We start from the raw sequence: 115343 nt of genomic DNA on the forward strand, positions 1-115343 counted from the left end.
TCAGCTAAATCTGCGTAATCGCCAACACCCCAAGACTTAGAAGAACGAATGGAATAAAGCTGAGCCATCCATCCCCAAATCTGCTTTCCATCTTTTTCAAGCTTTTCTAGAGTATCAATGCTTTCTGGAGCACTAATAAGTGACGCCTCTTCTACTCGATCCGCAACGCTTATTCGTAGAGTGTGATACCCCATAGGCACGTCTGCTGGAATTGTCAACAAAGAGCTTGCCACAAAAGTGCCATTAACAGGGAACGCAACATCATCTTTACATGGAGAAATCTGCAAGTCACCTTGGTACTGTTCTCCATCTTCCAATATCAAAGTTGCTGTAGGATACTCCAAAATACCTGTGTTGATTATAACAGTGTCTTCTTTACCAACTGTATGCAACACCGTTGGAGCAACTAAACGTGTATGACGTTCCAAAAGAATCTTCTGCATTGATTCTTCAATCGCTTTATCAGTACTTGCATCTACGCACAGAGAGCGCAATACTTTTACAAGCACGTTATCAGCAATCTGATGTTCTATTCCATCCGATCCAACGAATTTGGAGCGTACTCCCATTAACTCAGCCAAACGCCTTAATGGGCTTGTCTGCTGAGTACTTTCTTCATTTTTATTGTTCATAGTTTCCATCGTAGTATATATGTGAGTTTTTTATGCAAACGTATGCAATTATTGTTTAATTTAATTTTACACTCAAGACTTATCTAAATTTTTTTATTTATTTAAAACTTTATTTATTTAAAACTTCTAATGCGGCAGAGGAAACATCTGGGTCTTTGTCTTTTGACAAAGCTATCAATGTTGACTGCGACACACCAGGATTAAGCGCCACTGCTCTTCTTACCATTGCGGAAAGTACTGGCGAATCCTTACTTTCTTCACCTACACCAAGTGAGGCTAAGTAATCTAATGTTTGTGCCCCAACGCCTTCGGTTTGAGCACCCTCGAGACGCATTTTCCATGATGTCTGCGGATTGCACAATGCAGCATCTCTAACTTCTCCGCAAGAATCTTTAGTAAGTCTTCCTACTAGCCAATTTTTAGCATTACGATTTTTAGCAACAGCTAAACGAACGTTATCAGATTTATCCTGTGAAAGTTTAACCAAAATATTAGGGAATGGCATCACTGTTGCTAGATGAATACGATCTTCTTCTGGAGTATTTATGTTGCCTGCTACAGCTTCTAGTAATGCCGTAGCCCTAGAAAATTCTGCTTGATCTGCTCTATCTGGGAGTTCTTTTACAGCAAATTCGTGAAGCTCTTTAGAATTACTGGAGTGGCGTAAACGCTCATAAATAGATGTCAAAGGCTCATAAATTTCATGAGAATCGTCATGAGAATTACTACGCGAATCATCATTGTGTTCAAGATTATTTTGATCTTGCATATCACTCATAATCTACTCACCAACCTTTTAGCTACCAATATCCAATATAATGTATCAGTTTTACGCCACAAATTCTAAAACAGACCAGGTGAGAAAACTTTATCAGGAAATCCTACTGTAAACACCACATGATTTAGGAATTATTATAGCTGAAAATGTATTTTTCACTGATTCTAAAAATCTATCTGATTCTTCAAAAGGAACACAAACCTTTAAATCTACAGAAATTCCGTATTCTTCATCCATAATTTCTGCGTTATGTTTTAGCAATAAGCGTTTAAACATTCTTAGCTGAGTATATTCGACTTTGCAAGAAAAACAATTACATTCTATGATATCTGCCATTTTGCTCGACTGTATAGCGCCAGCTGCTGCATGTGAATAAGCGCGCATCAATCCACCAGAGCCAAGCAAAATCCCACCAAAATAACGCGTAACTGTTACAACTGTATCTGTAAGATTAGAAGCCCTTACAACATCTAGAATAGGTTTCCCAGCAGTACCTGAAGGCTCTCCGTCGTCACTCATGCGCTCACACAGTCTGCCATTATTGTCTCCGCACACAGCAGCATAAGCCACGTGCCGCGCCTTAGGATGTTTTAGCCTAATAGACTCTACAAAATCTATTGCTTCTTCAAGAGTTGTTATATGGCAAGCATCTGAAATAAATTCAGACTTCTTTTCCACGAAGGCAAAGTGCGCAGGATTTTCGCATAAATCAGTTACGGTTCGCATATTATTCATACTTAATATTCAAATCGTTTTCAATTCAAACAGTTTAAACGCTATCGATAAATCATACGAAACCGTTAGAATCACAAATCACGATTTATCGTATCTCATTAAATGATCTACAACATCAACAAGTTCAGCAACTTTCTTGTCGGTAACTTTTTGATCTGAAGCATTTTGCGCCGCCTCTAAAGCTTTTGAGATTTCCTGATGAGCAACTATAAGAGCAACAGCTCTAAGAGCTGCAGTAGAAGCAGAAAGCTGCATAAGAATATTTGTATAATCTTCTCCCTTTTCGATCATATTCTCAACAGCATGAACCTGTCCACATACCCTATGTAGACGAACCAACATTTTTTCTTTATCTATGTTGTAGTCGCTCATATAAAACCTCGTAGTATAAACAGTACTTCTTACATATTGTCTATATCAAAATTGTGCGTTGTATAGTATGCATGCATAAACTACGCCACATCAATAAACTATATCTATAGAAAACGATATCTATAGAATAAATTATGCATATTATACAACGCAACAATTTTATTTGTATTTAATATTTTGTTAATATACAACGCGATATATATTTTTTCCCAAAACTATAGCACCAGCAATAAGTAATACTGCCATAGAAAGCATCAAGACACTCTCAATTTTTATACCAGCATTAAATAAAGATGTGGCACTTACAACACCTGCACGAGCATGCCTGCGCTTATTCCTTTTTGTATTTGTATATTCTGATTGGCTTTCTGCAAGAGACTCAGATCCTAAATCAGATGCTTCTTTTTTAGATTTATTATCATTCTGTTCATCAGTATTTAGGCTGGAAACCGCTGCAGAAGCTGTTCTCTTTGTTGTGCGACCATCTTTTTTATCACTATTCGTATTGCCTTTATGCACAGTTACGCTACTACCAGAATCTTTCTTAGATGACTTATCTGCTTTATCACTGTGAACATTTTTGCTACTCAAATTCTCATTATCGGCATTTTCCGTATTCTCTGCATTCACAGATTTATCTGATTTACCAGCACTACCAGCGTTTCTTGCATTATCTGATTTACCAGCATTATCTGTGTTACCAGCATTCCCAGCATTATCTGATTTACCTGATTTACCTGCGTTTGTTTTATCTACTACGCCAGCATTATTTTCTTTATCACTTTTATCGACTTTGTTACTTTCATTATTCTTTTGCGAAGAACCGTTTACATTTGTATTATCACTATTAACAGCAGAATGAGAATCAGAACCACTCTGAGAACTATCTGCATTAATATTGCTATTTTGTTTACCTTCAACATCACCAGTTTGCTTATGTTGTTTTTGCGAACCAGCATTTTGACCACCTTGATTCTGCGCAGTTTGGGTACTATTGCCTTGACTTTGTGTATTTTGATTAGTATTTGGCTGCGTATTTGACTGAGTATCTTGTTTATTATTTTGTTGCGCACCTTGATCATGAGAGTTTTGCTTGTTGACGATATTGTCTACAACAGCGCCTCCAGCAGACGTTTTTGGATCTATCTCATTCTTAGTGACTTCACCAGATTCTTCTACTTTATTATCATTGTTGTTTACTTTATTATCATTGTTATTCGTAGATACGTTATCACTTTTATTACCACCATTCGGCTTCGCATCACCACTTGGCTTTACATCACCACTCGGCTTATCACCACCATTCGGCTTAACGTCACCGTTCGGCTTCTCATCACCATTTGGCTTATTACCATTTGGTTTCACGTCATCATTTGGTTTTACATCTCCGACACTCGGCTTAGACCCACCATTCGGCTTATCACTATTCGGCTTTGCGCCACCACTCGGCTTTACATCACCAGCATTACCTGCAGAATTATTATTTACTGTTTTATGCTCTTCTTTTTCTTGAGTAAATATGCTTCTACTGTCTTCATCGTTAAACGCTGTTTTAAACGCTTCTGCTCTAGAAGAACCAGGGAAATCATATACAAACACATACATTCCACTTTCGCCCGAATTGCCAGACTTCAAATTAACAATATCGGCAACTTTCTTTCCAAGCTCTGACTCTTCTTTTTCATTACCCTTTTCACTATTGCCAACAGCACCACTATTACCAGCGCCATCCGCAGAATCTTCCTTTAGCATCACTTTTCCGTTAGCAATCGTATAAACGCCATTTCTAAGCGGAACTGACCATTCGCCAATTTTCTTGTGATTATCGTCTTCCTCAGGCTCTTTATCTGATTTTGGATTTAACTTACTCATAGACTCTTTATCAACAGTGCCATTTTCATACCCAATCCACCACAAGCGAACTTTCATATTTTCATCGCCATCAAATCCATACTCTTTATTGCCTTTAAACATTCCGTAATCTTTTGGCGCGCCACTAACAACAATCGTATCTGATACTTCATTTGAATCTTTATTTTTAGCATTTTTAACATGTTTTATGTTTACTTTTGTCATATGAGTTAAAGTAGATTGTGCTTTACCAAAACCTTCAATAAAATCACTAGAAACAAAATCTTTAACGTCATTATCTTGCTCATTTTTAGCAATAGTCCAAACCCATGTACCAAATAGTCCAGCATCTTGTTCACCAACTTTATATTCTGTTGCTTTTTCAAGATTTTCTGGTTTCATATCTCCATTTGTTACATGAACAACTGTTTTAGCTTCTTCACCTGATTTAGTAAAGTAAACGTCACTTGCACCTACTTGTCTAATGCTAGAATCAGCGCGCAACTCTTTTATGTAGTCATCTACGCTACTACCCACTGCACGTTCTTTTAGAATATTTTCATACGATCCTACAAAGTAGTATCCGCGCGCACGAATCTTCTTATTTTCAATCCAAGGCTTATTCTCTTCGTTATTAACGCTACTTTTTACATTACCTTCTACAGAATCGCCTAGTTTTAACTTTTTAACTTCAGATTTTGATGTAACAGCTGGGTAAAAATCTCTATGCGCATCAATAGAAATTGAACTATCAATATTATATTTCACAGGAGATTGCGACAACCTAAGCAAGTAGCAACCGCTTTTTGTATCTCTTCTCTCCAAGTTTGGAAGATAATATTCGCCATTAATATCAACTTTGCCTTCTCCAGACGCAACCCAAACAAATTCATCTGAATAATCTTTGTCTGTACGTATAAAACCTTTGCGTTCTGCTTTTAATTCATTATTGTTGTAATAATAGTTATCTTTGAACATAATATTTCTATTCGATGCAGTTATTTTAAAATCAACACCGTCATCACCGTTATATGCTGTTCTTAGAACTCCTTCTGCTTTTACTTTTATTTCACCAGAATTGCCTGAAGTCCCATACAAATTTTCAAATGAAACTTTTGTAGGAATTTTGCTAGCAGCTTCATTCCAAAGTTCATCAGCTTTAGCAGCTATTTCACTAAAATCTTTAGTACTGGTGAACGAATGCTGTTTCGCATTATTCCATTTGTCTTTATCTTCAAAATGTTCATGAATAGCATAAGCAATTGCGACTCTGTCTCTATAGTCACCGCGCCAATACTTTCCATTAGCGCTCAGTTTTATCATCATTGCAGCAATCGCAACATCACGATTATTTACTACAGGACCCCAAGAAGTATCTGCAAACGCGTTTCCAGACTCATAAAGATCAACGCAATATGTAATGTCGTCATTAACTGAATACAATCTATGGTCACCTTCAGCTCCGCAACCATAGTAATTGCTTATATACGTAGGAATATCGTCAAACGCATATGCTCCGCTAATTACACCATTTCCAACAACAATTGCAATAGTCGCCAGCAACGCTGTCAGTAAAGAGAACATTCGCGTGCGCTTATTGCGTAAAAAGATTGGAATCTTTTTACATACATGTTTTCCCATATCAACTCCTTAAACGTTGTTTTCTCTTACGTGACAAACGTTTTGCTAGCCACGATGAACGAAAAATCGCTCATGCTCTAACTATGATTTAGGGATTTAATTATGTAAATAAAAATTTATCAATGTGGTTAAAGCCTATTTTAAAGGCGACTTATCCACAGAGTTATCCACAATTCTTGCGGTTGCTGGCGACTATCCAATGAGGAACAGGGGTTATAGCCCAAAATATCCCAAGGAAAAAAATTGTAATTACGGGAATCTACCCAAAACGCAAAAAGCTCTAAATCACTGAAAAATCAACGATTTAGAGCTAAAACCGCGGAGTCAGAGAGATTCGAACTCTCGAGCCGCTTACACGACTAACACCTTAGCAGGGTGCCCCTATCGGCCACTCAGGCATGACTCCACTTTGTAGCTATTCAAGATAGCAACAGATTCAGACTATATCACCTCTTGAGGACGTGCACAATGCTTCAGCGACACACCAAACACACAAAAGTGGATTGAATAGCCAAACAGCAAAATTTATGCAGGATTATGGTCTCCCGAAAATGTAATCGCAACAGCCAACATAACTAGAGCCATTCCACAAACATCAATCCAAGTTGGCACTTCTCCAAATCCCATTCCAACAACTGCAGCAATAGCAGGATATAAAGCCTGCATAACAGAATATCTTGCCGAAGACACGCGCTTTAAAAGAACTTGATCCAACAGCGTAGGAATAAAAGATGCGCATATCGCAATAACAACCATCAAAGCTAAAAGCTTTATAGAACCGCCAGACTGTGCAGCCCAAGTAGCTCCTGGCTTAGGGTATATAACATGAGAAATCGCAGGAACTGCAAGTACGCTAGACTGCAACAACCATCCAATTAAAATAGCTACACTAACTCTGTCTATAGCATTAGAACCTCTAGCCAACATTCGCCCAGAGACAATATACATTCCCCACATGGATCCGCCAATAAGAATTGCAACTAATCCAACAAGAAAATGCGGACTTTCATTAGAACCCATAGAAGCGCTTGCAAGAAGCACGATTCCACACGCGGCAATAACTATACCAATGCGCTCACGCCACGTTTTACCTGTTATAACAGCAACCATAAGCGGTCCTACAAACTCGATAGTAACTGCGACCCCCACAGCCATACAGCTAATAGCTAAATAGAACATGGTGTTCATAAGAACAACGGAAATTCCTACTGCAACAACAATTAACCATTCTTTTAACGTTTTAGGCAAAGAATTGTGCGCGCGTTTTTTGTGCGAAAAAGGTCTTCTCCAAGCAAGTAAAAACAAAGTCATAAATCCAACGCGATACCACACAGAATACAACGGATCGAGCTGACTAAACGCGACTTTCGCTATTGATGTTGCTAAATAAACCATCGCCGCTTCTACAACAACAATCAGCAAAACAGGCATGCGATTTAGCGCGTTCACTATGATTTGTTTCATACAGCATACCCTACACGGCAGTAGTTATATTTGCATATTTTGACTATATTTTTCGTAAAATTTATTGCGACACACTATAGATAAAATCGAACGTTTGTTCTACCATAAATCCATGAGCACAGCACCTCGAGTTACAGCAGCTAAACGCGACTGGGGGCATGACACGTCTGGTTGCACAATACTTCATATCGATATGGATGCGTTTTACGCATCACTCGAGGTGGCGCGTAATCCTAGGTTACTTGGTAAACCTGTGATTATTGGTACAGGCTCGCGCTCCGTAGTTTCGGCAGCCAGCTACGAGGCACGTAAGTATGGCGTGAATTCAGCTATGCCTACAGCGCGAGCACGAAGCTTGTGCCCTAATGGCATTTTCTTGCCGGTAGATATGCCATACTACGTTTCCATTTCATCTAGGATTTTTAAGGAGGTTTTTTCAAAAATCACAGATAGGGTTGAACGAGTCTCTGTAGACGAATGTTATATGGATGTTAACTCCGCACTTTTACGCTGGCATTCGCCTATTGTTATAGGCGAATGGATACGAAGCGAAGTCGCGCGTAAGTTTCATATCACCTGCTCAGTGGGAATAGCATCCAATAAATTAATAGCAAAAATGGCATCAACAAATGCAAAGCCAAATGGAATGCTGGTTGTCCCCCAGAACCGCAACGCTGACTTTGTGTCAATAATGCCATTACGAGCAATACCAGGAATTGGACCAGCTCTGGCAAAAAAGCTAGCAGCATGGGGAATAAATAGTATAGAAACACTAAGAAATATAGATGAAAAGACTCTGGAACGAATTGCTGGCTCTAAGATTGTTGCACAAATGCTTTATAACACTTCGCGCGGAATCGATAATCGGCAGGTCATGACCCATGTTCCAGAAAAATCCATTGGTACAGAACAAACTCTCAATTCTGACACCACAGATATTGCAGCAGTGAAAAACCTGATCAGGCACTGCTGCAATGACGTGGCGCAAGAACTACGCAAACGCAATATGGCAACCAAAACTGTCACGTTAAAGCTACGATTCAGCGATTTGCACTATGTTACTAGATCTAAAACGTTAAGAAACGCAACGGATTCTTCCCATGAATTATATAAGCACGTTGACTCATTGTTAATGGATGCAGACCCTATAGTACACAATCATAAATTAGGCGGAAATAATATTTGCTTATTAAGCCCAGTTAGGCTGGCAGGAGTAAGCGCTAGTAATCTTGTGAAATGCAGCAAAACTTTCATTCAGCCAACTATTAATGACATTCTTGAAGAAAGCAAAAGAGAAACCGTAATAAACAACGATACATACAAAAATTCAACATCAATTAGAGAAAACGCAGTAAAAAATACTTATGCACGAATAAGTCACGCAGAACATGTTTTAGATGCTGTAAGAGAAAAATATGGAAACAATGCGGCGCAACTAGGTATTTAAGCATCTCTTTTAGGAAGAGCAGCTACACGATCTTCATCCCAGCCAGATGGACCAGCTTCTTGCGCTCCACCTAAATCACCAAGTTTGTTAAAGTACTCTATTGCAGCGTCTTTATACCATTCCCACTCTTCTGGAACATCGTCCTCGTAGAAAATGGCTTCTACAGGACAAGCTGGTTCACAAGCACCACAATCAACACATTCATTAGGGTTTATATAAAGCGTACGATCGCCTTCATAAATGCAATCAACAGGGCACTCGTCAACACAAGCTTTATCCTTAACGTCAACACAAGGTTCTGCAATAACATAAGGCATAACAAACGCCCCCCTTCTGCATTCTTTTGCTCTAATGAAACAATTTAACTTTTCTATTATAGTGCAAACACGGCGCGCAAAACTAATTGAGTCGACACGCGTAAAACCGCATGCCGACTCAACGTGATTAGAATCAATAAATCTAAAAATAAGATAATATCTTAATTCAAGATTTTATAATCAATTATTACCTGTCTCTTGAGCAGCTTCTGCACGAGCCTGGTCTTCAGATTCTCCCTGAGCCATCTTTTCAGCTGCAACAGCATCTTGAGCAAACAATGACTCTACAGGAACACCAAGCTTCTTAGCCTTGCGTAACTGCCTTCCAAGCAAAGAATTGCGGTAGGAATAGCCGAAGTATACTGCAAAGCCAATCGCAAGCCAAATCGCAAAACGAATCCATGTAAGCACGGAAAGGTTTAGCATAAGCCAGAACGTAGAAAGCGCAGCAAAAATAGGCAAAACTGGATTCCATGGAACCATAAAGGATCGGTGCAAATCTGGTCTACGCATACGCATAATCGGAACACCAGCAGAAACGAGCAAGAATGCAGAAAGCGTACCGATATTCACCATATCAGAAAGAATTCCAATATCTAATGTAGAAGCGATTATAGCAACTACAATGCCAGAAACAATCTGAATACGTGCAGGAATGCCGCGTTTGCTAACCTTAGAGAAGCTACGAGGAAGAAGACCATCGCGGCTCACAGCAAACACGATACGCGTAAGACCAAGAAGAAGAACCATAACAACAGTTGTTAAGCCGATTACAATGCCAAGAGAAATAATCTTTGCTGCCCAAGTTGCGCCTACAAGCTCAAAGCTTGTAGAAAGAGAAGGAGCCTCTTGCTTAGCCAAATCCTTGTACGAAACCATGCCAGTTGTAACAACAGCAACAAGAATGTAAAGAACAGTCACAATCAAAAGACCAAGACCAATGCCCTTAGGAATGTTCTTGTGTGGGTCCTTAGTTTCTTCTGCCGTAGTTGCAACAACGTCGAATCCAATAAATGCAAAGAACACAAGTGCTGCGCCAGAAAGAATACCAGTAACACCGTAAACAGCTGGCTGCATGCCAGTAAGCCATTGCCAAAGCGGCTGGCTCATTGTGCCAGAAACGTGGATTCCCTTAACGCTAGCAACATCTGTTGCAGGTGGAACGAATGGAGTGAAGTTAGAAGCCTTAATGTAGAAGAATCCAACAACAACAACGAACAGAACAATACCAATCTTCAAGATTGTTAAAGCGCCATCAAAACGAGCAGAAAGCTTTGTTCCAACAACAAGCATAATCGTAAAGAATGCAACGATAACTACTGGAGCAAGATCGAAAGTAAAATTACCCAGCTTTACAGAAGTAGATACATTAAGACCAAACAAGTGCATTAAATCGTTAAGATAAACGCCCCAATATTTGGCTATAACGGATCCTGCCATAAGCATTTCCAGAATCATATCCCAACCAATAATCCAAGCAATAAGCTCGCCTACTGTAGTATACGTAAAGGTGTATGCAGAACCAGCAACAGGAATCATCGAAGCAAACTCCGCGTAGCACATTGCAGCCGTTCCGCAAACAATACCAGCGATGATAAAGCTAATAATAACTGCAGGACCTGCGTGGAACGCTGCAGCCTGAGCACCAACGGAGAAGATGCCAGCACCAACAGCCACAGCTACTCCCATAACGGCAAGATCCCATGCATTTAACGTACGCTTAAGATGGCGATCACCATCCATTGTTTCTGCAATAGTCTGTTCAACAGACTTTTTTCTCCATATTTGCATAATCCAACCTTCTCTAAAACTACGTCTAAAACATTCCATATAAGGGTATATATGTTATTAATCGCAAAAAATACAGTTCAACACACATTAAGTGCCATCAAACAATAATTTTTACGATATTAAAAGAGCATAGTACTGTGTTCAGCGGAAAATCACAACATAAATCGCGATTTATTATGTTAAATTATGCTAAATTTGTGTTAACAACTTACATTAACAATCTAAGTTAATGCCGATTAGAACAGGCTCTGGAACAAGTTTTACGCCAAAAGAATCATAAACACCATCTATGATTTTGCGCGCTAAATCAACAATATCTTTGCATTTTGCGTTATTGCGATTGGTCAATGCCAAAGTATGCAAAGAAGACAACCCAGCCTCACTTTTTATACCATTGTTTTGCGTAAGCCTAAATCCTTTATGGAATCCTGCATGATCTATCAGCCATGCTGCAGAGGTCTTGACACCCTTAGATCCATCTGGCAAAGTGGCGTCAAATCGCGGAGCATCTTCTGGAAGCAAATCTGCCTGAGATTCTGTCAAAATCGGATTCATAAAGAAACTTCCACAACTATGACGATCGGCATACTTAGAATCGCCGTCTAACAAATCTCCACAAACATAGTCTTCATTTTGAAGACTAATCGCAGACTCAACACCGCTCTCGCTTTTTGCGTAGCACATCCACTTATTTGCGTAACGCATAGCATCTTCAAGCATGCCCTTAGACGCTCTAACGCGCAAAACTTCGCGACGAATCTTAGATGTTTCCATCCTATCGCCAACTTGCACGCCAAGCGCGTGAGCAAGCTGAGAATGAGCCACAATACCCGTTTTTGAATGCTTTAAGCAAAAAGTAACAGATAAAACAACGTATCTAGGCGTTGGGAAGAAGCAATCGGCAGCAACACCAGGCGTCTTATACATGCTTTTTTTAAGAACAGACGTGCGGTATCCAAACTTAAGATCCGCAAGATTCATATAAAAAGTTGTTTTATCTTTACGATCCCAAACTTCTACACATTCAACGCTTTGCGCCACTTCCGCACCATATGCGCCAATGTTTTGCACAACAGATGCCCCAACAGTTCCAGGAATACCAGATAGCGCTTCTACGCCTTCTAAGCCAAGCTGAATCGTATGCGATACAAAATCATCCCAATTGCATCCTGCTTCTGCACTAACGTGAACTAAACAATCTCCACTATACTTATCAACGCCATCTTCGCTAGGAGCCGCCTCATCTAAAACACAAATTTCACGCCGAGCATCGCGCACAACAACTCCGTTAAACAACTTGTCGCTAACGAGCATGTTAGATCCACCACCAATAACACACAATGGCAATCCCGCACAATCGGCATCTTCTACAGCTTCAATAACAGCCACCCTGCTATTAGGCTCTACAAAACGAGCAATACTACCCCCAACCCCAATTGTTGTAAGGTCTGCGAAAGTTGGATTATCAGATTTCGATAAGGATGATTGCATACTCATATGCCTAATCCTAACAGCACTAAATAACAAAAAACCCCGCAAAACGCGGGGTAAATAAAGCTACAAAACTTCGCCGAAGCTCACTCGCTTAGCGAGTCTCGCGATGGAGAGTATGCTTGCCGCAACGTGGGCAGAACTTGCTCAACTCGAGACGATCAGGCGTATTACGACGATTCTTCGTCGTGATGTAATTACGCTCCTTGCACTCCGTGCATGCAAGCGTAATGCCTGGACGGATGTCTGCGCTCTTACTTGCCATTTCGTTCACCTCTAGAATGTTGTGTGTTGACCAACTCCTGCTGGCCATTGTAGCGAGGAAGAGACTCGAACTCTTGACCTTACGATTATGAGTCGTACGCTCTAGCCAGCTGAGCTACCCCGCCAGAGAGCCTCGAGTGAGAATCGGACTCACGACCTCTTCCTTACCAAGGAAGTGCTCTACCACTGAGCTATCGAGGCGTGGCGGGTAGTGGATTTGAACCACTGAAGCACGAAGCAACTGATTTACAGTCAGTCCCATTTGGCCGCTCTGGTAACCCGCCAATGTTTCCGAACGGAGAAGAATATCTCCAAACGGCAACTTTGTTATTTTGCCACGAACGCGAGACTAATGCAAGATTAAGACACGCCGAAAGGCAAAAACCGCATCTAAATGCAGTCAAAAATATGATTATTTAAGCGAAAAACCATCTTTCTTTAAAGACTCGCATATTTTAAGAACACGGTCATTTGCTTCGGTTTCCGCAATTGTTATGCGAATACCTTCTCCAGCAAAAGCTCGCACAGAAAGACCTGCATCGACAAAACGCTGATTAGCTCGCTCTGTGTCTTCACCAAACGGCATCCAGAAGAAGTTTGCATACGGCTCGGCAATATTCCACCCTTGTTCACGCAAACCGCTTACAACGCGATTACGCTCCTTAACAAGCGCATCTACGCGATTGCGCATCTCTACAAGCGCTTGAGGTTCCAAAGAGGCAATGGCAGCCACTTGCGCAATTTGGCTTACTCCAAACGGAACAGCCACTTTTCTCATGCCGTCTACAACATCTGCAGCGCCAATAGCGTATCCAATGCGTAAGCCAGCTAAACCGTATGCCTTAGAGAATGTTTGAGCAACAACAACGTTTGGATATTCGCGGTAAAGTTGCATGCCATCTGCCGTGCCTTTTGCGTTGTTAAATTGCACATACGCTTCGTCAATAAGCACCAAAACGTCGCTTGGTACAGCATCCAAAACCTTTCTAGCATCCTCATCAGAAAGTTGCGCGGATGTAGGATTGTTTGGATTGTTCAAAATAACAAGACGCGTGCGCTCATTAATTGCATCAATCATTGCGTCCACATCGTGCGACCCATCTGCGCGATTAGGAATTTTAACGCTTGTAGCACCAGCACCCGTAACAATAATTGGATATGCCTCAAAGCTTCTCCAAGGGTATATAACTTCGTCTCCAGGACCAGCGACTAAGTCTACGAGCTGCGTAATAACCTCTGTGGAGCCGCAGCCAAGCACAACTTCATTGGGAGTAACGCTAAACTTTTTAGCTAACTCTTCTACAACTTCTGTTCCACGCATATTTGGGTAACGATTAATAACACCAAGCGCGCGGTTAGAAATAGCGTCTTTTACGCTTTCTAACGGCTCAAATGGGTTTTCGTTGCTCGAAATCTTATATGCGCGAATGCCGTCTAATGCGGGCGCTGGTTTGCCTTGCTTGTAATTTGGCAAACTATCTAGAATACTGCGGTGTTTGTAATCCATGATTTTATAATAGTCGCGTCTTAAACAAATTAAGCAAAAACGCTGAAAACAGCGGCGAACCGTTATTTTCAGCGTTAAATAGATTCAAATATTATTTGATTAATTACAAGCGATTAGCAAAGCAATCAACCAAACAATTAATCAAAAATCAGCCAAGGATTGCAAGAACGTCACGAGACGAAACAATTAAATAATCTTCGCCTTCGTAATGAACTTCTGTGCCGCCATACTTGGAGTAAAGAACCTTGTCTCCAACTTTAACGTCCATAGGAATGCGCTCACCCTTGTCGTCGCGACGACCTGGTCCAACAGCCAATACTTCGCCCTGTTGTGGCTTTTCCTTAGCGTTATCTGGAATATACAAGCCAGAAGCAGTTTGAGTTTCTGCCTGAGCTTGCTTAACAATAATCTTATCTTCCAACGGTGTGAGCTTAATCGACACTGTCGCCACCTCTTTCTTAAGAGAAATGTAACTATTCGCACAAATAATATTGACGAGGCTGACGATCACGTCAAAACTATCGCGCACTGTGATTTATAATAGCGCGTTTTTAGCACTCTACCAACTAGAGTGCTAAAATTTTGGAAAATTTTTTAAAAATATGTGTATTTTAATCTACTTTTAAACTTATTTTCATGCAGTGCGACGAGCTAAAACATCTCGCAAATCAGCTTTTCCTAATGAATCTTCAGTAATAACTGGTGGTTCCACATTATTATCGGAAGCTTCTTTAGTAGAAAGCGGTTTTTTAGCTGAAATTGCCTTAGCAACCTGCTTAGTGGACTTTATTTCCAAGCTTAACGGACCATTATTCTTGTCATTTGAAGAAGATTCTGTAGAATCAGACCCAAACGAGAAAGATATTAAATCTTGATGAGATTCAGACGAATCAGACGCGCCAGAAGAATCAGATACATCAGGCAAAGACGATGACTGATTACCAGCAGATACATAACCATTAGCATTCTGCGAATTGACGCGTTCTAAAGCCATACTAATTTCACGCTGCTGCATAACAGAAGTTTCTGTATTGTCTTGAGTATTCGACGAATATTGTGTAACAGAACCTGATGAATAATTTTGATACTCTTCTTCATGAGCTACAACAGAATTGACAATTGCGTCAAAAACTGGTTCCACAATAGATTCACTAGATTCGCCATAACCTTTTTTACCATAGTTTTGCGGCACTCCAGCAGATTTGTTATAAGCAGCAACGCGCGCTTCCCAATCTCGCGCATGCTTTGCCGCAATATAGCCAAAGTAAAGAACTGTTGACACCATAGCGAATGGTATAAGAGCGAACCAAGCAGAATATAATCCAGACAAACCAGCTACAAGAACCACAAGTGTCAAGAAAACAAGCGAAAAAACCAAAATACGGCGACGACGAACCGCAGCGCGACGAAGAGCACGAATACGAGCCACATGTTGCGGAGTAAAATTATCTCTTAACACCTTTGACTTATTGCTCTTATTTTTAGTGTTCTTATTTTTATTCGATCGCTTCTCTGACGGTTGCATTCCAACCCCTTTCGCCATCGCACCACTACACTCATGGAACAGCGAGGCACTACGCTCATCCACAATATGCAGCGAAGGTGAATACCTATCTTCGCTGTGCTCCAACATTGACTTCATGCTGTTAACAGTGCGCTTAGGCAACCAACCAAACATTAAGGCTATGATGATAATTAATACAATTAACGCACTCACCGATTCATAACCCATACGTATAAATATAAAGTGCGTTACGGATGTGAAGAGCCAAAATCAATTCGGCGTGTCGCAATTATAGGAATTATTACATTAAATTTTTACAAATTACTGCATCTTTTTGCATATATTTTAAGTCATCTTTCATGCGGTGCGGGAATGAGCTAGGATATGTGATGGAAATAAAGATCGGAGGAACCGTTGCCTACTTATCATTACCGTTGCAAGCAATGTGGATATGATTTTTCGGAATATCAATCGTTTGAAGATGACCCAATTACAGTGTGTCCAAAATGCGGAAAACCAGAACTTCGTAAGGTGTTTTCTGCGCCACCAATCAATTTTAAAGGTAGCGGATTTTATCGCACTGATAAATAATTTTTCAAGCAGGTACAAACAATTTGTGGAAATGTGCATAAACAATTTCGCTTATTAGCAAATTTGTGGAAAAGTGCATAAAAATCGTCTGATTTACAATAGAAAATAACCTTTAACCACATTGACAAAAATATCTTGTAGAAGCATCACCTTTTATTAGATGATGCTTCTATGAGCATGATATCAATATTAAAAAACACATCTAGCACGCATGATACGCACGAGAATCAAGTGCCAGCCATGCTTTTAAAACGCAGGCAGAAAGCACTTTTGTTAAATGCACTTACCATATTTTTTATTAGCGTTGCAACACTTATTGCAATAAATATGATTACGAGCTGTCAAGAAACGCAAATCATACCTGTAGCAATTAGAGATATATCTAAAGGCACTCTTATTAAACAAGATGATTTGTCTTATGTTAACGTGCCCAAAAACAGTGTTTTTAATCATGTTATTAACAAAGATTTGATCAAAAATGCTATTATCGCAACCTGCAATATCAAATATGGTATGCCTATCTTTACTAGTCAGATTACGCAACAAGCAAAAATTCCACCAGGATTCACAACGATTTCAATAAAACTGGCAAGCAACAACCAAGATTTAAACATTGGAGAAAATATTTCGATAGCATTTAGCAAAGTTTCAAGAGGAGATCACAACGAGAATGACATTGTTCAAGAAAATAAAAACATTTCTTTTATCCACGATGTAATAGTAGTCAAAACAGGCAATTCATCTCAAAACGCGTTACTAGCCATGCCTGCAGAGTCTGCGTTACAGATAATAAATACACAATCTATTATTCCAAACCTTGCGGTTATTGCAATACGAGGATAAAACAGTTTTACCTACCACGTTCACTAAAAACTGCCCAATGAGGCGGAAGCTCTCCAAGAATACGATTATCGTCATCTTTAGAGCGCTGGTCTAAAGTCTGAAAATCCGAAGGCTCCAGCTTAACGCCATCAGCATCAAAAAGCTCAGAGCCTTTACGAACTACTCGATTATGCGTTCTAGAACATCTGCGATTGGGATTATAGTCACTCACCTATAGTCACTCACCTATCACGGCTCACTGATCTTCACCATAAAGCTCGCCTATTCTAGAAACAACCCGCTCAACCTCTTTTTCAGGATTTACGAATGCTCCAACGCTCCAAACATTCATAACAGACCAGCCAAGATACTCCAAATCTTGCGCAAACATGCGATGACGTTCACGCGTTGATTCTATATTCATGAATCTCATATCATCCGTTAAAACAGCAAGAGCAAAAGGCTTATCTGGCAAACCAACAACAAGAGGAATACTGTGTTCCTTATCAAATCCGTAATTCACCGCTACGCACAATCCGCGAGCGCGAATACGATCCGCCAAATCAGTAAACAAAACATTATTAAAACTGTCTACTGAAGAATCAAAAGCCTCCGCACGCGCATCTGCAGCTTCTGCCTTATTTTCTGCCTTATCTTGATCATATTCAGGTTTTGCTTCATCAAAATCAGTTGGATTTACTGGACTATCATCCAACTGCTCAGCCCAAATAAGCAATTCTTTAAGCAGCTTAGGACCATCCTGATGCAAACGTTCATCTTCCATATCACTAGATTTAAACGCGCAAACAATATCTAAATTTCTACGAGCTAATGCTAACGAATCAAGAAGTATGCCCTTACCGCCTTCTTCTTCCAAAACACCAAATTGTTGCAAAAGCCTACCGTGAGAAGTTTTTGCATAGCATAAGGAAAGAATAACATCCGTAGCGGCAGCACCAACAGACTCACTAGCATCTACAAGACGAACATGGCGAAGGAATCTATTCATATTTTCATCTTTAATAGCAAGAGCCTTAAGCTCCGCTCCTAAACGATTCCTAAACACACTCGTAAGAGTTACAACTGCAAGAACATAGCTGGAAGGAACTACCGTGAAAGTCGTAGCACGCTGTTTTATCAAGGAAACAACTTCGTCAATTTCCCTCTGACTACTCTCAATCAAACCAGTAGACATAACAGGAACACCAGAAGCCTCAACTTGGTGAAGCTTAACTTTACCTTGCATTTTATCTACAGGAACATCGTGACGAAGCGAACCATACCCATGATTTTCAAGGAAATTGGCAAGACGAAGAGAACGCCTAGTAGCACGAGATTTAACATGTACAGAAGGCAAAACACTAATCAAATCGTTAACACTCTGCGAACTTACCGTATTCTTATGAGCAATGACCACAACTTGGCGAGCACGAGCGAGAATGCTAAGAAGCTCAATATTGCTCAAATGCTCAACAGAATCAAGGATCACAATGTCTACAATCGGCTTAAATTCAGTCATCATAGTCAAAGTAGAAGGCATAGCAACCATAATTGGCTTAGCAGCAAGAAGAAGATCTGCATGAGAATTCATCAATTTGGTAAAAGTCACGCCAGAACTATTACTTGCCAGAGTTGTGTGAAGCTGATTAGCTTCCTGAGACCTAGAGAAAAGAAGTTCACACAAACGTTTTAAAGTCTCTTGTTGAACCATAGGCCCCACAGAGCGCACATGCTCAGTATCTACCTGAACAAAACGGTCAGAAGCATCTTGCATAGCCGAACCATCTTGGTTAGAAATAATCGCGGAAGAATTAACGATATCTTCAAAAACCGTAGTCCACCAAGCCAAGTGAAGCTCACCATCTAACGCAGAACCAGTAACATTACGCCTACGCAAATCGCAAACAAGGTCTTCTAAACCAACACCGCGTAAATCGCGCTCAATCACACACCTACCAGGTAAAGTATCTAAGGAAGCACGATCGTCATGTAAAGCCTGCAAACGCTCATCAAGTTTAGTAAACTCAACATTTTCAAGATCAGCACCCAAACGCGTGGTGGAAAGAACAGCATCAAGAGCTACAAGATTACGATCCAAAAGCTCCTGAGTACTAACAATCTCATCTAACTTAGGCGGTAACACAGGCCACCCTCCATGAGGAACAAAAGTACGCCACTGAGCAGCTTGCTGAGCAACAATCTTCAAAGCCTCATGAAGATCATCTACTTTAGCTCCTACACGCAAAAGACTACGAGCTTCTTTAATATGACGTCTACGCTCCCAGAAGCCCATTACTGTACCTTCACGCTTGCGAACAGCTTTAGGCTTACTTGCTTCAATCATCGCGCTAAGATCACGTTCAAAAATATCTGCTTGGAAAACATCTAAAACTCGGCGAAGATTCTTTAACACCGTAACCTGTCTACCCCATTCGCGTGCGGTAGCAGGAACAGGAAAACCGCAGTTTTGAACAGTTGATTTAACATGTTCGCGTGCTGCAGGAAGAAGCTTTAGTAGAACATCTACAACGCGCTGATATACAGCAACAGCCTCATTCTCATTGAACAAAGACGCGCCAAACCACGGGGTATCTTCAGGCTTTATCGTAAATTCTCCAAGCTCATCTGCTTGATGTAATTTTTGCGCCCATTCATCTAAATGACCAGAAAGCGATCTTGCAGCAGCAACATCTAGTCTTACATGAGTACAAGGATGAGTAGGCAACATTGCAATAGCAGCAAGATTTTGCATTGTCTGATACGCTGACACACCCCAACGCTCATCTACTCCGTGCAAGTCTCCCAAATAACGATTTAAGCGAGTTTTAACACCAACTAACTCGTCACAAACCTGCTCAAAACGGCTAGAAGCAACGCTTTGACGCGCCCCAACTGCAGCTATGAGCTGAGAATCCACATGTTTCGCAAGGTGAGAATCCGAAACGTCTAGCGCAAGCGAAGAAATCTCATTCGCACTAAGAGCATGACGGAATCGACGCTGTTGTTCCATAACATTTGGAACATATAAAATGGACTTTCCAGCAAGAACACAGCGTGAAGAAATCGCAGCCGCGATAGAAGCAGAATCAGATCCAGCATCCACGTCTAAAGCCAGAGAAACGCCATTAGCAGCTAAACCAGATGCATAACGTACAACATTATCTACATCACCGACTTCATATTCACAATGAGGGTCTACATCTAGAGGAGAATACTCTTGCCTATCATTTGCCGCCAACTCTTTAAGCGCACGCTCATCGCCAGCAACCGCATCAATCATAGTGTTTCCAACATTCCCAACTTTAAGCGCCTGCAAAATCTGAGCGCTTTCAGCCAAAAATCTGGATCCCGAATCAGTAAAACATCCAAGAACAATATCTCGTTCAATATCAAAATCTGGGAACACGCTGCGAGCAGATGCACAAATTGCATCAAAAACAGCTGACGTTTCTGGTGTTCCGCTTTCATAGTTTGCGCCGTCAAAAAGCGCATCTTCACTAAGATTCACGCCTCTCTCTTGCAATCTAAGAACAAGAGCATGGTTTAAGCGCACATTGCCAGAAAAGTAGATTGTTGCGTATGTTTCATCCTTGCCAGAGTCTCGAATAACTCGCACTGGGTATGTTAAAACTGGCACATGATTACCGCTCCACGATGCCACTCCAACAACAAGCGAAAGCTCCGAAACACCATTTTCGTGCGCCTTATTATCTCTATCTTCAAAAACCCTGTCTAGTCTGCGCCCTGCCGCGCGCAACATTCCAGAATCGCGGAATAACGCCTGAAGAGTTACTTTTCCACTCGCAAAAAGTTGCGCTATCCCAGATGGGTGAGCATGCGTTAATTCTAATTGTGCGGAAAGTTTTGTTATGTCTTCAAGCGGCGAAGGCGCAAGCTGTGACTTGTATTGTTCGCGCCAAGAGTTTATTCGCCTTAACTTTTCATCTCGCGAAGCTGTAGCCTGCGCACTTTCATGCTTTATTTGCGCATTCTGCTCGTAAGCTTCTTGATAATTTTGTTCACTCGCATTATGCGCTTGATTTACTTGGCTTATAAAATCATTCTGTTCGCCGCTCATACTACTAAACTCCCCTGTTTATAAACCTACTGCGTTGCGGTAAGCGTTATACCCGCTATTTTGCGCTAAAGCTTCATCTACGTCTGCATTGCCTTGAGCTGAAAGCCAAGCGTATAAATCGTCATAAAGACCTGTATTCATGGCTAAAAATGGAAGTAATTCTTGATATTTTGCTATCTCAAACTGTTTAGAGAAATCAGTGGTTTTCTGAGCTTCTTCCGAAGTGAATCCACCTGCTTGTACAATTTCTTTATGCGCGTTGAATTCTCCATTTGACACTTTTTCGAACACAGACCCTGGTTCAAAAGCTGGAGTGTATTGCGAATCTTCTTGAATATTGACTGAATTGGATCGAATGAATTGTTCATGATTTAGTTGAATTTGAGGTTCATCTTGCAATGAATCGTCGGTTGCTGGCGACTCATCTTCTGTTCCATCTTGTAATTCATTCTCATCTTGATAATTGATTTGAATTTCTGCTATCTCCTCTTGTTCAGTATTCTGATCTTGCGTTGTGTGATCCTCGTTTTCAACATCTACATTTTGTGAGTACTGAATTTTAGAATCGTCTTGAACATCGTGAGAATCAAAAGAATCATTTGCAACAACACTGTTATCCACAATATTATCTGGATTTACAGTTTCATCACTATTAGTTTTGTCACTACTAGCTTGTGCTGCATTAGCTTGTGCTGCATTAACTTGTGATGCATTAGCTTGTGCTGCATCATCAAAAAGATTACGAGGTTCTGCAGCAGACTCAAAATCTTCACGCACAACAGGAAGAACAACCTGATTAGCAATCACGGGATCGCTTTGTTTTACAGGATTTACTGAAATATCAGCCTTGCTTGCACTATAAACATCATCAGCTTTACCGGCAGCATTTAATTTGGACTGATTATCCCACACTAAATTAGGGTGTGAAACAGATTGTGCACGGAAAACGCCTGTTGGCTCTCCAGCACGAATATCAAGAATATCATCGACCGACAAATCCGAAGCATCTGGCTCTTTAATGGAACCGTCAGCAGCATAAGAGAACAAGTCGCGTACAGGCTCCGCACTATTTTCAGCCAAAGGAACTGGCTCTTCTATACGCACAAAGTCAATTGGCACATCTCCAAATTGCATGCGAACAATGCTATCTGGCATATGAAAATCAACATCTGGATCTAGTCGCAGCAAATCTCCGCTTTCGTTTACAAGATAAGTTCCGTTTGTAGAATGCAAATCTCGAATAGTCGCCACGCCACTTGTGTCTACTATAAGAAGCGCATGCCTTTTAGACATTGAGCGCTTATTGTCTACAATGTCTACACGCATAAAACCGTCTTCGCGCAAAGGTCGTATAGGCTTTCTGCCGATCTCCACAGACTGACCCGCTCCAACGCGCGCCTGCTCGACACCACCTACTGTAATCATCCAACGCTGCAAGGTTTGTCGACTTCCCACGGAACCTGCTCCCTTCAAAAAACACACTACATACTATTGTGTCATGCTTTGTGTATATTGCGCGAATCGACAACTCCGAGCTGCATAATGCGCGAGATCACCTCGATTCGCTGAGTCTATTAGAGCAGAAGCAATAGCTTGCGTTATATTTGTAGCTCACATGATGCGTTTGTAACGTTTTTACCGCAAAAAACGTTACAAACATCTCATCAATGATACAAATGTAACGAAAATCAGCCAAAAAACGTTACAAATGCCTCACACGCGATACAAATATAAGAAACAAGAAAAGTACGAGCAATGTAAGCTATATCTTTTATCTTTGAAATACAAAAAAGCCCTCGTAAAATACGAGGGTTATTCGCTGGGGTACCTGGACTCGAACCAAGAATGGATGAACCAGAATCACCTGTGTTGCCAATTACACCATACCCCAATTGGCAGGCTTCGCGGCTCTTGGAACCGTTCCGTCTTTGTACCCCCGACCGGATTTGAACCGGTGTTGGCGCCGTGAGAGGGCGTAGTCCTAGGCCGCTAGACGACGGGGGCTTCATTTATCTGCTACGCCTCTAGACGCAACAAATGTCGACTTTACAACATAACAGCTCAATACGCAACCGCGGCGTGTCGAAAATACGCTAAAACTCCTAAAAACACAAAAAGCGGAAATGCAGAATTACACTACATTCCCGCTTTATACAAAATCTACTTAAGATTTAAAAGCTATTTGCGATTTACAAATGCTCACGCAATCCAGCCAAACGCGCCAAAGTCACGTCTTTACCAACAATTTCCATGGACTCAAACAATGGCGGAGAAACGCGACGACCAGAAAGAGCCACTCGCACAGGGCCAAATGCCAATCGCGGCTTGTATCCAGCTTCTTCAACAAGCTTCTTGTTCAAAAGCTCGTGCAAAGAATCCGTATGCCAATCAGAAGCATCAACACTTTGCAAAGCAGCGAGCGCAGCATCTAGCACATCACCAGCAGATTCCTTAAGCTGCTTACGCGCATCGTCATCTGGCTCAATATAGCCATCTTCGCTCAACAAACTGCCAACCATTCCAGCAACTTCACCAAGCAAACGCACTCGAGGCTGAACAAGAGGAGCAGCAGCGGTGAGCACTTCACGCTCACGGTCAGTTAAGGCATCCCAATTGTCCGCGCTAACTACGCCATACTTATGCAAATAAGGCACAGAGCGATTTAAGAAGTCTTGCGAATCAAGCATGCGAATATGCTCAGCGTTAATGGAAATTGCTTTATCCAAGTCAAAGTGTGCAGGGTTTGCCTTAACGTCTCGCACATCAAACTTTTCAATCATCTCGTCCATAGTGAACACGTCGCGATCAGGCGCAATAGACCATCCAAGCAAAGCCAAGTAGTTCAGCAAGCCTTCTGGAATAAAGCCGTTATCTCTATGCAAGAACAAGTTGGACTCAGGGTCTCTCTTAGAAAGCTTCTTCTTGCCTTCGCCCATAACGTAAGGCATGTGGCCGTAAAGCGGAGTTTCCTTCGCAATACCCATTTCCATAAGATAACGGTAAAGCACAATCTGACGAGGTGTGGAGCTAAGAATATCCTCACCGCGCAAAACAACGTTCACATCCATTAACGCGTCATCAACAGGGTTCGTAAGCGTGTAAAGCGGATCACCATTCGGGCGCACAATCACATAATCTGGAACAGACCCAGCTTTAAAGGTGATTTCGCCACGAATTAAATCGTTAAAAGTAATGTCTTCATTTGGCATCTTCAAGCGAAGTGCAGGCTTGCGACCTTCATCGCGGAAAGCTTGCTTCTGCTCCTCAGTAAGGTTGCGATCATAACCATCGTAACCAAACTCAGCTGGGCGCCCTGCAGCAATATTGCGCTCTTTAATCTCTTCTGGAGTAGAGAAGGACTCGTAAGCGTATCCTGCATCAAAAAGCTTTTTCGCTACATCCTTATAAATTTCCATACGCTGAGACTGGCGGTAAGGGCCATTTTCTCCGCCAACATCAATGCCTTCGTCCCAATCAATATTGAGCCAACGAAGAGCCTCAATAATCTGCTGGTAGCTTTCCTCGCTATCTCGCTCATTATCTGTATCTTCAATGCGGAAAAGCAATTTACCATGCGTGTGGCGAGCTTCCGCCCAGTTAAACAGCGCTGTACGAACCATGCCAACGTGAGGCGTGCCGGTTGGCGAAGGGCAAAAACGCACACGAACATTCTTTGGAAGTTCAGGCTTTGTGGATTTTGTTGCATTATTAGCAACTTCTTGAGTTTCCTCTGTATCAGTCATAGGTTCCATTGTGCCGCGCGTTACGGACGTGCCTATCTAGTCAAGCGCTTGCGTTGATTCCTTATTACCTTCCACATGCGCAAACTTTGCAGCAAGAGCCTCGCGAGACTTTCTATCGTCTTCTTCTTTTGCAAGCTTCTTAGCCTCTTCTGGATCCCAAAGTACGTCTTCCTTATGCTTTAACCATTCGCGCTCAAGCAATGGGGCTGCAATTTCAAGTAGCGTGCTCATACTATTTTCGCCAGTTTCGCCATCATCGCCACTTTTTACGCAATCAACAATCGCACGCCACTGATTATCCTTAAACATCATTCGCGGAACTCCCGCGCACTCACACACTTCGTTAATATATAGGAATATAGGCAAAGTTTCGTAAATGTTGCTTGTTTTTTCAATAAGACTTTTAAGAATAGACAGTATTGCTGTAATTTTTTGCGATTCTACAGAATTAAGTCCGCAAAAATCACACTCTTGTTTTGCGCATCTAAACGCATCTTGCAAGCTATCAACACTCCAATTACCTGCAACGCTTAAAGAATCCGCAGCACCGTTGATTGCGTTAACATCATTAGAAAGATTTGATTCAAGCTTGTTAAAAATAGCGCTAACATCATTCGTGTTATTTTCTAGCTCTTCTTGCGCTTCGCTGTAGTCTGGTTCGTAGCATAAATCCATATCATCGTAAGCGTTTGCAGCAGCCAAAAGAGCGTCAACTATCTCTTGAGGGCGTCCTGGAATTTCGTCTGCACCTTCATACACAAACTCTGCATCTGGAACAGTAACGTCTAAATCTGTAATAATTCGAGCAATAGTGCGAATTGCCCTAACCTCAAGATTTTCAGCATATTTTGCGTCATTATCTAAATGGCGAGCTTCGCTTAAAGGCCACAATTTAGTTAAATCCGCGGCCGACTTTGCAGCAGACTCAAGCAGACTCAAAGCCTGTGAATCCAGCTTTTCTACAGAATCACCCATAATAACGCTCCTTCGCATTAGCTGTAAAAAACAGTTTCTACGCATCTTTTATGCATATTTTAAAGTCTATTGCTTATTATTCCACACGTTCTATTGCACACGCGCCGCAGGATCCACATATGTGATGGAAAGCACATTCATATTTGCGCAATCGTACGTAATCGAAGTAATCGATGCTAAGGCCGTTTTACGCAAAAGCATATTGTGCTCAGCGTGACCTGTTTCTAGCAAATGACGGTAAGACCATATTGGCGATTCGTGCGTTACAGCTACGATTTGCTCTCCTGGGTGATTTTTCACTTGTTCGCACGCAAAATCGCCAACGCGCGCAGCAATACTCTTGTAGGATTCTCCCCAACTTGGCTTCCACAAGTTAGATACAAGTTTCCAATTGTTGTTTTTCCACAAAGCGCCTTCGCCGTAGCCGATTCTTTTCCCTCGAAAATTGTTTTCTGCTTCGATTAGACGATTGTCTAAAATAATCGGGCCAATTTGCAAAGCGCTTGCGATTTGTTGCGCTGTTTCTTGCGTGCGCTCCAAAGGAGACGAGTAAATCGCACTAATTCCGCGCATTTGTGGAACAGTCGCAATGTATTTTGCTGTAGCGCAAGCCATTTTTAAGCCGCGATTAGATAAGTGAAATCCTGGGAGCCTCTCGTAAAGCACGTGATTTGGATTTTCCACTTCCCCGTGGCGCACAAAATGAATAGTCGTAGCTGGCATATTTTCTAAACCTACTTCCAAACCTACTTCCACCCTTTTGGAGTGTGACTTAACGACCATTCACCTAACTTGTGAGCAAAAGTATTGTCTTTAGCGGCATCATAATCAGGTTTTTGCGACTTTGTGTCGTCTAAAAGCCATTTTCTAATAACAAAATTCCACACAGCTACAACAACTGTTGCAATAAGCTTGCCAATGTTTGTGCGAAGCATGTAAATCGCAGTACCACGCAAAGTTTGTGCCATTCCAAGCGTGCTAAGCCAAATAATCGCATCGTTAATAAGCAAACCAATAACTGCAGAAATAATAAAAATCAGCAATTCCATCCAACGAGCCATGTCTTCGCGGTGCTTAAACACGTACTTCATGCTGGCAATATAGTTAAAAATAAGTGAGATTATAAAAGATATTGTTCCAGCAACAACGTTATTAAGATGCACAAGAAGAAGCAGGTTTAGCAATACTACGTCAATAATCAGCGCAATAATGCCTACGATTCCAAACTTAACAACCTGTTCAATAAGTTTTTTCATACATTCAATTAAACACGCGGAGGCTAACAATTCACTATAATTATTGCGTAACGCAGGTTTATTATTGCGTAACATAAGTTGCGCAGCACAAGTTTATAAACTTAAAAAATTCATAAAACTTAGCAAAGGAGCGATTATGCCAGTTATTCACACTCATGTTTCTGTAAGCACTACACCTGCTCAGCGCGATGCCTTAAAAGCAGCATACGGCAAAGCGATTAGCGCAGTTCCAGGCAAAAGTGAGCATTGGCTTATGTGCCCGTTTGAAGACAATATGCCAATTTATTTTGCAGGAGACAATTCTAAGCCTGCAGCTTACGTTGAAGTGAACGTTTTTGGCTCTAGCGTGCCAGGATCTGCTTGGGAAAAGTTGACAGAGCAGATTATGGCAGCTTTGAATCGCGAGCTTGGCGTACCACAAGATCGCACTTACATTCGTTACACTGCAACAACTGACTGGGGCTGGAACGGCGGCAACTTCTAGTTTAAATCGCAAATAATCGCGTCAAAAACCTAACCAAAAAGCCTACCTGTTTATTTCGGTAGGCTTTTGCTTTACAAACAAATATTACTTTGCAAAATCTGTGCTTGTGTTAATTAAAATTTTTGCGATAGCGGCACCCAGTTCTCATCAAAATTTGCGAGGCATTGGACTGCAAACTGGAAGATATCATGGAAAACGTAGAAGAATAAGGAGATTTTAAATGATTATTAGAACATATGGTTGGATTATTGAAAATCTGTATCGCTTTAAACTGCAATATTAGTGACATTATGGAAATACAAAAAGAAATGAGGTAAAAAAAATTATGGCAAAAACATTTGGTTCCGAAGAACATAAAATATTATCACTGTTTAGCGCTGACTCAACATTTTGTTATGAAGGAGAATTCTTTAAAGTAAATAATTCTGGAAAGCCAACCTGCAAAAAAGGTGAACCTAAAACTGATATATATGTAGAAGCTGTTAATAGTAACAACTGTGTTAAAGAGTTTAAAATCTCTTTTAAGCAAGAAAATGCTGAATTTCTTGAAAATAAAACCAATGCTGAGCGAGCAGAACAGTTATTCGGATCTAACTGGCAAGAGATTATTATCAGCGCTGTGACTAAATTACAGAATGATTTTCAAAAAAGACCACTAATATACAAGAGTAAATTAGGTCGCACAGATAAAGGTGCTATCACACTTGGTTGGAAATTTGAATTATTAAATGTTAAAAGCGGTCAGTTAAGTGAAAAAATAGATCTTACTAGGCAGCAAGTCATTGATGTCTATGCGGGTACAAACCTATCTGAGGATAAACGAAATGCGTATGTTAAGGACGTTATTATAAAAGACAGTGGAGTTGCAAACTTTATACTAGTTGAAAAAGATAATATAGACACAACTCAAGACGCTGTTAATTCGTTAATTGCCATTGATGATTACGTTGATCAGAATCCAAATGTGTATTTTGCTTGTAAAGCGTTAAATTATCGTTCACTTAAAAATAAATATGATGGTGACAGACCTTTGGCTGTTTATGTAAATTGGTTCGTAACTAATGGAAAATTGGATTATGAATTAGTATTTGATAAACCCCTTTTGGAAGGGGGAGATGCTGTATATGAACGATTAAAATCAGCTTTAGATTTATTAGGCATTTCCAATACTAATGATTTAAGTCTTGAATTAATAATGCATACTGAATCTGTGAACATATAGGCATAGATGAGTGGTGGAAGCTTTAAACTCAGCTCCCACCACTTATCTGAATTATGATAGAACTTTTTTAATTGCAGTAGCTATTTCAAATGCTAGATTTACTGGTACTGCATTCCCAATCATTTTATAACCCGTATCTAAGCTATCGTATATGAACTTAAAATTATCTGGAAATCCTTGTATTCTGGCTATTTCTCTTATAGTCATTCGACGATATAGAGATTCTTTCCCTTTTACAAATCTGCAGTCATTCATCCCAAATTTAATCATCTTGGGAGCCTGAGGATGAAGCTGGCATTGTCTTCCAGAAGCTTGCACTGTAAATCCTTGTTCATTCCAAGAACGAACTCTATTCCTACTCATAAATATAGAGGAAAACGCTCCGATAAAATACTCATTGTTATTTATAGCAACTGGATTATGATGATTTCGCTCTCTCGCAGGAATGGCCGTATCTTGCAAATCCCAAATGACATCTTTTAAGGTAAGTTTCTTCTCATCGTCCTCTGTAGATCCTTTTGGAAAAGAAAATTTTATATTTAAATCTTTTCTAAAGCCTATATAGAACACACGTTTTCTATCTTGTGCAACTCCATAGTCTTTAGCATTTACGAGTGTAAGATTCACATCATAGCCAGCGTCATTAAAAAGATGCAGAATATTTTGAACCGCGCTGGAATGCCTATTGGCTAACATGCCGCTCACATTTTCTGCCAAAAAGAATTTAGGTTTAAAATCTTTTAATATACGAATATAGTCAAAGAAAAGTTTCCCTCTGTCATCATCTATGCCTCTCAAAGAACCGGCTTCTGACCAAGATTGACATGGCGGTCCACCAATAATTCCATCCAAGTTTCCAGACAGATATTCAGAGATATCATTTTTTGATACTTTTCTAACATCACCCTCGATTAAATGTGTTTTCGGATGATTAATCTTGAAAGTATCCCATATAGTCTTGTCAAACTCATTAGCCACTGGTATTTCAAAACCAGCTTTTTCAAACCCTAAATCTAATCCACCACACCCACTAAATAAGCTTAATACCTTCATTTACTTTCCTCCACATGAATGATATCTACATCGAAAGCAATTCCCCTTTTCTTGCAAAAATCTTTTATGTTAGATAGTGCTTTATAGTTTGGTATAGCTTTGCCATTTTCCCATCTATTAACTGTACAAAAGGAAACATTTATCTGCTTAGCAAAGTCTTGTTGACTTAGAAGACTTTGCAATCTAATTTGTTTTATTTTATTTCTCACATCCATAAAAACCTCCTTAATTTATATACTTATTATAGCGTTAATATAGCTTTTAATCAAGTTTGCATTAATCAAATCCAAGGTTTTAACTAAGAGTTTTCCAGGTACCTGCAATATGCCCCTTAAACTTACTCCCATAAATTACTTCATCAATTCTCTCTTTACCAACTGTCGATAACCACATTTTGAATGGTTCAGATTTAGGAGATGGTATTGATTGAACAATGAGCAAAATCCCTTGCATATCAGCGGAGTCTGTCTCATATTTTTTCCCGTCAGACGATGCAAGTTTCAGTTGTCGACAAAATGTCGACAACTCACTTTTTTCTTCCTAACTCATGCGCTTTTTTAGACGATACCAATAGTCTCTAGGATTCTTACTATCTGTCAAAACTGCAACCACATCCACTACCGAAAAAATACCATTCTTCTTTTTCGTTATTCCAAGCGGAACGTACTTGCTTACCCTCAAATAATTTAATTTCATTATTCACGTTATTTTCTCCATCTTCTACCATAATTAATCAGCCTCCTTTAGCTCATACCCAGCAATAATTACGTACAACAAAATTTTTGTATTACAAATATTGATTCTTGTTTTTTACAAAATAAAACATTACGTAAAACGTAAATCGCCCTAACATCTTCACTACACTGTGGTTCAATAATATCGTTTTATTGCTAAAAATAACATGATTTTCTTAAAAGAAAGACAAAAAGAAAATCGCCATATCGCAGCTCATATGAGCATTAATATGGCGATTATTTATTATTACAACTATCTATACAAATAGTTGTGAATTAGTCACTAAGATTGATTGCCAAAATTAGGCTCGTCAACAGTAGACTTAGCAGATACAGCGAACGCATCCGACTCGTCAAAATCAGCATCGCTTGAAGAATAATCATCGCTATTAGCAACGCTGCCTTCAAGATCTGGGCCAGCAGCTACGCGAGCCACTTCTTCCATACCTTTGTTGTCACATAAAACCATACGAACATAGCCAACAACAAATCCAACAGCAGCAGGGCAAACCCAAGCCATTCCAAATTCCGAGAACGGCAACCAGTTTTGAGCAACCAACAACATATCGTTCATATGCAATGCGTTGCGCAAAGCGGATGGCAAACTATTTAAAAAGTCAAATACAGCTGCAACACCAGTAAAACCAAGTGTCCAAGCGTACACAACTTTGGAATTTCCAAAAAGTCGACCACACAAAGCCAAAAGAATCAGCACGATTGACAGCGGATACAAGAACATTAATACTGGAACCGCATATTCGATGATTGCGCTCAAACCAAAGTTTGCAAGGCCAAACGAAACAAGCGTAATCAATACAGACCAAACACGATAGCTAGGACCTTTAGGGAATAGCTTAGAGAAAGTTTCCGAACAGCTTACGATTAAGCCAACTGCCGTCTTTAAGCATGCAAGAGTTACAGTTGCAGCAAGCACGAATAAGCCAACGTTTCCAAGATGATAGCGTGCAACTTGCGCCAAAGTCACGCCACCATTTTCCGCAGGTGGGAACAGCGCGCGGCTACGCACACCAACAACAACAATCGCAACGTAAATCAACGCCATAAGCAAGCAGCTAAAGAATCCAGAGCGGGCAGTATTAACTGCCACATCTTTAGGATCTTTTACACCAAACTGACGAATGGTGCTAACAACAACAATTCCAAATGCCAAGCTAGCTAAAGCATCCATTGTGTTGTAGCCATCTAAGAATCCTGTAAAGAATGACTTATTAACATAATTTCCTATAGGAGCAGCATCCGAAGAAGCACCGCTTATAGGAGAAAATAGTGCAGTAAATACCAAAACAGCTAGGAACACAAGGAAGATTGGCGTAAGAACTTTACCAACCCACGTAAGTATGCCGCTTGGTTTCATAGCAAAGAAGAATGCGAGCGCAAAGAACACTACAGAGAACAAGAACAAGTATAGTTGTCCGTTTCCGTCTTGCGGAATAATTCGCTCCAATCCAACAGTGTATGAAGTTGTTGCACAGCGCGGAATTGCGAAGAACGGGCCGATTGTTAAATAAAGAACGCATGTAAAGAACATGCCGTATTTTTTGCTAGCTTTGCTAGAAAGCTCAAAAAGACCGTTTGCGCGACTCATTGCAAGAGCCGTAACGCCCAACAATGGCAAACCAACGCCAGTAACAATAAAACCGATTGCTGCAGGCGCAGAATTGTTTCCTGCGTTAGCACCAAGGAATACTGGGAAAATAAGGTTTCCAGCGCCAAAGAACATGCCGAACAACATGACCGCCACGTATGCGGATTCAATAATTGTCAAGTTCCTTTTTTTCGGGGCACTGTCTGTGCTGACACTTTGTGTTGTGACGCTCATGCTACACCTCCTATATGGTGAAAAATTGTTTAAGCATATTATTTAACGCATTGAATAACAAAACTGAAACCGAAAAATAATATTAGGGGGTATACTAATCAATCGCATGTACTTAATCGACAAAAATTTGCAATTTCGCGCGTGTCTACTAGTCAAAAATAAAAGGACGCTAGCGTAAAAACTAACGTCCTAAATAAAAAAGCAAATGCACTAAATCACATCTTGTCTGGAGCAGAAACTCCAAGCAAATCAAGTCCAGATGCAATAACTGTGCGAACAGCCTCGTTAAGCTTTAAGCGAGCTGCAGCGCGTGCTGGCTCTGGGCACTTTGCAATGCGCTGAGCTTCGCGCTCTGCTTCTGGCAAACGATTTTCTGGGTCGCTCAACTCCATTGGCACTACGCGCTCAAGGTTGTACCACTTGTGGTAGCTTGCTGCCAAATCTTCAAGATAATGCGCAACTCTGTGTGGAGCACGCAAATCGCCAGCTTGTGCAAGAGCTGCAGGCCATTGTGCCAAAGCAGCCAGCACTTCGCCGTCAGCCTCGGTATTAAGCAAGCTTAAATCGGCTCCATCTGCACTGATTCCAGCATCCGCAGCGTTACGAGCCACATTGCAGCTGCGTGCGTGAGCGTATTGCACGTAATACACAGGATTATCGTTGCTGTGGGAAGCAAGCAAATCCAAATCAATATCAACGCTTGTATTGTAATCTGTGCGAGCAAGCGAGTAGCGAGAAGCATCAACACCAATTGCATCAACTAAATCGTCAATCGTAATAACGTTTCCAGCACGCTTACTCATGCGCACAGGCTTACCATCTTTCATAACGTTTACCATCTGACCAATAAGAATCTGCATGTTTTCGCCTGGCTCATCCCCAAAAGCCGCGCACATTGCCATCATTCTGCCAATATAGCCGTGATGATCCGCGCCAAGCATGTAGATTGCTACGTCCGCAGGATTCTGTTCGCGATGACGCTTGTTGCGATAGTACGCAATATCTGCAGCAAAATAGGCGTAATTGCCGTCAGACTTAATAATTACGCGATCCTTGTCGTCGCCATGCTTAGTAGATTCAAACCAAGTTGCGCCATCTTTTTCAAAAATGTCTCCACGCTCACGCAAATCTGCAATAGCGCGCTCAACTTCGCCATCCTCGTACAAGCTGTTTTCGTGTAACCACACGTCGAAGCCAACGCGAAAATCGCGCATTGACTTACGAATTTCAGCAAACATCATTGGCACTGCGCGCTTGCGGAACTCTTCACGCTGCTCAGAGTCGCCCTCGCCAAGCGGCAAACCTTCCTCGTCTTTACCAAGATCAATTCGAGGTAAGGAAAGAACATCAACGCCGTCTGCTTGCGCTTCTTTTATAACAGCATCCGCGATTTCGTTAATATACGCGCCTTTGTATCCGTCTGCAGGCGTTTCTTCGCCGTGAGCTGCAGCAACTAAAGACTTAGCAAAACGGTTAATTTGCTCGCCGTGATCGTTGAAATAGTATTCGCGCACAACTTTTGCGCCGTTCGCTTCCAAAACTCGAGCCATAGAATCACCAACTGCCGCCCAGCGAGTGCCACCAATATGAATTGGGCCAGTTGGGTTTGCGGAAACAAACTCAAGGTTTAGGGTTTTTCCGCCCAAGTGCTCATTCTTACCAAAATCCGCGCCCTGCTTTAATACTTCGTCAACAACAGCCGCTGCAGACGCAGAATCAAGCGTTATATTAATAAAGCCAGGGCCTGCCACTTCTACGCGCGCAATACCTTGCGCTTCTTGCAAACGCTCGGCAAAAAGTTCGGCTAAATCATGAGGCTTCATACCAGCTTTTTTAGCGAGTTGCATAGCAACATTCGTGGCCCAATCGCCGTGTGCGCGATCTTTTGGCCTCATAACTGCGAGTTTTTCGGCAGCTGGAATCAAATCTTCTGTTAGATTGCCAGCTTTACCACTTGCTACTAAATCTTTCGCGATTTTTTCAATTAATTCACTTAAGCTTTCTGGATTCATGGTTTACAGTCTAGCGTTACCGCGCGATGCTTAGTATTTACAATACACAAAAAGCGCTGGAGTCAAAGATTAACTTACAGCGCTTTTGTTTTGCAATTAATCGCGAAGCAGCTTACGATTAGTTACTTCGCGATTAATCATTTTCGCTTACTTGCGATTACTGGCGATTACTTCTTTTTTGCAGGAGCTTCACCGAGTTCGCTTTGAGCAACAGAAACGTTTACATTAGTTGCATCAGAATCTGCATCTGCAGACGAAGAATCCGCCGCCGAATCGCCAGCATCCGCAGCCTTAACAGCGTTAAGCTTTACTTCTCCAGTAACGCGTCCCGCTTCCGCAACGTCTCCCAAAGTCTCCTCAACAGCCTTATAAGCATTTTCTGCTACGTTCAAAGTCACTTGCAAAATAGGAGTCTTCATAGAAACCTTTGCTTCAGACTTAATCTTTCGCAAAGTAGCCAAAGCCTCGCCCGCGTAAGCTAAAGTGTCTGCAGAAACACCGTTTGCAGCAGCCTCATATGCCTTAGCACATGGCCAGCTAGCGCGATGCACAGAGCCTTCGCCGTCATGCATCCAACTCCACACTTCTTCCGTAGCATAAGGCAAGTAAGGAGCAAGCAGGCGAGCCAAAGCGTCGAGCGCAAGACCAAGAGTTGTGCGAGCAGACTTTACAGCAGCTTCACTTGGAGTGCGTCCAGTGGACTCTGCAGTACCATAAGCACGATTCTTTGCAAGCTCAATGTAATCGTCACAGAACTCCCAGAAGAATGTTTCGATTGCTTCCAAAGCCTTGGAATGCTCGTAAGATTCAAGCGCATCAGTTGCGGTACGAATAACGGATGCAAGCTTTGCCATAACAGAGCGATCCAAAACTTCCGTAACGTTCGCAAAATCCCAATCCGCACTAGCAGACTCAAGAACTTGATGTTCATCGTTTTCTCGGCCAATCGCGAGCGCAAACTTAGTAGCGTTTAAAAGTTTAATCGCAAGGCGGCGGCCAATCTTCATCTGGCCTTCGTCGTAAGTTGCATCCAAGCCGAGTTTTGCTGAAGTTGCCCAGTAGCGCACAGCATCCGCACCAAACTCTTCGATCGGCTTATTTGGTACAACCACGTTTCCCTTAGATTTAGACATCTTCTTGTGGTCTGGGTCCAAGATCCAGCCAGAAAGCGCAGCATGCTTCCAAGGCAAGCAGCCGTTTTCGAGATGCGCGCGATCAACCGTGCTAAACAACCATGTACGAATAATATCCTGGCCTTGTGGACGCAAATCCATTGGGAAAGTAGCCTTAAACAAAGCCTGATTTTCCTCGCCTGGCTCTTCCCAACGAGTCACAATTTGTGGAGTTAAGGAAGATGTAGCCCAAGTGTCCATAATGTCTTGCTCAGCAGTAAAGCCGTTTGGCTGATCTCGCTGAGATTCATCGAAGCCTTCTGGAACGTCAATAGTTGGGTCGATTGGCAAACGATCTTCGCTAGGCGTCAAAGGATGCTCGTAATCCACTTCACCATTTTCATTTACTGGGTACCAAAGTGGGAATGGCACGCCGAAGAAGCGCTGGCGAGAAATAAGCCAGTCACCATTCAAGCCGTGAACCCAATTCTCGTAGCGCACGCGCATAAAGTCTGGGTGGAAGTTAAGTTCCTTACCGCGCTCAATAAGCTCAGCATTCAGCTTCTCATCTGTGCCGCCGTTCTTTAAGTACCATTGGCGAGAAGTGACGATTTCCAAAGGCTTATCGCCCTTTTCGTAGAAGTTCGTCATACGCTTTGTTGGCTTTGGTTCGCCTTCCATGTCTCCAGCTGCTTGCAAAGCTTCAACAACTTCCTTGCGAGCGGAGAACGTGGTTTTGCCGGCAATTTTCTCGAACATTTCGCGGCCAGACTCGTCCGTAATCCAATCAGGAGTCGTCATTACAATGCGGCCGTTACGCTGAATAATTGGTCGAGTTGGCAAACTCAAGTCGCGCCACCACTCAACGTCAGTTACGTCACCGAAAGTGCAGCACATTGCAATGCCAGCGCCCTTGTCCATTTGAGCTGCAGGATGCGCCAAAATCGGGACCTTCACCTTAAACAGCGGTGAGTAAACTTCCTGACCAAAGTACTTCTTGTAACGCTCGTCGTCTGGATGCGCGATCAAAGAAGTGCATGCAGCAAGCAATTCTGGGCGCGTAGTTTCAATATAAATTGGCGTACCATCTTCAAAGCGGAACGCAATCTTATGGTAGAAGCCAGGATATTCGCGCGCTTCAAGCTCAGCCTGCGCAACTGCAGTCTGGAATGTAACATCCCACAAGCCTGGAGCGTCTTTCTGATAAGCCTCTCCACGAGCAAGATTGCGCAAGAATGCTTTTTGTGCAACTCGGCGAGGCTGCTCGCCAATAGTGTGATAAGTTTGCGACCAATCAACAGAAAGACCAAGCCTACGCCACAAAGCTTCAAAAAGCTTCTCATCTTGAGAAGTCAAGCGCTCACAAAGCTCAATAAAGTTCTGTCTGCTTACAGGAACCTGATCCTTAGCTTCAATCTTCTTGCCTTCAGTGCCTTCAAAAGGCGGCTTAAAATCAGGGTCATACTTCAACGAAGTATCCACTCGCACACCGTAATAATTCTGCACGCGGCGTTCTGTTGGCAAGCCGTTATCATCCCAACCCATTGGGTAGAACACGTCAAAACCTTGCATACGCTTATATCGCGCAATCACATCAGTATGCGTGTAAGAGAATACGTGACCAACGTGCAAGTGACCACTAACTGTTGGAGGTGGAGTATCGATAGAATATACTGCCTTACGGTCGCGAGAATTATGGAATGCGTAAGTCTTAGCTTCGTCCCAATTACTACGCCACTTGTCTTCAAGACCATCAACGCCAACTTTGTTAAGAAGAGGCGTTAAATGTGCGTGTTTTACTGTGTTATTATCCTGTTCGCTCATGAACTGAATATTAGAAACTCAGCGCGACAACGTCAATATTTTTACAAATATTTGCAAAAATTATTCAAATCAACGGTTGCTTGCGACTAATCCCAAACCACACGCACTTATATTCCTTAAATAATCCTGGATTTATTTTACGTTTACATCGTGCAATGGTAAAAGTTGATCAGTCATGTTTGTAGGATATCCGCTAACATTAGATTTAGCTACCACAATGCTCTTTCGCGCATACATCCAGTCAGAAACAGCGTAATTATTCAACTCTCTAGCATACTGTTTGATATTTGACTCATATCCTTCTGCATTTGTTGATTTCATTGCCTGTGCAAAATATTTCTGAGACTCATGATCTTGGAACAAATAAGTAGACTTTGTATCTGCATACGCTCCAGAATCCAAAGTGTGATTCATCCATGTGAGTGCTAAGTCATATTTACCATCATGAATTCGCTGTTTCATAGTGTTCTCATCTACTTCTTCGACATTCACACGGAAACCGCCAGTAGCGTTTAACTGGGAAGCAAGCGCATTACCAATATTGCTCATTCCAAGAGGTACGAGGAATGTAATTTTACCAAGGTAGGCAGCAGAGAAATATGAGAATAGAGATCGAGCTTTTTGAGGATCATGTGGATAAGTGCCACTTAAATCCTCGTATCCTGGCGACAATGGGGAAATTGGTCCGCGCACAATTTGACCACCAAATGGATCAGCCGATAAAACAGTGTTTATATCCATTGCGTAACTGCTTGCTCTACGAACGTGCTGATCGCAGAAAATAGACGATATTCCAGTGTTATAAGCAATCATTCGTATTCTAGTGCTCTGACCTTCAACAAGTTGAGTATTTGGCATTGACGCCATACGTTTGTTTTCATTGCCATCAAGAGGAACAGCCATTTGAATATCGCCATTCTGCATGGCATTTGCTAAAGATGTATCGTCATTAAAGTATTTAAGAGTTATGCTAGCGCAGCCAGATGCTGTACCCCAATATTTGTCGTTTCTCACAAGAACAAGGTCTGAACCTTTACTATAACCGTTAACTTTAAAAGGTCCTGTTCCCATAGCGTCTGAAGCGTAGTTTAATGAAGCGCGAGTGTCATATACAATTCCAGCTCTACCTGCTAATCTTCGCAGCAGTAATGGATCTGGCATTTTTAATGAAATGTTTAGAATATCAGGTCCTGAGTTAGATACGCTTGTAATATTCGTCAACTTTTCATAGCCTGGATAGCTTTTTGTAATACCTTGTTGAAGTGATTGCAGTACGGAGCCAGAGTCCATTACGTCTCCATTTGCAAACTTCACGCCTGAACGAATCCTAAACCTATAATTCAAACCGTCGGAAGATACGCTCCAAGACTGAGCAAGACCTGGTTTTAAAGCATTATTGCCGTCTCGTTTAATAAGCGTTTCATAAACGTTTTCAATAAGAGCTTGTTGCAGTGAATCACTGTCGTCAGTCCTAATATCTAAGGATGCTGGGGCTGTACGCAAGCCTATTTTTAAAACTGAGCCTGATGACGGAACAATACTTTCTGGAACTATTGATCTTCCATCTAAAAATCGCCATCCACCCCATGCAACAACAGACATAATGGCAATTAAGACTATAAAAATAACCCACGAGGACACGCCTTTTTTAGCTTTTTTTGCATAACGTGCTTTTCTCATATGTGATCCAGATGAGTATCTTTCAAATTCAGGCATAGCCAACAGTGTATATCATCGATTGAATCATACGTAGAATTTATGCAGAAAATAATCTAAAAATACCCTAAAAAGATTCTAAAAGTTAATTATATGAGATATTAGAAAAATCCGTTACGACAACCACAACGCGGCTACGACAAAACCTACAACATAGCTACAGCGAAACAGATGGGCACAGAAATCTTAGAGGGCAGTCAGCACAATGCGGATTCCTAGCTGTACATATTTTTCTACCATGAAGAATAAGGCGGTGAGACAAATTAGTCCATTCTTCTGGCGGAAAATAAGATGTAATTTCACGCTCAACTTTTATAGGATCTGACTTAGCTATTTTCCAATCGCTTCTCCATCTAAGCCTTGACGTCACACGCATAACGTGGGTATCTACTGGAAACCCTGGGATACCAAAAGCATTGCCCAATACAACGTTTGCTGTTTTTCTTCCTACACCTGGAAGTTTTGTAAGATCATCCATATTATTTGGAACTACACCATTGAAATCGTCCATAAGTTTTTGCGAAAGCTCTATAATATGCTGCGATTTTACTCTATAAAATCCAAGTTGATGGATGATCTCTTGTACCTTATATATTGGTGCGCGCGCTAAATCTTTTGGCGTAGGATAAGTTCTAAAAAGTTGTTCCGTTACAATATTTACACGTCTATCAGTGGCTTGTGCGCTAAGAACAGTGGCTATTAGTAGTTCAAATGGATTTGTAAAATTTAATGCACACTTTGGATTCGGTATTTCTTCGCATAAAATCCTATACTCTTCACTCATCCTAGCAATTTTTTTAGATTTTCTAGAATTGGAAGATGATTCTTGACTACTATTCACGCTTTGTAATTTAACCAATATAATAAACCACTAATCCTCTACAGGAATTCTAGTCGGAAGCTGCCGACGAATCATTATTATCAGAATCTGTAGAATCTACAACTTCATCCTGAGACTCTAAAGGATCGAAACGATATCCAACATTCCTAACCGTTCCAATAACGTGCTCATATTCAACGCCTAATTTCGCGCGTAACCTACGAATGTGAACATCCACTGTACGAGTTCCACCGTAATAATCGTAACCCCAAACCTCTTGAAGTAGGTGAGCACGAGTGAATACTCGCCGAGGATGCTGAACAAAGTATTTAAGAAGCTCAAATTCTTTATACGCTAAATCAATAGGCTTTCCGTGCAAGCTAACTGTGTAACTCTGCGTATCTACGACTAAATCCCCAGAGCACATTTGACCGCTACTGTTAATTTCCACGCTACCAGAATCAGCTACATGTTCTTTAGAAGTAGATTCAGCCGACCCACCTCGTTGAGAAGCTAGTCTAAGTCTACCTTCTACTTCGGCTGGTGAAGCGGTTGTCAGCATAACATCGCTAACACCCCAAGATGCATTAACAACTGTGAATCCGCCTTCTGTAAGAATTAAGATAACAGACATTGTTAAATTAGAAGCACGAACAATAGAGCATAAAGATTTCGCCAAAGACAAATCTTCTCTAGCATCTACAAGAAGAATAGTGTTTTCTGGCATCTTAAGCATACTAGACGGTTCCATTGGGAGCACTCGCACTCTATGCGAAAGTAGAGTCAAAGATGGCAAAACTTTTGCAGGCGCGGCACAAGAGGTCATCAATGTAATATCCGTCATATTGATACCTCCAGAACGCATAGAATTGAATAACAAATTCAAAATCAAGCTGTTAAAAGAGAATTGTAATCCATACTTAAGATACTTAATAAGAATCGAAGCATGCAAGTGTACGCTTACATATAAAATAAGTTAATACGGCTAAACAATTTATTAAAATTATCTTATAAAACGCGATAGGAGCGTAATATGAGCAACGATAACATCGCACATAATGCAATGCATAATCACATTACGATTGTTGTAACTCAATTCGTTGCTATAGCTCTTTTAGCAATTGCAGCCATTCTGCCAATAGCCACAGCAAAAGCCGTTATAACCGTTTGCGTGATTATTCTTCTGGCTCTAGTTACTTTCTGGCCACTACAAGGTTCTACAGCAGATAAAGCTATTCCGCTTTTTGCCGGAATCGCATCCATGTGGTGCGCGGCATTAGCTTTAAAAGGTTGGCTTCCTAACAGCGTAATAGATAATACAGAAGTTAGTATGGATAAGTTCATTGCAGCTATTCACCCATATGAACGTTGGGCTGTTAGCTTTGCTCTAATTCTTGTTGCTGCAACTTTTGTTAGCTTTGGTCGTCAAATGCTTAGGGAAGAGAGATCTAATCTTGTAAGAAATATTTCACATTCTCTTACAGCAAGTATCGCTTGTGCAGCTCTTCCAGGATGGCTTTTTTTGCCTTCGATTATTCGTTTCACATTCTCCGTGCGTATTCTAGAACTTGGCGTACTGGTAGCAGTATTGGGTTTGCTTGCCGTGATTGTTCTAGCTGGGCTTTCTCATCTTTGGGTTAAAGATGCAAAATACAATACTGACATGCTTTTGCCACAAGTTGGTACTGCTTTGATTCCCGTAATGATGGGCGGAATGGTTGTTTACGCAACTGGTTTAGGAATGCTACTAATCGCTTAAATTTTTTAGAATAAAAAAGTGTCTAACACATAAAAATGTGTTAGACACTAGCAAACGCGTTTCTAAAACGCTCGGAAGATTCGCGACTAATCTCGAAAACTACTTTTCGCTTTCTTCAAGACGCTTGCGAGCTGCGACAATTTCCTTTTCAGCCTGCTCAACTCCAGCCCAGAAGTCACCAGGAAGAACTTCCTTACCTGGCTCCAAAGCCTTGTACTGCTCGAAGAAGTGCTTGATTTCAGCCTTGTGATACTCATTCACGTCATCAATATCCTTGATGTCGTCGAAACGAACATCTGCCGGAACGCACAAAACCTTATCGTCTCCGCCAGCTTCGTCAACCATGTGATACAAGCCAACAGCGCGGCACTCAACAACGCATCCTGGGAACACAGAGTTTGGAATCATAACAAGAGCATCGAGTGGATCGCCATCTTCGCCCAAAGTTCCATCAATGTAACCGTAATCATCTGGATAACCCATAGCTGTGAAAAGGGTACGATCCAAGAAAACGCGACCAGTTTCGTGATCAACTTCATACTTATTCTTGGATCCGCGTGGGATTTCTACCACAACATTGAATGTTTCTGCCATGTTTACTCCTTAATGCGTAAAATAATGCGTAAAACACACTGTTTATCAATCTAACGTTTATACACCTAAATTAGACTGTTCAGTCTAACTCTAGCGCGCAGCAAAGAGCACGTAAAACGCGTTGTATAACATTGGCATTTTAGCAAACAAAAGTCGAAAGCAACCGCACTAAAAAATAGCAGAGAAAAATCTTAATAAAAACGAATAATTACCTTGAAAAATATTTAAATCCATATTAAAAAATTTCATAAAACTTGCAAAAAACATAAGAAAAATCAAGGAAAAACTAGGGAAAAACTAAGACACGCTATAACTAACTACAGTGTCTTAATACGTAGATAATATGACTACGTTTTGGGCGATGTTAGTCATAAAACAATTCATACCCACATCATGTCCACAACCAAAATTAAACCACGTATTAGCAAGTTGCAGGCAAAATGACAGAGATAAACAACGCAGCTAACACTACAAGCAAACGCAACGCTGCAATAGATGGCATGCGTGCTATTGCTGTTATTGCGATTGTAGCGTTCCACCTACGTCCAATAGTACTTCCAGGAGGATTCTTGGGAGTAACAATGTTTCTTGTTATGGCTGGATACTTCAGCACTGTATCTCTGCTAAAAATGTTTGAAACATCAAATGCGCAAAAGTCGCCAGCAACCAGCGAACAAACCAAAACACCGGTAAAGTCTAAAATATTCGCCTACTTAAAATACTTGTTTAAACGCGTAAAACGAATTTGGCCGTCTACTATAGGGATTATTGCTCTGAGCGCCCCACTAATGTGGCTATTTTCACCAAGTCTTTTAACAAAACTACAATCTGACGCACTAACAGGCGCTAGCTTTACAAGCAATATGGCGTATATTTTGCGAAAAGTATCTTACTTTGAACAATCAGGACTACCATCCCCAATAAAACACCTTTGGTATTTGGGACTTATTATGCAAATCTTTGTATTTTGGCCGATTATACTATGGGTGATTCTTAAAATTGTGCACTCTAAATTTGTAAGAATGTGCGTTACGGCGATTCTTATGATTGCATGTTCGTTGGCAAACCTAGCAATTACGATTTTTTATGGAGATGGCCAAACCATTGCGCGCGTGTATTACTCTATTGACACTCGAGCTGGAGAATTCTTAATTGGTGCATTACTAGCAATGTATTGCACATGGTTTAGCGAACGTTCCATTATCAAAATTATTGCAGATGCTTGTAAATATATTGTTGGAAACAAAAGCAAAAAAACACAAATCGAAAAAATAGAGGATTCATCAGAGATAGAAGCGCAAAATACACAAAATACGCAAAATAAAAGCCAATCCTCAGAAGCCTCGATACCAGACGATTTACTAGCAGGATTGCAAGTAAACATGATGGAATCTGATAAAGATGGCGAATATGACGAATCCGATGAATCTAATAATGAAATTGCTGGGGAAAAGTGGCAACAAACCAACGAATCAGAAAACACTGATAAAGTAAAAACTGATCTAAAAAATAAATCAGAATCTGGTAAATTCGCAAAAATAGCAAAAACTCTTCAAAAACCTCTAAGCACACTACAAAAATCGATTATAGGATTGGCTGCGTTAATTTTTATTCTATGGTGCTTAGTGAAAGAAGACGGTTCAAAAACCTGGATTGTTTACGGCGGATACACGATATTCGCAATAGTTTGCGCGATTTTAATGTGGTCCTGCCTACAGAAAAATAGTATTTGCACTAAAATACTTGAAATTGCTCCACTGAAATATATAGGTCTAAGATCTTTTGCGATTTACATAGTCCACTTCCCTATTCTAGAAATACTAAACCCTGCTACAAGAACCACACAGATAACTCTTTGGGAACAGGCAGGGCAATGCGTAATAGTTATTATTGCAGCAGAGGTTTTTTACAGAATGTTCGAGATGCCTCTTGCAAATAAGCATATAACCTTTAGTATTATCCAGAAAGACGATATTATCTCGTATGATATAGACGCGAAAAACCCTGATTTATCTTCAGATACTTTAAACGTTAAAAGTAAGAATATAAGATTGCCGTTTGTTTTAAGAAGAACGGTAATAGTGATTTGTGCAATAGTTGGGCTAGCAATAATTGCAGCGCCAGTTAACTGGAATAGTATTGCGCAAGCGCGAGCTATACAATTAAGACCAGAATTAAACGCGCAAGACGCGAATACTCAAAACAAAACTGCACAAGAAAAAACTGCACAAGAAAAAAATTCCGCTAATACGAAGAAAAAAACAGGCGGAAAGCGCGAGAATATAGAAAAACAAACGCTTCCAACAAAACCATCTGACCATAGGATTCTCAACCCGATTGCAGAAAAAGTGCCAGAAAACATAAATACAAAACCATGGAAAATAGACTCAAAACGCAATGTTTGCACTGCAGACATAACAATGGTTGGAGATTCCGTAACAGAAGGCGCAAAACCATACCTTATGCAAGCATTACCAAACGCTTGGATTGACGGAAAAGTGAGCAGACAAATATTCCACGGAGCGGAAGATTATCAGCAAGATTTAGTTGGGAAACACCCTGGAAGCGTTGTAATCTATGAGCTTGGAACAAACGGACCTCCTAGAGACGAATCTGTTTTGCAAAATATGGTAAATGTTACAGGCGGCAAACCAGTGTATTTTGTAACAACCCGTGTTCCACAGCCTTGGCAAGACGAAACAAACGCAAGACTGCGCGCTTTTGCAGCGAAACGCAAAAACGTTGGAATAATAGACTGGTATGGTTTAAGCGCAGGACACTCCGAATTCTTAACAGACGATGGAATACATTTGACTCCTATTGGAGGTCCACAATACGCGCAAATGATAAGACTAGCCGTGTGCGGAGGATAATTTACTGGTAAATCCTAGTAAGAATCATGGTAAGTCCTGCGCAAATTTTGGTAAGTCCTGCGCAGCAAATCAAGTCGAAACATTACGATGGTATACATGACTGAATTAAGAACCACAATATGCTCGACTGCGCATAGCGAAGAAACAACAGCTTGGAAAAATCCGCTACGCGATCCACGAGACTTGCGTTTGGCTCGTATTGCAGGACCATGTAGTTTAGTAATATTCGGAATTACTGGCGATTTAGCGCGCAAAAAACTTATGCCAGCCGTATACGATTTGGCGAATCGAGGGCTTTTGCCACCTGGATTTGGTTTAACGGGCTTCGCAAGACGCGACTGGACAGATGAACATTTTGTAAACTTTGTGCGTGAAAATATTCAACAACACTGCCGCACACCATTTCGTGAATCAACATGGATTAACCTTGCTAAAGGCATACGTTTTGTTCGCGGAACATTCGACGACGCAAGCGCATTTGAGCGCTTAAGCAAAACCGTAAGCGAATTAGACAGAGATCTCGGAACTCGCGGAAATCACGCGTTTTACATGTCGGTTCCGCCTTCTAGCTTCCCTGTTGTGGCACAGCAGTTAGCAGCATCGGGGCTTTCACATTCCTCCGAAAACGCGTGGAGACGAGTGATAATAGAAAAACCTTTTGGTCACGATTTAACAAGCGCACAAGAGTTGGATCGCGTAGTTTCCGAAGTTTTTGACCCTAATTCTGTATTCCGCATAGACCACTATTTAGGCAAAGAAACTGTGCAAAATTTGCTGGCTTTTCGTTTTGCAAATGCAATGTATGAGCCAATTTGGAACGCTAATTATGTTGACCACGTGCAGATTACTATGGCAGAAGATATTGGCATAGGCGGCAGAGCTGGATATTATGATGGGATTGGAGCAGCCAGAGATGTTATTCAAAATCATCTGCTGCAACTAATGGCTCTTACTGCTATGGAAGAGCCAGTAAGTTTTAGTGCTAGTGACTTGACGGCTGAAAAAACTAAGGTCTTGTCTGCTATACGCTTGCCTAAAGATTTAGCAACAAATACTGCGAGAGGTCAATACGCAGAAGGTTGGCAAGGATCGTATAAAGCCGTTGGATATTTGCAAGAGCAAGGAATTAGCCCGGATAGCACTACGGAAACATACGCTGCCGTGCGTTTAGACGTAGACACTCGTCGCTGGGCTGGAGTTCCGTTCTATTTGCGAACCGGAAAGCGCTTAGGAAAGCGCGTTACAGAGATTGCCGTGATTTTTAAGCGCGCTCCACACTTGCCTTTTGAGTCCACTGCTGTGCGCGAACTTGGTAGTAATGCGATTGTGATTCGCGTTCAGCCAGATGAAGGCGTAACAATGCGATTTGGCGCAAAAGTGCCAGGCGGAACATCTATGGAAGTTCGCGATGTTTCTATGGACTTTAGTTATGGAAGATCTTTTACAGAAAACTCTCCAGAAGCCTACGAGCGCCTTATTCTAGACGTTTTACTTGGCGAGCCACCGCTTTTCCCAACTACACAAGAAGTTGATTTAAGTTGGAAAATCTTAGATCCTATTGAAGATTTTTGGAGTTCGCTTGGTACACAGCCTCAGCCATACCGTGCTGGAACGTGGGGTCCAGCGGAAGCTGACGCTATGCTTGCTCGCGATAATCGCCATTGGAGGCTGCCATGATTATTAATCTTCCTAACACAAACACGTCTAAAATCTCTGCAAAAATCGACGAGCTTCACGAAGAGCGTGGAGAATCTGCAACTGGACGCGTGCTAACTCTTCTTATTGACACCACTCTTAAAGATCTTGAAAACGCACTGGGAGCAGCAAATGCAGCTAGTCGCGAACACCCTTGTAGAGTTATTGCCATTGTTCGCGAATCACAAGTCAATATAGCAGATTCACAAAGCGAAGAAACGCCAAACTTAGACGCGCAAGTACGCTTTGGCGCAGATGCTGGAGCTGGGGAAATCATTATTCTCTACCCTCATAATGGCTTAGTTCGACATCCAGATACGCTTGTTATTCCTCTGCTTGTTCCAGACGCGCCGATTGTTGCGTGGTGGCCTACAAATGCACCAGAAAATCCTGCTAAGGACTTGCTTGGAACTATGGCAAGTAGCAGAATCACTGATGCTCAAAATGCGGACAATACCCTTGAAACTGTGAAAAATTTGCGCAAAAACTGGTCTTCTAAAGATGTTGATCTTTCTTGGACTCGTCTTACTCCTTGGCGTGCAATGCTAGCTTCTATGCTTGATCAGCCTCCGCATTTACCTGTTATTAGCGCTAAGGTTAGCGGTCCAAAGCATTATGTTCCGATGCATTTGCTCGCACAATGGCTAAAAATATCGCTTAATGTTCCTGTTGAAATTGTTGAGGATTCGAGTGCGCATGCAATTACGGAGGTAAGTCTTAAAAGACAAGATGGCGTGCTTTCTTTGACTCGTCCTTCTGGAGAAGAACAAGCAATGATAAGTCTTCCAGGACAAGCAACACAGCCAATTGCAATGCCAATTAGATCTTTAGAAGATTGCTTGAGTGAGGAGTTGCGTAGAATCGATCCAGATGAGATCTATGCTCAACTTGTTCACGCAGATTGTTGCACAATGCAAGATAACGAACTTTAATACAACGGGTAAAAAATAATAAAAGGATTCATTATGGCTGAAGATTTTAGATTTGCGCATAACGCAACAGTGTACGGCTACGATAATCAAGATATTCTAGCTGCTGTTGCTGCGCAAAAACTTGTGACTTTGATTATGCAATGGCAAAACAATGTTGAAAATCTTAATAAGCCATTCCATCTTTTGCTAACAGGTGGAACAGATTCTATTCGCATGTTTCAAATGTTAGCTAGCAACCCATTGCTTCCAGCAATCAACTGGTCCAATGTTCATATTTGGTGGGCAGATGAACGTTTTGTAGCTTATAACAGCGACGATCGCAATGCGCTCAAGGCTCGCGAGCTACTTCTTAATATGCTTAGCGATCACAAAGTTTTGCAGGAGTCTCATATTCACGAAATGCCTGCAGATGATCGCAATGCGCAAGAAGTGGCAAATGCTAGCGATGCTGAAAACAATGCGATTTTAGACGCAGCAGCACGCGATTACGAAGAAGAAATTATAGGCTTACTAGGCAAAGAGCCTGTGTTTGATTTGGCAATTCTTGGCATGGGACCAGACGCACATATGGCTTCACTTTTCCCAGGATTGCCGCAAATTCATAATCGCGATCGCATAGTTTTAGGCGTGAATCACTCCCCTAAGCAACCGCCAATGAGATTAACTCTTAGCGCACCCGTGCTGGCTCATAGCCGCCGCACTTGGTTCTTAACGGCTGGAGAGCAAAAAGGAAAAGCTTTAATGAACGCGCTTTCTTCGGATAATAACCCAGATTATCCTGCGTCTTTTGCCAACGGCACGGAAGAAATCGCATGGCTAACCACCGCAGAAACTTTGCACGCTGCAATTCAGTAATCTGCATAATATTCAGCAAGTCAAAAATTAAATGCGCTACATAAATTGGCGCAAATGCGAAAATAGCATGTTTAAAACATGGCGCATTTGGGAAAATCTTCATAAAACCATTGAAATATCAAGGAAATCAATCAATTTAAGAATATTAGTAAAATTCAGCAATAAAATATGCTAAAAAAGATCAGAATAGAGTACATGCCTCTGCATAATAATGCAAAGGCATGTTAGTTATAAATATTATTTGATTTAATCTTGCTTTACTTCTGGGCGATTAGGCTCTGCCCACAAAGTGTGGAATACTCCTGGCTCGTCAATGCGACCGTAAGTGTGAGCGCCGAAGAAATCGCGCTGAGCCTGAATAAGCGAAGCTGGCAAACGCTTGGAACGCAAGCCATCGTAGTATGCAAGCAAGCTAGAGAATGCTGGCACAGGAACCCCGTGCTCAACTGCGCGCGCAATAACACGACGCCAAGCAGCTTGAGACTTTTCAATAGCATCCTTAAAGTAAGGAGCAAAAATCAAGGAAACACTCGCCTGCCCAGATTCAAAAGCCTCGGAAACGCGGTTTAAGAATTGTGCACGAATAATGCATCCGCCTCGCCAAATGCGAGCAACAGCAGCCTGGTCAATCTTCCAATCATGCTCAATTGCAGCAGCTGCAATCTCGTCGAATCCCTGAGCGTAAGAAACAATCTTAGAAGCATACAAAGCTTGGCGAATATCCTCAATAAACGCCTTACGCTCAGCATCGTTCAAATCAAAATGCATATCTGGACCAGTCAAGCCTTGACTTTCAGCAGCTTCTCGCAAAGCAACTTGGCTTGAAAGTCCGCGAGCAAACACAGCTTCAGCAATACCCGTTACAGGTATTCCGAGAGAAAGCGCAGACTGCACAGTCCAAGTACCCGTGCCCTTCATACCAGCGTGATCCACCATCATCTCAACCAAAGGCTTACCAGTCTTAGCATCCTTCTGTCGAAGCACATCTGCCGTAATCTCAATCAAATAAGAATCAAGCTCGCCCTTGTTCCACTCGCTAAACACGTCCGCAATTTCGTCAGACTTCATGCCCAAGCCGCGAAGCATTAAATCGTAGCTTTCTGCAATAAGTTGCATATCCGAGTACTCAATACCGTTGTGAACCATCTTCACAAAGTGGCCAGCGCCATCAGTGCCAATATGGGTTACGCAAGGCTCACCTTCTGCAACAGCTGCAATCGACTTTAAAATAGGGCCAAGAGTCTTCCAAGACTCCTCCGTGCCACCTGGCATCATCGAAGGACCGCGCAAAGCGCCTTCTTCGCCACCAGAAACACCGCAACCAACGTAGTGAAGACCGCGCGCGCGAATGTTACGCTCTCGGCGAATCGTATCTTCAAAGTAGGAGTTTCCGCCGTCAACAATAATATCTCCTGGCTCCATAGCGTTTGCAAGCTCTTCAATAACAGCGTCTGTAGGAGCACCAGCTTTTACCATAATGATTGCAGTGCGTGGGCGCTTAAGCGAAGCAACAAATTCTTCAACAGTTTTAGCAGGAACGAAAGCACCTTCACTGCCGTGCTCATTCATCAAGGTTTCTGTGCGCGAATAATGACGATTATAAACAGCAACTGTATTACCGTGATGTGCAAGATTTCTCGCTAAATTCGACCCCATAGCCGCTAAACCAACAACGCCAATATTTGCTCTAGCTTGATTTTCCGCCATTTTGCACCTCTATCTTTTAATATTTATAACCGTAATATTTATAACCGTTTTATTATTTTATGATTGCTTTATTTTTAACACTTAACCAATCAAAACACACTTTTTTAAGTTTATCTACCTATATGCACAAGCGTCATTCATACGATCACAAAGCCTACGACATAGCCCACGCGTTAATCGCGATTTTGTGATAAAGATTACATTTTTACTTTTATTAGTCGCTATTAAAAAAACATAAATACCGCTTAAATCTTACAGACACGCGTGATAGCCAAAATTTGGACACACTAAATATAGGGATTAGACATACAACACGCCACTATAAATAGTGTTAAGTGGTAGTAGACTGTTAAATCGTGCCAAAAAGCACAAACTTAAATAATCATAAAGAAAAAAGACTTAGAATACACTCAACGAAGGGAGAAGAACCGTGACTATTACAGTTTTCACCAAGCCACATTGCCCACAGTGCGATGCCACAAAGCGTCAATTCACTAAGCTAGGCGTGAATTTTGAAACAGTAGACTTAACTCAAAGCCCTTCTACTTTAGACCAGTTGCGCGCAGCAGGATATCGCCAAGCGCCAGTGGTGATTACTCCAAACTCGTCGTGGAGCGGATACCGCCCAGATTTGATTGCCCAAATCGCAAGTCAACTAGAAGACGAAAATAAAAACGATTAAAGCAATCAAGAATCAAGAATAAACAATCAACAATCAAAATAATCAAAGCAATCAAGAAGCATAAAAATGTGTGATCAAGAAAATATGTCACAACCAAGCGAGCCAGAAGCGCGCGCACAAGGCGAATCAATCGGAGCTGTAGTCTATTTTTCTTCCGTCTCCGAAAACACACTACGATTCGTGAAAAATTGCGATTTTCCAAGCAACAATGTGAACGTATATCGCATACCGCTTCGACCAAAAGAGCCAGAATTGCACGTGCGCGAGCCATACGTTTTGATTGTACCGACTTACGGCGGAGGAAACATATCTAAAGCAATACCAATGCAAGTGCGCAAATTCCTAAATAATCGCGAAAATCGTTCGTTTATTCGCGGCGTAATATCTTCTGGAAATACGAATTTTGGAGATGCATATTGCGCTGCAGGCGGTCAAATCGCTGGAAAATGCGCAATCCCAAATATGTATTCGTTTGAACTTACAGGAACTGCAGAAGATATAGAAAAAGTAGCGCAGGGAATACCAAAATTTTTAAGGCAATTAAAAGAAACAGAAGAAACGAAATAAACAAATAAACAAAATCAACAAAAAACAGCGTTTGAAAAGCAAAACTAACGCACGAGGAAAGGAATAAACACCATGAATAGCACGGATCCGATGAGCGAATCTACTTCGCTTAATCTTGATCACACTGACGACACCAACACTGCTAGCAGCACAGCAGAGCGCATTCGCAACAGCCGCGACTACCACGTTCTTAACGCTATGCTCGGTCTTTTCGACCCAGAAAAAGGTATTCAGTTTGATAAAGATCAGGAAGCAGAAAAGCTTTACGTTTCGGGTTACGTGCAAGAACACAGCATGAAGTTTGCTTCAACTCATGAGCGCTTGAACTATTTGATTAGCAACTACTACTACAACGGAAACGTGTTCGGCAAGTATAGCAGCGAGTTTCTAGATAAGTTCTACGAGCACGCAGAAGCTGCTCACCACACTTTTGGCACTTTCTTGGGTGCTTTTAAGTTCTACACTTCTTACGCTTTAAAGACTTTCGACGGCAAGCAATATTTGGAAAACTTCGCTCAGCGCGCAGCAGCCGTAGCTTTGGAACTTGCAGATGGCGATGAAAAAGCAGCGCTCAACTATTTGGACGAGATGCTTGCAGGCCGCTTCCAGCCAGCCACTCCAACGTTCTTGAATCTTGGTAAAGCTCAGCGCGGAGAGGCTGTGAGCTGCTTCCTCGTGCGTTTGGAAGATAATATGGAGTCTATTGCACGCGGAATTAACTCTGCTTTGCAGCTTTCTAAGCGCGGCGGCGGCGTGGCTCTGCTTCTTACGAATTTGCGCGAGCTTGGTGCTCCTATTAAGCGCATCGAAAATCAGTCGAGTGGCGTTGTGCCTGTTATGAAGCTTTTGGAAGATTCATTCTCTTATGCTAATCAGCTTGGCGCTCGTCAGGGCGCTGGTGCCGTGTATATTAGCGCTCACCACCCAGATATTATGCGTTTCCTTGACACTAAGCGCGAGAACGCGGACGAGAAGATTCGTATTAAGTCGCTTTCTTTGGGTGTTGTGATTCCAGATATTACTTTTGAGCTTGCTAAGCGTAAGGAAAAGATGGCTTTGTTTAGCCCTTACGACGTTGAGCGCGAGTACGGAAAGCCTTTTGCAGACATCTCCGTTACCGAGCATTACGATGAGATGGTTGCAAATCCTCGCATTCACAAGAAGTACATCGACGCTCGCGAATTCTTTATGACTCTTGCAGAGATTCAGTTTGAGTCTGGATACCCTTACATTTTGTTTGAAGATACTGTAAATCGCACAAATCCTATTGAAGGCCGCATTACTATGAGCAACTTGTGCTCCGAGATTTTGCAAACTCAAGAGGCAAGCACTTATAACGCCGACTTGTCTTATAGCCACGTTGGTCGCGATATTTCTTGCAATCTTGGCTCGCTTAATATTGCTAAGGCGATGGACGGTGACTTGGGTACAAGCGTTGATTTGGCTGTGCGCGCGCTCACGTCTGTTTCGGAGCATACTTCGATTGATTCCGTGCCTTCGATTCGTCGCGGAAACGCGGAAGGCCATGCTATTGGCTTGGGTCAAATGAATTTGCACGGTTTCCTTGCTCGCGAGCACATGCAGTACGGAAGCGAGGAAGCTCTTGACTTTACAGACATGTACTTTATGACGGTTGCTTACCACGCTTATAAGGCTTCTCACGCTTTGGCTGTAGAGCGCGGGACTGCTTTTGCAAGCTTTAAGACTAGCGCTTACGCTAAGCCTGCAGGAAAAGGCAACTACTTCGATAAGTACACTGATGGCAGCCGCTCGCTTGAGCCTAAAACTCAAAAGGTTCGCGATTTGTTTGCTCGTTTTAACGTTGCAATTCCAACCGTTTCGGATTGGGAGCAATTGCGCGACGAGATTTTGCGCGATGGCATTTACAACGAGTATTTGCAGGCTGTTCCTCCAACTGGTTCCATATCGTACATAAACCATTCCACGAGTTCAATACACCCGATTGCTTCTCGCATTGAGATTCGCAAAGAGGGCAAAGTTGGCCGCGTCTACTACCCTGCTGCATACATGACGAATGACAATATGCAGTACTTTAAGGATGCTTACGAGATTGGTTGGAAGGCAATTATTGACACTTACGCGGAGGCAACTCAGCATGTAGATCAGGGATTGTCTCTTACTTTGTTCTTCCCAGACACTACGACTACTCGCGATTTGAACAAAGCTCAGATTTACGCGTGGCGTAAGGGTATTAAGACTCTTTACTACATTCGTATTCGCCAGAAGGCTTTGGAAGGTACAGAAATCGAGGGTTGCGTAAGCTGCACGCTGTAAACCTTATGGTTGTAAATCTTTCGCAAATTAAATCAAAAACTTAAAAATTTTATAAAACGTAAACACAGAATCAGGAGTAATTATGACAGAACTCAGCCCAACTGCGCTCGATCCAACAGAACTTCGCAGTAGCTTAGATAAGCCTTTCGGCACGAACCGCGTAATCGCAGACGACGCTATGATGGCAGATTCCATCACCCCAGCTCAATACCGCTATCATCACGGATCTCGCGTGCGCCCAGTTAATTGGAATAATATTGTTGACGACAAGGATTTGGACGTTTGGAATCGTCTTATTGCTAACTTCTGGCTTCCTGAAAAGGTTCCGCTGAGCAACGATATTCCTTCTTGGCGTTCCCTCACCGATCTTGAACGCAAGACAACTACTCGCGTTTTTACAGGCTTAACTTTGCTTGATACCAGCCAGGCAACTATTGGCGAGCTTTGCCAGATTGAGCACGCTCGCACGGAGCACGAGCAGGCTATTTACACGAATATTGCTTTTATGCAGTCAATTCACGCTCGCTCCTACTCCTCTATTTTCTCCACTCTTTGCTCTAGCGAGGAGATTGATGAAGCTTACCGTTGGGCCGTTGGAAACGACGTTTTGCAGCAGCGTGTTACCACCGTGCTTTGCGAGTACGAGAGCGAAGATCCACTTAAGCGTAAGATTGCTGCAACTATGCTTTCTTCGTTGCTTCTTTACGCAGGTTTCTACCTTCCGCTTTACTTTGCTTCCCGCGGCAAGATGATGAATACTGCCGATATGATTCGCTTGATTTTGCGAGATAAGGCGATTCACGGCTACTATTCTGGCTACAAGTTCCAGCGCGGTTTGGAGCTTAGAAGCGAGAACGACAAGAAGAATCTTGAAAAGTTCACTATGAACTTGCTTGATACTTTGTATGATTTGGAAGTTGAGTATTCTGGTCAGATTTACGAAGGATTTGACTTCCACGATGACGTTTTTGACTTCGTTCGTTACAACGCTAACAAGGCTTTGATGAACCTTGGCTACCCTGCTAAGTACAGCGAAGAAGAAACTCACGTAAGCCCTGAGATTCTTGCGGCTCTTTCTCCTGCAGCCGACGAAAATCACGACTTCTTCTCCGGCTCTGGTTCCAGCTACATTATGGGCAAGTCTGTTGAAACCGATGACGATGATTGGGATTTCTAGTCGCTAGTCGCTTTACTAATTAATTAGGTTGTTTATGCACTTTCATAAGCAACCTTTTTTATTTAATTATTTAAGAACATTTCCGTTTTGGAACTATTTTTAAATATCCGCGTACTTATGGAGTTATCGTGGCAGTTTTTGCTAATTTTGCATTTTTTGCCACGATAACTATGTGCGTCACGCATTTGCTGGTTCTATTGCAATACGTCCACCCAACGCTTGAACAACCTTCGCAATAGTTTGAAAACTAGGATTTCCGTCTCGTCTTAAGCTTTTGTAAAGGCTTTCCCTTCCAACCTCGGCTTTTTGAGCAATTTCTTTCATTCCTCTAGCTTTTGCAATATCGCCTATAGCGGCTTGCAACAAGCGAGGATCGTTAAGTTCTGCTGCAGCATTGAGATACGCAATAACATCATCATCGTTCTCAAGATACTCACTCGCATCCCATTTACTTATATTTACCATTTTCTCATCCAATTGCGATACTCATCTGTTTTAAGTATCTCCATAAAAATATTTTATCCTGCAGGATACAATTTTGCAATTTTTGCCATGATAACTTGTTATTTTGTAATAATTGTGTACACAATGGCGCTACTTTGGCATTACGTTGGGTGCTACATGTCTGCTACAATAAAGCAAAGCACGAATAACAAATTTATGATTCTAAGCTTAAAGGAAACGACATGACTTCTACAAAAACGGTTAAAACAGGCAGATTAAGTGTAAGAGTTAATCCAGAAATACGAGATAGTGCATCGCAAGTTCTTGAACATTATGGTCTTGATATGAGTTCAGCAGTCAACCTATTTTTGTATCAGATTGTAAATACGCAACGTTTCCCATTTTCACTTGAAAGTTCTCCATATGAGCACTCTATTGATGAAGCTATGAAAGAAAACCAATAGCTGCAGGTACTGTTGACGATTTTGCTGAGCTGATGCGCAATGCCTAAACCGCCATTTTATAGTCCAATCTATCTGCGAGATGTTCTACTGTTGTATCAAGTTAAAGAAGATTGCATTATATTCCTACGCTTAGGATCTCATGACGACTTATTCTAGTTAGCAAAAACTGTCACGATAACGCATGATTGCGTTGAGCATATTGAAAAATAATATAATTTAGATTATTATAATTATGATTATAATAATCGCGATTATATTAACTAGAGTGCAGATTCAGCAGCAATAAGATGCGCTGAAAAGTATTGCAATTATTGGCGTAACGGCAGGTGGAATATGGTTTTTGTTGGCAGACAAGACGAGTTACAAGTACTTGAAAAATTATATGAGAACAGCAAACACTCGTTCCAGATGGCAATAGTTTATGGTCGAAGACGAATAGGAAAAACTTCGCTTATTTCACAATTCTGTAAAAATAAGCACGCAATACTTTTTACTGCTCGCGAGCAAACTAATATCGAGAATTTGCGTGATTTCTCGCGCACTGTGTACGACTTCTTCAATCTACCGTCAACTACAGGATCGTTTAATAATTGGAACGACGCTCTCGATTTTGTTGCGCAACAATCTAACGCCGTAGACCAGAATGCTCCTAAATCTCCACTTATTCTAGTTTTCGACGAATTTCCGTACGCAGCTCAAGCAGATAAATCCTTAGCGTCAACATTCCAAGTCGCAATAGATCATAAATTTAAAAACGCGAATATGACTCTTATTTTGTGCGGCAGTAACGAAGGATTCATGGAAAGTGAAGTGCTTGGCAAAAAGAGTCCGCTTTATGGAAGACGTACCGCACAGATTCGCTTGCAACCATTTAATCTTTTTGAAGCATCTGAGCTTATGCCAAATAATGCTACTTGGGAAGATAAAATCAACTATTTTGCATCCCTTGGAGGAACACCATACTATATAGAGCAGTTAGATAATAAGTCTTCGTTTGCGGAAAATCTTGAGCAATTATGCTTTAACATTTCGGGAATTTTGTACGCTGAACCAGACATGCTCATGCGCCAGGAATTGCGCGATCCTTCAACATACAATAGTGTGCTAAATGCTCTTGCTACGGGATGCAATACTCCGACTTTAATATCGGATCGCATTGGATTGCCAGCTACATCAGTGAACGTGTATTTGAAAACATTAGAAGGCCTTGGATTAATTGAAAGAAATATTCCATTTGGCATGAATCCACTTCATTGCAAAAAAGGATTATGGCAGATTTGTGACCCATTCTTTGCGTATTGGTATAGGTTTGTAGCGCCTAATAAAGGATTGATCGAACGCGGACTTTCACACGCTGCCGCAAGTAGTGTTCTTGGCGGTGAGCATGAAGCGTTTAGTACTTTTGTAGGTCAACAGTTTGAGAAAATGTGCGAACAGTGGATTGTGCACCAATGCAAAGTTGACGGAATGGACTTTTTGCCAACTAAGTTAGGTAAATGGTGGGGTGCGGATCCTATTGCTCGTGAGCAAACCGATATTGATATTGTTGCAGAAGACGATATTAACAAGCAGCTTCTTATTGCAGAATGTAAGTGGCGTAATAATCTTAACGAAGCTGAAGCAGTGAGCAAGTTGTTGCAGCGCGCAACTTTAGTTGAGAATGCAAAAAATAGCGATTATAAGAAAATATTTATGTTGTTTACAAAACATCCAACTTCTTACAATCCTCGTCATGCTAAAACAATCATCAACTTCGTTGACGCACAAACAATGTTTTTTAACTGATTGCGCGACAATAGTTACGTACTATATCGCGCAGCCGAAATCACGCGTTATCGCGTCAGTTTTTATAAGATTTGCAATTTTTGTCACGATAACTTCATCTTCTCATATGTTATGTAAATATATATCTTTATTATTTTTGCGACAAAACGACAATTTTGGCGACATAAAAATGTCGCTTTGTGCCATATTTCCCATGTTTATTCTTGACAAACTCATACAGCAACTTTAATATTTTTAATAAAAGTTTAATTTAATTAAAGTTTATAGGCTGAAGAAAGGGGTGATATGGATCATATTCCAAGATGGATGGCTAATCTCACAGACGAAGACATGTCGTTTATAAAGAACTTTGTATTATCGTCTGGATCGTTAAAAGAAATGTCGCAAATGTATCAAGTCTCTTACCCAACGATGAGAATCAGGCTTAACAGGCTCATTGAAAAAATTCAAATAAGCGACAATGAACCAGAAGACCCGTTCGTTCTTTTAGTAAAGAGTCTTGCTATTGACGATAAATACGATGTTGACACAGCTCGAACACTCATAAACGAATATAGAAAAAGAAAGGATGAATCATGAGCTATGCATTATTTGGTCCGATAATTGACATTCTTATCGCACTTGCTATATGTGCTTTAGTGTTCTTTATCGCAAGAAGTCTTATTCGCTATGCGCATTCTCTTAAAAAGGACGATAAGTCATCTAAGCAGTCTGCAGAAGATAAAAGAATTGCGTTACAGGACTTATAAAACACAAAAACCGAGTTATCGTGGCAGTTTTTGCTAGATTTGCAATTTTTGCCACGATAACTCGATATAAAATAGCAACGAAACAGCATTCTGCATCACATATTAACCGCTTACTTGCATCTGCTGCACAAAGGCGCGTCCAAATACTCGATTGAAAAGCGTCCAAATACTCGATTAAATCGCAAGAAAGCACAATAATTAATTATTCTTGCATAATGGCTATTTCTCTACATGAAGCGGAAGGTGTACATTAATAATCCACGAATCGTCATCTTCAATAACTTTAAAAGTTCCGCCAACGCGTTCCGCAAGCATCTTATGAAGACGCAGTCCATATCCTAATTGCAAGTTAGCAAGAATACCGCGTTGCGCACTATTTATACACGTAATATGACATTCATGGTCATTAAGCATTACATTCATAGCATATTCTTTAGGTTTTGCAGCATGCTTTTTTACGTTTGCAAGTAGTTCTCGACAAATATATTCAATTTGAGCACATTCTTCAAAAGGCAAACGCATTGATCGAGAATCTTCAGCAGTTAAATCACTACTCAAGTCAATGGAACCAATATAGCCAAGCTTTTCAAATGACTTTTGTTCACAGTCAAATAAAACACGTAAGCCTGTGCAAAAATCTTTATAACATGTAGTAGATTGCATAACATCACCAGTGCTTGCAGTTGTAGCATTGTCAAGAAAAGAAATGATATTGCGTGCTTTATGAATAGTTGTAGTAGCACATTGAAGAATCTCTCGTGAATTTTCATGCTCTTGGTCATGAGTCGTTTGAGGTTCAATAGATTGTTGTGCCATCATCATAATACTGGAAAGCTCATTAGTTACTTCATCGTGCATGCGAATTGCCGCAATAGTGGCATATTTTTGAAAAACGTTGTAACGTTGCGCAAATAACTGTTCCTGTTGCTGGTGAATAGTAGAAATATAGTATTTTACGATTGCGCTAGAAATAAGAGTGATAAGAAGCCACCACCCCAACACATAAGCGTTTTGAAAATCGCATATAATAAAGAGCCATGAAGATACTCCGCAAGAAGCAAGCACGGTGTACCAAGGTTGAGTAATTACAGCAATTGCCAAACAAATCAATATGGTAAGCATCATAGATGAATAGTTGATATTGGGTGCAACAATTACCAACGGCATCCAAATGAGCACAATAAAAGATGCTTTACGTGGCCATATTGCAATGCATAAGCAGATTACAATCCATACTATTTCAACTGTAATTGCATGCCAATTAGAGTAGTAATGAAGATTATTATAGGAACAAATTTCAAGAATCAAAGTACAACTTATGATTGCACCAATTCCAATTTTCTGCCAAGCATCATGCGGCAAAAAATTGATCATACGCGTTAATAATTTCATAACTACCTACTTTTACACGTTAATTTCTTACACGTTATATATCATGCGAATACTTTGCGAGCGCAGCAAGCGCCTGCATGCGACTTTTAACTTGAAGTTTTCCATAAATACGCCGTAAATGCGTGTTGACTGTTGAAACTTTCACATTAAGCTGATCTGCAATCTCTTTCGTAGAAGATCCCTGTTTGCACAAGCGCATAATTTCCGATTCTTGAGGAGACAAAACTGAAGTCTTCGGAAGTTGAGAAATCATATTAAATGATTCTTGCGGAGTGTGAAAATAGTCAATATATTGTGGCAATTCTGGGCAACCGTAGCTTGTTGCGCGCGATTGGATGGCTGCAACTACGTCTGCTAAATTGTCTTTATGTACTAGCGCTTGACCACCCGACTTAGCAACTTGCAATACGTATTCATCTAGCATGTAGGAAGTAATGCCAATTAAAACAATATTGCTATTGCGCTCGCGAATTGCCTTAATTACATCAACACCACTCATTTCTCTCATTGACATATCTACTAAAAGTACGTCAGGAGTATTCTCTGCAACGCAACGATGAATAGCTTGTTTTGCAGAAGAACACATCCATGCACAAACAAAGTTTTCAGGCAAACGACTTTTAAGAAGAAGTTGCATATATCGCAATACAAGCGTGTCATTATCAACAATTGCGTAAGTAGTGTTCATACAATATATGATATCTTGTTTTGGAATCCGCTTATCAAGAGATGTGCGATTGTATTGTTTTTCTCAAATTATCAAGATTGTACACATTAAAGTGCCATACGCTAGCACTTTCCGTTGGCACACTCCATTCTTCGGTTTTGCCATTCGCAGTAAAACGAATTATTTGAGTTGTTGGTTTACTTATAACTTCAAAATTAGTGAGTTGATTCCACGCAATACGACGAAGATACTTATCGTCTAATTTAGCTAGATTACCCGAGCCTAAAATGACATTCGGATTAACAATAATAAACTCATTATTAGTGGCAGCAATAATACGCGCAACAACGCCTTGCGCTACATAGAATAATTTAGGTAACAAAAATAGTTTGATTAAATCTTTCCACCAAGGGTCGTATTTCATTGTAAATACATACGTCTTATCAACTGAAAGATTGTGATCTTTAAAATACTTGACGATATCTTCTTCTCGTATACCGCGCAAAGGATTAGTCATAATAAGCACCTCCTCGTGATTCTTGTTTTGTAAATTATCAACATACTAACGTGCAGATTTTATCTACACAAATAAGCGTACCTATTTTTAACGATAGTGCTTTTAGAAAACTTTTAAAAAACTTTTACTATTAGCAGTTTGTATGTTCTCAACAATCAACATTTAAGAATATTTCCGTTTTGGAATTATTTTTAAATAGAGGCGTACTTATGGAGTTATCGTGGCAGATTCTGTTAGATTTGCGATTTTTGCCACGATAACGCAAGAGTCTGATTGATACTAGTTTAGCGGAATAACAACATTGACCAGCCAAGTGTCGTCATCTTTTTGCGCGCTTAAAGATCCACCTAAACGTTCCACAGATTTTTTGTGGAATAGTAGACCTTTGCCAAAAACAAGTCTTTCGCCAAACTTATTCAACGTCGAAATCGAATTCATACACATTATTCTGCATTCGCGCTTATCAACCGTAACGTTCATAGAAAAATCAACGCTAGTATTGCAATGCTTACGAATATTAGTAAGCAGCTCGCTGCACATGCGAATAGCACATTGAGCTTTTTCAGTACTAATAGTTGCAGATGCAGTAAAATCACCACTCCCCGAACTTTTATCATTCACTGTTAGAGAGCCATAGTACCCAAGCTGCTCGCAAATCTTACGTTCAGCCTGTAAGCGTGCGCGAATATTGCATAAGAAATCAGTCAAACTTATGCGATTATTGCTATTAGAACTATAAATAAACTGCGTGCTGGCAATATTTGAATCTAAAGAATCATCATACTTATGCTCAGCTTGTTCAAGTAGATTAATAACAAGTCGCGTTTTAGAAAGCGCATTACGAGAATGCTCAACAATCTGCTCTAGCGACTCTTTTGTATGATCACTTTTCTCGGTATACAAAGCATCAGTCGCAAGCAATGTAATATCCGTAATCTCATTGTTCACATCGTCGTGCAATTGCAATGCAACAGAAGCAATATAAGACTGGAACTCACTGCGCACAATATCCATTTTTGCGCGATTATTTTCCTCCAACATGTTCAAATACTTGCGCAAAGCGTAGCCACAAATCATGGAAATAAGAATAAAACAAGGGAAAGTAAGCGGAATGTACGCAATTTTTGCAAAGTACATAATATTCAGCGAAACTATGTACGCACAAAGCAAATACTTCCACGAATCGTAAAAGCCTGCAACAAACATGCTAGCGATCAATGAAAAAAGAAAGCAAGTTGCATTTACGCCTGGTACTGCTAACGTTACGCAATATAAAATCGGAGTTACGAGGGATATTTGACGAGGAAAAGCAATCAAAAGAAATATTGCGAACATCCAAACGTATTGGCACACAGATTGTAATGGATTATGCCACAAACCAGCTGTATTGCAAGATTGCACATCCATTGACACTACAAGAATCGCCAATATTATGAATAAAGTTCGCTGAATTTTCCAGCTTTTAACCAACTCAATAACGCGCGAAAATGTTTTCATTAACATGCGTTATCCGTTTCTTGCAAAAGATTCGGATGATTCTGCGGCGAATCATTAAAATATTGCATATTGCTATTTTGCTCACGATTTTGCATTGCAGCAAACGCGGATATTGCTTGCACTCGGTTAGAAACATGTAATTTTTTGTAAATTCTATGAATATGCGTGTTAATAGTGTTTGGCATAAGACCAAGTTGAGACGCAATCTGATTCGTTGTGTACCCTTTAGCAAGCAGATCCATAATTTTTAGTTCTTGAGGCGGCAAAACGCTGCGCGATCTTGATTTAGAAAGTCTAATAAAAGATTCTTGCGGAGTAGCAAAATCGTAAGCAACATCTTTAACACATCGGCAGCCATACGCATGCTGATTATCGCAATATTGCAAAGCTTCTGCTAGTCCTTTGAAATTGTCTTTAGCAACCATTGCTTGCCCACCAACTTGCGCAACCATCGAAGCGTAGGATCTACAATCATACGAAGTCATGCCAATTAAAACAATATTGTTGTTTTGTTCACGAATTGCGCGTATTACCTCTACTCCAGACATGTCTTTCATTGACATATCTATCAAAATATAATCCGGAGTAGTTTTTGTTACTTGGCAATATTTCAAAGCTTGCACGCCTGATTTTACGCACCATTTGCACACGTACTCGCTTGGCAAAAGCTTGCTGAGCACGTTTCGCATAACCGCTAAAACTAATGGGTCGTTATCTACTATTGCATACGTTTTTGGCATAATGGCTTTCTTGCAATCACACGCTACTTTTCTTATATTCTACTTTATAAACGCGCGCAAAGTAGGGCAAATCGTGTAGTAATAAATGATTACAAGTAATGCATGTAAGTCAAACTTGGTTATAATAAGTAACAATATGCGACTTTTGGTTGCGTTGAAATTCATCTTTAATAATGATTGCAGCAGGATTATATGACAAAACGACTAATAGTATTGCACTCCGCAGAAGTAGCTGCGATGGCGCTTGCCTCAACAGCTGCTTTTATGCGTAGCTTTGACTTTTTCGCTTTGTGGCTTGTTCTAGGACTTCTTTCTGTTGCATTGTATTCTTATGCATATTTTTTCTTGCGCAAAAGCGTTATTAAAGAAAAAAATGCGTATATAGAAAATAATATATCTAAGCTTAGCTGTGCGGGCACTAACAGCATAAGTAGTGATGTTGAGAATATAGAGAACAGCAAAGATTACATAATTACTCTTGAGCAAGAGCGCAAAAAAGTCGAATCACAAAATAAGCAAATACTCAACAATTACTCGAATAATTTAACAAATATTATTACATGCTTTATTTGTGGGCTTATTCACGTTCCTTGGATTTATTACTACGGAATTGCAAATGGCGTCTTAACATTGGTGATTTTGTGGCGATCAATAAAGCGCCCACAAGGGCACCCTATTGATCAAAGCGATCTTTAAGGATTTAAGGCTTTAAGGATTTAAGCTTATTGTTGATCTTCCATTGAAAGATTTAATCCTTTTGCGGCATTGCGAAAATATTCTATATGGTCGCCATAGCCGTCTGCAATAATAGCGTCTTCTTTTACAACAAAAGAGCCATTTTCTAGCACAATATATTTTGTAAAGACTTCTTCTAATTGCTTAGCTAATTCATCAATTTCATCTTGTGAAAGCTCTTCGCTACTATTTTCCGCAAAGTTATCTTCCTGCTTTTGAATTTGATTAATGCTATTTTCACTAACATTTCCTATTTTGTTTACGCTATCTTCTGGCTGCCAAGAGTTTATACCAAAATCACTCATGCTTACACTACCCATATCTGCGCTACTCATGTTTGTATCTCCTTGTATCTGTAACGTATTTGCGCAACATATTTGTGCGTTGCTTTAACTCTAATTACAAACATTTTCCGTGCAATCTTGAGTACTAAGTTCTGAGTACATAATATTGCTCGAAGACTTGCGGCATTTATACTAGAAATACAAAATACATACGAACGATAGGCAGCGTACACAAATTAGCTACAATGCTCACGAACAAAACAGCAAATTGGAAGGGAAACAACTCATGAGCAAGGACTCTATAAAACTTATTAAAAAAACGCTTATTTGGATTCTTAAGTGGGCAATATTTACAGCAATCGAATTCCTTCTTTTGTACGTTGCGATTATTTCTTGGAATCATGATTTTGCACAATTCATGCACGAATACAGAGATGCTATTATTCCATTTATGGCAGCAACCGGAGCCATGATAGCAACAACGATTCGCAACGAAGGAACTATTTTTGAAGTCAAGGAGTAAGGTGATTATGGCGCTAAAACGCAATATTGCAAACAATAAACAATTTATGATATAATTTTACTACGCCGTGACTGCGCCATATTGTAGGTTTGAGGTTAATCTTCAACACGGCGTCTATTTTTATTATTTCAATTTTCAATAATACGGCTGCCACTAGGTACAGCCACTACTCCAAATCCTTCCGCTTTACCTTGACTATTTCTACGAACGTTATTTCTTATCATATTATAAAAAGTTGAATCTCTTTTAGAACATTTTCTATAAACTGCTCCTGCAACTAAATCTGCAAACTGCACACCTACACTGTGATGAGAAGCTGCTATAAATAATCCTTCAATTAGATTGTTATAATCAGCTCGATGTGAGTCATGATTATTGAGTAGATCAAAATGGAAATCATCAAGTTGCTTATTTTGTTTACTATTACGAGCATCAATAACTATCATTCCATAAACTTTTGTACCAGCATTTTTACTTAAATCTTGAAGATAATACTGAAAACGTTCACATATTTTTTCAAACGCAGTGTGATACATATTTTCAGCATTGCCATCTTTATATTTATCGTAATACTCCTTAGTGTTCACTACAGCAGCAATAATTTTAAAATCTTCATTTTCCGAAATCAGCTTAAACAGATTCTCACGCAATTCATTCAATTCATTAACACTCAAATTAGAAAGAGGCGTGGTCTCGTTGCTTAATGGATGATTAATGAAATAACGCCACTTAACTTCCCCCTCAATCCCATATTTCTTTTTTAATCCATGCAGATTACTTTGTAATGATTTCCATTGCGATTCTGGAATGACTAATCCGCCCAAAACAAAATAAGGATTTTGCTCTACAGCATCACGTTTAGGAGCGGTTCCACTCTCGTCCAAAAAAAGAATTTGCATGAGAATATTTTATATGAAATATTCAACATTCTACAGTTATAAACACAGCACAGCTACTATTGCACTATTAATTAGATTATGCAAATATTTATAAACTATTGTATTTAATACAAATACGAGTATACTTTTACCTTCTACAGGTGTAGTGTAGAAACTGTATTAATACGATGCATTAACTAGCGCCCAACTTCAGCGGACAATATGGAGCTAACAATGAGAAGAAATAATAAATATAAAGGCATGCGCATACTTACTGCTTCAACTATCATTGCAGCAATGTCGCTACTTTCTGTATATCCAATAAGTGCATTAGCTATTACCCCCCCCCCCATCAACAGAAGTAACCGTAACTAACCCAGCTCCAAAAACACAACTTGTTGTAGATGGCACAAACGGATCAGACACAAACGATGGATCTGAAAGTAAGCCATTAAAAACTATTCAAAAAGCTCTTGAAAAAACTGCACAAAAACCTGCAAATATTACCATTAAAGGCAATTTTTCACTTAATACACCTGTAGAAATTCCACAAGACATTACACTTTCTATCGATAAATCCGGCGCCACAATAACAGGCTCAAATAATACCAACGATGGAATCACGCTGAAATCTGGTTCCACACTTCGCGGTGACGGCGAATTGAAAATGACTGCATTTAAGGTAGCTCTTACAGCGGAAAAAGGCTCTCTTATTACAGATGGCACATACACTTTCAAAGATAACGCAGTAGAAGACAGTCACGGAATTTACCTTGCGGGAACAGTAAAAGGCACAAGCAAAGATAAATTAAAAATTACTGCTGATGACAAATGTAATACAGGTTTTTATGCTGATGGTATTACTTTCGAAAATGCTACTATTAACGTTAAATCACAAATTCGCACATGGTTTGACGCATATGATTTAACTTTGAAAAATTCTTCACTTACTGTAGCAGGCTTCGGAATGTCATACTATGTAAACAAATTAAACATGGACAATTCGGAGTTTGTGATTAATAAAATTGGTTGGAGACACTCAACTGGTTTAACAATTCAAGGCGACTCAACTGTTACCAATAATTCACGAATTGTTGCTAATGCAGGATCTACTGCAGGCATTTCCGTTGGAATATCAAATGGAAAATTAGCCGTTACCAACTCTACTCTTGAATTTAATAATGGTGGCGCTGGCGGCTTAAATGTAAATAGCGGAAAAGTAATTCTCACCAATTCTACAATCAAAGGTGATGGAAAAAATAGTGGAGCGCTTTTTGGAGCTCAAAACAGTGGATCTATTGAACTTAAGGGAGACTGCTTAATAGATAGCCCAGCAAATAAAAATGCAGACGGTGGAGCTGGAACAGGAAATAACTATGTTGTGACTGGAGGCTCACACATGGTTACATATGCTCCTGGATATCACAGCAACAAGGGAAGCACTGTTCCTGTAAACGGTGAAGAAAACGGTAACGAAAAGCTAAGTCTCTTTACTCTTGCTGATAGTTCTGTGAATGAGATAAAACCAATTAACAAAAAAGGAAATACCTACATATACTCAGTTAATAAAGCTTCTAAAGATAACGAAAAGCACGTATGGGTTCCAGCAGCAAAAGTGACATTCGAGCTCAATGATACAAAAGCTGAGGATTCTAAAAAAGCTAAAGGAGCTATATTCTCTGACTCTTCAACTAAAGCAAAAGAATCCCTTGCTATACGCGGTTACGCATTAAACTTTGCAAAAACAGTGGCAGGAGGAAGTACTGAAGTACCAGCAAATCCAATTGCTCCTGGATATAAGTTCCTCGGGTGGTTCTGCAAAAACGCTCAGCATAGCGAGCAAAAATTTACTGAAAAAATGATAATTAAAAGCGACACAACAGTGTACGCAAAGTGGGAAAAAGATTCCTCATCTTATGCTGTTCGCTACCATAATTGCGCTCAAGATGATGCAACATACATTGTTAGTGAAACTAGTCCAAAACGCACTAGCAAAGTTCTTTCATTCTACGAAGTTGTTAAAAATAATGCAAAATTTGCCCGAAAGGGAATGGTCTTCAAAGGTTGGACTACCGATAAAAACGGCAAAGGCAAGACTGTAAAAGCAGGTAGCAATATTTCTATATCGCAAAGTGAAAACTTAATTGACTTATATGCAAATTGGGAAGAAAAAGAATTTACAGTAAAATTCTCTGCAAATGGCGGAACTTTCTCCAATAACAGTATATTTAAGACAAATACAAAAGTATTTGAGATTAAAAAAGATAAGCGCGGTGGAGATGTTGCTGTTGTTAAGAAAACAGCAACATTTAGCGAAAACAGGACGCTAATCAATCTTATTAAAAGTTTGGATGATAATGTCAATATAGACACACCTGGCATTAGTGGCAAAGCAGATTCTGATTCAGACACAACTTATACAAATCTAGCCACGCGCAAATACTACACGCTTAAGAATAAAGATGAATCGTACAGTATATTCGGAATTACGATTGGAAGTTACTACTATTGGTTCAAAGACAAGAATGGAACTGAAAAAGCTAGTATTGATAACAATTTACGAGTGAACGACGATCTTACCTTCTACCTTAAGTGGGAGATTAATCCAAATGTTAAACAGATACAACAGGAGGATATTAATCTTCCTGCAGATTTATTAACTGGCGAGAACACAGCAACTACAGCGTATAAAGTTACTCCAGGACAAACTATTGATTTCACTGGCACAATCACAGCTTCAGTAGTAAAAGACCAAATGAAGACGATAGAAAAGAAATTTAACACAGTAAATGCGAAAGATTATGACAAAATTACTCTCGAAGATATGACATCTTCGTTCATGGCTACATTTACTATCCCAGACGGTTTAACGCTGCCTGAAAATATCACAAAAAATACACTTAAGCTCGATGGGTTCTCAGATACTTTTGCTATCCAGGATGTGCAAGTTAAAGACAAGACTGTAACAGTTACTATTAATTTGAAATCTGGCATTACAACGTATGCAGCATTGCAGACAGCAGTACAAACAAATCTTGGCGACGCAATGAAAATCACTATTCCGGGAATAAAGATAAATCAAGATTTCTCCGGAAAAGCTACAATCGTTGGAACAGTATCTGGCTCATTCCACGCAGCTGCAACATTTAATGGAACAACGAAATTATTTGACTTTACTTGGAACGGCTCACAAACAAACGATGGTAAGAACTCTGACGCAGCAGCAGGCGCTAATGATATTTCTCTCACCGTAGAATATGATCCACAAACTCCTCCGACACCTCCAACGCCACCTACACCGCCTACGCCTGTTCCTGAACCTACGCCTGTTCCTGAACCTACGCCTGTTCCTGAACCTACGCCTGTTCCTGAACCAACACCAAAACAAACACCAGAAAAAACACCATGGCCAAAATATAAGCCGACTCCAGAAAAAACACCAAACATTACGCCACTACCAAAAGAAAATCCAAATAATAAAATCGTAGAAAAACGCAAAAATGATAATAACCAACTTCCAAAAACAGGAAGCGCAATATCACTAACCGCTTTTTCTACAATTTTAACGTTTGGACTTGCTGAAATCATAGCAAAAATTAAAGCACATAAAAATAAATAAACAATAATTTCATAAGAAAAAAACAAACAAAATAGGGGTTAGTATTGTAAACAACTGCACTACTAACCCCTATTAATTACACGCAAATATTCAACAATATAATCACGATTATTATAGTCACGATTATATTAATAAAGTAAGGTAGTTCAAGATTATTTTGCGGATTGAATTGAAGCCTCTTGGCGAGCAACGTCAAGCGCTTTATTGAAGGCATCACTAGTCCAACTTGCTCCAGCAACAACCGAAATATGCAAATCTTTCAACGGCTTTCCAACGATTTTTCCTGGAATAGCCTCACTAAAAGCGCTCATGTGTTTTTTGGAGATTGGCGTAAACGGATGAGACGTTATTTGCACACTGCTAATATTTCCATTTGCAACGCTTAAATTCACGTCAATGCTATCTTCTGCAACTGGCCCATACTTAGCTTTTATTTTGTAATCGCCATCTTTGTAATTGCCAGTGTCTGTTTTAGGCGAATTTTGCTGATTTTGCTGATTTTGCGAATCCTCACTTTGTGCAGAAGCGTGCGATTGTTGAGCACCAGAATCGTAAGATTTCGAAGCATTGCCACTATCGTTTTCGCTTTGACCAGAGTTTCCTGCAAACTCATCATTCATTGGAACGGCACTTGGCTCGCCGCAAGATGCAAGAAGCGCACTTGAGCTAGCCAAAACCGCAATCGCAGCAACCGTTTTTGCAATTTTTTTAGACTTCAAATCATCACGCAAATTAGTGCAGCGTGAAACATTGTGAAACATATTGTCTAAAATCATAAATCATCGCCTTTAAATCTTAAATTAAAACTATGCGCAACTAATCATTTAAAAACTAATCATCTAAATTCGCTAATTTAGGTGACTTAGTAGGCTCATGATTTTGCAAAGATTGCGCAACGCTTTCATCAACATGTGCACTCGTAAACGCAGGCTTGCCACCAATCGCCTCGTACTCTTTGCGCGCAACCTCATTATTCCAACGTTCGCCAACAAGCACACCGTGGTTGAGCATAATTTCACGATCCGCGCATTGAGCTACCAAAGAATCGTGCGTTACAACAATAATCGTAGTGCCCTGGGAATGAAGCTGCTTAAATAAGTCTAGTACAATCTGCTCATTCTTTTCGTCCAAATTACCAGTCGGTTCATCCGCAAGAAGCAACTTCGGGCAGTTAATAAGCGCACGAGCAACACAAACACGCTGCTGTTCGCCGCCAGAAAGCTGGCTCGGCAAATGATGCGCGCGATCCTTCAAGCCAACGCGTTCCAAGGCTTCCATTGCTTGCGATTCATCTACAACTGAATGATAATATTGCGCAACCATCACATTTTCTACGGCTGTTAAATGTGGCACAAGATAAAACTTTTGAAACACAAGACCGATTACGTTTTTGCGAACGTCTGCAAGCTGGCCCGCGTTCAAATCCTCGAGTTTGCGGCCTTGCAAAGCAACAGAGCCTTTAGACGGCGAATCCATGCACCCAATAATATTCATCAGCGTAGTTTTGCCAGAACCGCTCGAGCCAACAATCGAAAGCCACTCGCCTTGCGGCACAGTAAGCGACAAATCGTCAACAGCGCGAAGAGAGCCGTAAATCTTGGAAACATGGTCCAAAGTCAACAGCATTTCTGGCTCAGCTTTTGTGCTCTCCAGCTTAGTTTCTTTATTTTCTGTCATATTAAATCCTTAACCAAAATCCTTAACTAAACACTCTAAAATCACTCTAAAAATCACTATAAAAGCTATTCTTCTCGAAGCACAATCGCAGGGTCTATTTTTGAAGCGCGCAAAACAGGCGGCAACGCTGCAACGCAAGACGCTGCAACGCTAAACACAATAGAAAACACAACCAGCCACCAATTTACGCTCAAATCTCTAGAAAACACCATTGACGCAAGCAATCGCGCAAATCCATACCCCACTGCTGTACCAGCGATTCCGCCAATAAAACCATAAAGCCCAGATTCCGCAGTGAACTCAATGCCAATGCTTTTAGCGCTCGCACCCAAAGCTTTGCGCAAGCCAATCTCATTTCGGCGCTGCTGCACAATCGAAGAAATCGTAGTGCTTACGCCAACCATCATCAACGCAAGAACAACCAGCGAAACAATCCAAAATAGGCTGCGAAGCATAGCAATAATGCCAGTATCTGCCGCCGTAACTTTAGTAACTTGTTGCGCACGAACACGCATAGAAGTCATATCGTTAATGCTGCGCACAACAGCATCTACGTTCGGCGCAGAAGACGAGTAAGCAATCACGTCCGCACCGCGCTTAACGCCTGTAAGCGCACGCAAATCCGCGTTAGTTGCGTAAAGCATGGAATCTTCGGCATCTCCCGTATCTAAAATGCCGCAAACGCGGAAAGTTGTGCCGTGAGTATCCATAATATCTGTGGAAACTCTGCCTTCAACAAGCTTATTTTGAGAAGATTTATCTGTTTGATTATCTGTTTGATTGCCTGCTTGATTACCTTGCGATTTTTGCGCAAGGCTATCCGAATCCGAGGAATTATCGCCAGCGCGATACGCGATTGCAATGCGCGAACCAATCTTCAATCCCATAGCCGAAGCAACATCTCGCCCAACCATAACGTTGCCACTGCTAGGCCAAGCGCCGTCCACGTTCCAATGCTTATTAAGCGACTTAACAGCGGAGACATCCACTCCAGCAAGCACGTACGGAGCCGCATTAATGCGCACATTTTCGTAACGGTAGGTAGCAAATCGCATAGCACCTTTTGCAAGAACCATGTCGTTAGTGTGCAAAACCATTGCGCGATCAATGCCATTTTTCCACTCGCCTGCAAGCGGCGTCACAATAATATTCGCTCCGTATGCGCGCATTTCGTCACTCATTTGTTGAGGAACAACAATGCAGATTGCAGCCAAGCAAAATAGCGTAGCGGCACCAACAAGAGTGGCAACTACTGCCATAAGCGCACGCGACTTTCGGCGAAAAACCGCGCCAAAAAGCATAGTCGCAAACATTGCGCTATTAGAAGTCATACCCGAACCAGATTTAACGCCCATGAAGCACCTCCGCAGGACGCACATGCAAAATAGAGCGAATAGAAGAGCCAGCAGCAGCAAGAACAGTAATCGCAAGAAGCACAAACACCAGCACAAACACCATTGGTCGAAGCGAAATCGCAGAACCAAACACGCTAAATCCAATCACTTGCGCAACGCCAAAGCCTGCAATCATGCCAATAAGCGCACCAGCGCATGCAATAACCGCTGTTTCCATAAGCATTAGCCGCGCAACAGCACCATCGCGCGCACCCAGCGCCTTGAGCAGCGCAAGCTCCCCCGAGCGCTCCGAAATCGCAGCCGCCATAAGATTCGCAACCGCAACAGCCGCCGCAACCAAGCTAAGCGCCGTCATAAGCACCATCACAGCGCGCGTCTTGTTAAGCACGCTGCCTTGCATAGCCGAAACTTGCCGCACTTGCTTTGCAACAGCGTCTGGAATCACTTCTTCAATTTGGTAAGTAATCGAGCTTGGGTAGGCTGTGCAATACCACGTCTCCCACTCTTCTTGGCTAAGCGCCGCTGGATTCTTCGCCGCTTTACGCGCTAAATCGTTTTCTGGCGTAGTCAATGCTTTAACTTCAATCGCCTCAACCATATTTGGCTTGTTTGCAATACGCTGTGCCTGGCTGGAATCCGCGTAAATCGCGTTATTGTCGCTATCTCCAGAATCGTAGATGCCAACAATTTTAAGTGAGATTTGTCTGCCAGAACGAGTTAGTTTTATTCGCTGACCAACTTTTAGATTATGACTTTTAGCAAGATTTGTGCCAACAGCGGCCTCGTGCTTAAAATCGCGCGGGAATCTGCCTTCAAGCATCTTCCACCAAGACCGCATTCCTTGCACACCAACAACTGTTGTTTCTCCAGAAGCGAGCGCAAGCTTGCGATTAAACCACGTGCCAACAATTGGGACTACTGAATTAGCAGATTTAGCAGATTCGGCAGAAGAATTTGCTTTAAGATTTGCTTTAAGATTTGCATAAATCGTTAGTTTTGGCGCAAAATTCGTTATGTTAAACGCCCAAAAAATCATTTTGATTTTTGCAGCATCCGATTCCTTCAAAAAAGCGGTAGATTCTTGACTTTCAGCATCCGCCAAAGTTTGAGAAGTTTGCAAAGTTTGCGAATTACTATAGCCTGACTTTGTGCGAGACACATACAAGTCGTTCACAACAGCATTCGACTTAGGCTGAACAATAATATTGGACCCGTAAGAGCTAAGCTCCGCGTTAATTTTGTCTCCAACGTCGTAAACAACGCTAAGCATTGCAACGCTTACACACGCACTCAAGCACACAACAATCGCTATAAGAACTCGCTTTTTAATCTGCCTTGCAAGAGATCGCGCAACCATTCGAATCATAAACATTTGCAAGCACTCCTACTTAAAGTGCGAGCTAAGCACGTCTAAATCGGCTGTGTGAATGGTAATTTTGCCGCCACCAGCCTTGTATGGGAATGGAATAGGATTGCATCCGCCCTTAAAACCAATAGTCGCCAAATTTATTGCAACATCGCATTTTCGGCATATTATCTTGCCGTCTTTTTCGTAGTAGCCTGCGTCTCCACAATTTTCGCAAGCGTCCAAGCCCACTCCATACGCTCCACCATTTTTCTTGATGATTATAAAGCGCATAACAGTGCCATCTTTAGCTTTGTATTGGAATCTATGCAAGTGGCCATCGCTAATTTGCACAAAGTTGATTGTTGCTACGCCATCATGCAACTCGTACGGTTCTGGCGGCGTAAGCGTTGGCTTAATATTCATAAGAGACACGCCAGCAGTAAGCGTAAGTATTACTACGATTGCAGCCATTAGCGCCGCAAGCGCAGACCTTCTAGACTTGCGCTTAAACGCTCGCTTTGCGCGGATTTGTGCAGGATTTTCTCCATCTACAGGCGTCTTAAAACCAATTACAATAGACGCAAATGCAGGAATCAAAAACACGCAAATTTGCGCAATAATCATAAGCGGAGCGTTGTTTATAAGCCAAACAAGAATGCTAAACGAAAAATCGTCTATATACAGCAAAATACTTCCTTGCATAATTTGCAGCAGGGATGTTAAATGCTGAATTAGCAAAATTATTAAGCTTAGAATAATTGCGATTTTAAAGGCGCCAATACTCGCGGTTGTGCGCAAAGATCGCACCATAAGACTTATGCAAATCACAGCAGCCGCGCCAAGAATAAATCCTAGCGCGCGAAGAAGCATATCGGAAGTAAACGGAGGCGTGCTGGAGTCTACGAAAATCGTAAGCTGCAAAATCACGTCTGGGAGCGCGTAAAACACTGTAAACGCTAGGCAAAGCGCGCCAATTGCATTACTTATGTGCAAGGGCAGCGGATTTTTGCGCCATTTTGTAACCGTTTTGCCAGATGCGCCAACACAGGCGATTGTTGCAACATCTAGCGGAACAGCAATGCAAAGCGCTGGAAGATTCACAAAATTGCGCTGATTAATCACCACGCTTGCGCGCAAAAATGCAAAAACAAGAGCCGCAACTGTTCCAAAAATCAAACCAAAAAGTCGCCAGCGGCAGCTGATTGGCTTATCTCGTCCCTCGCCAACGCTTAGCGTTGCGCTTAATCCCATTGTAAGCAGCGCAAGAGGGAGCAGCCCTGGAAGTACTGTAACGAACATCCTGAGCATGTTCCCTCCTTTGCTGTTTACATGATTTTTGTTTTTTATTTATGCATTATGCATTATTTATGCATTATGCATTATTTATTTGTTGTTTTTATTCTTAAAAACTACCACTGGCAAAACTACCACTGGCAAAACTACCACTGACGTGGAGTGTACTTCCAATCGTCGAATGTAGCGGTAATTGGCTCAGTCCAGAATCTGCCAGTCACGCCCGTAGCAGGATCTACGTGAAGCATCCAACCCTTCTTTTCTGGCGATTCAACAGAAAGCACTAACTTGTAGTTTCCAGCCTTATCGAGCTTAACATTTGCGCCGTAATGCGGGCCGTCGGAAGCGTTCATTTGCATAAACGTTCCCTTTACAACAGCGTCGCCGCTCGCCTTATCAATAATTTGATAATTCACAGTCAAATCTGGAATAAACTCGCCCTTGCCGTAGCCAAGCTTTGTACCTTCCTTGTTTGCGTGAATATCTGCCTCAAGATGGAAGCTTGCCTCGCTTGCCTTTAAGCCCATGCCTGCTGGGACCATGTCAACTGGCTGGAAGTACACGGCGCCAATCGTAAGTGGGCCAATGTTCTGGTCTTGGTTAGGTCCAACTGGAACCTCTTCAAAGCCTTTGTCTCCGCCCTTATCGTCGGCCTTCTGCTCAGATGCTTGTGGCTTTGCAGCAGATTTTGCCGCGTTTCCGTTTGCACCGCAACCAGTGAGTGTTAGCATTCCTGCCAGCGCTAAGGCTGCAATTGCCATCATCTTTTTGTTCTTCATATCTAACCTTTTCTGTTAGTTAATTATCTGTTTATTATTGCTTGATTTTTAGTTTTGATTTTTAGTTTTGACTTATCCGCGAACGGTTGCTTGCGACTTGTGTGTGCGCAAAATAGACACGCATAGCAGTGCAATAACCACGATTGCAGCTACGACTTGCGCCGAAATCGTTTCAACGTACGGATAGAATCCAAGCCAATCGTTAGTTGGCAAGCCTTGAATATAAACCCCAGCGAGCGCATCACCCTCTATAAGCGCGTGCACGCCTCCGCCAGCAAAAATCACCACTAGGATACACATTAGAACGCTGGTTCCTGTAAAGAATGGGCGAATTGGTATGCGAACGGATGCGAAGCGAATTAGCAGGAAGATTACAACCAAAACAGCGGCTGCAGCTACAAACCCGCCCCAGATCATGGAGTCTGCTCCACTTGATACAGCAAAAATCGCTTGATAGAAGATTACAGTTTCTGCACCTTCGCGAAACACTGCTAAGAAGCTTAGCAGCGCTAGAGAAATCAGGCTTCCTTTAGAAACTGCTGCTGTCGTTTGGTTGCGAATATACTCGTTCCAAGCTTGCACAGAAGATCTTGAAATCATCCAATTGCTTGTGTACAGCAGCATAAGCATTGCAAACAGGGCTACAACGCCTTCCGTAATCTCTTGCTGCGGACCAGAACCGTTAAACAACAATCCAAAAAGCGCAGCAACAATAAGCGAAGCTATGATTCCTGCAACAAGCCCCATGTAAATGTACTTAACCATGCTCTTGTGCCCAGATTTAATAAGATACGCGATTATTGCAGCCACAACCAGCAGCGCTTCCAACCCTTCGCGCAACAAGATTATAAAAGCCTGCCCAAAGGAGCTTGTTATAAATTGCATAAACGGGTTGGCGTTAGATGCCGCTCCGCCGTCTAGTTTTGCTGCATCTTCAATAAGCATTGACTTAAGATCTGTCACGAACTTTTTTGTTTGCTCAAATGTTTTGCCATTGTTCATAGCCTGCCTGCACTCTTTGAACTGGTATTCAACAGTGCTTACCCGGCTTCCGCTTATTGCGTTCATCACGTTCTTCTCAAAACCAAGCTTTTCGTAATATTGGTAGTAGGCTTCGTTTACTAAATCAACAGCTTTGGCAACTTCTTGCTTGTTTCCTTTTGCTGCTTTGTACGTTGATGCAGATTTGTCGAGTATAACGTTCATTTCGCGCGCAACTTGGCTCCAAGTTCTGCCATTTCGCCCAAGATTTTTCTTTTTTGCTGCATCGAGCTTTTTACGCTCTTTTGCGATTTGCGTGCGCAACTTGGCTGCGTAAACATTCGGCTTATCTAGCTGCGTGTTTGCATCGAGTTGAGAAGCGGTTTGCGCAATATCTCTTTCCAGAGTAGATGCCACTTCACTAATCTGTGCGCTTTGATTTTGTTGATATACCAAAGTTTGCAGTTGCTGGAACTGGTCACTTTGCGACTGCACCTTATCTTGACCAATTGTGTCTCTAACAACGGTTATGAAGTTTGATGCTACGTATACCGAATTGTATGCAGCTTGGAATCTGGTTGCAGCTCCTGCCATATTTGCACTATTGTATTCGTTTTTACCTTGTTCTATTTGGCTTGTAACTGCTGAAGAAACTTCTGACCAACTGTTATAGGTTTTGTCAGCGTCAGTTGCGTAGGCTATTGTTGGCTCTCCAACTAATCCTACTAATCCGACTACTCCCATTGCACAACTTATTAAAATGCATATTGACAACAAAAATGCCGATGCGCTCGCAACTTTTTGGCGCGCTTTTGCACACGCGTGCATAATGTCTCCATATCTCCTTTGGCTCTAATCCCCATCGAGCGCACACAATTTTTTCTATTTTCGTTTAGTTTTAATCGTTCAAATTTTTTGGCGGCTTTTGCACGGTTTGTATTTCCGTTTTTATTCTGTTTAAAGTCGCTTCGCAAGTAACCCCATGAACATAATATCGATATATCAAGTAGATTGATATAGTTAGACGCAAAAAACACGCAAATATTACAAAAATGATATTGATAATGATAATTATCAATCTTTTTGCGAATCATATTGAGAAAAGCCAATAAGCCCAACAAACTCATTAAACATGTTTCTCATACTTTCTACAATGCGACTTTTCTTTTCAGCGCGCGCCTTAGCCGCAGCGCCATTGCTATAATCCGCAAGCTCTCGAAGCTCTTTTTCGTTAAGCTGCGCAATAAACCCTTCAATAAGCTTCTTTTTACTACGCAACTGCGGGCTAGCGTCAATCTCCACCCTAATAGAAGAAAGAATATTTTTATCTCTGATTTGTGTTGGCGTTTGTTGTGCGTGTGGGGGTTTGAGTGTTGAGTGTGTTGCTTTCGGTTTTGTTTGCTACTAGGGGCGTTCAAAACCGAAAGCTTTTTGTTTTTGTTCTATTTGTTTCCATACTGCGTTTTGAACGTTTTGAACGTTTTACGCGTTTTGTGTATAGCTAAAAACTTATACGCGATTTTGCAAGTCACATCTGCATTTGTTATTTCACTGCATTGTTATTTAGTACCCCTTATTATCTCATCTCTTTTTTGCCAAATTGTGTTATTGCAATCAAAAATACAAACACAGATATTGCAATTGCACATGGCAAAAATGGTATAAGATTAAATCCGTTTCCTAATCCTGTTGATGTAACTGCATGTAGAGAGCGGGAAACCATATATCCGCTGTAACAATAAGGATAAACTACCCAAAGTGGAGTATTTGCTATTAATACGCCAGGAATCACAAGAAGTATATTTAATCCAACGGATAACATTGACTTTTCAAAAAGAACAGTAATCGCCCACATGACTATTACGCTTGGAATCATAGTCAAAAACAGATCTAAACACCATTTTAGTAGATACATAATTGGGAGCGTTTCTGTAACTCCTGTGCTACTGGTTGCAAACAATCCTGCTATAACGAATACAGCAAAAAATACGACCATTTCCATAAGCAAATAAAATAATAGTACGCAAAATTTTGCAGCAGAAATCGCGTATCGACTAACAGGCAGTGCCAGCATTTTTAGTATTCCGTTATTGCTCGTTTCTCGTCCGGCAATCATCACGCAAATAACAATCATACTAAGAGGAAGCAAATAGTATGAATAGACTAATGCGCTTTGAATAAACATAGCAGCCCATGCGTGTGTATATTCTGGAGTGAAGTATCTATGAAGGCTTGCTACACCAGATCCAACCACAATTAGTGGCGCAATAAAAATCAAAGGAATAATTTTACTACGCTTTACTTTCTTAAATTCGATTCTAAGAAGTTCAAAAAATCTCATTTTCATAATCTCCTTATTCGTAGTGCAGGTTCTTAGCTGTCCACAATCCAGAACATAAAAACAGAAGTGTTTCAACTATTGATACGATTACGACCGTAGTATTAGGTTGCGCGCTCATGGCAACTGCTGGTTTTAGCATAACGATAAAAGGTGATGCCATAAAAAGCACGATGTCTGACGAAGCCAATGCCATGCCGCTTAAAAATCCTGCTACACCAATTCCAAGCGTCACCCACATGTTTTCAAATCGTGATGATACAAAAATCATAAAGGACAATACGGGCATTGATGTAATAAATGAATATGCAGCAAAAGATATAAGAGTACTTACATTAAACGTGCCTTGTGGCAAATCTGTTACACCGATTTTTGCAAGTGCTAAATTTTGTATGCAAATAGCGATTAGTAACAGAACGGTCAGCAGCATAAATTTGCATAGGTACATAGTTGGAACACTCATAGGAAGCATATGCATCTTTTTTACTGCATTTCCCTTAAATTCCATGTTGTAGATAATGCATGCGGCGACTATTATGCCGAACATGTTTAACACCATAATCATGCCGTAAAGCTGTGTAAGAAGAATATCCATAGGAGCTAAAGGCAGGTTTAATAATGTATTTTTTCGTACAATGAAATTCACAAAAGCGTACGCTGCTCCCATAATGCCAATAGCAATCATAAGAGCTATAAAGCCAGTTCTCTTGCATTTTTTTAGTTCGATTACAAGCGTTTTCATAGTCTTGCACTCTGCTTCCTGATCTTATTGTCTTCATCAATCATGGATAGGAACATATCTTCCAAATTGTCGGAAGCAAAACCAGATTGTAAAGCATGCTGTCGTAGTTCATCTAAACTACCTTCAAATAACAAGTGTCCGTGATTAAGTATTCCAATATCATCTGCAATAAGCTCAATTTCGGATAGCATATGAGAAGAAATAAGAATCGTGCAATCGTAAAGATCTGGCAACGACTTAATCAGATTTCGGATTTCATGTATGCCAGATGGATCTAGTCCATTTGTTGGCTCATCTAAAATCAAAATAGGTGGTCTACCAAGCAATGCTCCAGCAAGACCAAGCCTTTGCTTCATGCCAAGCGAATATTTTTTTGCAAGACGGTCTCCAAACTCAGAAAGACCCACTAATTCTAATGCGTCATCAACTGCACTCTTAGGCAATGCTAAAATGCGACGTATAATGTCAAGATTTTCTCTACCTGTTAGATTTGCATAGAAAGATGGCGATTCAATAAACGAGCCTATTTCTTTCAAAATAGGTATGCGGTCGGCAGGAAACTGCTTTCCGTCGATTGTAAACACACCTTTTGTTGGAGCCGTAAGCCCTAGGAGCATTTTCATTGTTGTAGATTTTCCAGCTCCATTTGGCCCAAGAAAGCCGTAAATGCTACCTTTGCGAATATGAAGTGAAACATCATTAACAGCAATAAATGACTTATATTTTTTTGTTAAATGTTCTGTTGTAACAATATTGTTCATGGCAATATCTCCTTTCAGGATTTATGATATTGCGTCAACCTTTCTACAACATTCTCTTCACCTTACATCTACCTTACATTTTTATGCGAGGTCAAAAAATGAATATTCACATGGCATAATATATGTTAGGGGGTTCTCCATGAATCTGAATGATTATTTATTGAACAAGCATCTGCTGCTTGTTGATGATGAGCAGGAACTTCTAGATATGGTTGTGTCCATATTAAACGAATACGGTTTTTATAATATAACGACTGCAAAAAGTATAAAAGATGCCGTAGAAGCAACACAAAAATTACGTCCAGAATTAGCAATCCTTGATGTTATGCTCCCCGACGGTAATGGGTTTGAGTTAATGAAGCAGATAAAACAATATAGTGATTGTCCTATTTTATTCCTTACTGCTTGCGGTGAAGATGAAGATAAGTTTAAGGGATTTGACTTAGGAGCAGACGATTATATTGTAAAGCCGTTTCTTCCAAAAGAGCTAACGTTTCGCATTATGGCAATTTTAAGACGAAGCTACAAGAGCGAAAATCCCATTGTTAAACTGAAAAATAGTCAGATTGATTTTTCCTCTGCCCAAGTAATAAAAAATAACGAACATATTCAACTCACAGCCAAAGAATATGATTTACTTTCTGCACTTTATAGAAATGCTGGATGCATTGTAACAATTGACGCATTATGTGAAGCTACATGGGGAGCTAATCCTTTTGGATATGAAAATTCTTTAATGGCACATATACGTCGTATAAGAGAAAAAATAGAACTCAATCCATCGCAGCCTGTTTCATTGGTAACAGTAAAAGGTTTAGGATACAAGCTGATTGTGGAGTAAAGCAGAATGAAAAGCATACCAAAACTAATACAACGCTTCATAAGTATTTTTCTACTAAGCACTGTGCTCATAGTATTAATGAATATTATTGCGCTTGTTGTACTTATAGGAAATTACGCTCCCGATAAAGAGATATCTCCCTATAACATAGCAAAAGAGACGGGAGAAGCATTACAATTATCCGCAAGTGGGGATTATGCATTATCAAAAAATATGTCTTCCAAATTGACAAATTCTGGCGCATGGGCAATTTTGATTGATAATAATACGTTAAGAGTCGTATGGAAAACAAAAGACGTTCCTGCAACTATTCCAAACGATTATACTTTGTCTGATGTAGCTAATTTGAGCGTTGGCTACATTGATGGTTATCCAACTTACACTGGTGATAATAAGAATGGAGTTGTCGTAGTCGGATTTCCGCACAAAAGCTTTTGGAAACATACGCGACCAAGTTGGAACTACAGTTTAATCTCAAATTTTCCACAGATTGTTTTAAGCGTATTCTTCATCAACATTTTGCTTATTCTTGGAATTTATTTAATAGCTAATATAAAACTACTAAAATCAATTAATCCGATTACAAAAGGGATACAACGTTTATCTAGTGGAGAAAGCGTGCATATTCCAGAAACAGGAGCGCTTTCAGAAATTTCATCTAATATAAATTCTGCTTCCGATATTTTGCAAATACAAAAAGAACAATTGAGGAAAAGAGAGACTGCAAGAGCGAATTGGATAGCTGGGGTTTCGCATGATATTCGTACGCCGTTATCTATGGTTATGGGATATGCGGGACAGTTAGAAAATTCTCTCCATATTTTGGAAGAAGATCGTAAAAAAGCAACGATGATTATTAAGCAAAGTGTCAGAATGAAAAATTTGATTAATGACCTTAATCTGGCTTCAAAACTTGAATACAATATGCAACCAATTATGAAAAAAGAAGAAAATGTTGTTGCTGTTGTTAGGCAAGTTGTTGTGGATTTTATGAATATGGGTATGCAAGATGAGTTTTCGATTAAATGGGAAACGGACGCAGAATTGACTGTTTACAATATTAATGTAGACAAAGATTTATTAAAACGAGCGATATCTAATCTTATTCAGAACAGCATATCTCATAATGAAAATGGGTGTACGATTTATGTATCCGTTGCTGCAAATAATAATAATTGTATTATTTGTGTTGAAGATAACGGTATAGGTGTTTCAGATGAAAAAATCGAAAAGCTTAATCATGCACCGCACTATATGATTTGCGATACAAGTACTGCAGAGCAACGGCATGGTTTGGGTTTGCTGATTGTTCAGCAGATTATTGGCGCTCATAATGGAACAGTTGATATAAGTAGAAGCAAATACGGTGGGTTTAAGGTTGAGTTAACAGTGCCAAGTAAAAAATGTGGGTTATAGGTCTTTTGGCCTATAACCCAAATATCCAGTATTTATTAGTTGTCTTTTTTGTACACTACTAGAAATAATTAAGCCACTATCTCTAAGATGTCGCATTAAAGAATCAACTGTTTTATAAGACATTACACACAATCTCCTTCTCTGCAATTTTTTACTTTACAGTAAAATTTATTTTACAATTTTACTATGCACGTTTGAAAGTGGAAGCTGATTGCAACGCTACCGTATTGTTTGCGTCTAGCTTCGATTCTTGCAAGCAAGCTAGCTCGCATAGTCATTATTGGGCATTAGTTGGAATTATTCAGCATTACTCAGCATCACTCCGCAAAAAAGTGCGCTGGGAATGCACGCGTTTTGCGAAGCGTTTTATTAGGCAGCATTACAGCAAACTCAGCACTGGTGGTTTGCACGATTTTTTGCAAATCGTTTTCTTGCGATACAAACAACGCAGTTGCGAGCGCATCGGCATAAGCTGTTGGGAAATCGCAAGTTTTAGCAGGAATATAAACCCAGCTTGCGCATAAATCGCAAGCAGGGATGCCATCAAGCGCATTAATCAAGTGAGTTGCAATTAAATTAGACTCAAAGCCACTTGCATCTTTGCCTAAGTAACTTGCATCTTTTACTTTCCAACACTTTCTCGCATTAGATGACGCACACAACGCTCCGCTTGCGATTGATGCTACTGCAACTGCTTGAGTTGTGTCAAACGGATTTTCCAGAGCCACTTTTATTTGATTATTCTCTTCGCTAAAACAAGCGCGCATATCTCCGCCAGCGTTAACCAAAAAATCAAAATCGGTACGCGAATCGCTATTCGAAGGCGAATCGCCACTAAGCTCCTCTTTAATAATCTGTGTTACAAGATCTACAAAATAGCCCTTTCCAGCTGCACCAAAATCAAGCTGCACTGGCTGATTCGTGTGAAGCGTTGTGCCGCCGTCATCTCGCGAAATATTCCCCCACGTAACTGGCAAAGCGCGGCGATAATTAGCCCAACTGTCACTGCTACTATTCTCATTCTTACCTGCACTAACTGCCGATTGCGGAACGAATTGCACAGAATTGTTGTAACCAAATGCAAGCAAATCCGCGCCAATACACGCGTCGAAAGCGCCGTGCGTAGCAGCGTAAAACTCACTATAAAGCGTAAAAAGTGGCCCAGCCCATTCTGGAAACTCAAAATCGCCGCCATCATCCGCACAAGCCATGCGCGAAACAAGCGAATCCGCGCGAAAGCGCGAAAGCACCGATTCGTACTCGTCAACAAAAGCGCGAATCCGCTTCTGCACGCGCTGCGAAATCGGCTTGCTGCTAGAGATAATAATCCCCGTTCCAAGCGCGCGCTCAATCGCCATTACGTTCCTAAACATCGCTTGCCTCACGCAAACATTTCATTCGCTTTTTTAGAAAGCTCATACCTAAGAGGGCGTTCGCCAATAGAATCAACCATTTCAAGCTCAATCAAACCGTTAAGCGCGCTCACAATCTTTCTCTCACCAATCTTCTCATCAATTGCATTACCAACGTATTCGCTTAGTTGCTTGCGAGTCATTGGAGTTGGATTATACGAAAAAAGCTTATTTTGCAACAAAATAGACAGAGCTTCACGCTGCACTTTAGAAATTTCTTCCTCTGGGAAAAGCTCACGCAGCTTACCCATACAGTAAATAATGTGCTTTAATTGCACACTAATATTCTCAAACACTTCGCTCTGTGCTTTTTTAATATATTCCAATATTGTGCAACAAAACATAGTTAAATCATTGCAATTAAACAGTTCTTGTGATTTAGAAAAAGCAGCATAGTATCCAGATTTTTCTGCGTAAATTATGGAGCTTAAGCTCAAAACCGTTGGCATTGAAAGCTGCTCATGCAATTGCAAAGCAAGCAAAAACCGCCCAGTTCTGCCGTTTCCATCATAAAATGGATGCACGCTCTCAAAAGCATAGTGGCACATGCACGCCTTGATAAGCGTTGGAACTTCGGCACTATTCATCAAATGCAATAACTCAGTTATATGCTTTTGAATTTCCGCTTCCGTTGCATCGCCATCGTGCACTACATTATTTGCACCATCACGAATACTTACTTTTCCACTCCTAAAAATCTCACCATCTGGAATATTATTTGCTTCTAATTCGCCCTGCATAATACTGTCGTAGATTTTTCGTATATCTTGCAAGGTTTGTGGAATCGAAGTGTCACATTCACTTGAATCCGCAAGCTCGAGAAAAAGCTTAGTAAATTCACTAAAACGAGTATGCTTATTCTGCTCGTTTGCAGCATCAAGTGCTTTGGAAAGCTCTTTTCTAGTGCTGTGAACACCTTCAATAATGTTGGTATTTTGCACTTCTTTTGCTATAAGTTGCATTAAATATTCGCGTTGAGCAAACCATGGCAAATCGTTCCACGCTTTTTCAATGATTTTTTCAGCGCGCATAATATCATCTATGTACGTTACAAGATCCGTTACACACATTGCAAAAATCTCATGGCCATCAAATACGATTCCAGAACGATACGTCACAGGATTATCAATGCGCAATCGATATTCTTCTTCCGCAATATCACAAGGTTTTGCATTACTTTTAGACATCGCAACTATTTTGCGTATTGTTTTGTAATCCATAATGCGACTCCATTTACGTTATTACGTTTACATTATTGCGTTTACGCTAGTGAAGATTTTGTAGTAATGTCTTGCAATGTTTTGCTTGCGATATTTTTGTTTACAAGCAAATAATGCATTTATTACAAAATGATTGCATAGCTAACGTAAGAATCTATTCTATACCTACATTTTGCCAAAATGAAGGCATAGCGAGTAAAAAACATTCATTTATACCGACATTTTGGCAAAAACGCACTATAGAAACATCGGCAGCGTCGGTAACATCAACATAACGCCACTCGTTTCGGCGTAGACAACACCAATGCTACGCACGCAAAAGTAAAGATTCGGGATTTTACGCAAACATACGCCCCCACTTTCAAAACTTAAAAAATATTAAAGTTTTGAAAGTAAAAATACGTGTTTGCTTTCAAAAGTAAAAATACTACGAGCTTGAAGATAGCATTAGTGACAATGCAACGTTGGAGCGCGAACTTTCGCCACTAAAAGCAATAAAAGACTCATACACTAAAATCCTACTTGCAAACACTCGCCACGATTCTTACGACGTTGAAGGAATCCACGCAATAGACATAGCACAATGGCTAATTGACGCAAAGTGAGTAAAACATAAAAAGGGTTTGTTAGAAGTAATCTAACAAACCCTTAAAACCAGAAGGAAGAATCCCGTCCCTAGCAGGAAACAACCAACCAGCAACAAGCATTAAGCACAATCAAACAGCAACCCAAACTCCACATGGTAAGAAAAGGAAATTTTCGGCAAACCACACAAAAACCCAAGCCACTATTTGAAAGCTTGTGATACGCGTGAAGCAAAACAACACGCGTATCACACGCTCAACGCAAGCCTTTTAACTTAGTGACGCATCTTGCGAACAGCAGCACCCATACCAGCAAGCATAGAAGCAGCCAAAGCAGTCAAAGCAACACCAACACCAGCATTACCAAGCTTCTCGCCAGACTTACCATGACCATTGCCACCCTTAGCAGCAAGCTCACCCTTAGCAGCAGCCTTATCAGCAGTCTTCACATGAACACCAGGAACAACAGGCTTTGTTTCAGGCTTGGATGGAGTATTCTTATCATCCTTCTTAGGAGTTACTTTCTTGCTCTCAAGCTTAGCTAAAGCAGCTTCATCATCAGCAAGCTTCTTCTTAGCAGCATCAACAGCAGCCTCAGCCTTATTAGCAGCAGCCACAAGAGCAGCAACTTGAGCCTCGGTAACTGCGCCTGCCTTAACTAATTGGTTCAACTTACCATCTTTGCCAAGAACAAGAACATGAGTTGCTTGGCTTGAATCTGCAGGAACAACACCATCAACAGTAACTGTTGCTGTATTAGTGTTAGCATTAGCGTAAGCAGAGCTTACCTTATCATTCCAGTCCTCAGCAGCTTTGATTTCCTGCTTATCCTGCTCGATAGTAGCCTTAAGAACAGAAGCATCAGTACCATCAGAAACCTCAGCAAAACCATTATTCTGGTTATACATTGGTATTAGAGACTCAGCCATTGCTGGGGTTGCCATTGCGAAGCCGGCAAGCAAAGTAGCGCCAGCAGCGAAAGCGGCGATAGCCTTCTTATTCATCATTTTAATTTCCTTTCTTCTTCTCCTCTGCGTTAGGGGCGCAGAGAAAAATTTGCTCCACAATCCACAACATATGGATAGTTGTTTAAACACCAGCCAAAACTAGGAGCAGCTAGCGTTTGCTTATTAACATACCCCCCCCCCGTTTAAAAAAGTCAAGAGGCACCCACATAAAACAAACAGAAAAAAATAATGTTACACACAAACTAATCCACAATAAAAACTATTTTCACCATAATATTTGTGGATTAACACTAATAAAACCGTAAAAACACATTATTTCAAGGTTTTTAAAGAATTTTCCCAGACTTTTCTCAGGAAACTACTCAAGCAAGAACACTAACACTATAAAACCATTGAAAAATCAACATTCCACACACATCACACACGCAACACGCCGACACCACGCAGCGCCACACCAACGTCAAACCAACACCACACGAAATGCCACGCTACAATACAATCGCTCACAACTAGATTCCCGCATTTGTTCCCTTTTTAGCAAAATAGAAACAAACGCGGGCAAAAAGAAACAAAAAGCAGGAGCCGCGATAAATAATCGCAAACTCCTGCTTATCTAGCGTACCTTATTACAAAAGTCAGCCTTAGATTAACTTAGATCACATTAAATCACCTTAGCGTTAGGCAACACATTGCCGTCCTTATCAACGTTACAACTGTGCTCAACAGCAATAGTAATATTGTCTGAGTCAACAGAAAAGAATCCGTCAGTCACCTTAAAAACATGACGAACGCCCTTCAAATCGTCAACCTTTACAAATCCGTGATCAATCAACGCAAGCACAGCCTCATGCCCAGGAAGAACACCCATTGCGCCATTCACAGAAGGAATAACCACAAACTTGGCATCGCCTTCCCAAACAGGATGCCTGGCTGCAACCACACTAACGTGCAGCGTTTTCACTTGCTTTTCTGCCATAATCACGCACCAAACTCTTGCTTCATATCGTGCCAACGACGCTCAAGATCATCGATGCCACCAATGCCAGAGAACGCCTGCTCAGGAATCTCATCGTAAGTACCATTGCAAATTCGCGTAAACGCCTCAATGGTCTCATCAGCTGGAACATAAGAACCTGGACGACCAGTGAACTTTTCAGCCACATAGAAGTTCTGACCAAGGAACTGCTCAATCTTACGAGCACGGCTCACAGTGGTCTTATCTTCCTCACCAAGCTCATCAATACCAATCAAAGCGATGATGTCCTGAAGCTCCTTATTACGCTGCAAAATAGCCTTCACACGATTAGCGCAATCGTAATGAGCCTGACCAACATAACGCGGATCAAGAATTCGCGAAGTAGAAGTCAAAGGATCCACAGCTGGGTAAATACCCTTAGCCGCAATATCACGCGAAAGCTCAGTAGTAGCATCCAAATGTGTAAATGTTGTTGCAGGTGCAGGATCAGTGTAATCATCTGCAGGCACGTAAATAGCCTGAAGCGACGTAATAGAATGACCACGCGTAGAAGTAATGCGCTCCTGCAACGCACCCATTTCATCCGCCAAGTTTGGCTGATAACCAACTGCAGAAGGCATACGACCAAGCAACGTAGAAACCTCAGAACCTGCCTGAGTAAAGCGGAAGATGTTGTCGATAAACAGCAACACATCCTGATTCTGAACATCACGGAAATACTCAGCCATAGTCAAAGCAGTAAGAGGCACGCGAAGACGAGTCCCAGGAGGCTCATCCATCTGACCAAAGACAAGCGCTGTTTTCTCCAAAACGCCAGCCTCAGCCATTTCGCCAATCAAATCGTTACCCTCACGAGTACGTTCGCCAACGCCAGCAAACACAGACACACCACCGTGATTCTGTGCAACGCGCTGAATCATCTCCTGAATCAACACGGTTTTACCAACGCCTGCGCCGCCGAACAGACCAATCTTTCCTCCCTGAACGTAAGGCGTAAGCAAATCGATAACCTTAATACCCGTTTCAAACATTTGAGTCTTGGACTCAAGCTGATCGAAAGCAGGTGGGTTGCGGTGAATTGGCCACCTTTCAGTAACCTCAATGTTCTCGCCTGGCTTAGCGTTCAAAATGTTACCAGTTACGTCAAAAACATGACCCTTAGTAATATCGCCAACAGGCACAGAAATTGGTCCACCAGTGTCTCTAACTAAAGCACCACGGACCAAGCCGTCCGTAGGCTTTAAAGCCACTGCACGCACAGTGGAATCACCAAGATGCTGCTCAACTTCCAATGTAATCTCGTGAACAGTATCTCCCTCCGTGTTTCCAACGGTGTTGATATCCACTTTGAGCGCATTGTAAATATCTGGCAGATAGCCGACTGGGAATTCAACGTCAATCACGGAACCCTGAACACGGGTTACGCGACCAGCCGTTGGATCGGCTTCCTTTGCATCTTCTGGAGGTGCTGTGGTCTGATCTTCAGCCATATGCTCCTATTCCTCCTCATTATTCAGCGCATCAGCGCTGCCGATAATCTCGGTAAGTTCTTGTGTGATGGAAGCCTGGCGAGAAGCATTAAGCTTTCTTGTCAAATCCTCCACCAAATTGCGGGCGTTATCTGTAGCCGTATGCATAGCATTCTGTCGACTAGCTGTTTCGGAAGCAGCAGAAGTAAGCAAGCATTCGTGTATACGCGATTGAATATACTTTGGCAAAACCGCATCCAACACTTCGCCTGGACTTGGCTCAAAGCAATATTCCACAGCGTCCGGATTGCTGCGGCTAACCGCTTCTTCTCGAGCCGAAACCGCACCCGTAGACGAAAGCGAAGCCGAAGGACCAGAAGCTGCCTCGTAATCTGGACGATGCATGGCAAACTCTTCGCCGTCCTTTAAAGGAACCAGCTCAACTGGAAGCATGCGCAGCGTACGAACCTTCTGCCTCACCATGTTTATAAACTCGGTGAATACAATGTAAAGCTCCGAAACTCCTCCATCTTCTTCTGGAGTCATATACGCATCCATTAAAGTATCGGAAATTCGCTCCGCAATAGTCACATCAGGATGATCAGTAGACCCTTCCCAGGTGCCTGCAACATCGCGATTACGATACTTGTAATAGGTTGCGCCACGGCGACCATACACGTACAGCTCAGCGTGCTTTCCTTCCGCATCCAACTTTGCGAGCAACGCCTCGGTTTCTCGAATAATCGAAGACGTAAACGCGCCAGCCATGCCACGGTCTGAAGTTAACGCCAACACGGCTACGCGATTACCCGAACGCTCTTTACCAAAAATAGGATGCTTAATATTCGCTTCATGATGAGCTACCAACGCCTGCACGGCATCGAAAATTGCGTCGCTATAAGGCTTAGCATTTAGAGCGATATCACGCGCTTTTGCTATATGAGAAGACGCAATCATTTCCTGAGCCTTAAAGATTTTACCTAAAGACTGTGTGGAAATAATTCTCGATTTCAATGCAAGTTGGGAGGACATACGCTACTTCCCCTCAGATTCACGATTATCCGACTTCGGCTTTGCAACAAGCTGCTCTTTTTCAACTGGAGCAGGGTTTTCAGCTGGAGGCAGAGAATCCTTAACAATCAAAGGCTTACCTGCAGAAGTCTTAAACATCCTACGGAAGTCGTCAATTGCAGCATCAAGCTTCGATTCTGTTTCTTTAGTGAAATCTTCAGTATCGCGAATCACTTGCAAAATGTCGGTTCCCTTATCGAGATAATCCAATAATTCGCTTTCAAAACGCAAAACATCTTTTACAGGAATGTCGTCTAACTTTCCGTGTGTACCAGCCCACACAGAAACAACCTCTTGCTCCATGGAACGAGGCGAGAACTGCTTCTGCTTAAGCAACTCGGTTAAACGAGCGCCACGAGTGAGCTGTGCTTTGGAAGCTGCATCCAAATCGGAAGCGAACATTGCAAAGGATTCCAAAGACTTGTAACGAGCCAGCGAAATCTTAAGCATGCCAGAGACCTTCTTCAAAGCCTTAGCCTGAGCTGCGCCACCAACACGAGACACGGAAATACCAACATCGACTGCTGGACGCTGACCTGCGTTGAACAAATCGGACTGCAAGAAGATCTGACCATCGGTGATAGAAATCACGTTGGTTGGAATGTATGCAGAAACGTCGTTTGCCTTGGTCTCAATAATTGGCAAGCCAGTCATTGAGCCGCCGCCCATATCGTCGGAAAGCTTTGCGCATCTTTCCAGCAGACGAGAGTGAAGATAGAACACATCGCCTGGATACGCTTCACGCCCAGGTGGGCGACGAAGAAGCAAAGAAATCGAACGATATGCTTCTGCTTGCTTAGACAAGTCGTCGAAAACAATCAAAACGTGCTTGCCGTTGTACATCCAATGCTGACCGATTGCAGAACCAGTATAAGGCGCAATGTACTTAAAACCTGCAGAATCCGAAGCTGGGCTTGCAACGATTGTTGTGTACTTCATAGCGCCTGCTTCTTCGAGGCTTTGACGTACAGCAGCGATTGTTGAACCCTTTTGTCCGATTGCTACGTAAATGCAACGGACTTGCTTCTTTGGATCTCCACTTTCCCAGTTTGTGCGCTGGTTAATAATCGTATCGATTGCGATTGCTGTTTTACCAGTTTGACGATCGCCAATAATCAACTGACGCTGACCGCGGCCAATTGGTGTCATTGCGTCAATTGCCTTTAAACCAGTAGACAAAGGCTCGTCCACAGGGTGACGATGGATCACGTCTGGAGCCTGGGCTTCAAGAATACGACGCTCCTTGCATTCAATCGCACCAAGACCATCAATTGGATTACCCAATGGGTCTACTGTACGACCAAGATAGGCGTCTCCCACTGGCACCGATAACACTTCGCCAGTGCGGTAAACTTCCTGCCCTTCTTCAATGCCCGTAAAATCGCCTAGAATAACCACGCCGATTTCGTGAGCATCAAGGTTAAACGCTAAGCCAAGGGTGTCGTTTTCGAAGGTGAGAAGCTCGTTTGCCATGCAGCCAGATAATCCAGCTACGTGCGCAATGCCGTCACCAGCCGTAACAACATAACCAACTTCTTGTGTTGGCATGTCTGCCGGCTTATACGAGTCAACGAACCCGTCAAGTGCCTTGCGTATAAGGGCGGGATCAATAGATAGTTCCGCCATAATTCTCCTTATTTAACTTATTTCACTGCCTGTGTCCAAGCACCATTTCGCGCAGAACGCTGCAACTGCTTAAGCTGCATCAACATTGTGCGGTCTGTTACTTGATCGCCTATACGTATTCGCATACCACCAAGCACGTTTGGATCCACAATTGGGTTTATGTAGGCACGATGACCCAACTTGTTGCTGTAAATCTCAATCAAACGCTTGATTTGCTTATCCGTAAGAGGCTGAGCGGTTGTAACCGTAACCAAAGTTTCGCCTGCTTCGCGCTCAAAACCAGACCATGCGCCTCCAAAGCTGCCCGTCTTGCCACTTTCGGCGCCGCCATGCCAAGTACCTACAAGATAGTGCATAATGCGCAATACAACAGGATGCGCCTTACCTCCAATAAGCTCGTCAATCAGTCGCGACTTATCTTCCGAAGACCTATTTGGATCGGTAATAGCGTCAGAAAGCTCTGGGTACTTTTCTAGCGTATCCATCATTGTTGAAAGCTCATCAGATATGCGCTGAGCTTCGTCATGAGCATCTGAAATGGCTTGCGCAAGCGAAGAACGCGATAAGTTTTCGCTTACTCGCGATGCCTTTTCTGGCATTCTTACCTCCTAATTCATGCAAAACTTAAGTAGCAATTAAGTAATACTAAAAAATCGTTTTAGCTACTCTTTTAACTACCTGTTTTGACCCGAACTCTTAACGTCTCCCACTTCATCAATAACATGATCAATGATTTTAGAGCCTACAGTATCGTCATCTAGCTTAGACGCAAGAATCTTTCCAGCTAATGCTGCAGCGAGTACCGATACTTCTCCTTGGAGGCTGGACATGGCATGCTTATGCTGAGCCTCAATGGAATACTGAGCTTCGCTAATGATTTTCGCAGCGTCCTTTTCAGCACGCTGTCTTGCTTCATCAACAATCTTGGAAGCTTGTGCACGAGCCTGTTCGCGAGTCTTTGCAGCATCTGCTTGAGCTTGGGCGAGTTCTTCTTCCATCTGGCTTTTTAACTCATCAGCTTCACGCTGCACGTTTGCTGCTTTAGACATTCCGCCTTCGATTTTCTCTGCACGCTCATCAAGAATTGCCTGGAATTTAGGCATAACGAACTTGTAGAAAAACGCTGCAAGAACAACTAAAATAACCAGCGACCATATAACGTCGTAAGGCTCCGGCAAGAACAACGCCAGTTTATTAGTTTCGGCTGCATATGCCATGGCTTGTCCTTTCTATTCTTTCAACACTTGTATGCGTTGGAACGAGTTGTTTCGTTCGGTTCAGCTTCCCATAATGTAGGCAACGAATCCGAGCAAGCCCAGAACCTCGATGAATGCCAAGCCAATAAACATGAACAACTGAATACGGTTGCCGACTTCTGGCTGGCGTGCAGTGGATTCCATAGCCTTGGATACAACCATTGCCATTCCGATAGCAGGGGAAAGAGTAGCAACGGCAAAGCCGAGAATGCTGAGGTTGCCCGTCAATCCTGCGAGAGCGATGATACTATTCATTGGTTTCCTTTCTTTAGGAACAGTAACCAGTTATAAACCCTAAGATTATCAAACCTGACTTATTTGTTTGCTTTAATTAGTTTTACCTATTTACGCAATAGCAACAGCAGATTTTTCTTCTTTCTCAGGGTAACTTTCCGAAATATATACAGATGCAAGAACGGTAAAAATAAACGCCTGCAAGCCTGCGACTATTATTTCGAATACTGTAAACAGAATGCCACCAAGCAGCCATAATGCACCGCCTAAGGCAAGGAGTTTATTGCTGGAATCCACCACAAAGAAGTTGGTGAATACTAGGCAAGTGGCCACCAGCAAATGGCCAGCAATCATATTCGCAAACAAACGGATTGTAAGCGAAAGTGGTCGCACAATCAACAATTCCAGCAGCTGCAATGGCGTAAGAATAAAGTAAATCGGCCATGGCACGCCTGCTGGGAACAAGGATTCGCGGAAGAACGTTAAGAATCCTTTTTCTCTAATTCCAGTGATTAAGTATTGGCATACAACCCAAAGAGCAAACACTAATGGCCCTGTAATAGTTGCTGTTGCAGCCATATTTAAGCCTGGAATAACTGAGCAAAGATTAAAGAAGAATATTGTTATAAAAAGAGTTGTTATCATTGGCACATAACGCTTGCCGCGCTCTTCGCCAATCATTTCGTACACAATGTTGAATCGCACAAAGTCCATTAGAATTTCTAGTACGCTTTGGAATCTTCCTGGAACCACTTTTGCGCGGGTTGCGCCAATGCCAAAAATAATCATAACGATTACGGCCATAATAAGACGCACCATAACAATTCGATTCATGGCAAAAGGTGTGCCTTGGAATAAAATCTCTGGCGGCAAAAAGTCATTAATGCTTGGCATCTCTGGCTTTGCTGAAGCTAGCAGCGCCGCAACATTTATATGCGCAGCTTTCGCTAAAACTTCGATAGCTCCACTCATTCGTGCCTCCTTGTAGGACTCTTTTACAATACAGCTGCGTTAAGTATAAAGTTATTCACAAGCTAGTTTGTAAAACCGTAAATCCTGTAAATTCATTCGTTGACATATGTGCGAAACGAAAATATATCTCTAAAAAGCTGATTCTACTCTTAGTTTGTACATTTGAGTTATATTTGAGTTATATTGCTGATTATTAACGAGTGTTGCGATTATAGCAAGCATGCAAATTCTTAATAACTCGCTTTAGTCACTTGTTTATTATACTCCACATTTGTTTAGAATTAAACTATTTACGCGAGAAACTTACGCGAGAAACACGCCGAGAACTTGACAAATCGCAATTTGCACCTATCGTAGATAGAGCTGCTAAAAGTAGCCGACGCGGGGTGGAGCAGCTCGGTAGCTCGCTGGGCTCATAACCCAGAGGTCCATGGTTCAAATCCATGCCCCGCTACGAATAAGGTCGTAGGTTCTACTTTTAAGAATTCTGCGGCCTTTTCTATTTCCGGAACACGCCATGGAGTGGCTTCATTTAATCTCATATTGACCGACGGTCGTGTCATATCTAATACTTCCGCCAATTCATTTTGCGTACGTCTTTGACCCGCCAAAAGCATACGAATATTCATTGTCACAATCTGATTCAATGTCAAATCCATTATCATTCATCTTTCTTTCCTAAAACCAACTAGCCTTTTCATCCTATCGGTTAGTTACATATATAGTATATCACATATTATGTATTTGTAAAAAAAAACGGACTTGAAACCGTGTAACGAAACAATACGTAAAATCTTTTCTCTACGTATTCTAGTCTATGTTTTTATGTTAAAAATCAAAAGAAAACTACTCCCTAATAGTTGGGAAACATATGTTACACATTGGCTGGAATATCTTGAAGCAAGTGGATATACAGAAGATACGATTAGATGCCGCTACTACAAAATCAGTCGGCTTGCACGCCTACTTAATCAGCCACCAGAAGATATTACAGGACAACAACTTGTTGAGCTTTTTGCACACCAAGACTGGAAACGAGAAACGCGCAAAGGTTATTCTTCAACAATACGCTCGTTTTACTCATACATGATTGAAGAAGAAATTATTGATGTCAATCCAACAGTAAAGTTACCTAAAATTCGTAAAGAATACGCAATACCTCATCCATGTCCTGATTACATCATTCGTGGTGCTTTAGCCCGAGTTAGAGGTAACAAGGAGTATGAAGCCATGCTCAGGCTCGGGGCAGAATGTGGATTACGACGTAGTGAGATAGCACAAGTATCTTCATCCGATATTATGATGCTTAATACTCATCCCCAGCTTCTTGTACACGGTAAAGGACGCAAAGAACGCACTGTCCCCATCGCGCCAGATCTCGCACAAATCATCGCCAACAAGCATGGATACATGTTTCCTGGCAGATGGACCGGTCACGTCGAAGCATCCTATATTGCGCATCACATCTCTCAGCTTCTTGGTAACGGATACTCCACACATAGTCTCAGACATCGATATGCCACTAATGCATATGAAAGTACACACGACCTTCTCTTAGTATCTAAACTCCTTGGCCACGCTAGTGTAGAAACCACTCAAATATATATCAGTCTCACATTCCCTGATAGCAGTGCCATTACAGAAGCTGTTCGCCTCTAAAACAAGACAATATGAGGGGAGCACACGAGCATATTGACTTTATATCAAAAAGTTGCCAATCGTATTCTCACTACTATGTATAAAGCAAAAGTTATCGAGATTAGGAAAGAAAAATTAGAACGACACTAAGTATGTATATATCTTTCACCTGAATATTTACGTATAGTAAAAACATAGATAGAAAGACGAAGGATAATTATGGCTAATATGGATAAAAATCAGATTATTAAACAAGAAACCGAGATTACGAGACTAGATGCTATTTCTGGTCGCGGTGACCAGAAGCCAGGGAGCAAGAAGAAGCGTAAGCTTATCATCATTGCTACTGCGGTTGTTGTAGTTATAGCTTTGCTGGTTGCGAGTATGCTGGGTGTGAAGTCTTTAAGAGATTCCAAGACTCAAGCGTGCATCCAGGCAAACAGTGCGTACGCCAAAGCGTGGGCACAGTACGAGAAGACACGCCAGGATGCTGATGAAACTGCTAAGACTGTGACTAGTGTGGAGCAGGTTGCAAACGCTAAAACCTACACCACATTCACAGCCCAGCATGCTAAGAGTAAAAAGGTAAGTAAGGCGCAGTCTTTGAATTGTGCTATCTCCTACACTCAGGCTTTCAACGCGACCATGTCTAGTCTTGATAAGACTACAGCACAGCTTAATAAGACCACTAAGGCTCTGAAAAACTCAGTCGTTCAGGTCACAAAGTCGAAGAATGTGAAGGATCTTGAAAATGCTAAGAATATGGTGAAGGCGAAGCTTGATGAGATGAATAATCTGCTCTCCTCATCAGACGGTCAAGTGGCTGATAATGCTACTCGTGATAACCTGCAAAACCAGATAAACACGCTTACCGCAGCGTTGAATGATAAGAAAGCAACCGTCGAGTCTTTGACTAAGGCTCTTGAGCCAGTCCAAGGCGCAATCGACAGTGTAAACGCAAGTATACAAGCGAAGCAGCAGGCAGACGCTGCCGCAGCGGCTGCGGCGCAAGCAGCTCCGCAGGCTCGTTCCCAGTCTGCGGCTCGTACTAGCTCGGGAGCTCCTCGTTCAAGTACTCGTGGTGGGTCTTCTTATAGTGCGCCAGCACAGAATAAGAATTCGGGTGCGGTCGACTGGGATAAATACCTTGCTGACGGGAAAGCATATAATGAATTACATAGAACACCTAATCAATGTCGATATATCTATCGCTGTGGCACTGGATGGAATACCGATGGAACACCAGATGGTGACGGTGATGTAACTAATAGCAAATAGTTTCCATCTTTACTCATTTTCCCTTTACATAGTGGTTGGTTTTAGACGACTTCTAAAACCAACCATTTTTATCAATACCAAATTTTTATTGATATAAAATAAAATTTTTTCATTTTCTCATTACTGAATGTGAAACTTTTTGGTTTCGCATTTCATAATAAGCAATTTGAAAAAGGGAGACTTTTATGTCGCTTTTCGCTAAGCATAAAAGTATGAGAGACAAGATCCGACAAGGTTCACATCGCGCTCTTGCTGGTATCGTTGTCGCATCAACAATGTTGACAGGATCCGCATTTGCCGCTGGCGGTGCCGGATGGACAGGTGGAAACACTGGCGGATCTGGCACATATAAATCGAATACATTCTGGGTTACCGATGATAACCTAGGTTCCGCATCAGATAATGAAGCAGTGGTGCGCGCTATCCAATCAGAAGGTGTAGCCATCGGTAGCTCTGCTACCCGCGAAGCAGCAGCTAGAGCGCAAATTAACGCTGCATTATCCAAGGCTCGCGGTGATTGTGAAACAGAGTATACTGCGCGAGGTGGCACTGGTTCGGCAGACTGCCGCATCTGGGGTGTAGGCTTCACCGCAACAACAGCAGGACCAGGAATCACAAAACCGGAATATAACAATACTTCTAGCGCGCAAGCAACTGGCGCTCAATGGTTATCAGCATGGAACAACGAAACACAGAACGGTACCAGAAAATATAATCACGGCGGTAGCGAATACACAGTGTTTGATGATATTGATTCAGCTAATACACTCGCTTCATTCGCTGCTCAGGGTATGAGTACGCCAAATACTGATTTGATTGTTATCGTTCTTGCAAAAGACCAGCCTAAACTGTGGGACTTTACCCCTGATAAGTCCTGGGTAAAATACTCTAACGGCAAATGGGCAACCGTTATTGATGCGAAGCATACCAACACCACCGGTGCAGACACCCAAACCATCCTTGATGGTGACAAGCTCGGCTCTGTGGTTAACGGTAGCTTGGGCGAGAACCTGGGAGATAGCCTCGACACATTCACCCTGTCTGATGATTACACGGCTGCTGACTATTTGTGGGATCCAGATATGAGTGATGTGCATGTGTATGCTGCTCCAATCCCTGAGGCATCAACTACCGTCTCCTCAGTCGATGACATCATCACTAAGGGTACTGACGTGACAAGCCAGTTCACTATCCAACAGGCTGGCACGACCATTACTGCTACCATGACCAGTCAAGCTCTTGCTGCTGCACGTAGTCTTGCTACCCCTATGCAATACACGCTGCTTATCGGAGGCAAGGCGAATTATGCAAATGGTAAGGGTGCAGCCCAGGTACGCGCTGACGCAGGCAAAAAAGCTACGGATGAAGTCGAGTTTTGTGCTGATCCAACCACAGGCGCAGCCCTCAATTCTCATGGTTTGAAGAATAAAGGCTCAGAGTCTGCCGCGGGCAAGACAAAGACTACGAACGAACCATACGTGTGTGGTTACGTTCCACCAGTAGCAAAGGCAGTCATATCTGAGGCCTCTCAGGGTGGTGACCAGGACGATATTAATGGTAAGAGTGTCATGCCAGGACAGAAGCTGGAATACGAACTCACTAGCGAACCAACCATTCCAAACAACCTGAGTTATGCTATCGAGTCTGTTGCATTCACTGACACGTATGACCAGTATCTTGAGCTTGACAAGCAGACTATCGAGCTGCGTGACCTTGAAACCGGTCGCACCATCAGTAAGAAGAACTACACGCTTACTGCAGATACCGAGAAGCATGAGTTTACTATCGAACTCAACAAGGATTACGTGACAGCGAATATGACCGCGGGATCTAAGCATCGTTTCCAGGTTCGTTTCGAAGGCACGGTATCCAAGAACGCTCCAACAGACCATAGTGTGGATAATCAGTGGGGTTTGAAACTCAACAATAGTTTGACCTCGTCTAACGTGGTATCGAATAAGCCGGTAGAGCCAAAGCCTGAAAAGAAGGATGAAACCAAGACTGGTATCAATATTGATGGCAAGACCGCATACGTAGGAGACGATATTTACTACCGTCTCACTTTAAGCGCAGCCACGTTGAAGGACACTGCGTATAAGGTTCACCGTCTCGGCATGATCGATGACTATGATGATGAGTACTTGCAGCTCAATGACAAGAATATCGAAATCCTAGACGCAGCCGGTAAGGACGTCACCAACAAGTTCAATATCCAGGTTAAGGATGGTGTCGTCTACGTGTTCGCTAAGACCGTAGACACGGAGTATCTCGGAGATATTCTTCCAGGGGATCCACAACCAACAGATTTAAAGGCCTACGCTGGCAAGGTATTGGATGTGACAAAGGATCCTGCAATCGACCAGTCTCTCCTTGGTCAGGATTACACCATCGTGCTTCCTATGACAGTCAAGCAGGTCAAGGACGGGTATGTAGTGAAGAACACTGCCACCCAGATTACAAACGATCGCAAGGATGTAACGAACACGGTAACTAACCCGTTAAAGGTTATTAACCCGAAGAAGGATGTGACTGTTAAGGTTAATGGCGAAAGTGCGAATGGTAAGAGTATTTATAAGGATCATCAGTTCTTGTATCGTCTCGATAGCTCCAAGATCGCTGGTAACCGTGCCTACAAGCAGATCAAGAATTGGCGCATCGTGGATGATTATGATGAAAAGTTTGACAAGCTAACCGGCCAGTGGGCAGTCTATGTCAACAACGACATTAAGCTCGCTGACGGCACTGTGATCTCCAAGGGTAGCCGTATCGACGGTAGCGGTGTTGATGCCGGATATTTCACTTTCACCGAGGCTAATGGTGCGTTTACTGTAGAGGCAACACAACAGTTCCTTGATATTGCATCTGCTATGGATAGTGACTTGTCCTGGACAGCGTACGTGCAAATGACCCGTTTGGGCGTAAGCGATCGCGTAGAAAACACGTTCGTGGAAACCATGAATGATGTTGAACGCGAATCCAATATGGTGTGGACCAAGACCCCAGACCAGACCCCTGCTATTAAACTCATCAAGTACGACGCAGCATCTGGTCTTGAAGCGGGAGACCGTAACACACCAAGCGAAGCCTTGAAGTCTACCAAGAACGGCACCAAGATTGTGTTCCGTATCATCAACACCGGTAAAGTCAACCTGACCAAGATCACGTTAGATGATAAGACTATCGCAGGCTCCGGTACGGTAACTAATCTGGAGTATCCAGCAAACTGGTCTAACCTGGTATTAAAGCCTGGCGAATACGTAGAAGTCAAGGGCACGTTGACTGGTATGAACACGATGAATCATACCGACCGTGGTCACACGACTGGTACACCTATCGTGCCATGCGCATCCCATAACGATCACCCATTCGACCCAAACGGTGGAGATAATGGTAATGGTGGTAATACGGGTGTGTGCTATGACACTCCAGTCGAAGATTCTGATGATTGGAACGGTGTTACTGCTGCACCATTGGCTCAGACTGGTAGCGCGGTCGTGTCTATCGCTATCGCTGCTCTTGCAGCCCTGGGCGCAGGAGCAAGCATCATGATCACTAAGCGTAACAAGGAAAATGCTCGTAAGCATTAACCCGTAAACACGCTTAGTATTAACTGGCGAGGGGTCGCACATGCACACGGGACTATCTCCGTGCAATGGTGTGGCCCCTCACTCTATATTTTCTTCTTCCTCTATTGATTTCTTATTAATCTTTCACACGTAACGGTTCATACTCATGAGTAGAAAAGACACAGCCTTTACCCCTAGTCAACGTGCTTATCTCAACAGTCTTCCAGCTATCAAACACGCGACAGCCACACGAATCTACTACACAAGCCAATTCCACAAAGACGCTGTCCAGCAATACGATAACGGTGTCAGACCGTCTGTTATTTTTGCACAGGCTGGAATGCCGTCCACCCTCATCGGGCGCAAAAGGATTGAACGCTGCATCAACAGGCGGGAAAACACCGACTACACACAGTCCGGCATGCCAGAACAAGTACACAAGCAAGTCAGCATATTCCTCGACCAGATGGCGAGCAGAGTTGAGGGTTTTGATTGAAGCCAAGCGTTACACCTTATCCACCAATTCCACAGAAAGAATCCTGACATACGAATAGCCGGACTCTGCCAAACAGTAGGGATATCAGAAAACACGTACTACGAGCTGAGACTGGTAAATAGTTAAGGTCTAATAATGTACTACTAATTTTTATATAAAATTATTCCACAATAAGAGACACACTTGGAAAGAATGCGAATCCTGTATTAGGATTATTTGTATCTTCATAGATGAAGATGCAAATAAGATACAGCATTGTTCTTATGAAAGGAGGCAAAGATGAACAAGAATAGCAAGCGCGGCGGAATCAACCCACGACCTCGACCATATCCTCATATGATTTAGGCATAATTTATCCGCACATATTCACACCAAAGGTTAATAATGAACATGACTTCGTACGAAGAAATGTTTGATGAGTATGTGAAATCAAGTGCAGCATATTGCGCTTCTCTATTTGAAGCAACAGAATATTTTTTCAAAGCAAATGCTGCACTTGAAGCCACTATCGTCAGTACAAACACAGCAAAAACATCCACCATCCATTCAATACAAGAATATTTCGAGACATGTAAAATATCGCTTATTAAAACAATTGATTTGCTACGGACATTCCAAGAAATACATACGACTATCCCTGGAGAGCAAGTAGAAGTCGATTTCGCACAACAATACTTCTATATAAAGAAAACATTATCTTGCGTCGAGCAGATTATTCAACTCTTTAGCACAGTGCGTGATGACAAGAACCTACAGCAACAGATTTGGGATAACGACGACTTTACAACATACTTCACTACTAGTGCCGATAGCATCTCTCAAGCAATAATTTGGCAATGTAATTTCGCGAAACGAGCAAACCTTGACGAATCTATTTAAACCTTACCGCGGATATCTGCGTTTAGCAGCTAGTGATTTTCTTTCTAACTATGCAACTACACTAGCCTCAACTACTATTCAATTATGGCTATTGAACTCACTTTTTATCGGTTTTCAGCAGTCAAGCCATTATTTATCGCTTTACCTCACCCTCACTGCAATAAGTGAATTAGTAGCAGGCCTTTTCTCAGGAGCACTAGCTGAGCATGTAGGAATTTTCAGGACAACAGTTGCTGCATGCTTAGCAAGAATGATTGCGGGATTATGTATTATCGCAATTGTATCGGTATCCTTCTCAACCCCATCTGCTAACAAGTTGCTCCTATTTTGGTGTGTTTGTATACTTGTAATGGTTACGACAGCATGTGATACTTTCTATTTTCCTGCTATTACTTCCTTTGTTAATCGTGTAACAAAAAATGATGATCTTATTAATGTTCTTTCACTTCTTCGCTTTACAAGCCTCATGGGTACATTAGTAGGACCAGCAGTTGCAGGTTTTGCGAGTAGTAAATATTTATACATTCCAATTCTATTTACAGAAACTATCGCATTAGCAGGAATAATAATTTTTATTTATTTTATTTACAAGCATGCAGTTAGAACCGGAATTTATACTTCAGACGTCGCAGATGAAAATCCAGAATATTCTCAAGGCTTTTTGGCAACTTGGGCTAGGGGAATGGCAACATTTGTAAAAAACCAAACGTACAGGACTTTAGCTCCATTTGCAATACTCGAAGCTATCGCATCTACTGGCATAAGCTTTGCTGGAGTCCTCTTATTCTCAATGGTTCTACATAGTGCAGAAGGATATGGCTGGTATTTAAGCGCAATGTCACTTGGGTATGCCCTCAGCTATCTCATCGCGCCAAAAGTGTCCAGCAAAATGTCCTTCTCTATGCTACTCACTCTTTCACATATACTAGTGACTCTTTCTATAATAGGACTGGCATTAGCGCCTAACGCTATAGCAGCAGTCGTGTTTGGTTTCCTTTTTGCTTTCTTCCAAGGAGTAGTAAATCCACCATTCCAAACAGTATTTATTCATGCAGTAGATGATAATCTCGTTGGACAGGTAATGTCTGTATTCATCTCAGTTGTTGCCGCTATAGGAGCAGTAAGCTATCCGCTATGGGATTACGCTTATTCCCACATGACCATTCCATCTCTACATGCAGAGTCAGGAATAATTGTCATAGCTGCTCTTATCCACTTTATACTGGTGCTTATCTGCATATTCGATAAGCGATTGCGTTCAATTAAAGCAGAATAAGATGCAATAAATATTGTAAATACGAGCACAACTACAAGCTGCGCTGTGAAAGTTCACTACAGAAGTTTCACAGCGCAGCTTATTTTTAAATTAGAACGCTTTCAATTCAGACATCTAAGTTAACCGAGTGAACCATACTTTATCTGTCATAGAGTGTTCATTTGTGCCGTGAGCAAATAGCACCAACATCTATATCTAGGATATTTATAACTGATGTCCCGTCTGTAAATTCTTTTGACTAACATCATGAGAATTAAAAGAAATATCAGCACCATACCCGGATCCACTAAAAAGTCTGGGCGGCTATTGTCTCCACGAGTTTCACTCGTGGAGACTGTACTGTTGTGGCGCAGCAAGAATGCTGCCACCGGTCGCCGCCCCCACTTTCTCGTGTTGGTAGCCCAGAGGCTAGCACACCCAGTCCAAAGACCACACGCCAGCCTTGTCACGCCACCCAACAAGCTCACCCCTGCCAGCCCATTCCACAACATGTTCCACGGGCTGACCGGAGTCGAGCCTGGAGCGTCGCACAAGGACTGGGAGTGTTCTTGTGGGTTTACGGGTGTGCCTGCCCTGGAACTACCAACACACAAGGAAAGGATAAAAAAAATGGTTACCATCAACAGCGACCACACGGTCACACTCCTAATAGGAGAGGTAGAAGCTCTCGTAGCATTCCACAACTACCTAGCAGGCTTTACCACGAAAGGATTGGACGAGAACACACTACGCTACGGTATCCAAGCATTAAGCAGTCTCCTCATCGTGCGTGACATGTTCCTTATTGATAGTTTCCATGGCTGCACCATGCAAGACTTCCTCGATAACGTTGAGCACCCATTCGCTGAGAAAACTGTCCACTATGTGCGTTCAAGCCTCGACCTGGTTTTTAGAGATGACAATTTCACCCTCGACACACGGCGCATCCATCGTGCAATAGCACTGCTGACCACCATGCTGGAACTTAAAGGATTAAGTCAGAGGGAACTGTCACAGTCTATGGCACACTGTCATACTTGTATTGGCTGAAAAATGACACGACAAACGCTCGTATCACAGCCCAGAAAGCACTCACGATAGACGAGAAGTACGGGCTTGCACGCATCACTACTACAGCGCTCCTTCACCACATCACACCCCACTGGTGCCAGAAGTAAGCAGAGGGTTTGCTGGCAGAAAAAGAAGCGCAACTTTTTCTGCCAGCCCCTGGTGGCTTATCGCAGCCACCCTCCCGCGCGGGGCGCGTCTTACCCCTAGGGCATGCCCTGAACAAAATTCCATAAATTTTAGGGCATTACCCCCAGGAGCAAGCCGCGCTATTACCACGCGAGAAGGGTGGCTACTATGCTTCCATAAGTTCACACAAAGATGTGTGAACCAGCCGCCACCAGCAGAACAAAGAATCTGCCACCACTATCATGGCGGCAGACCCATTATCATCGCATGGAACACCTGCGGTGTACTCTCATTTTTTGCTTTTTATGACGTGTTCTTGACACTTCCCACTCTAAAAAACGGGTCACTTCCGCCAACTTCCCCGCGTCCTCCACTCGCGTTACGGACACGCGCGAAGCTAGGGCCCGCAAGGGGTTGGCTCCAGCGCATTCCGTTTTTGTCCCTTCCAGTGTTCAACAACACGAACGAAAAATAATCACACCAGGGTTTTTATATAAAACCAAACCATAAGAAAAATCATATACAAGTAGAAAGGAAAACAAGAATGAAAATTAACAGCAAGCCAGTCACCGGCACAAGCTTCGCATACGACGGATGCCACAAAATCTACATCTGCGAAAACACACAAGATGAGCAAGACGCGCAAAAAACCGGATACACCATCCACCCCATAAGCGAGCTTGAAAACACATACGAAAACTCGTGCGACCTACGCTTCATCCACAACTGGACACTCGATAAAGACTATGTCTCCCAACTAGAGCCCGCCTTATTCCAAGAATAACCAAAACTACAACAAAGAAAGGTCTTTTATGCTCATTCGTATACTCGCAGCATTCATCCTAATAAATGCACTTATTGCATACAGCGGTCTTGTAACCTACATGGCACATCTCATGCAAGAGAGCGCGAACAAGACACATACGCCAAAAACACGATGGCAAAAACTCACACTCGCACTAATTTTTACCAGTGTGACCGTCTGCGTACTCGTAGAAACACTATCAGACAACCAGACTATACGAACGATTACTCTCGCAGCCTTTGCATTTCTTATCGGCAACTTTTCAGGTGGCATGTATCAAAAAATCAAAACGAGCAACGAAAAGAAAGAACAAGAATGAGTGAACAAGAACGTAAAGTCCGTCTCGTCATCCGTATCACCCACACCATCGATATGAATGACAGTAACGGGTGGACACCACAATTAAGCTTCATCAAAACAAGAGAATCTTAAAAGGAGAATTATCATGGAGTTTACACTAGACAACGGGCAGCGTGACCTTCTATGGCTCGTCTTAGCACCCGCTGCCCCTGCCTTATGCTCACAAATAGGCCACGGCATGCCACAGTGGGCAATCATACTCGCAAGTATCATCTCATGCTGGATCCTCCTTGCTACAGCATACACAGAAACAAATAGATTATGGAAAGACAGCAGTCGAGTACGCAATTGCCAACACCAGACAATTATTCGCGCATGGACAGTACTCTTAAGCGTTCTCGCAGTAACCATAACCCTCGTACTGGCAGCAGCGCTTTATAACAGTTTTCTCCCTACAAACACGCAAACCTTTATTATCTTTAGCTCAATCAGTGTCATCGGTATGATGGCATTCTTTGCCCACTACTACTTCTACCAAGCCTGGATACCAGAAAAACGGGTATCCCTCAAAGAAATAGCAGCCACACACGGAATAGAACCATACACCAGTAACCACAATAAGACGAAAGAAGACTTGCAATGAGTGAACAAGAACGTAAAGTCCGCCTCGTCATCCGTATCACCCACACCGTAGACATGAATGACAGTAACGGGTGGACACCACAATTAAGCTTCATCAAAACCAGTATCCTCACCCCAGAAAAAGCGAAAAACATCGCGGCAATCCTGAACCGTCTTGAAGCATTCCGCGCATCCAAACTCGGAAACACGCAAGGCGTCCTGTGGATCATCAACGCGACCGACACATACGATCTGGACCGTATCACAAGCCAATTCGGACTCGATGAGCTCAAAAACCTACCCGAAGTCTTAAACCCAGTCACAGAAATAAGCCTCAACAACCTCAACTAAAAAGGAGAACAATGATGAAAACGACCATCGCTCAAACTATCGAAGGAAACCTCACCGACAATCACACCTACTTCCCGCCAGCAGACCGTAAACGCGCTATGCTCCAATTGACCATCGCATCACAAAACAGACGCCAGGAAAATGGGCAGTGGGTCGACGGACCAGCAGACTTCATCCAGGTAAAAATATTCGGTAGGTCTGCGGAAATCCTCGAAACCCTATGGAACAATGGGCAACTGGGTAAAGGCATGCCCGTCATTGCGATAGGCCGGTTCGATCCACGCCCATCCGCATGGATAGGCAAAGACGGCAAAGCCCACGCCCAAGTCAGTTTTAATGCTGAAAACCTTACAACCAATATCGCACTGCTCGCTATGCGGCAAAACCGCGACACCACACCTGTAGCTGCTCCAGAACAACCAGCCTCATCAGAGGACGATTGGATGACTGGTTACGACCCAGGTGATATGCCATTCTAAAGGCTGTAGTTTAAGTTAAAGAGTGCGGGTCTCTCTACCTAGAAGAAAGGTAGAGAGACCCGCGCTCTTATTGCTTCAGATTGACAAACTGTAAGAAATATCTTACAATTGATGTGTGAGAATAATAGAAACAGAAGAATTTACAAAATGGCTAGAAAAGCTTAAAAATAGACGAGCTCAACTAGCTATCGGCTCTCGACTCTTCCAGTGGAAAAATGAGAGCATGGTTTTCGGAGACGTTAAAACCATACATGGCGAACTCAAAGAAGCACGATTCCATATCGATGCAGGGTATCGCGTGTATTTCGCCCAAAAACAAGACAAGATAGTTCTCCTTGTCTTTGGTGGAGACAAATCCACACAAGACAAGGATATCAAGAAAGCAGACGCTCTCCTTAAAGACATGAAAGAAGCAGGACAATGGTAAAGACACGAGAATTCGATATTCAAAACTATCTAACCGACCCAGAATCTATCATTTATTTCCTTAATGCGGCATTAGAAGCTAACGATGCGCACTTCTTTACTCAAGCACTAGGCGAAGTAGCAAAATCTGAGGGAATGACAAAGCTTGCGCAGCGTTCCGGAATTCCACGCGAAAGCTTGTATCAAATCCTTTCCGGCAAAGGCAACCCACGTTTAGATACTCTTATGCGTGTTCTTGACAATCTCGGGTTTAGTCTCTCACTACGTCCACTAGAGGAAAACGAAGAGGAAACATCCAAAGATCACAAGAACAAAGAAGGCATAGTATATAAAGAACCTGCATACGCGTAAACACCCTCTAAGGGACCAAAAATCGGGTGGTTGGCTTGTCCTTTGATAGAAAACCAACCACCACCAAAATGGAAATGGTCGACATTACCGCACGTGAGATCGACCATTACTCATATATTCCTGACCTATATATCATGTGGGGCTAATGCCAACCCTTAAAGGGTTGTCTGTATGACACGGGTGCAGCAAAGATGCTGCACCCCGGCCGCCCCACATGAGCTTTGTGCGTGCCAGCGCCAAGACAAGCACACACCCACCACAATCCACACACACCACCCCGATAAGGATTCTTGCAGTTCGCGCCAGACACCATCGTTTTTCAGGCTCCCCATGCCTGCAAAAATTGCAGACAGGGAAGCCTTTCCACGGGTGTGGGCGCGCCCCACAAGAACCCATATCATTTTTAGAGGGGTGGCGGAGTGTCTTATGGCAACGGGTTGTGTGCTGCTTAACGCTTGTCACGCACACAGTGACACACATAAGAAAGGACAATTATTATGGGACACTCCAGCATTCTCTACTCGTTCACCAGTGAAAAAGACGCTATCGAAGCACTCAAAAAATATGCCAGCTACGACAACCTCATCGCCACTTTTCTCCAGTCGGTCGATCCCCTTACCCTCGAAAAAGACATAGCCGATGAAGCTGACTATGTTGACTTCATCGACACATGGAACAATCCACGCGATATCGTCGACTTGGAAATACAGTACATGCCATACACGCTTACCAGTAAGAATGACGGTATCGTTCACCTACACGCTGATAGTGAAAAGATGAATAGTCTTGCACATGAAGCTGCGGAAACATTCCACCACGCTGCACGAATCGTAACCGATTACGGGTACATGCCACACTACGGTGCGCACAGTGAGCTAGACAGGCATGTCATGCGTGACTACCGTCGTCTTACACAACCGTATGCGACTACTCGTATTATCATCATGAACCCGTCAAACTTATCATGGACAGTCCTTGAAAGTAGCCTTGACTATCTCGACCCTCACTATCGTGACCTGTACATCATGACTACAGTAACCGGCGACTACCACATCTAAACGCACCGCTATACCACTAGAAGGGTTACCCATTAGGGTAGCCCTTCTTACTTTCTCATCTTGATAGTTTCTCTCACACCCCACACGCTGACATGGCCTTTTCCTTGCATCTATGCACTTAGCTAAGGATTACGCATACGAGGCGCCTCGTGTGGTAAGACAATACTTCCTTCCTTAAAAAATGTGAGTGGCTGTTTACCGCTTAGGCCTTCTTTTGTTTACCGATGAATGCTCGCTGCGCCTAGCGACATATGTCAACCTGTCCGTCGTGTCTTTCACTTACGTTGCAGCCACGCGTGCCAGGTCACGCACCCACAAGGGGTGTGACATATGCCGCCAGTCGTAGCGTGAACCGCAATCATCAACAAAAGAAAACCCAAGCGAAACAACCACTGTTTCACTTTTAACGGAAAGGATTATTATGACTACCACACTCGAAGCACCAGTAACCCGCAACTCCATTAACGTGCACGGCGCTATGGAAGGTGACATCCTCGTCGCAACATGGGGGTATGACCAAACCAACTGGGATTATTACGAAGTCATTCACGTCACCTCTAAAACAGTCACTCTCTTCGACTTGCGCCACCATACGCTGCTCAAGGGTAAGCGCACCCAGCCAGGCTATTACACGAACATTCCAGGCCGGTACGGTGTGCGCATCAATACCTTCAGCAACGCGTACTTCAATCCTGACGACCCTCAAGGCACGCATGCTCGTGAAGACGAGAAACGCTACTGGTCTATCAACATGGGTCACTAAAGCCCTCGTGGTGGAACACTCACGAAAAAGGTGGGTGCTCCACCACCTTTTCATTTCTCTTGTATAAGCCAGCCTACGCTTTCGTGTCGGTTTTCTTCTCACAAGAATGCCCATGACGATAAGCCAAAGACCTGGAACCATGCACTATTAATACGCTCATACAGATGGATATACAAGCACACCCCACAACCGATAGGTTGAGCACACGCATACACGTCTACGCGCTACTGGTAAGAGTGGTGCCAGAAGAATAGTTTCTACACATTCACTCTCCATCACACGTGTATGAGCCGCACCCACCCCTGCACGCATGGAACACAATCTTTTTCTACCACACAATCCTCTGCACTATTATCCTTCGCAAAACCATCAGCTACTCTGCCCGTGTACTTATAAGAGTGAGGAGATTATGCGCATTCAGTAAGAGCGACTGCTCACTCTTTTCCTTTTCATAGCTGGAGCACGTGTTTTCTCTACCCGTGTTTGTTTTACCGATGAATGCTCGCCCTACCAGCGGACGCATGTCAACCCATCCGAGCGTCTCTCAACAATAAATTGTTTCGGCCGCGCGAGCTGGGTCAAGCACCCCGAGGGTGTGAAACGCATCCACCGGCAGGACGTGAAACGCAATCATCAAAACAAACACAACGGGGAAGAGAAAAGCCTCTTCTCCCCACTTTTTGAAAGGAAAACACAATGAGCACCACAATCACTATGCCACAAATCTACAATCCACTCAAAGACTACGGGTACACGCCAATCACTACTTTCTGGGAAGACTTCACCATAGCAGAAGCATTTGGTCTCGACGCTATCGAAGATACTTACCAGCGCGCTTTTAATGAGTGGCACAGCAATTACAAAATGATGACCGAGCTTGTCATGGTGTTGAACAATAAAATCTGGCAATACCATTTCTACAACGAGGATAAAGCACGTGTATACAACGACCTGTATACGACCCTGGCAGCATGGTGCGAAGATAACTTCACAAGCGACCAGCTTGACTACTATTACACCACCACAGACTAAAACCTATAAAAGCACATGGGGTGAAGGATTCATATTCTTCACCCCTATTTCGTATGTACTTGACGACTCAATAGACAGGAATATTGTGTTGCACACGCTAAAGCGTGTACAACCATTCTTTTTCGTATGGAACACCTGCGGTGTACAAAAAATTTTCTTTAAGGTTTGTCAATTTCCTTGACACTTACGATCCTATCGCCACGTTCCTCCACGCAACGCCCGCGATGTCCCTAAAGGTCCACGCGCAGCTTATGCGCTACGTCACTTCACGGCGATATGTCTTCAGTGTTCAAGGAACTTGAACAAAAAAATGTCACAGACACCCCGAGGAAAAGGAGAGATGAAATGTGCACATGGTATGACGGGAGCGACATCGAAAACGTACTCGAAGAATATCCACAATTCAAAGATTGGTTCGACGCGCACCACACCATTGACGAAATTGACTGCTTTACCGTGTGCGATGTCGAAGAATGGTTTGAAGACTTTAGCGAGACGTGGATAACTCCCAAACTTGCCCAGCATAGTGAGCTTCCTTATTCGCTTCTCTATCACAGTATCGATATTGAACTTCTTGCCCAGAATTGTTCCGAAGTTGAAGACGGTGGCAGAGCATTCACCTTCGATAAGGCAAGCGGCTTATGCCTATGCCTAGCATACTAAAAGTTTGTGTGTTGTCCGATTAGAATAAGAATCAGGTAATACACAGAAGGAGACGACACATGCACACGTGGTACGAGTATATGATTCAAGCAAGTAAGAATAGCGAACGAGATGGGGATTTATGGTTCCGCTACCTGTACAAAGTTATTCAAGACAATGGCACGAAACTCACCAGTGATGATGTCACACGGTTACTCAACAGCACCGTGCTGACTCCCTTCCAAAAAATAACATTGCAAGACGCACTCACTGACGGCACACACACAAGAGAGCACGTGCTCCAAGCGAATCGTAAAGCACAACCAAAAAATATTCTGCAACTTTTCAAAGAAGGACGTTATGGACAAGACACCACTGTTCGCTGAACTCAATGACAATCTTGCGAACGAAAATATCACACTCGAAATTATTTGTGCTGGTGGTTTCGTTCTTGAGTATTACAATCTTCGAGGCACGCAAGACGTTGATGCCTTCTATACAGAAAATGAAAAAATCAGAAACATAATTCAACAGGTCGGTGAGAAATATAACGCGAACGAGCCAGATGAATTATGGCTTAATAATTCTGTTGCGAACATGAACCGCATCCCACCGCGCAAAATTTGCACTCCTGTTTTTCAATTCTCTCATCTTACCGTGCTCATGCCGCCGCTTGATTATATCCTTGGTATGAAACTAGAAAGTGGCAGAGAAAGAGACAAACACGATAGCGCTGAAATTATTCGCAGGCTCAAACTCATCAGGGGTTATAGGCCAAAAAGTGTGTAAGGCTAAGCTGATGAATATTCTGGAAATAGAAGTAATCAGCTTAGCTTTTTGATAATTACTGGTAGTATTCACGACTCTTATGGAACTCATTCCAATCAACACCAGTACCATATCTTGCTGGTATTCCAAATACTTCAGATAATCCTTGATTAGAACGCTCCCAAGCTTGCCTATAGAGTTGTTCTATACGTTTACTAGTAAAAGAATGAGTGACTATCCAAGACTTATCTCTTGGCTTACTCGTGTTTAAATAACACCACCAGCATATAGCGTGTATACGTTTTAACAAGCTTAATCCACGATGATTACGTAGCATAGCGCGAATTCTACTATTCATTGATTCAATAGCATTATTAGTTGGTGGAATAGGATGAGTGCAATCTTCTGGAGGGCTAAGAAAAGTAAACATATAACCCTCATGAATACGCCTATCAATCATTGATTTAGCACGAACTAGTCTTTGATGAGTATCAGCAATACTACCATCACAATACTTGCTTTTCTCTTTAAGAAAATCACTCCAAGTATTCACCCAATTATTGTAAGAAATAAGCCAATGACGAGCTTGATTTTCTGTTTTTATGTCAGAAACAATGTTAGCTAATGATAGTAATTGCTTACCAGGAGTAAGACGAGGATTAACTCCAGTTAAAGCTTTAATGTTAAGACCTATATGGAACAAGCAACGTTGTATTTTCGTATTAGGCCAATATGTTTTTACTGCTTTACGAATACCACCAGAACCATCACAAACTACTACTAGCGGTTCCGCAATACGCTGCATGAGATAACCCCACGCGCGACTATTCTCACTACGAGCCACGTACCAGCCTAAAACATGTTTCCCAGAGTAAGCGATTAATACTACAGATTTACGTCCTAAATGAATACCATCAACATGAATGTAATCATAAACTTCATCCACGAATGGTACTTGCGGCCATAAGTCCCATAAAAGCTTATTCTTACGTCTTAAGGTACGGGCTGAGAAATCGTATGAATACTTATCCTGAGTCTTATTAGATAAAAGCCAATTTAAACTAACTGTTAAATCGTTTGATTGTTTATCATACGCTCTACTTTTAGAAGCCCCACAGTTAGTACAACGGTATCTAGTAGTGCCAGCATTGGTGTGACCATTCTTGCTCATTTTATGATGACAGTTATTGCATAGTGGGTTATTCATACAAATGAAGAATAACCCACATTCGATATACAACGAGCCCTACTGCCATAAGGGTTATGAGCTGATTTTTTACACACTTTTTGTCCGGGTGGCGAATGTGCAGAAAACAGATTCGATTACCGCAAAACGCTTGTATTGCAATGCGTGAGACATGATTTCTTACACACTTTTTGGCCTATAACCCGTCTTTTGCGTGGTATATCAGTACAGGAGAATTCCTAAGCGACGACGCGCACGGTTCAAACGCTCATCTCCAGCTGGAAGCATCGCAAAATACTCAAGCATACGTTCTTTGATCACATCTGCACTATCACGATGACCAGCAAGAAAATCAAGAAGCCTACTAAAAGCATCTTCAATATGACCATCAATCATATCTACATCTGCTACAGCAAGCTGAGCGGAAGCATCACTAGGATTATCACCAGCAGCCTTACGAACTGCATCAACATTTGTATTAGTATTCCTGCCAAGAAGCAATGCTTTAGCGCGTTCGCGAGATGCCAAAGAATCATTCGGGTTAGCCTGCAATACTTTTTCATACTCACTTGCTGCTAAAGCATAATCGCCATTCATAGCCGCCTCATGAGCAATTTTATGTTCTGGCGGAACGTCAGAAGAGTCGCCAGCAACCGCAGAATCATCACCTACACCAACACCTGACGCATCCATAGAATCACCTGCAGAATCAACTGAATCAACATAAGGAGCCATCCCAGCTACACCAGATTTTTCCGCAACTTTAACCAACTGAGGCAGAATATCATTACAAATCTGCTGCAACTCATCTGCACTAGGCAATCCCTGACAAATAGGCATTGGTCTGCCTCCAACCAATCCATATACAGCTGGAAGCTGCTGTGCGCGTAAAGCTTGAGCAATTGATGGGCTTTCATCCGCATCAATACGAGCAAGCTGCATTCTGCCATCTAACACAGTAATAGAATCCGCAAGTTTTTGTGCTAAATCGTAAGAAGTTTCATCGCTTTTTTGCCATACAAGCAAAATAATTGGAAAACTTACAGAGGTCTGAACCATCGCCTGAAAAGTTTGTTCATTAACATCAATCACATACCCACCAGCAGACGGCATCTTAGACTGAGGTTTTCCTGACTTTTCAGCCGCTTCTCGTTTTACAAGAGCTTCTGCTTTGCGCTTTACACCTTCCAAGTCCACTGCTCCAGCCAGAGAGAAGCCGCCTGGGTTCATACCCATTGATTGTGAATCAACCATAATTTCCTCTTTTGCTTATATTGCTTACAACTTTGCTTACATTTCTTATATTGCTTATACAACTGCTTACAGGGCTTCTACCTTTATAGGCTGACGCTCCGCTCCCACAGGAACAATCTGCGCATTAGAGCCAGCTGGTGGAACAACCATTGCTACAACATTTACGTAAGTTA

General features: G+C 41.9%; 110 protein-coding genes, 7 tRNA genes and 2 pseudogenes (2 of these 119 running past the window's edge). 46 read left to right on the forward strand and 73 right to left on the reverse strand.

Annotated features, from left to right (window positions below; all coding sequences use genetic code 11):
• The 7 genes from malQ to GAVG_RS05555 all read right to left on the reverse strand — a co-directional run.
• A protein-coding gene (gene malQ, locus GAVG_RS05525) for a 4-alpha-glucanotransferase (protein WP_004116056.1) crosses the window boundary here: on the reverse strand, positions 1–632 show its 5' portion. It extends 1537 nt beyond the left edge of the window; 632 of the gene's 2169 nt are visible here — the first part of the coding sequence; its start codon is at positions 630–632; the stop codon falls past the left edge of the window.
• A gap of 109 nt (positions 633–741) precedes the next feature.
• Complete coding sequence (locus tag GAVG_RS05530) at positions 742–1410, reverse strand: AbrB family transcriptional regulator (protein ID WP_004116059.1); 669 nt, start codon at positions 1408–1410, stop codon at positions 742–744.
• A gap of 93 nt (positions 1411–1503) precedes the next feature.
• Positions 1504–2145 carry an IMPACT family protein gene (locus GAVG_RS05535; protein WP_004114344.1) on the reverse strand — a complete coding sequence of 214 codons (642 nt, stop codon included), beginning with the start codon at positions 2143–2145 and terminating at the stop codon, positions 1504–1506.
• A gap of 78 nt (positions 2146–2223) precedes the next feature.
• Entirely contained in the window at positions 2224–2517 is a 294-nt protein-coding gene (locus tag GAVG_RS05540) for a metal-sensitive transcriptional regulator (RefSeq protein ID WP_004114342.1), read from the reverse strand.
• Between the two features lie 180 nt (positions 2518–2697).
• A complete protein-coding gene (locus GAVG_RS05545) occupies positions 2698–6009 on the reverse strand; it encodes a hypothetical protein (RefSeq protein ID WP_013399762.1) in 3312 nt (1103 codons plus the stop codon).
• A gap of 319 nt (positions 6010–6328) precedes the next feature.
• Positions 6329–6415 (reverse strand) — tRNA-Ser (locus tag GAVG_RS05550).
• A 119-nt stretch (positions 6416–6534) separates the two neighbouring features.
• A complete protein-coding gene (locus GAVG_RS05555) occupies positions 6535–7473 on the reverse strand; it encodes an EamA family transporter (RefSeq protein ID WP_004114330.1) in 939 nt (312 codons plus the stop codon).
• A 112-nt stretch (positions 7474–7585) separates the two neighbouring features.
• Between GAVG_RS05555 and dinB the strand changes: the two genes are divergently transcribed.
• Positions 7586–8920 carry a DNA polymerase IV gene (dinB, locus tag GAVG_RS05560; protein WP_009993618.1) on the forward strand — a complete coding sequence of 445 codons (1335 nt, stop codon included), beginning with the start codon at positions 7586–7588 and terminating at the stop codon, positions 8918–8920.
• Here the strand turns inward: dinB and fdxA are convergent.
• The 10 genes from fdxA to GAVG_RS05610 form a co-directional block, all read right to left on the reverse strand.
• Positions 8917–9237, reverse strand: coding sequence for a ferredoxin (gene fdxA, locus GAVG_RS05565; RefSeq protein WP_009993619.1), 321 nt, complete (start codon positions 9235–9237; stop codon positions 8917–8919). The genes dinB and fdxA overlap by 4 nt on opposite strands.
• Positions 9238–9417: 180 nt before the next feature.
• Positions 9418–11028, reverse strand: coding sequence for an APC family permease (locus GAVG_RS05570; RefSeq protein WP_004116076.1), 1611 nt, complete (start codon positions 11026–11028; stop codon positions 9418–9420).
• 213 nt (positions 11029–11241) lie between these two features.
• A complete protein-coding gene (locus GAVG_RS05575; RefSeq protein WP_013399764.1) occupies positions 11242–12525 on the reverse strand; it encodes an FAD-binding protein in 1284 nt (427 codons plus the stop codon).
• A gap of 88 nt (positions 12526–12613) precedes the next feature.
• A complete protein-coding gene (rpmG, locus tag GAVG_RS05580; RefSeq protein WP_004114322.1) occupies positions 12614–12784 on the reverse strand; it encodes a 50S ribosomal protein L33 in 171 nt (56 codons plus the stop codon).
• A 50-nt stretch (positions 12785–12834) separates the two neighbouring features.
• Positions 12835–12908, reverse strand: a tRNA-Met gene (locus GAVG_RS05585).
• 4 nt (positions 12909–12912) lie between these two features.
• A tRNA-Thr gene (locus GAVG_RS05590) sits at positions 12913–12984 on the reverse strand.
• Between the two features lies 1 nt (position 12985).
• Positions 12986–13067 (reverse strand) — tRNA-Tyr (locus tag GAVG_RS05595).
• A 128-nt stretch (positions 13068–13195) separates the two neighbouring features.
• Positions 13196–14290, reverse strand: a complete 1095-nt coding sequence (gene hisC / locus GAVG_RS05600; protein ID WP_004138644.1) for a histidinol-phosphate transaminase — start codon at positions 14288–14290, stop codon at positions 13196–13198.
• Between the two features lie 148 nt (positions 14291–14438).
• Entirely contained in the window at positions 14439–14732 is a 294-nt protein-coding gene (gene groES / locus GAVG_RS05605; protein WP_004114319.1) for a co-chaperone GroES, read from the reverse strand.
• A gap of 192 nt (positions 14733–14924) precedes the next feature.
• Positions 14925–15968: a hypothetical protein gene (locus tag GAVG_RS05610; protein WP_029600596.1), complete on the reverse strand. Its 1044-nt coding sequence runs from the start codon at positions 15966–15968 to the stop codon at positions 14925–14927.
• A gap of 240 nt (positions 15969–16208) precedes the next feature.
• Between GAVG_RS05610 and GAVG_RS07120 the strand changes: the two genes are divergently transcribed.
• Positions 16209–16385 (forward strand): FmdB family zinc ribbon protein, encoded by a 177-nt coding sequence (locus tag GAVG_RS07120; protein WP_004114314.1) that lies wholly within the window; start codon positions 16209–16211, stop codon positions 16383–16385.
• A gap of 171 nt (positions 16386–16556) precedes the next feature.
• Positions 16557–17228: a CpaB family protein gene (locus GAVG_RS05615; RefSeq protein WP_009994632.1), complete on the forward strand. Its 672-nt coding sequence runs from the start codon at positions 16557–16559 to the stop codon at positions 17226–17228.
• A 7-nt stretch (positions 17229–17235) separates the two neighbouring features.
• Here the strand turns inward: GAVG_RS05615 and GAVG_RS05620 are convergent, their stop codons facing one another.
• The 9 genes from GAVG_RS05620 to GAVG_RS05660 all read right to left on the reverse strand — a co-directional run bounded on the left by GAVG_RS05620 (position 17236) and on the right by GAVG_RS05660 (position 27259).
• Positions 17236–17439, reverse strand: coding sequence for a hypothetical protein (locus GAVG_RS05620; RefSeq protein ID WP_004114310.1), 204 nt, complete (start codon positions 17437–17439; stop codon positions 17236–17238).
• A 24-nt stretch (positions 17440–17463) separates the two neighbouring features.
• Positions 17464–21285, reverse strand: a complete 3822-nt coding sequence (locus GAVG_RS05625) for a hypothetical protein (protein ID WP_009994633.1) — start codon at positions 21283–21285, stop codon at positions 17464–17466.
• A gap of 18 nt (positions 21286–21303) precedes the next feature.
• Positions 21304–22740 (reverse strand): FHA domain-containing protein, encoded by a 1437-nt coding sequence (locus GAVG_RS05630; RefSeq protein WP_009994635.1) that lies wholly within the window; start codon positions 22738–22740, stop codon positions 21304–21306.
• A 364-nt stretch (positions 22741–23104) separates the two neighbouring features.
• A tRNA-Gln gene (locus GAVG_RS05635) sits at positions 23105–23176 on the reverse strand.
• Positions 23177–23216: 40 nt separating this feature from the next.
• Positions 23217–23289 (reverse strand) — tRNA-Glu (locus tag GAVG_RS05640).
• Between the two features lie 185 nt (positions 23290–23474).
• Entirely contained in the window at positions 23475–25037 is a 1563-nt protein-coding gene (gene gltX, locus GAVG_RS05645; protein WP_009994637.1) for a glutamate--tRNA ligase, read from the reverse strand.
• 27 nt (positions 25038–25064) lie between these two features.
• The gene (locus tag GAVG_RS05650; RefSeq protein WP_009994639.1) at positions 25065–26003 is read right to left on the reverse strand and encodes a hypothetical protein; all 939 of its coding nucleotides are present in this window, start codon (positions 26001–26003) and stop codon (positions 25065–25067) included.
• Positions 26004–26093: 90 nt separating this feature from the next.
• A complete protein-coding gene (locus GAVG_RS05655) occupies positions 26094–26726 on the reverse strand; it encodes a histidine phosphatase family protein (protein ID WP_009994640.1) in 633 nt (210 codons plus the stop codon).
• Between the two features lie 23 nt (positions 26727–26749).
• Positions 26750–27259, reverse strand: coding sequence for a GtrA family protein (locus tag GAVG_RS05660; protein ID WP_004114300.1), 510 nt, complete (start codon positions 27257–27259; stop codon positions 26750–26752).
• A gap of 136 nt (positions 27260–27395) precedes the next feature.
• Between GAVG_RS05660 and GAVG_RS05665 the strand changes: the two genes are divergently transcribed.
• The 4 genes and pseudogenes from GAVG_RS05665 (at position 27396) to GAVG_RS05670 (ending at position 28965) form a co-directional block, all read left to right on the forward strand.
• Complete coding sequence (locus GAVG_RS05665) at positions 27396–27743, forward strand: phenylpyruvate tautomerase MIF-related protein (RefSeq protein ID WP_004114298.1); 348 nt, start codon at positions 27396–27398, stop codon at positions 27741–27743.
• Between the two features lie 143 nt (positions 27744–27886).
• A pseudogene (locus GAVG_RS07620) lies at positions 27887–27952 on the forward strand (helix-turn-helix domain-containing protein); the annotation flags it as partial.
• Between the two features lie 27 nt (positions 27953–27979).
• On the forward strand, positions 27980–28060 hold the full coding sequence (locus tag GAVG_RS07625; protein WP_116285253.1) for a helix-turn-helix domain-containing protein: 81 nt from the start codon (positions 27980–27982) through the stop codon (positions 28058–28060).
• Between the two features lie 8 nt (positions 28061–28068).
• Entirely contained in the window at positions 28069–28965 is an 897-nt protein-coding gene (locus tag GAVG_RS05670; RefSeq protein ID WP_009994642.1) for a hypothetical protein, read from the forward strand.
• Positions 28966–29016: 51 nt separating this feature from the next.
• On the opposite strand, the gene GAVG_RS05675 is transcribed toward GAVG_RS05670, so the two are convergent.
• From GAVG_RS05675 to GAVG_RS05720, 9 genes are all read right to left on the reverse strand, one after another.
• Entirely contained in the window at positions 29017–30018 is a 1002-nt protein-coding gene (locus GAVG_RS05675) for a DNA cytosine methyltransferase (RefSeq protein WP_009994644.1), read from the reverse strand.
• The gene (locus GAVG_RS05680) at positions 30015–30233 is read right to left on the reverse strand and encodes a helix-turn-helix domain-containing protein (protein ID WP_009994645.1); all 219 of its coding nucleotides are present in this window, start codon (positions 30231–30233) and stop codon (positions 30015–30017) included. The genes GAVG_RS05675 and GAVG_RS05680 overlap by 4 nt, the downstream gene beginning before the upstream one ends.
• 374 nt (positions 30234–30607) lie before the next feature.
• Positions 30608–30745, reverse strand: coding sequence for a hypothetical protein (locus tag GAVG_RS07385; protein WP_009994647.1), 138 nt, complete (start codon positions 30743–30745; stop codon positions 30608–30610).
• Between the two features lie 290 nt (positions 30746–31035).
• Positions 31036–32592, reverse strand: a complete 1557-nt coding sequence (gene brnQ, locus GAVG_RS05695; RefSeq protein WP_013399771.1) for a branched-chain amino acid transport system II carrier protein — start codon at positions 32590–32592, stop codon at positions 31036–31038.
• Positions 32593–32807: 215 nt separating this feature from the next.
• Entirely contained in the window at positions 32808–34604 is a 1797-nt protein-coding gene (gene argS / locus GAVG_RS05700) for an arginine--tRNA ligase (protein ID WP_048653138.1), read from the reverse strand.
• A 167-nt stretch (positions 34605–34771) separates the two neighbouring features.
• Positions 34772–37540 carry a valine--tRNA ligase gene (valS, locus tag GAVG_RS05705; protein ID WP_009994649.1) on the reverse strand — a complete coding sequence of 923 codons (2769 nt, stop codon included), beginning with the start codon at positions 37538–37540 and terminating at the stop codon, positions 34772–34774.
• Between the two features lie 132 nt (positions 37541–37672).
• Positions 37673–39220, reverse strand: coding sequence for an ABC transporter substrate-binding protein (locus GAVG_RS05710; protein WP_009994651.1), 1548 nt, complete (start codon positions 39218–39220; stop codon positions 37673–37675).
• A gap of 193 nt (positions 39221–39413) precedes the next feature.
• Entirely contained in the window at positions 39414–40115 is a 702-nt protein-coding gene (gene nth / locus GAVG_RS05715; RefSeq protein WP_009994653.1) for an endonuclease III, read from the reverse strand.
• A gap of 31 nt (positions 40116–40146) precedes the next feature.
• Entirely contained in the window at positions 40147–40920 is a 774-nt protein-coding gene (locus tag GAVG_RS05720; protein WP_004114288.1) for a response regulator transcription factor, read from the reverse strand.
• Between the two features lie 189 nt (positions 40921–41109).
• Here GAVG_RS05720 and GAVG_RS05725 point away from each other — a divergent pair, with 189 nt between their 5' ends.
• Positions 41110–41835 carry a beta-carotene 15,15'-monooxygenase gene (locus GAVG_RS05725; RefSeq protein WP_004116120.1) on the forward strand — a complete coding sequence of 242 codons (726 nt, stop codon included), beginning with the start codon at positions 41110–41112 and terminating at the stop codon, positions 41833–41835.
• 99 nt (positions 41836–41934) lie between these two features.
• Here the strand turns inward: GAVG_RS05725 and GAVG_RS05730 are convergent, their stop codons facing one another.
• Positions 41935–42429, reverse strand: a complete 495-nt coding sequence (locus GAVG_RS05730; protein WP_004105658.1) for an inorganic diphosphatase — start codon at positions 42427–42429, stop codon at positions 41935–41937.
• 440 nt (positions 42430–42869) lie between these two features.
• Here GAVG_RS05730 and GAVG_RS05735 point away from each other — a divergent pair, with 440 nt between their 5' ends.
• The 4 genes from GAVG_RS05735 (at position 42870) to pgl (ending at position 48784) form a co-directional block, all read left to right on the forward strand.
• On the forward strand, positions 42870–45302 hold the full coding sequence (locus tag GAVG_RS05735; protein ID WP_009994654.1) for an acyltransferase family protein: 2433 nt from the start codon (positions 42870–42872) through the stop codon (positions 45300–45302).
• Positions 45303–45398: 96 nt separating this feature from the next.
• Positions 45399–46979: a glucose-6-phosphate dehydrogenase gene (gene zwf / locus GAVG_RS05740; RefSeq protein WP_004138752.1), complete on the forward strand. Its 1581-nt coding sequence runs from the start codon at positions 45399–45401 to the stop codon at positions 46977–46979.
• Positions 46976–47929, forward strand: coding sequence for a glucose-6-phosphate dehydrogenase assembly protein OpcA (locus GAVG_RS05745; protein WP_004114280.1), 954 nt, complete (start codon positions 46976–46978; stop codon positions 47927–47929). Before zwf ends, GAVG_RS05745 begins: the two co-directional genes overlap by 4 nt.
• A gap of 33 nt (positions 47930–47962) precedes the next feature.
• Positions 47963–48784 (forward strand): 6-phosphogluconolactonase, encoded by an 822-nt coding sequence (gene pgl, locus GAVG_RS05750; RefSeq protein WP_004138753.1) that lies wholly within the window; start codon positions 47963–47965, stop codon positions 48782–48784.
• 246 nt (positions 48785–49030) lie between these two features.
• Here the strand turns inward: pgl and gndA are convergent, their stop codons facing one another.
• Entirely contained in the window at positions 49031–50491 is a 1461-nt protein-coding gene (gene gndA / locus GAVG_RS05755) for an NADP-dependent phosphogluconate dehydrogenase (RefSeq protein ID WP_013399773.1), read from the reverse strand.
• Between the two features lie 430 nt (positions 50492–50921).
• On the opposite strand from gndA, the gene GAVG_RS05760 reads away from it, so the two are divergent.
• The 4 genes from GAVG_RS05760 (at position 50922) to nrdF (ending at position 55212) form a co-directional block, all read left to right on the forward strand.
• Positions 50922–51173 (forward strand): glutaredoxin family protein, encoded by a 252-nt coding sequence (locus tag GAVG_RS05760; protein ID WP_004114274.1) that lies wholly within the window; start codon positions 50922–50924, stop codon positions 51171–51173.
• A gap of 66 nt (positions 51174–51239) precedes the next feature.
• Positions 51240–51740, forward strand: a complete 501-nt coding sequence (gene nrdI / locus GAVG_RS05765; protein WP_013399774.1) for a class Ib ribonucleoside-diphosphate reductase assembly flavoprotein NrdI — start codon at positions 51240–51242, stop codon at positions 51738–51740.
• A 72-nt stretch (positions 51741–51812) separates the two neighbouring features.
• Entirely contained in the window at positions 51813–54035 is a 2223-nt protein-coding gene (gene nrdE, locus GAVG_RS05770) for a class 1b ribonucleoside-diphosphate reductase subunit alpha (RefSeq protein ID WP_013399775.1), read from the forward strand.
• An 82-nt stretch (positions 54036–54117) separates the two neighbouring features.
• Positions 54118–55212, forward strand: coding sequence for a class 1b ribonucleoside-diphosphate reductase subunit beta (nrdF, locus tag GAVG_RS05775; RefSeq protein WP_004114270.1), 1095 nt, complete (start codon positions 54118–54120; stop codon positions 55210–55212).
• 177 nt (positions 55213–55389) lie between these two features.
• Here nrdF and GAVG_RS05780 read toward each other — a convergent pair whose 3' ends face one another.
• The gene (locus GAVG_RS05780) at positions 55390–55677 is read right to left on the reverse strand and encodes an addiction module antidote protein (protein ID WP_009994045.1); all 288 of its coding nucleotides are present in this window, start codon (positions 55675–55677) and stop codon (positions 55390–55392) included.
• A gap of 221 nt (positions 55678–55898) precedes the next feature.
• Between GAVG_RS05780 and GAVG_RS05785 the strand changes: the two genes are divergently transcribed.
• The 4 genes from GAVG_RS05785 (at position 55899) to GAVG_RS07125 (ending at position 58654) form a co-directional block, all read left to right on the forward strand.
• A complete protein-coding gene (locus GAVG_RS05785; RefSeq protein ID WP_009994046.1) occupies positions 55899–56120 on the forward strand; it encodes a type II toxin-antitoxin system RelB/DinJ family antitoxin in 222 nt (73 codons plus the stop codon).
• 333 nt (positions 56121–56453) lie between these two features.
• Positions 56454–57905, forward strand: coding sequence for an ATP-binding protein (locus tag GAVG_RS05790; protein WP_004114264.1), 1452 nt, complete (start codon positions 56454–56456; stop codon positions 57903–57905).
• A 285-nt stretch (positions 57906–58190) separates the two neighbouring features.
• Positions 58191–58484, forward strand: a complete 294-nt coding sequence (locus GAVG_RS05795) for a DUF2089 family protein (RefSeq protein ID WP_004116156.1) — start codon at positions 58191–58193, stop codon at positions 58482–58484.
• Entirely contained in the window at positions 58481–58654 is a 174-nt protein-coding gene (locus GAVG_RS07125) for a hypothetical protein (RefSeq protein ID WP_004110365.1), read from the forward strand. Before GAVG_RS05795 ends, GAVG_RS07125 begins: the two co-directional genes overlap by 4 nt.
• 219 nt (positions 58655–58873) lie before the next feature.
• Here the strand turns inward: GAVG_RS07125 and GAVG_RS05800 are convergent, their stop codons facing one another.
• The 5 genes from GAVG_RS05800 to GAVG_RS05820 form a co-directional block, all read right to left on the reverse strand.
• The gene (locus tag GAVG_RS05800; protein ID WP_009994053.1) at positions 58874–60046 is read right to left on the reverse strand and encodes a sensor histidine kinase; all 1173 of its coding nucleotides are present in this window, start codon (positions 60044–60046) and stop codon (positions 58874–58876) included.
• 34 nt (positions 60047–60080) lie between these two features.
• Positions 60081–60734: a response regulator transcription factor gene (locus tag GAVG_RS05805; RefSeq protein ID WP_004114259.1), complete on the reverse strand. Its 654-nt coding sequence runs from the start codon at positions 60732–60734 to the stop codon at positions 60081–60083.
• 34 nt (positions 60735–60768) lie between these two features.
• Positions 60769–61230: a hypothetical protein gene (locus GAVG_RS05810; RefSeq protein WP_004114257.1), complete on the reverse strand. Its 462-nt coding sequence runs from the start codon at positions 61228–61230 to the stop codon at positions 60769–60771.
• Between the two features lie 279 nt (positions 61231–61509).
• On the reverse strand, positions 61510–62733 hold the full coding sequence (locus tag GAVG_RS05815; RefSeq protein ID WP_004114255.1) for a sensor histidine kinase: 1224 nt from the start codon (positions 62731–62733) through the stop codon (positions 61510–61512).
• A complete protein-coding gene (locus tag GAVG_RS05820; RefSeq protein WP_004114254.1) occupies positions 62727–63467 on the reverse strand; it encodes a response regulator transcription factor in 741 nt (246 codons plus the stop codon). Before GAVG_RS05820 ends, GAVG_RS05815 begins: the two co-directional genes overlap by 7 nt.
• 192 nt (positions 63468–63659) lie before the next feature.
• On the opposite strand from GAVG_RS05820, the gene GAVG_RS05825 reads away from it, so the two are divergent.
• Positions 63660–64163: a hypothetical protein gene (locus GAVG_RS05825; RefSeq protein WP_013399778.1), complete on the forward strand. Its 504-nt coding sequence runs from the start codon at positions 63660–63662 to the stop codon at positions 64161–64163.
• A gap of 26 nt (positions 64164–64189) precedes the next feature.
• Here the strand turns inward: GAVG_RS05825 and GAVG_RS05830 are convergent, their stop codons facing one another.
• Positions 64190–64537: a hypothetical protein gene (locus GAVG_RS05830; RefSeq protein WP_004116167.1), complete on the reverse strand. Its 348-nt coding sequence runs from the start codon at positions 64535–64537 to the stop codon at positions 64190–64192.
• A gap of 235 nt (positions 64538–64772) precedes the next feature.
• On the opposite strand from GAVG_RS05830, the gene GAVG_RS05835 reads away from it, so the two are divergent.
• Entirely contained in the window at positions 64773–65009 is a 237-nt protein-coding gene (locus GAVG_RS05835) for a hypothetical protein (protein ID WP_004114248.1), read from the forward strand.
• Between the two features lie 128 nt (positions 65010–65137).
• Here GAVG_RS05835 and GAVG_RS05840 read toward each other — a convergent pair whose 3' ends face one another.
• Together GAVG_RS05840 and GAVG_RS07515 are read right to left on the reverse strand one after the other, a co-directional pair.
• Complete coding sequence (locus GAVG_RS05840; RefSeq protein WP_004114245.1) at positions 65138–65908, reverse strand: DUF3800 domain-containing protein; 771 nt, start codon at positions 65906–65908, stop codon at positions 65138–65140.
• Positions 65909–66349: 441 nt separating this feature from the next.
• Complete coding sequence (locus GAVG_RS07515; protein ID WP_048730728.1) at positions 66350–66529, reverse strand: hypothetical protein; 180 nt, start codon at positions 66527–66529, stop codon at positions 66350–66352.
• Between the two features lie 25 nt (positions 66530–66554).
• On the opposite strand from GAVG_RS07515, the gene GAVG_RS05845 reads away from it, so the two are divergent.
• Positions 66555–69506 (forward strand): InlB B-repeat-containing protein, encoded by a 2952-nt coding sequence (locus tag GAVG_RS05845; RefSeq protein ID WP_029600582.1) that lies wholly within the window; start codon positions 66555–66557, stop codon positions 69504–69506.
• A 152-nt stretch (positions 69507–69658) separates the two neighbouring features.
• Here GAVG_RS05845 and GAVG_RS05850 read toward each other — a convergent pair whose 3' ends face one another.
• From GAVG_RS05850 to GAVG_RS05900, 11 genes are all read right to left on the reverse strand, one after another.
• On the reverse strand, positions 69659–70282 hold the full coding sequence (locus tag GAVG_RS05850; protein ID WP_004573683.1) for an FMN-binding protein: 624 nt from the start codon (positions 70280–70282) through the stop codon (positions 69659–69661).
• A 55-nt stretch (positions 70283–70337) separates the two neighbouring features.
• On the reverse strand, positions 70338–71183 hold the full coding sequence (locus GAVG_RS05855; protein WP_009994331.1) for an ABC transporter ATP-binding protein: 846 nt from the start codon (positions 71181–71183) through the stop codon (positions 70338–70340).
• 65 nt (positions 71184–71248) lie between these two features.
• Complete coding sequence (locus tag GAVG_RS05860) at positions 71249–72538, reverse strand: ABC transporter permease (RefSeq protein WP_009994329.1); 1290 nt, start codon at positions 72536–72538, stop codon at positions 71249–71251.
• Positions 72528–73910, reverse strand: coding sequence for an ABC transporter permease (locus tag GAVG_RS05865; RefSeq protein ID WP_004116188.1), 1383 nt, complete (start codon positions 73908–73910; stop codon positions 72528–72530). Before GAVG_RS05865 ends, GAVG_RS05860 begins: the two co-directional genes overlap by 11 nt.
• A 12-nt stretch (positions 73911–73922) precedes the next feature.
• Complete coding sequence (locus GAVG_RS05870; RefSeq protein WP_013399782.1) at positions 73923–75194, reverse strand: DUF2318 domain-containing protein; 1272 nt, start codon at positions 75192–75194, stop codon at positions 73923–73925.
• 131 nt (positions 75195–75325) lie between these two features.
• Positions 75326–75958 (reverse strand): iron transporter, encoded by a 633-nt coding sequence (locus GAVG_RS05875; RefSeq protein WP_004114233.1) that lies wholly within the window; start codon positions 75956–75958, stop codon positions 75326–75328.
• A 72-nt stretch (positions 75959–76030) separates the two neighbouring features.
• Positions 76031–77767, reverse strand: coding sequence for an FTR1 family iron permease (locus GAVG_RS05880; protein WP_009994324.1), 1737 nt, complete (start codon positions 77765–77767; stop codon positions 76031–76033).
• A gap of 246 nt (positions 77768–78013) precedes the next feature.
• Positions 78014–78274 (reverse strand): type I restriction endonuclease subunit R, EcoR124 family, encoded by a 261-nt coding sequence (locus GAVG_RS05885; protein WP_116285252.1) that lies wholly within the window; start codon positions 78272–78274, stop codon positions 78014–78016.
• 241 nt (positions 78275–78515) lie between these two features.
• Complete coding sequence (locus GAVG_RS05890) at positions 78516–79280, reverse strand: ABC transporter permease (RefSeq protein ID WP_004114222.1); 765 nt, start codon at positions 79278–79280, stop codon at positions 78516–78518.
• Positions 79281–79293: 13 nt separating this feature from the next.
• Entirely contained in the window at positions 79294–80019 is a 726-nt protein-coding gene (locus GAVG_RS05895; RefSeq protein WP_009994320.1) for an ABC transporter permease, read from the reverse strand.
• Complete coding sequence (locus GAVG_RS05900; RefSeq protein ID WP_004138603.1) at positions 80016–80780, reverse strand: ABC transporter ATP-binding protein; 765 nt, start codon at positions 80778–80780, stop codon at positions 80016–80018. Before GAVG_RS05900 ends, GAVG_RS05895 begins: the two co-directional genes overlap by 4 nt.
• 139 nt (positions 80781–80919) lie before the next feature.
• Between GAVG_RS05900 and GAVG_RS05905 the strand changes: the two genes are divergently transcribed.
• Together GAVG_RS05905 and GAVG_RS05910 are read left to right on the forward strand one after the other, a co-directional pair.
• Positions 80920–81621 carry a response regulator transcription factor gene (locus GAVG_RS05905; RefSeq protein WP_009994318.1) on the forward strand — a complete coding sequence of 234 codons (702 nt, stop codon included), beginning with the start codon at positions 80920–80922 and terminating at the stop codon, positions 81619–81621.
• A 6-nt stretch (positions 81622–81627) separates the two neighbouring features.
• The gene (locus GAVG_RS05910; protein WP_013399787.1) at positions 81628–83037 is read left to right on the forward strand and encodes a sensor histidine kinase; all 1410 of its coding nucleotides are present in this window, start codon (positions 81628–81630) and stop codon (positions 83035–83037) included.
• Between the two features lie 317 nt (positions 83038–83354).
• Here GAVG_RS05910 and GAVG_RS05915 read toward each other — a convergent pair whose 3' ends face one another.
• On the reverse strand, positions 83355–84395 hold the full coding sequence (locus tag GAVG_RS05915; protein ID WP_009994313.1) for an FAD:protein FMN transferase: 1041 nt from the start codon (positions 84393–84395) through the stop codon (positions 83355–83357).
• A 23-nt stretch (positions 84396–84418) separates the two neighbouring features.
• Positions 84419–85669, reverse strand: coding sequence for a Fic family protein (locus tag GAVG_RS05920; RefSeq protein WP_004138600.1), 1251 nt, complete (start codon positions 85667–85669; stop codon positions 84419–84421).
• A gap of 440 nt (positions 85670–86109) precedes the next feature.
• On the opposite strand from GAVG_RS05920, the pseudogene GAVG_RS07520 reads away from it, so the two are divergent.
• Positions 86110–86274 (forward strand): annotated as a pseudogene (locus GAVG_RS07520) (ATPase); the annotation flags it as partial.
• Between the two features lie 254 nt (positions 86275–86528).
• Here GAVG_RS07520 and GAVG_RS05930 read toward each other — a convergent pair.
• The 9 genes from GAVG_RS05930 to atpB form a co-directional block, all read right to left on the reverse strand.
• The gene (locus GAVG_RS05930) at positions 86529–87260 is read right to left on the reverse strand and encodes a hypothetical protein (RefSeq protein WP_009994308.1); all 732 of its coding nucleotides are present in this window, start codon (positions 87258–87260) and stop codon (positions 86529–86531) included.
• Positions 87261–87882: 622 nt separating this feature from the next.
• Positions 87883–88197 carry a F0F1 ATP synthase subunit epsilon gene (locus tag GAVG_RS05935; RefSeq protein WP_004116284.1) on the reverse strand — a complete coding sequence of 105 codons (315 nt, stop codon included), beginning with the start codon at positions 88195–88197 and terminating at the stop codon, positions 87883–87885.
• Between the two features lie 2 nt (positions 88198–88199).
• Positions 88200–89687, reverse strand: a complete 1488-nt coding sequence (atpD, locus tag GAVG_RS05940) for a F0F1 ATP synthase subunit beta (protein ID WP_004120484.1) — start codon at positions 89685–89687, stop codon at positions 88200–88202.
• A gap of 6 nt (positions 89688–89693) precedes the next feature.
• Complete coding sequence (locus GAVG_RS05945; RefSeq protein WP_009993535.1) at positions 89694–90698, reverse strand: F0F1 ATP synthase subunit gamma; 1005 nt, start codon at positions 90696–90698, stop codon at positions 89694–89696.
• Between the two features lie 3 nt (positions 90699–90701).
• Positions 90702–92363, reverse strand: a complete 1662-nt coding sequence (gene atpA, locus GAVG_RS05950; RefSeq protein ID WP_013399323.1) for a F0F1 ATP synthase subunit alpha — start codon at positions 92361–92363, stop codon at positions 90702–90704.
• Positions 92364–92380: 17 nt separating this feature from the next.
• On the reverse strand, positions 92381–92962 hold the full coding sequence (locus GAVG_RS05955; RefSeq protein WP_004114200.1) for a F0F1 ATP synthase subunit delta: 582 nt from the start codon (positions 92960–92962) through the stop codon (positions 92381–92383).
• Between the two features lie 75 nt (positions 92963–93037).
• On the reverse strand, positions 93038–93580 hold the full coding sequence (locus GAVG_RS05960; protein ID WP_004116293.1) for a F0F1 ATP synthase subunit B: 543 nt from the start codon (positions 93578–93580) through the stop codon (positions 93038–93040).
• Between the two features lie 60 nt (positions 93581–93640).
• Positions 93641–93874 (reverse strand): ATP synthase F0 subunit C, encoded by a 234-nt coding sequence (atpE, locus tag GAVG_RS05965; protein WP_004105752.1) that lies wholly within the window; start codon positions 93872–93874, stop codon positions 93641–93643.
• 90 nt (positions 93875–93964) lie between these two features.
• Positions 93965–94825, reverse strand: a complete 861-nt coding sequence (gene atpB / locus GAVG_RS05970; RefSeq protein WP_013399324.1) for a F0F1 ATP synthase subunit A — start codon at positions 94823–94825, stop codon at positions 93965–93967.
• 380 nt (positions 94826–95205) lie between these two features.
• On the opposite strand from atpB, the gene GAVG_RS05975 reads away from it, so the two are divergent.
• Positions 95206–95279: transfer RNA gene (locus tag GAVG_RS05975), tRNA-Met, on the forward strand.
• Here the strand turns inward: GAVG_RS05975 and GAVG_RS07630 are convergent.
• Entirely contained in the window at positions 95239–95490 is a 252-nt protein-coding gene (locus tag GAVG_RS07630; protein WP_116285258.1) for a helix-turn-helix domain-containing protein, read from the reverse strand. The genes GAVG_RS05975 and GAVG_RS07630 overlap by 41 nt on opposite strands.
• Before the next feature lie 160 nt (positions 95491–95650).
• Here GAVG_RS07630 and GAVG_RS05980 point away from each other — a divergent pair, with 160 nt between their 5' ends.
• From GAVG_RS05980 to GAVG_RS06005, 6 genes are all read left to right on the forward strand, one after another.
• Positions 95651–96484, forward strand: coding sequence for a tyrosine-type recombinase/integrase (locus tag GAVG_RS05980; protein WP_009993958.1), 834 nt, complete (start codon positions 95651–95653; stop codon positions 96482–96484).
• A 198-nt stretch (positions 96485–96682) separates the two neighbouring features.
• Complete coding sequence (locus GAVG_RS05985; protein WP_004109958.1) at positions 96683–97741, forward strand: GumC domain-containing protein; 1059 nt, start codon at positions 96683–96685, stop codon at positions 97739–97741.
• A gap of 185 nt (positions 97742–97926) precedes the next feature.
• Positions 97927–101328 (forward strand): LPXTG cell wall anchor domain-containing protein, encoded by a 3402-nt coding sequence (locus GAVG_RS05990; protein ID WP_009993957.1) that lies wholly within the window; start codon positions 97927–97929, stop codon positions 101326–101328.
• 145 nt (positions 101329–101473) lie between these two features.
• The gene (locus GAVG_RS05995) at positions 101474–101803 is read left to right on the forward strand and encodes a hypothetical protein (protein WP_009993955.1); all 330 of its coding nucleotides are present in this window, start codon (positions 101474–101476) and stop codon (positions 101801–101803) included.
• Between the two features lie 390 nt (positions 101804–102193).
• Positions 102194–102682, forward strand: a complete 489-nt coding sequence (locus GAVG_RS06000; protein WP_226988337.1) for a hypothetical protein — start codon at positions 102194–102196, stop codon at positions 102680–102682.
• A complete protein-coding gene (locus GAVG_RS06005; RefSeq protein ID WP_009993952.1) occupies positions 102666–103958 on the forward strand; it encodes an MFS transporter in 1293 nt (430 codons plus the stop codon). The genes GAVG_RS06000 and GAVG_RS06005 overlap by 17 nt, the downstream gene beginning before the upstream one ends.
• A 408-nt stretch (positions 103959–104366) precedes the next feature.
• Here GAVG_RS06005 and GAVG_RS07550 read toward each other — a convergent pair whose 3' ends face one another.
• Positions 104367–104489 carry a hypothetical protein gene (locus GAVG_RS07550; RefSeq protein WP_255358933.1) on the reverse strand — a complete coding sequence of 41 codons (123 nt, stop codon included), beginning with the start codon at positions 104487–104489 and terminating at the stop codon, positions 104367–104369.
• Positions 104490–104567: 78 nt separating this feature from the next.
• On the opposite strand from GAVG_RS07550, the gene GAVG_RS07525 reads away from it, so the two are divergent.
• The 13 genes from GAVG_RS07525 to GAVG_RS06075 all read left to right on the forward strand — a co-directional run bounded on the left by GAVG_RS07525 (position 104568) and on the right by GAVG_RS06075 (position 112751).
• Entirely contained in the window at positions 104568–104987 is a 420-nt protein-coding gene (locus GAVG_RS07525) for a hypothetical protein (RefSeq protein WP_226988338.1), read from the forward strand.
• 691 nt (positions 104988–105678) lie between these two features.
• Positions 105679–105918 carry a hypothetical protein gene (locus tag GAVG_RS06015; protein WP_013399326.1) on the forward strand — a complete coding sequence of 80 codons (240 nt, stop codon included), beginning with the start codon at positions 105679–105681 and terminating at the stop codon, positions 105916–105918.
• A 466-nt stretch (positions 105919–106384) separates the two neighbouring features.
• Positions 106385–106882, forward strand: coding sequence for a hypothetical protein (locus GAVG_RS07530; protein ID WP_013399327.1), 498 nt, complete (start codon positions 106385–106387; stop codon positions 106880–106882).
• Positions 106879–107211, forward strand: coding sequence for a hypothetical protein (locus GAVG_RS06030; RefSeq protein WP_009994572.1), 333 nt, complete (start codon positions 106879–106881; stop codon positions 107209–107211). The genes GAVG_RS07530 and GAVG_RS06030 overlap by 4 nt, the downstream gene beginning before the upstream one ends.
• Before the next feature lie 11 nt (positions 107212–107222).
• Entirely contained in the window at positions 107223–107690 is a 468-nt protein-coding gene (locus tag GAVG_RS06035) for a single-stranded DNA-binding protein (RefSeq protein ID WP_013399328.1), read from the forward strand.
• A gap of 115 nt (positions 107691–107805) precedes the next feature.
• Positions 107806–108117 (forward strand): type II toxin-antitoxin system RelE/ParE family toxin, encoded by a 312-nt coding sequence (locus tag GAVG_RS06040; protein ID WP_009994575.1) that lies wholly within the window; start codon positions 107806–107808, stop codon positions 108115–108117.
• Positions 108111–108467 (forward strand): addiction module antidote protein, encoded by a 357-nt coding sequence (locus tag GAVG_RS06045; protein WP_009994576.1) that lies wholly within the window; start codon positions 108111–108113, stop codon positions 108465–108467. Before GAVG_RS06040 ends, GAVG_RS06045 begins: the two co-directional genes overlap by 7 nt.
• Before the next feature lie 497 nt (positions 108468–108964).
• Entirely contained in the window at positions 108965–109525 is a 561-nt protein-coding gene (locus GAVG_RS06050) for a hypothetical protein (protein ID WP_009994577.1), read from the forward strand.
• 421 nt (positions 109526–109946) lie between these two features.
• On the forward strand, positions 109947–110288 hold the full coding sequence (locus GAVG_RS07455) for a hypothetical protein (protein WP_162037913.1): 342 nt from the start codon (positions 109947–109949) through the stop codon (positions 110286–110288).
• Between the two features lie 696 nt (positions 110289–110984).
• The gene (locus tag GAVG_RS06060; RefSeq protein WP_009994580.1) at positions 110985–111320 is read left to right on the forward strand and encodes a hypothetical protein; all 336 of its coding nucleotides are present in this window, start codon (positions 110985–110987) and stop codon (positions 111318–111320) included.
• A 345-nt stretch (positions 111321–111665) separates the two neighbouring features.
• Positions 111666–111983: a hypothetical protein gene (locus GAVG_RS06065; RefSeq protein WP_009994582.1), complete on the forward strand. Its 318-nt coding sequence runs from the start codon at positions 111666–111668 to the stop codon at positions 111981–111983.
• 59 nt (positions 111984–112042) lie between these two features.
• Complete coding sequence (locus GAVG_RS06070; protein ID WP_009994584.1) at positions 112043–112348, forward strand: hypothetical protein; 306 nt, start codon at positions 112043–112045, stop codon at positions 112346–112348.
• Entirely contained in the window at positions 112323–112751 is a 429-nt protein-coding gene (locus GAVG_RS06075; protein ID WP_009994586.1) for a DUF6036 family nucleotidyltransferase, read from the forward strand. Before GAVG_RS06070 ends, GAVG_RS06075 begins: the two co-directional genes overlap by 26 nt.
• Before the next feature lie 55 nt (positions 112752–112806).
• Here the strand turns inward: GAVG_RS06075 and GAVG_RS06080 are convergent, their stop codons facing one another.
• The 3 genes from GAVG_RS06080 to GAVG_RS06090 all read right to left on the reverse strand — a co-directional run.
• Complete coding sequence (locus tag GAVG_RS06080; protein WP_029600594.1) at positions 112807–113937, reverse strand: IS256-like element ISGva2 family transposase; 1131 nt, start codon at positions 113935–113937, stop codon at positions 112807–112809.
• Positions 113938–114138: 201 nt separating this feature from the next.
• Positions 114139–115170: a tetratricopeptide repeat protein gene (locus GAVG_RS06085; protein ID WP_009994588.1), complete on the reverse strand. Its 1032-nt coding sequence runs from the start codon at positions 115168–115170 to the stop codon at positions 114139–114141.
• A gap of 66 nt (positions 115171–115236) precedes the next feature.
• Positions 115237–115343, reverse strand: the final stretch of a protein-coding gene (locus tag GAVG_RS06090) for a hypothetical protein (protein ID WP_013399332.1). 919 nt of this gene lie beyond the right edge of the window; 107 of the gene's 1026 nt are visible here — the last part of the coding sequence; its start codon lies beyond the right edge, outside the window; it ends in the stop codon at positions 115237–115239.

This window comes from Gardnerella vaginalis ATCC 14018 = JCM 11026, from assembly GCF_001042655.1.
Classification (GTDB): Bacteria; Actinomycetota; Actinomycetes; order Actinomycetales; family Bifidobacteriaceae; genus Bifidobacterium; species Bifidobacterium vaginale.

Coding starts and splice junctions, on each gene's coding strand:
- GAVG_RS05535 (WP_004114344.1), bottom strand. CDS start 2,145: ATGAATAATATGCGAACCGTAACTGATTTATGCGAAAATCCTGCGCAC.
- GAVG_RS05895 (WP_009994320.1), bottom strand. CDS start 80,019: ATGAAAACGCTTGTAATCGAACTAAAAAAATGCAAGAGAACTGGCTTT.
- GAVG_RS05555 (WP_004114330.1), bottom strand. CDS start 7,473: ATGAAACAAATCATAGTGAACGCGCTAAATCGCATGCCTGTTTTGCTG.
- GAVG_RS05790 (WP_004114264.1), top strand. CDS start 56,454: ATGGTTTTTGTTGGCAGACAAGACGAGTTACAAGTACTTGAAAAATTA.
- GAVG_RS06080 (WP_029600594.1), bottom strand. CDS start 113,937: ATGAATAACCCACTATGCAATAACTGTCATCATAAAATGAGCAAGAAT.
- nrdI (WP_013399774.1), top strand. CDS start 51,240: ATGTGTGATCAAGAAAATATGTCACAACCAAGCGAGCCAGAAGCGCGC.
- GAVG_RS07385 (WP_009994647.1), bottom strand. CDS start 30,745: ATGGTAGAAGATGGAGAAAATAACGTGAATAATGAAATTAAATTATTT.
- GAVG_RS07630 (WP_116285258.1), bottom strand. CDS start 95,490: ATGATAATGGATTTGACATTGAATCAGATTGTGACAATGAATATTCGT.
- GAVG_RS05570 (WP_004116076.1), bottom strand. CDS start 11,028: ATGCAAATATGGAGAAAAAAGTCTGTTGAACAGACTATTGCAGAAACA.
- GAVG_RS05900 (WP_004138603.1), bottom strand. CDS start 80,780: ATGAACAATATTGTTACAACAGAACATTTAACAAAAAAATATAAGTCA.
- nrdE (WP_013399775.1), top strand. CDS start 51,813: ATGAATAGCACGGATCCGATGAGCGAATCTACTTCGCTTAATCTTGAT.
- dinB (WP_009993618.1), top strand. CDS start 7,586: ATGAGCACAGCACCTCGAGTTACAGCAGCTAAACGCGACTGGGGGCAT.
- GAVG_RS05670 (WP_009994642.1), top strand. CDS start 28,069: ATGGCAAAAACATTTGGTTCCGAAGAACATAAAATATTATCACTGTTT.
- GAVG_RS05780 (WP_009994045.1), bottom strand. CDS start 55,677: ATGGTAAATATAAGTAAATGGGATGCGAGTGAGTATCTTGAGAACGAT.
- GAVG_RS06070 (WP_009994584.1), top strand. CDS start 112,043: ATGCACACGTGGTACGAGTATATGATTCAAGCAAGTAAGAATAGCGAA.
- GAVG_RS05745 (WP_004114280.1), top strand. CDS start 46,976: ATGATTATTAATCTTCCTAACACAAACACGTCTAAAATCTCTGCAAAA.
- GAVG_RS05575 (WP_013399764.1), bottom strand. CDS start 12,525: ATGAGTATGCAATCATCCTTATCGAAATCTGATAATCCAACTTTCGCA.
- pgl (WP_004138753.1), top strand. CDS start 47,963: ATGGCTGAAGATTTTAGATTTGCGCATAACGCAACAGTGTACGGCTAC.
- GAVG_RS05815 (WP_004114255.1), bottom strand. CDS start 62,733: ATGTTAATGAAAACATTTTCGCGCGTTATTGAGTTGGTTAAAAGCTGG.
- GAVG_RS06045 (WP_009994576.1), top strand. CDS start 108,111: ATGGTAAAGACACGAGAATTCGATATTCAAAACTATCTAACCGACCCA.
- GAVG_RS05860 (WP_009994329.1), bottom strand. CDS start 72,538: ATGGGCGTTAAATCTGGTTCGGGTATGACTTCTAATAGCGCAATGTTT.
- GAVG_RS05985 (WP_004109958.1), top strand. CDS start 96,683: ATGGCTAATATGGATAAAAATCAGATTATTAAACAAGAAACCGAGATT.
- GAVG_RS05915 (WP_009994313.1), bottom strand. CDS start 84,395: ATGGCGATTGAGCGCGCGCTTGGAACGGGGATTATTATCTCTAGCAGC.
- GAVG_RS05880 (WP_009994324.1), bottom strand. CDS start 77,767: ATGCACGCGTGTGCAAAAGCGCGCCAAAAAGTTGCGAGCGCATCGGCA.
- GAVG_RS06060 (WP_009994580.1), top strand. CDS start 110,985: ATGAGCACCACAATCACTATGCCACAAATCTACAATCCACTCAAAGAC.
- GAVG_RS05930 (WP_009994308.1), bottom strand. CDS start 87,260: ATGATGAATAAGAAGGCTATCGCCGCTTTCGCTGCTGGCGCTACTTTG.
- GAVG_RS06030 (WP_009994572.1), top strand. CDS start 106,879: ATGAGTGAACAAGAACGTAAAGTCCGCCTCGTCATCCGTATCACCCAC.
- GAVG_RS06075 (WP_009994586.1), top strand. CDS start 112,323: ATGGACAAGACACCACTGTTCGCTGAACTCAATGACAATCTTGCGAAC.
- GAVG_RS05825 (WP_013399778.1), top strand. CDS start 63,660: ATGACAAAACGACTAATAGTATTGCACTCCGCAGAAGTAGCTGCGATG.
- GAVG_RS05845 (WP_029600582.1), top strand. CDS start 66,555: ATGACTGCATTTAAGGTAGCTCTTACAGCGGAAAAAGGCTCTCTTATT.
- zwf (WP_004138752.1), top strand. CDS start 45,399: ATGACTGAATTAAGAACCACAATATGCTCGACTGCGCATAGCGAAGAA.
- GAVG_RS05795 (WP_004116156.1), top strand. CDS start 58,191: ATGGATCATATTCCAAGATGGATGGCTAATCTCACAGACGAAGACATG.
- GAVG_RS07525 (WP_226988338.1), top strand. CDS start 104,568: ATGGTTACCATCAACAGCGACCACACGGTCACACTCCTAATAGGAGAG.
- gltX (WP_009994637.1), bottom strand. CDS start 25,037: ATGGAACCTATGACTGATACAGAGGAAACTCAAGAAGTTGCTAATAAT.
- GAVG_RS05530 (WP_004116059.1), bottom strand. CDS start 1,410: ATGAGTGATATGCAAGATCAAAATAATCTTGAACACAATGATGATTCG.
- GAVG_RS07455 (WP_162037913.1), top strand. CDS start 109,947: ATGACTACCACACTCGAAGCACCAGTAACCCGCAACTCCATTAACGTG.
- atpB (WP_013399324.1), bottom strand. CDS start 94,825: ATGAGTGGAGCTATCGAAGTTTTAGCGAAAGCTGCGCATATAAATGTT.
- atpA (WP_013399323.1), bottom strand. CDS start 92,363: ATGGCGGAACTATCTATTGATCCCGCCCTTATACGCAAGGCACTTGAC.
- GAVG_RS07625 (WP_116285253.1), top strand. CDS start 27,980: ATGGTTGGATTATTGAAAATCTGTATCGCTTTAAACTGCAATATTAGT.
- brnQ (WP_013399771.1), bottom strand. CDS start 32,592: ATGAGCGTCACAACACAAAGTGTCAGCACAGACAGTGCCCCGAAAAAA.
- valS (WP_009994649.1), bottom strand. CDS start 37,540: ATGAGCGAACAGGATAATAACACAGTAAAACACGCACATTTAACGCCT.
- GAVG_RS05920 (WP_004138600.1), bottom strand. CDS start 85,669: ATGGATTACAAAACAATACGCAAAATAGTTGCGATGTCTAAAAGTAAT.
- GAVG_RS05905 (WP_009994318.1), top strand. CDS start 80,920: ATGAATCTGAATGATTATTTATTGAACAAGCATCTGCTGCTTGTTGAT.
- GAVG_RS05615 (WP_009994632.1), top strand. CDS start 16,557: ATGAGCATGATATCAATATTAAAAAACACATCTAGCACGCATGATACG.
- GAVG_RS06050 (WP_009994577.1), top strand. CDS start 108,965: ATGGGACACTCCAGCATTCTCTACTCGTTCACCAGTGAAAAAGACGCT.
- GAVG_RS05660 (WP_004114300.1), bottom strand. CDS start 27,259: ATGAAAAAACTTATTGAACAGGTTGTTAAGTTTGGAATCGTAGGCATT.
- argS (WP_048653138.1), bottom strand. CDS start 34,604: ATGAATCCAGAAAGCTTAAGTGAATTAATTGAAAAAATCGCGAAAGAT.
- GAVG_RS06035 (WP_013399328.1), top strand. CDS start 107,223: ATGATGAAAACGACCATCGCTCAAACTATCGAAGGAAACCTCACCGAC.
- GAVG_RS05540 (WP_004114342.1), bottom strand. CDS start 2,517: ATGAGCGACTACAACATAGATAAAGAAAAAATGTTGGTTCGTCTACAT.
- GAVG_RS05650 (WP_009994639.1), bottom strand. CDS start 26,003: ATGGGTGATTCTGTAGAAAAGCTGGATTCACAGGCTTTGAGTCTGCTT.
- GAVG_RS05810 (WP_004114257.1), bottom strand. CDS start 61,230: ATGACTAATCCTTTGCGCGGTATACGAGAAGAAGATATCGTCAAGTAT.
- GAVG_RS05720 (WP_004114288.1), bottom strand. CDS start 40,920: ATGACGGATATTACATTGATGACCTCTTGTGCCGCGCCTGCAAAAGTT.
- GAVG_RS05980 (WP_009993958.1), top strand. CDS start 95,651: ATGTTAAAAATCAAAAGAAAACTACTCCCTAATAGTTGGGAAACATAT.
- GAVG_RS05680 (WP_009994645.1), bottom strand. CDS start 30,233: ATGGATGTGAGAAATAAAATAAAACAAATTAGATTGCAAAGTCTTCTA.
- GAVG_RS05785 (WP_009994046.1), top strand. CDS start 55,899: ATGACTTCTACAAAAACGGTTAAAACAGGCAGATTAAGTGTAAGAGTT.
- rpmG (WP_004114322.1), bottom strand. CDS start 12,784: ATGGCAAGTAAGAGCGCAGACATCCGTCCAGGCATTACGCTTGCATGC.
- atpE (WP_004105752.1), bottom strand. CDS start 93,874: ATGAATAGTATCATCGCTCTCGCAGGATTGACGGGCAACCTCAGCATT.
- GAVG_RS05945 (WP_009993535.1), bottom strand. CDS start 90,698: ATGTCCTCCCAACTTGCATTGAAATCGAGAATTATTTCCACACAGTCT.
- GAVG_RS05955 (WP_004114200.1), bottom strand. CDS start 92,962: ATGCCAGAAAAGGCATCGCGAGTAAGCGAAAACTTATCGCGTTCTTCG.
- GAVG_RS05545 (WP_013399762.1), bottom strand. CDS start 6,009: ATGGGAAAACATGTATGTAAAAAGATTCCAATCTTTTTACGCAATAAG.
- GAVG_RS05910 (WP_013399787.1), top strand. CDS start 81,628: ATGAAAAGCATACCAAAACTAATACAACGCTTCATAAGTATTTTTCTA.
- GAVG_RS05655 (WP_009994640.1), bottom strand. CDS start 26,726: ATGCCAGCTACGACTATTCATTTTGTGCGCCACGGGGAAGTGGAAAAT.
- GAVG_RS05675 (WP_009994644.1), bottom strand. CDS start 30,018: ATGAAGGTATTAAGCTTATTTAGTGGGTGTGGTGGATTAGATTTAGGG.
- GAVG_RS07530 (WP_013399327.1), top strand. CDS start 106,385: ATGGAGTTTACACTAGACAACGGGCAGCGTGACCTTCTATGGCTCGTC.
- GAVG_RS05730 (WP_004105658.1), bottom strand. CDS start 42,429: ATGGCAGAAACATTCAATGTTGTGGTAGAAATCCCACGCGGATCCAAG.
- gndA (WP_013399773.1), bottom strand. CDS start 50,491: ATGGCGGAAAATCAAGCTAGAGCAAATATTGGCGTTGTTGGTTTAGCG.
- GAVG_RS07125 (WP_004110365.1), top strand. CDS start 58,481: ATGAGCTATGCATTATTTGGTCCGATAATTGACATTCTTATCGCACTT.
- hisC (WP_004138644.1), bottom strand. CDS start 14,290: ATGGATTACAAACACCGCAGTATTCTAGATAGTTTGCCAAATTACAAG.
- GAVG_RS05735 (WP_009994654.1), top strand. CDS start 42,870: ATGACAGAGATAAACAACGCAGCTAACACTACAAGCAAACGCAACGCT.
- GAVG_RS05725 (WP_004116120.1), top strand. CDS start 41,110: ATGAGCAACGATAACATCGCACATAATGCAATGCATAATCACATTACG.
- GAVG_RS05820 (WP_004114254.1), bottom strand. CDS start 63,467: ATGCCAAAAACGTATGCAATAGTAGATAACGACCCATTAGTTTTAGCG.
- GAVG_RS05865 (WP_004116188.1), bottom strand. CDS start 73,910: ATGTTTATGATTCGAATGGTTGCGCGATCTCTTGCAAGGCAGATTAAA.
- GAVG_RS06085 (WP_009994588.1), bottom strand. CDS start 115,170: ATGGTTGATTCACAATCAATGGGTATGAACCCAGGCGGCTTCTCTCTG.
- GAVG_RS06015 (WP_013399326.1), top strand. CDS start 105,679: ATGAAAATTAACAGCAAGCCAGTCACCGGCACAAGCTTCGCATACGAC.
- GAVG_RS05710 (WP_009994651.1), bottom strand. CDS start 39,220: ATGAGAAAAGCACGTTATGCAAAAAAAGCTAAAAAAGGCGTGTCCTCG.
- nrdF (WP_004114270.1), top strand. CDS start 54,118: ATGACAGAACTCAGCCCAACTGCGCTCGATCCAACAGAACTTCGCAGT.
- GAVG_RS05870 (WP_013399782.1), bottom strand. CDS start 75,194: ATGCTCAGGATGTTCGTTACAGTACTTCCAGGGCTGCTCCCTCTTGCG.
- GAVG_RS05995 (WP_009993955.1), top strand. CDS start 101,474: ATGAGTAGAAAAGACACAGCCTTTACCCCTAGTCAACGTGCTTATCTC.
- GAVG_RS05625 (WP_009994633.1), bottom strand. CDS start 21,285: ATGAGCGGCGAACAGAATGATTTTATAAGCCAAGTAAATCAAGCGCAT.
- GAVG_RS06000 (WP_226988337.1), top strand. CDS start 102,194: ATGACTTCGTACGAAGAAATGTTTGATGAGTATGTGAAATCAAGTGCA.
- GAVG_RS05990 (WP_009993957.1), top strand. CDS start 97,927: ATGTCGCTTTTCGCTAAGCATAAAAGTATGAGAGACAAGATCCGACAA.
- GAVG_RS05835 (WP_004114248.1), top strand. CDS start 64,773: ATGAGCAAGGACTCTATAAAACTTATTAAAAAAACGCTTATTTGGATT.
- GAVG_RS05665 (WP_004114298.1), top strand. CDS start 27,396: ATGCCAGTTATTCACACTCATGTTTCTGTAAGCACTACACCTGCTCAG.
- GAVG_RS05610 (WP_029600596.1), bottom strand. CDS start 15,968: ATGTTTGGTTGGTTGCCTAAGCGCACTGTTAACAGCATGAAGTCAATG.
- GAVG_RS05875 (WP_004114233.1), bottom strand. CDS start 75,958: ATGAAGAACAAAAAGATGATGGCAATTGCAGCCTTAGCGCTGGCAGGA.
- GAVG_RS05800 (WP_009994053.1), bottom strand. CDS start 60,046: ATGAAATTATTAACGCGTATGATCAATTTTTTGCCGCATGATGCTTGG.
- GAVG_RS05890 (WP_004114222.1), bottom strand. CDS start 79,280: ATGAGATTTTTTGAACTTCTTAGAATCGAATTTAAGAAAGTAAAGCGT.
- atpD (WP_004120484.1), bottom strand. CDS start 89,687: ATGGCTGAAGATCAGACCACAGCACCTCCAGAAGATGCAAAGGAAGCC.
- GAVG_RS05830 (WP_004116167.1), bottom strand. CDS start 64,537: ATGAGTAGCGCAGATATGGGTAGTGTAAGCATGAGTGATTTTGGTATA.
- GAVG_RS05850 (WP_004573683.1), bottom strand. CDS start 70,282: ATGATTTTAGACAATATGTTTCACAATGTTTCACGCTGCACTAATTTG.
- GAVG_RS06065 (WP_009994582.1), top strand. CDS start 111,666: ATGTGCACATGGTATGACGGGAGCGACATCGAAAACGTACTCGAAGAA.
- GAVG_RS05840 (WP_004114245.1), bottom strand. CDS start 65,908: ATGCAAATTCTTTTTTTGGACGAGAGTGGAACCGCTCCTAAACGTGAT.
- fdxA (WP_009993619.1), bottom strand. CDS start 9,237: ATGCCTTATGTTATTGCAGAACCTTGTGTTGACGTTAAGGATAAAGCT.
- GAVG_RS05855 (WP_009994331.1), bottom strand. CDS start 71,183: ATGACAGAAAATAAAGAAACTAAGCTGGAGAGCACAAAAGCTGAGCCA.
- GAVG_RS05935 (WP_004116284.1), bottom strand. CDS start 88,197: ATGGCAGAAAAGCAAGTGAAAACGCTGCACGTTAGTGTGGTTGCAGCC.
- GAVG_RS05805 (WP_004114259.1), bottom strand. CDS start 60,734: ATGAACACTACTTACGCAATTGTTGATAATGACACGCTTGTATTGCGA.
- GAVG_RS05960 (WP_004116293.1), bottom strand. CDS start 93,580: ATGGCATATGCAGCCGAAACTAATAAACTGGCGTTGTTCTTGCCGGAG.